This window comes from Pseudomonas sp. PvP089 (genome assembly GCF_017875165.1).
Lineage (GTDB): Bacteria > Pseudomonadota > Gammaproteobacteria > Pseudomonadales > Pseudomonadaceae > Aquipseudomonas > Aquipseudomonas fortuita.
Genome location: NZ_JAGGME010000001.1, coordinates 4,383,010 through 4,497,208 on the forward strand (window position 1 = coordinate 4,383,010; position 114,199 = coordinate 4,497,208).

100 protein-coding genes, 2 tRNA genes, 3 rRNA genes and 1 pseudogene (2 of these 106 running past the window's edge) are annotated in these 114,199 nt (G+C 62.9%); 37 read left to right on the top strand and 69 right to left on the bottom strand.

Translation table 11 applies throughout. The features are described from left to right. The 5 genes from J3A71_RS20020 to J3A71_RS20040 form a co-directional block, all read right to left on the bottom strand. Positions 1-65, bottom strand: partial view of an MMPL family transporter gene (locus tag J3A71_RS20020; protein WP_060519000.1) — the 5' end (the start) only. 2,461 nt of this gene lie to the left of the window's left edge; the window shows 65 of its 2,526 coding nt (coding positions 1-65); it begins with the start codon at positions 63-65; its stop codon lies beyond the left edge, outside the window. Between the two features lie 30 nt (positions 66-95). Continuing rightward, positions 96-1,172: a YCF48-related protein gene (locus J3A71_RS20025; protein ID WP_016485861.1), complete on the bottom strand. Its 1,077-nt coding sequence runs from the start codon at positions 1,170-1,172 to the stop codon at positions 96-98. A 64-nt stretch (positions 1,173-1,236) separates the two neighbouring features. Continuing rightward, the gene (locus J3A71_RS20030; protein ID WP_070086481.1) at positions 1,237-2,595 is read right to left on the bottom strand and encodes a DUF1329 domain-containing protein; all 1,359 of its coding nucleotides are present in this window, start codon (positions 2,593-2,595) and stop codon (positions 1,237-1,239) included. A 33-nt stretch (positions 2,596-2,628) separates the two neighbouring features. After that, on the bottom strand, positions 2,629-4,494 hold the full coding sequence (locus tag J3A71_RS20035; RefSeq protein WP_060519006.1) for a DUF1302 domain-containing protein: 1,866 nt from the start codon (positions 4,492-4,494) through the stop codon (positions 2,629-2,631). A gap of 82 nt (positions 4,495-4,576) precedes the next feature. Next, the gene (locus tag J3A71_RS20040; RefSeq protein WP_016485858.1) at positions 4,577-5,143 is read right to left on the bottom strand and encodes an alpha/beta hydrolase; all 567 of its coding nucleotides are present in this window, start codon (positions 5,141-5,143) and stop codon (positions 4,577-4,579) included. Between the two features lie 244 nt (positions 5,144-5,387). On the opposite strand from J3A71_RS20040, the gene J3A71_RS20045 reads away from it, so the two are divergent. Continuing rightward, positions 5,388-6,443: an AraC family transcriptional regulator gene (locus J3A71_RS20045; RefSeq protein ID WP_016485857.1), complete on the top strand. Its 1,056-nt coding sequence runs from the start codon at positions 5,388-5,390 to the stop codon at positions 6,441-6,443. Between the two features lie 18 nt (positions 6,444-6,461). Here J3A71_RS20045 and J3A71_RS20050 read toward each other — a convergent pair whose 3' ends face one another. From J3A71_RS20050 to J3A71_RS20095, 10 genes are all read right to left on the bottom strand, one after another. Continuing rightward, on the bottom strand, positions 6,462-7,472 hold the full coding sequence (locus J3A71_RS20050) for a putative sulfate exporter family transporter (protein WP_016485856.1): 1,011 nt from the start codon (positions 7,470-7,472) through the stop codon (positions 6,462-6,464). After that, on the bottom strand, positions 7,469-8,131 hold the full coding sequence (locus J3A71_RS20055) for a DsbA family oxidoreductase (protein ID WP_016485855.1): 663 nt from the start codon (positions 8,129-8,131) through the stop codon (positions 7,469-7,471). The genes J3A71_RS20050 and J3A71_RS20055 overlap by 4 nt, the downstream gene beginning before the upstream one ends. After that, on the bottom strand, positions 8,128-9,462 hold the full coding sequence (locus tag J3A71_RS20060; RefSeq protein ID WP_016485854.1) for an MFS transporter: 1,335 nt from the start codon (positions 9,460-9,462) through the stop codon (positions 8,128-8,130). The genes J3A71_RS20055 and J3A71_RS20060 overlap by 4 nt, the downstream gene beginning before the upstream one ends. Before the next feature lie 97 nt (positions 9,463-9,559). Further along, the gene (locus J3A71_RS20065; RefSeq protein ID WP_023049159.1) at positions 9,560-10,408 is read right to left on the bottom strand and encodes a TauD/TfdA family dioxygenase; all 849 of its coding nucleotides are present in this window, start codon (positions 10,406-10,408) and stop codon (positions 9,560-9,562) included. A gap of 13 nt (positions 10,409-10,421) precedes the next feature. Further along, positions 10,422-11,402: a quinone oxidoreductase gene (locus tag J3A71_RS20070; protein ID WP_016485852.1), complete on the bottom strand. Its 981-nt coding sequence runs from the start codon at positions 11,400-11,402 to the stop codon at positions 10,422-10,424. Positions 11,403-11,559: 157 nt separating this feature from the next. Beyond that, positions 11,560-12,318 (bottom strand): glucose 1-dehydrogenase, encoded by a 759-nt coding sequence (locus tag J3A71_RS20075; RefSeq protein ID WP_197889128.1) that lies wholly within the window; start codon positions 12,316-12,318, stop codon positions 11,560-11,562. Further along, positions 12,315-13,493 (bottom strand): acyl-CoA dehydrogenase family protein, encoded by a 1,179-nt coding sequence (locus J3A71_RS20080; protein WP_060519012.1) that lies wholly within the window; start codon positions 13,491-13,493, stop codon positions 12,315-12,317. Before J3A71_RS20080 ends, J3A71_RS20075 begins: the two co-directional genes overlap by 4 nt. Positions 13,494-13,522: 29 nt before the next feature. Next, the gene (locus J3A71_RS20085) at positions 13,523-14,242 is read right to left on the bottom strand and encodes a histidine phosphatase family protein (protein ID WP_016485849.1); all 720 of its coding nucleotides are present in this window, start codon (positions 14,240-14,242) and stop codon (positions 13,523-13,525) included. Beyond that, positions 14,235-14,597, bottom strand: coding sequence for a DUF6285 domain-containing protein (locus tag J3A71_RS20090; RefSeq protein WP_016485848.1), 363 nt, complete (start codon positions 14,595-14,597; stop codon positions 14,235-14,237). Before J3A71_RS20090 ends, J3A71_RS20085 begins: the two co-directional genes overlap by 8 nt. After that, a complete protein-coding gene (locus J3A71_RS20095) occupies positions 14,594-15,643 on the bottom strand; it encodes a phosphotransferase family protein (protein ID WP_096425857.1) in 1,050 nt (349 codons plus the stop codon). Before J3A71_RS20095 ends, J3A71_RS20090 begins: the two co-directional genes overlap by 4 nt. A 275-nt stretch (positions 15,644-15,918) precedes the next feature. Between J3A71_RS20095 and J3A71_RS31710 the strand changes: the two genes are divergently transcribed. The 7 genes from J3A71_RS31710 to J3A71_RS20130 all read left to right on the top strand — a co-directional run bounded on the left by J3A71_RS31710 (position 15,919) and on the right by J3A71_RS20130 (position 27,707). Further along, positions 15,919-18,576 (top strand): LuxR C-terminal-related transcriptional regulator, encoded by a 2,658-nt coding sequence (locus J3A71_RS31710; RefSeq protein WP_016485846.1) that lies wholly within the window; start codon positions 15,919-15,921, stop codon positions 18,574-18,576. 111 nt (positions 18,577-18,687) lie between these two features. Beyond that, on the top strand, positions 18,688-20,475 hold the full coding sequence (locus J3A71_RS20105; protein ID WP_070086484.1) for an acyl-CoA dehydrogenase C-terminal domain-containing protein: 1,788 nt from the start codon (positions 18,688-18,690) through the stop codon (positions 20,473-20,475). Positions 20,476-20,647: 172 nt separating this feature from the next. Beyond that, positions 20,648-22,750 (top strand): 3-hydroxyacyl-CoA dehydrogenase NAD-binding domain-containing protein, encoded by a 2,103-nt coding sequence (locus J3A71_RS20110; protein WP_096425856.1) that lies wholly within the window; start codon positions 20,648-20,650, stop codon positions 22,748-22,750. Between the two features lie 34 nt (positions 22,751-22,784). Beyond that, positions 22,785-23,969 (top strand): acetyl-CoA C-acyltransferase, encoded by a 1,185-nt coding sequence (locus tag J3A71_RS20115; protein ID WP_096425855.1) that lies wholly within the window; start codon positions 22,785-22,787, stop codon positions 23,967-23,969. Positions 23,970-23,984: 15 nt separating this feature from the next. Continuing rightward, entirely contained in the window at positions 23,985-24,758 is a 774-nt protein-coding gene (locus J3A71_RS20120) for an SDR family NAD(P)-dependent oxidoreductase (protein WP_016485843.1), read from the top strand. Between the two features lie 30 nt (positions 24,759-24,788). Then, the gene (prpR, locus tag J3A71_RS20125; RefSeq protein ID WP_096425854.1) at positions 24,789-26,429 is read left to right on the top strand and encodes a propionate catabolism operon regulatory protein PrpR; all 1,641 of its coding nucleotides are present in this window, start codon (positions 24,789-24,791) and stop codon (positions 26,427-26,429) included. 75 nt (positions 26,430-26,504) lie between these two features. After that, complete coding sequence (locus tag J3A71_RS20130; protein ID WP_016485841.1) at positions 26,505-27,707, top strand: MFS transporter; 1,203 nt, start codon at positions 26,505-26,507, stop codon at positions 27,705-27,707. A gap of 10 nt (positions 27,708-27,717) precedes the next feature. Here the strand turns inward: J3A71_RS20130 and J3A71_RS20135 are convergent, their stop codons facing one another. The 6 genes from J3A71_RS20135 to J3A71_RS20160 all read right to left on the bottom strand — a co-directional run bounded on the left by J3A71_RS20135 (position 27,718) and on the right by J3A71_RS20160 (position 35,103). Beyond that, complete coding sequence (locus J3A71_RS20135) at positions 27,718-29,526, bottom strand: ABC transporter ATP-binding protein/permease (protein ID WP_016485840.1); 1,809 nt, start codon at positions 29,524-29,526, stop codon at positions 27,718-27,720. 326 nt (positions 29,527-29,852) lie between these two features. Further along, positions 29,853-29,968, bottom strand: a 5S ribosomal RNA gene (rrf, locus tag J3A71_RS20140). Positions 29,969-30,102: 134 nt separating this feature from the next. Beyond that, positions 30,103-32,995: ribosomal RNA gene (locus tag J3A71_RS20145) — 23S ribosomal RNA — on the bottom strand. A gap of 235 nt (positions 32,996-33,230) precedes the next feature. After that, a tRNA-Ala gene (locus J3A71_RS20150) sits at positions 33,231-33,306 on the bottom strand. A 96-nt stretch (positions 33,307-33,402) separates the two neighbouring features. After that, positions 33,403-33,479, bottom strand: a tRNA-Ile gene (locus J3A71_RS20155). Positions 33,480-33,566: 87 nt separating this feature from the next. Then, positions 33,567-35,103 (bottom strand): 16S ribosomal RNA (locus tag J3A71_RS20160). The 16S, 23S and 5S rRNA genes sit together here with 2 tRNA genes alongside, the layout of an rRNA operon. A gap of 474 nt (positions 35,104-35,577) precedes the next feature. Here J3A71_RS20160 and rhtA point away from each other — a divergent pair. Further along, a complete protein-coding gene (rhtA, locus tag J3A71_RS20165) occupies positions 35,578-36,465 on the top strand; it encodes a threonine/homoserine exporter RhtA (protein WP_096425852.1) in 888 nt (295 codons plus the stop codon). 191 nt (positions 36,466-36,656) lie between these two features. After that, positions 36,657-36,938 carry a hypothetical protein gene (locus tag J3A71_RS20170; protein WP_016485838.1) on the top strand — a complete coding sequence of 94 codons (282 nt, stop codon included), beginning with the start codon at positions 36,657-36,659 and terminating at the stop codon, positions 36,936-36,938. Between the two features lie 40 nt (positions 36,939-36,978). Here the strand turns inward: J3A71_RS20170 and J3A71_RS20175 are convergent, their stop codons facing one another. After that, positions 36,979-38,787 carry an aminopeptidase P family protein gene (locus tag J3A71_RS20175; RefSeq protein WP_016485837.1) on the bottom strand — a complete coding sequence of 603 codons (1,809 nt, stop codon included), beginning with the start codon at positions 38,785-38,787 and terminating at the stop codon, positions 36,979-36,981. A gap of 218 nt (positions 38,788-39,005) precedes the next feature. On the opposite strand from J3A71_RS20175, the gene J3A71_RS20180 reads away from it, so the two are divergent. Next, positions 39,006-40,124 carry a DUF3182 family protein gene (locus tag J3A71_RS20180; RefSeq protein WP_096425851.1) on the top strand — a complete coding sequence of 373 codons (1,119 nt, stop codon included), beginning with the start codon at positions 39,006-39,008 and terminating at the stop codon, positions 40,122-40,124. After that, positions 40,108-40,878, top strand: coding sequence for an alpha/beta hydrolase (locus J3A71_RS20185; protein ID WP_016485835.1), 771 nt, complete (start codon positions 40,108-40,110; stop codon positions 40,876-40,878). The genes J3A71_RS20180 and J3A71_RS20185 overlap by 17 nt, the downstream gene beginning before the upstream one ends. Here J3A71_RS20185 and J3A71_RS20190 read toward each other — a convergent pair. Both J3A71_RS20190 and J3A71_RS20195 read right to left on the bottom strand, forming a co-directional pair. Continuing rightward, positions 40,857-41,238 (bottom strand): annotated as a pseudogene (locus J3A71_RS20190) (antibiotic biosynthesis monooxygenase). The gene J3A71_RS20185 and the pseudogene J3A71_RS20190 overlap by 22 nt on opposite strands. A 70-nt stretch (positions 41,239-41,308) precedes the next feature. Then, positions 41,309-42,313: a helix-turn-helix domain-containing protein gene (locus tag J3A71_RS20195; protein ID WP_095117311.1), complete on the bottom strand. Its 1,005-nt coding sequence runs from the start codon at positions 42,311-42,313 to the stop codon at positions 41,309-41,311. Between the two features lie 82 nt (positions 42,314-42,395). Here J3A71_RS20195 and J3A71_RS20200 point away from each other — a divergent pair, with 82 nt between their 5' ends. Then, positions 42,396-42,944, top strand: a complete 549-nt coding sequence (locus tag J3A71_RS20200; protein ID WP_096425850.1) for a cysteine hydrolase family protein — start codon at positions 42,396-42,398, stop codon at positions 42,942-42,944. Positions 42,945-43,031: 87 nt separating this feature from the next. Here J3A71_RS20200 and J3A71_RS20205 read toward each other — a convergent pair whose 3' ends face one another. After that, positions 43,032-43,595 (bottom strand): XRE family transcriptional regulator, encoded by a 564-nt coding sequence (locus J3A71_RS20205; RefSeq protein WP_016485832.1) that lies wholly within the window; start codon positions 43,593-43,595, stop codon positions 43,032-43,034. Positions 43,596-43,678: 83 nt separating this feature from the next. Here J3A71_RS20205 and J3A71_RS20210 point away from each other — a divergent pair, with 83 nt between their 5' ends. The 7 genes from J3A71_RS20210 (at position 43,679) to J3A71_RS20240 (ending at position 50,836) form a co-directional block, all read left to right on the top strand. Next, positions 43,679-44,629, top strand: coding sequence for a DMT family transporter (locus J3A71_RS20210; RefSeq protein ID WP_016500625.1), 951 nt, complete (start codon positions 43,679-43,681; stop codon positions 44,627-44,629). Positions 44,630-44,778: 149 nt separating this feature from the next. Then, on the top strand, positions 44,779-47,694 hold the full coding sequence (locus tag J3A71_RS20215) for a monovalent cation/H+ antiporter subunit A (RefSeq protein ID WP_016485830.1): 2,916 nt from the start codon (positions 44,779-44,781) through the stop codon (positions 47,692-47,694). Next, complete coding sequence (locus J3A71_RS20220; RefSeq protein ID WP_012315281.1) at positions 47,694-48,038, top strand: Na+/H+ antiporter subunit C; 345 nt, start codon at positions 47,694-47,696, stop codon at positions 48,036-48,038. Before J3A71_RS20215 ends, J3A71_RS20220 begins: the two co-directional genes overlap by 1 nt. Then, complete coding sequence (locus tag J3A71_RS20225) at positions 48,035-49,714, top strand: monovalent cation/H+ antiporter subunit D (RefSeq protein ID WP_096425849.1); 1,680 nt, start codon at positions 48,035-48,037, stop codon at positions 49,712-49,714. The genes J3A71_RS20220 and J3A71_RS20225 overlap by 4 nt, the downstream gene beginning before the upstream one ends. After that, positions 49,711-50,199, top strand: coding sequence for a Na+/H+ antiporter subunit E (locus J3A71_RS20230; protein WP_016485828.1), 489 nt, complete (start codon positions 49,711-49,713; stop codon positions 50,197-50,199). Before J3A71_RS20225 ends, J3A71_RS20230 begins: the two co-directional genes overlap by 4 nt. Continuing rightward, complete coding sequence (locus tag J3A71_RS20235; RefSeq protein ID WP_016485827.1) at positions 50,196-50,474, top strand: K+/H+ antiporter subunit F; 279 nt, start codon at positions 50,196-50,198, stop codon at positions 50,472-50,474. Before J3A71_RS20230 ends, J3A71_RS20235 begins: the two co-directional genes overlap by 4 nt. Continuing rightward, on the top strand, positions 50,471-50,836 hold the full coding sequence (locus tag J3A71_RS20240) for a Na+/H+ antiporter subunit G (RefSeq protein ID WP_016485826.1): 366 nt from the start codon (positions 50,471-50,473) through the stop codon (positions 50,834-50,836). The genes J3A71_RS20235 and J3A71_RS20240 overlap by 4 nt, the downstream gene beginning before the upstream one ends. Before the next feature lie 12 nt (positions 50,837-50,848). Here the strand turns inward: J3A71_RS20240 and J3A71_RS20245 are convergent, their stop codons facing one another. The 12 genes from J3A71_RS20245 to J3A71_RS20300 form a co-directional block, all read right to left on the bottom strand. Continuing rightward, positions 50,849-51,061, bottom strand: coding sequence for a hypothetical protein (locus tag J3A71_RS20245; protein WP_023049014.1), 213 nt, complete (start codon positions 51,059-51,061; stop codon positions 50,849-50,851). Continuing rightward, positions 51,058-51,528 (bottom strand): hypothetical protein, encoded by a 471-nt coding sequence (locus J3A71_RS20250; protein WP_033732504.1) that lies wholly within the window; start codon positions 51,526-51,528, stop codon positions 51,058-51,060. The genes J3A71_RS20245 and J3A71_RS20250 overlap by 4 nt, the downstream gene beginning before the upstream one ends. A 345-nt stretch (positions 51,529-51,873) precedes the next feature. After that, positions 51,874-52,068: a hypothetical protein gene (locus tag J3A71_RS20255; protein WP_016485823.1), complete on the bottom strand. Its 195-nt coding sequence runs from the start codon at positions 52,066-52,068 to the stop codon at positions 51,874-51,876. A gap of 178 nt (positions 52,069-52,246) precedes the next feature. Further along, complete coding sequence (locus J3A71_RS20260) at positions 52,247-52,651, bottom strand: TraR/DksA C4-type zinc finger protein (RefSeq protein WP_016485822.1); 405 nt, start codon at positions 52,649-52,651, stop codon at positions 52,247-52,249. 835 nt (positions 52,652-53,486) lie between these two features. Next, positions 53,487-54,260 carry an enoyl-CoA hydratase gene (locus J3A71_RS20265; RefSeq protein ID WP_003250095.1) on the bottom strand — a complete coding sequence of 258 codons (774 nt, stop codon included), beginning with the start codon at positions 54,258-54,260 and terminating at the stop codon, positions 53,487-53,489. Positions 54,261-54,273: 13 nt separating this feature from the next. Next, positions 54,274-55,401, bottom strand: coding sequence for an acyl-CoA dehydrogenase (locus tag J3A71_RS20270; RefSeq protein ID WP_096425848.1), 1,128 nt, complete (start codon positions 55,399-55,401; stop codon positions 54,274-54,276). An 8-nt stretch (positions 55,402-55,409) separates the two neighbouring features. Then, on the bottom strand, positions 55,410-56,603 hold the full coding sequence (locus J3A71_RS20275; RefSeq protein ID WP_016485820.1) for an acetyl-CoA C-acyltransferase: 1,194 nt from the start codon (positions 56,601-56,603) through the stop codon (positions 55,410-55,412). A gap of 11 nt (positions 56,604-56,614) precedes the next feature. Beyond that, entirely contained in the window at positions 56,615-57,382 is a 768-nt protein-coding gene (locus tag J3A71_RS20280) for an SDR family NAD(P)-dependent oxidoreductase (protein ID WP_096425847.1), read from the bottom strand. Positions 57,383-57,395: 13 nt separating this feature from the next. Then, positions 57,396-59,042 (bottom strand): acyl-CoA synthetase, encoded by a 1,647-nt coding sequence (locus J3A71_RS20285; RefSeq protein ID WP_060519635.1) that lies wholly within the window; start codon positions 59,040-59,042, stop codon positions 57,396-57,398. Between the two features lie 123 nt (positions 59,043-59,165). Further along, on the bottom strand, positions 59,166-63,659 hold the full coding sequence (locus J3A71_RS20290; RefSeq protein ID WP_070086433.1) for an NEL-type E3 ubiquitin ligase domain-containing protein: 4,494 nt from the start codon (positions 63,657-63,659) through the stop codon (positions 59,166-59,168). 142 nt (positions 63,660-63,801) lie between these two features. Next, positions 63,802-64,857 (bottom strand): AraC family transcriptional regulator, encoded by a 1,056-nt coding sequence (locus J3A71_RS20295; protein ID WP_016485816.1) that lies wholly within the window; start codon positions 64,855-64,857, stop codon positions 63,802-63,804. Between the two features lie 37 nt (positions 64,858-64,894). Further along, positions 64,895-65,758 carry a LysR substrate-binding domain-containing protein gene (locus J3A71_RS20300; protein WP_016485815.1) on the bottom strand — a complete coding sequence of 288 codons (864 nt, stop codon included), beginning with the start codon at positions 65,756-65,758 and terminating at the stop codon, positions 64,895-64,897. A gap of 112 nt (positions 65,759-65,870) precedes the next feature. On the opposite strand from J3A71_RS20300, the gene J3A71_RS20305 reads away from it, so the two are divergent. The 3 genes from J3A71_RS20305 (at position 65,871) to panB (ending at position 68,915) form a co-directional block, all read left to right on the top strand. Then, on the top strand, positions 65,871-66,977 hold the full coding sequence (locus J3A71_RS20305) for a 2-aminoethylphosphonate--pyruvate transaminase (protein ID WP_023048908.1): 1,107 nt from the start codon (positions 65,871-65,873) through the stop codon (positions 66,975-66,977). Positions 66,978-67,011: 34 nt separating this feature from the next. Further along, positions 67,012-67,839 carry a phosphonoacetaldehyde hydrolase gene (phnX, locus tag J3A71_RS20310; protein WP_209953168.1) on the top strand — a complete coding sequence of 276 codons (828 nt, stop codon included), beginning with the start codon at positions 67,012-67,014 and terminating at the stop codon, positions 67,837-67,839. 260 nt (positions 67,840-68,099) lie between these two features. After that, positions 68,100-68,915: a 3-methyl-2-oxobutanoate hydroxymethyltransferase gene (gene panB / locus J3A71_RS20315; RefSeq protein ID WP_070086434.1), complete on the top strand. Its 816-nt coding sequence runs from the start codon at positions 68,100-68,102 to the stop codon at positions 68,913-68,915. Here panB and J3A71_RS20320 read toward each other — a convergent pair. Further along, positions 68,903-70,297 carry a PLP-dependent aminotransferase family protein gene (locus tag J3A71_RS20320; protein ID WP_096425846.1) on the bottom strand — a complete coding sequence of 465 codons (1,395 nt, stop codon included), beginning with the start codon at positions 70,295-70,297 and terminating at the stop codon, positions 68,903-68,905. The two genes, panB and J3A71_RS20320, sit on opposite strands and share 13 nt — an antisense overlap. Before the next feature lie 65 nt (positions 70,298-70,362). After that, entirely contained in the window at positions 70,363-71,427 is a 1,065-nt protein-coding gene (locus J3A71_RS20325; protein WP_016485810.1) for an AI-2E family transporter, read from the bottom strand. A gap of 133 nt (positions 71,428-71,560) precedes the next feature. Here J3A71_RS20325 and yegQ point away from each other — a divergent pair, with 133 nt between their 5' ends. The 6 genes from yegQ to J3A71_RS20355 all read left to right on the top strand — a co-directional run bounded on the left by yegQ (position 71,561) and on the right by J3A71_RS20355 (position 77,484). Then, positions 71,561-72,895, top strand: coding sequence for a tRNA 5-hydroxyuridine modification protein YegQ (gene yegQ / locus J3A71_RS20330; RefSeq protein WP_096425845.1), 1,335 nt, complete (start codon positions 71,561-71,563; stop codon positions 72,893-72,895). A gap of 78 nt (positions 72,896-72,973) precedes the next feature. Beyond that, positions 72,974-74,674, top strand: a complete 1,701-nt coding sequence (locus J3A71_RS20335) for a copper resistance system multicopper oxidase (RefSeq protein ID WP_096425844.1) — start codon at positions 72,974-72,976, stop codon at positions 74,672-74,674. Beyond that, complete coding sequence (locus J3A71_RS20340; protein ID WP_096425843.1) at positions 74,667-75,530, top strand: copper resistance protein B; 864 nt, start codon at positions 74,667-74,669, stop codon at positions 75,528-75,530. Before J3A71_RS20335 ends, J3A71_RS20340 begins: the two co-directional genes overlap by 8 nt. Before the next feature lie 14 nt (positions 75,531-75,544). Then, a complete protein-coding gene (locus J3A71_RS20345) occupies positions 75,545-75,973 on the top strand; it encodes a DUF411 domain-containing protein (protein ID WP_023047133.1) in 429 nt (142 codons plus the stop codon). After that, positions 75,973-76,410: a YqaA family protein gene (locus tag J3A71_RS20350; protein ID WP_016485805.1), complete on the top strand. Its 438-nt coding sequence runs from the start codon at positions 75,973-75,975 to the stop codon at positions 76,408-76,410. Before J3A71_RS20345 ends, J3A71_RS20350 begins: the two co-directional genes overlap by 1 nt. A gap of 75 nt (positions 76,411-76,485) precedes the next feature. Next, entirely contained in the window at positions 76,486-77,484 is a 999-nt protein-coding gene (locus J3A71_RS20355; protein ID WP_096425842.1) for an alpha/beta hydrolase, read from the top strand. A 134-nt stretch (positions 77,485-77,618) separates the two neighbouring features. On the opposite strand, the gene zapE is transcribed toward J3A71_RS20355, so the two are convergent. From zapE to J3A71_RS20380, 5 genes are all read right to left on the bottom strand, one after another. Continuing rightward, the gene (gene zapE, locus J3A71_RS20360) at positions 77,619-78,725 is read right to left on the bottom strand and encodes a cell division protein ZapE (RefSeq protein WP_209953171.1); all 1,107 of its coding nucleotides are present in this window, start codon (positions 78,723-78,725) and stop codon (positions 77,619-77,621) included. Between the two features lie 146 nt (positions 78,726-78,871). Beyond that, positions 78,872-80,017, bottom strand: a complete 1,146-nt coding sequence (locus J3A71_RS20365; protein WP_016485802.1) for a PQQ-dependent sugar dehydrogenase — start codon at positions 80,015-80,017, stop codon at positions 78,872-78,874. Between the two features lie 22 nt (positions 80,018-80,039). Beyond that, positions 80,040-80,357, bottom strand: a complete 318-nt coding sequence (locus J3A71_RS20370) for a hypothetical protein (protein ID WP_023047136.1) — start codon at positions 80,355-80,357, stop codon at positions 80,040-80,042. Between the two features lie 233 nt (positions 80,358-80,590). Further along, the gene (speB, locus tag J3A71_RS20375; RefSeq protein ID WP_016485800.1) at positions 80,591-81,556 is read right to left on the bottom strand and encodes an agmatinase; all 966 of its coding nucleotides are present in this window, start codon (positions 81,554-81,556) and stop codon (positions 80,591-80,593) included. Between the two features lie 25 nt (positions 81,557-81,581). Continuing rightward, on the bottom strand, positions 81,582-82,661 hold the full coding sequence (locus J3A71_RS20380) for a polyamine ABC transporter substrate-binding protein (protein WP_060518328.1): 1,080 nt from the start codon (positions 82,659-82,661) through the stop codon (positions 81,582-81,584). Between the two features lie 102 nt (positions 82,662-82,763). On the opposite strand from J3A71_RS20380, the gene J3A71_RS20385 reads away from it, so the two are divergent. Continuing rightward, entirely contained in the window at positions 82,764-83,654 is an 891-nt protein-coding gene (locus J3A71_RS20385) for a LysR family transcriptional regulator (RefSeq protein ID WP_060518330.1), read from the top strand. Between the two features lie 163 nt (positions 83,655-83,817). On the opposite strand, the gene J3A71_RS20390 is transcribed toward J3A71_RS20385, so the two are convergent. Together J3A71_RS20390 and J3A71_RS20395 are read right to left on the bottom strand one after the other, a co-directional pair. Next, positions 83,818-86,244, bottom strand: coding sequence for a TonB-dependent receptor (locus J3A71_RS20390; protein ID WP_209953493.1), 2,427 nt, complete (start codon positions 86,242-86,244; stop codon positions 83,818-83,820). A gap of 147 nt (positions 86,245-86,391) precedes the next feature. Then, on the bottom strand, positions 86,392-87,516 hold the full coding sequence (locus J3A71_RS20395) for a sigma-70 family RNA polymerase sigma factor (protein ID WP_096425839.1): 1,125 nt from the start codon (positions 87,514-87,516) through the stop codon (positions 86,392-86,394). Between the two features lie 135 nt (positions 87,517-87,651). Here J3A71_RS20395 and J3A71_RS20400 point away from each other — a divergent pair, with 135 nt between their 5' ends. Next, positions 87,652-88,134, top strand: coding sequence for an LEA type 2 family protein (locus J3A71_RS20400; protein WP_016485795.1), 483 nt, complete (start codon positions 87,652-87,654; stop codon positions 88,132-88,134). Between the two features lie 18 nt (positions 88,135-88,152). Here J3A71_RS20400 and J3A71_RS20405 read toward each other — a convergent pair whose 3' ends face one another. Beyond that, a complete protein-coding gene (locus J3A71_RS20405) occupies positions 88,153-88,416 on the bottom strand; it encodes a hypothetical protein (RefSeq protein ID WP_023047141.1) in 264 nt (87 codons plus the stop codon). A 128-nt stretch (positions 88,417-88,544) separates the two neighbouring features. Here J3A71_RS20405 and J3A71_RS20410 point away from each other — a divergent pair, with 128 nt between their 5' ends. Continuing rightward, the gene (locus J3A71_RS20410; RefSeq protein WP_016485793.1) at positions 88,545-88,865 is read left to right on the top strand and encodes a DUF883 family protein; all 321 of its coding nucleotides are present in this window, start codon (positions 88,545-88,547) and stop codon (positions 88,863-88,865) included. Positions 88,866-88,887: 22 nt separating this feature from the next. Here J3A71_RS20410 and J3A71_RS20415 read toward each other — a convergent pair whose 3' ends face one another. Next, complete coding sequence (locus tag J3A71_RS20415) at positions 88,888-89,505, bottom strand: tRNA-(ms[2]io[6]A)-hydroxylase (RefSeq protein ID WP_096425838.1); 618 nt, start codon at positions 89,503-89,505, stop codon at positions 88,888-88,890. Between the two features lie 157 nt (positions 89,506-89,662). On the opposite strand from J3A71_RS20415, the gene J3A71_RS20420 reads away from it, so the two are divergent. Then, a complete protein-coding gene (locus J3A71_RS20420; RefSeq protein WP_016485791.1) occupies positions 89,663-90,526 on the top strand; it encodes a universal stress protein in 864 nt (287 codons plus the stop codon). A gap of 83 nt (positions 90,527-90,609) precedes the next feature. Here the strand turns inward: J3A71_RS20420 and J3A71_RS20425 are convergent, their stop codons facing one another. The 9 genes from J3A71_RS20425 to J3A71_RS20465 form a co-directional block, all read right to left on the bottom strand. After that, positions 90,610-90,813 (bottom strand): formate dehydrogenase subunit delta, encoded by a 204-nt coding sequence (locus tag J3A71_RS20425; protein ID WP_096425837.1) that lies wholly within the window; start codon positions 90,811-90,813, stop codon positions 90,610-90,612. Then, the gene (gene fdhF / locus J3A71_RS20430) at positions 90,810-93,692 is read right to left on the bottom strand and encodes a formate dehydrogenase subunit alpha (protein ID WP_096425836.1); all 2,883 of its coding nucleotides are present in this window, start codon (positions 93,690-93,692) and stop codon (positions 90,810-90,812) included. The genes J3A71_RS20425 and fdhF overlap by 4 nt, the downstream gene beginning before the upstream one ends. Continuing rightward, positions 93,689-95,248, bottom strand: coding sequence for a formate dehydrogenase beta subunit (locus J3A71_RS20435; protein WP_096425835.1), 1,560 nt, complete (start codon positions 95,246-95,248; stop codon positions 93,689-93,691). Before J3A71_RS20435 ends, fdhF begins: the two co-directional genes overlap by 4 nt. Beyond that, entirely contained in the window at positions 95,242-95,724 is a 483-nt protein-coding gene (locus J3A71_RS20440) for a formate dehydrogenase subunit gamma (protein WP_016485787.1), read from the bottom strand. Before J3A71_RS20440 ends, J3A71_RS20435 begins: the two co-directional genes overlap by 7 nt. A 378-nt stretch (positions 95,725-96,102) precedes the next feature. After that, on the bottom strand, positions 96,103-97,197 hold the full coding sequence (gene sfnG, locus J3A71_RS20445; RefSeq protein WP_016485786.1) for a dimethylsulfone monooxygenase SfnG: 1,095 nt from the start codon (positions 97,195-97,197) through the stop codon (positions 96,103-96,105). A 176-nt stretch (positions 97,198-97,373) separates the two neighbouring features. After that, positions 97,374-97,661, bottom strand: coding sequence for a DUF3077 domain-containing protein (locus tag J3A71_RS20450; protein WP_024717324.1), 288 nt, complete (start codon positions 97,659-97,661; stop codon positions 97,374-97,376). A gap of 125 nt (positions 97,662-97,786) precedes the next feature. After that, positions 97,787-98,044 carry a hypothetical protein gene (locus J3A71_RS20455; protein ID WP_016485784.1) on the bottom strand — a complete coding sequence of 86 codons (258 nt, stop codon included), beginning with the start codon at positions 98,042-98,044 and terminating at the stop codon, positions 97,787-97,789. A 424-nt stretch (positions 98,045-98,468) separates the two neighbouring features. Continuing rightward, positions 98,469-99,101: a hypothetical protein gene (locus tag J3A71_RS20460; RefSeq protein WP_024717325.1), complete on the bottom strand. Its 633-nt coding sequence runs from the start codon at positions 99,099-99,101 to the stop codon at positions 98,469-98,471. A gap of 11 nt (positions 99,102-99,112) precedes the next feature. Then, a complete protein-coding gene (locus J3A71_RS20465; protein ID WP_016485782.1) occupies positions 99,113-99,403 on the bottom strand; it encodes a hypothetical protein in 291 nt (96 codons plus the stop codon). A 414-nt stretch (positions 99,404-99,817) separates the two neighbouring features. On the opposite strand from J3A71_RS20465, the gene J3A71_RS20470 reads away from it, so the two are divergent. After that, positions 99,818-101,878, top strand: a complete 2,061-nt coding sequence (locus tag J3A71_RS20470) for a TonB-dependent siderophore receptor (protein ID WP_245353497.1) — start codon at positions 99,818-99,820, stop codon at positions 101,876-101,878. A 105-nt stretch (positions 101,879-101,983) separates the two neighbouring features. After that, the gene (locus J3A71_RS20475) at positions 101,984-102,544 is read left to right on the top strand and encodes a nucleotidyltransferase family protein (protein WP_016485779.1); all 561 of its coding nucleotides are present in this window, start codon (positions 101,984-101,986) and stop codon (positions 102,542-102,544) included. A 14-nt stretch (positions 102,545-102,558) separates the two neighbouring features. On the opposite strand, the gene J3A71_RS20480 is transcribed toward J3A71_RS20475, so the two are convergent. The 6 genes from J3A71_RS20480 to J3A71_RS20505 all read right to left on the bottom strand — a co-directional run bounded on the left by J3A71_RS20480 (position 102,559) and on the right by J3A71_RS20505 (position 108,163). Continuing rightward, the gene (locus J3A71_RS20480; RefSeq protein ID WP_023047143.1) at positions 102,559-103,116 is read right to left on the bottom strand and encodes a GNAT family N-acetyltransferase; all 558 of its coding nucleotides are present in this window, start codon (positions 103,114-103,116) and stop codon (positions 102,559-102,561) included. A gap of 108 nt (positions 103,117-103,224) precedes the next feature. After that, positions 103,225-103,779, bottom strand: coding sequence for an XRE family transcriptional regulator (locus J3A71_RS20485; protein WP_016485777.1), 555 nt, complete (start codon positions 103,777-103,779; stop codon positions 103,225-103,227). 178 nt (positions 103,780-103,957) lie between these two features. Then, complete coding sequence (locus tag J3A71_RS20490; protein ID WP_096425833.1) at positions 103,958-105,316, bottom strand: aspartate aminotransferase family protein; 1,359 nt, start codon at positions 105,314-105,316, stop codon at positions 103,958-103,960. 69 nt (positions 105,317-105,385) lie between these two features. Beyond that, positions 105,386-106,159 carry a gamma-glutamyl-gamma-aminobutyrate hydrolase family protein gene (locus tag J3A71_RS20495; protein WP_016485775.1) on the bottom strand — a complete coding sequence of 258 codons (774 nt, stop codon included), beginning with the start codon at positions 106,157-106,159 and terminating at the stop codon, positions 105,386-105,388. A gap of 75 nt (positions 106,160-106,234) precedes the next feature. Beyond that, positions 106,235-107,581 (bottom strand): glutamine synthetase family protein, encoded by a 1,347-nt coding sequence (locus J3A71_RS20500; RefSeq protein ID WP_016485774.1) that lies wholly within the window; start codon positions 107,579-107,581, stop codon positions 106,235-106,237. Positions 107,582-107,608: 27 nt separating this feature from the next. Further along, positions 107,609-108,163 (bottom strand): XRE family transcriptional regulator, encoded by a 555-nt coding sequence (locus J3A71_RS20505; protein ID WP_016485773.1) that lies wholly within the window; start codon positions 108,161-108,163, stop codon positions 107,609-107,611. A gap of 213 nt (positions 108,164-108,376) precedes the next feature. Between J3A71_RS20505 and gcvA the strand changes: the two genes are divergently transcribed. Together gcvA and J3A71_RS20515 are read left to right on the top strand one after the other, a co-directional pair. After that, the gene (gcvA, locus tag J3A71_RS20510) at positions 108,377-109,270 is read left to right on the top strand and encodes a transcriptional regulator GcvA (RefSeq protein ID WP_031311687.1); all 894 of its coding nucleotides are present in this window, start codon (positions 108,377-108,379) and stop codon (positions 109,268-109,270) included. A 97-nt stretch (positions 109,271-109,367) separates the two neighbouring features. Beyond that, positions 109,368-110,072, top strand: coding sequence for an SDR family oxidoreductase (locus tag J3A71_RS20515; RefSeq protein WP_209953173.1), 705 nt, complete (start codon positions 109,368-109,370; stop codon positions 110,070-110,072). 115 nt (positions 110,073-110,187) lie between these two features. Here the strand turns inward: J3A71_RS20515 and J3A71_RS20520 are convergent, their stop codons facing one another. From J3A71_RS20520 to J3A71_RS20550, 6 genes are all read right to left on the bottom strand, one after another. Beyond that, a complete protein-coding gene (locus tag J3A71_RS20520) occupies positions 110,188-110,496 on the bottom strand; it encodes a DUF2388 domain-containing protein (RefSeq protein ID WP_016485770.1) in 309 nt (102 codons plus the stop codon). An 89-nt stretch (positions 110,497-110,585) separates the two neighbouring features. Further along, positions 110,586-110,780: a hypothetical protein gene (locus J3A71_RS20525; protein ID WP_033731210.1), complete on the bottom strand. Its 195-nt coding sequence runs from the start codon at positions 110,778-110,780 to the stop codon at positions 110,586-110,588. A gap of 721 nt (positions 110,781-111,501) precedes the next feature. Further along, positions 111,502-111,993 (bottom strand): hypothetical protein, encoded by a 492-nt coding sequence (locus J3A71_RS20535; RefSeq protein WP_024717329.1) that lies wholly within the window; start codon positions 111,991-111,993, stop codon positions 111,502-111,504. Further along, positions 111,960-112,790 carry a DNA-binding protein gene (locus J3A71_RS20540; RefSeq protein WP_209953175.1) on the bottom strand — a complete coding sequence of 277 codons (831 nt, stop codon included), beginning with the start codon at positions 112,788-112,790 and terminating at the stop codon, positions 111,960-111,962. The genes J3A71_RS20535 and J3A71_RS20540 overlap by 34 nt, the downstream gene beginning before the upstream one ends. Before the next feature lie 138 nt (positions 112,791-112,928). Next, complete coding sequence (locus J3A71_RS20545; RefSeq protein WP_096425829.1) at positions 112,929-113,645, bottom strand: murein L,D-transpeptidase catalytic domain family protein; 717 nt, start codon at positions 113,643-113,645, stop codon at positions 112,929-112,931. A gap of 84 nt (positions 113,646-113,729) precedes the next feature. Continuing rightward, a protein-coding gene (locus tag J3A71_RS20550; protein ID WP_096425828.1) for a L,D-transpeptidase crosses the window boundary here: on the bottom strand, positions 113,730-114,199 show its 3' end. 565 nt of this gene lie beyond the right edge of the window; only the last 470 of its 1,035 coding nucleotides appear in the window; its start codon lies beyond the right edge, outside the window — the gene reads right to left on this strand; it ends in the stop codon at positions 113,730-113,732.

Genomic DNA, 114,199 nt, shown 5'->3' on the forward strand with positions numbered 1-114,199 from the left:
GAACGTGGATCGAAATCCCGCAGGTCGCGGATCACCGGCATGGTGTCTTGCTTGATGTTGGCCATCACGAGGCTCTCTTGGAATACTTGTGGGTCTTAGCGGGCTGGCAGCACGCGCACGCCGCGCTCACCTACCAGCACGGTGCCGTTGCCGCGGGTCTGCAGGGCAGCCGCCACAGGTGCCAGCGGCACCTGCGGTTGCAGGGCGAAGCTCTGACCGCCGTCGTGGCTGCGCAGCACATGCCCGGCCTGGCTGAACAGCCAGTAGTCACCCTGGCTGTCGAGGCTGGCGGCGGTGATGCTCTGGCCCAGCCCGGTGTCCACCTTGGTCCAGCTCTGGCCGCCGTCGAGGCTGCGCGCCACGTGGCCACGCAGGCCGTAGGCAAGCACTTCGCCGGGCTTGCCGAGAATGCCGAACCAGGTGCCCTGGTAAGGGCCAGGCAGGGCGACGAAGCGCTGCTGCCGGGCATTCCACTTAAGCAGCAGGCCCTGTTCGCCGGCCACGTAAAGGTCATCGCCGACCGCCCGGATGGCATTGAGGTGCAGGCCTTGCGGGTTGTCGGTGCGGTCCTGCATCGGCACCCAGCTTTCGCCACCGTCGTCGGTGCGCAGGATCAGGTTGAACACGCCCACCACATAGCCGTGCCGGGTGTCGGTGAACCACACACCCAGAAACGGCTTGTCGGCACCCTCCTGCTCCAGGCGCTGGCCTTCGGCGGCGAACTGCGGCCATTGCGCATCGTCGGGGTGGGCCTGTGCCAAGGCCTGGTAATGGGCCGTGACCAGTGCACCGATCTTCCGGCCATCGAGCTGCACGGCCCAGTTCACACCGCCATCACGACTGTGCAGCACCACGCCATCGTTGCCTGCCGCCCACCCTTCCTGGGGGGTTGGGAACGCCAGGGCATTGAGGTCGGCGCTGACTGGCACGCTGGCCTGGCGCCAGTCCTGGCCCTGATTGTCGGAATACACGATGTGCCCACGGGGCCCCACCGCGACCAGCCGCTCGCCGGCCCGCACCACATCGCGCAGGGCGCTGTGCACCGCTAGCGCGCTAGGCTCGGCCGGCAGGTCCAGCACATCGACATAGGCCGCCTGGGCCACACCGCAGCTGCCGCCCAGGGCGAGCGTGATTGCCAACGCCCACGGCGCATACTTGTTCAAAGAAGCCATGCCACATCCTCTGCAAAACCTGACGGCGGCCACTTGCGGGCCGCCGCCAGACGGGTCATCGGGGTCAGCGAATGCCGGCGCCGGCCAGGGCTTCCGGTGACCACTGCGCCTTGGACAGAGGGGCGATGTACTCGATACCGCCGTGCGGGCCGATCAGGCCGTTGACGTTGTAGGTGCCACCGACCAGGTCGTAGACCACGTGCGGGTTGTTGTTGGGAATCTGCACGTCGTAGCTCTGGGTGAAGAAGCTGAACGAGCCGCGATACAGCTGGCCACGGGCGTCGTACTGGTCAGAAGCCAGTGCAAACCAGCTGTCCTCGTCAAGGTAGAAGCGGCGCTTGGCATAGATGTGGCGGGCATTGCCCTTGAGGGTGCCTTCCACTACCCAGACACGGTGCTTTTCCCAGCGCACCTGGTCGGGCGAGAGGTGGTTCGGCGTGGTCAGGGCCTTCGGGTCGTGGATGTAGGTGAGCTTGTAGGTGTTGTACGGCACGTACATTTCTTTCTTGCCGAGCAGTTGCCAGTCGTATCGGTCCAGCGCACCGTTGAACACGTACACGTCGTCGAAGGTACCGGAGCCTGCGGTGCCTGGGTTGGGTGTGTCGTAGGCCAGGTTCGGCGCCAGCTTCACCCGGCGCTGCCCTGGCAGGTACTGCCAGGCGCGGCGCTCTTGTACCAGCGGGTTGGCGGCGTCCTTGAGCATCATCGACTCACCGGCGCGGCGCGCCGGGCCTTCGAAGTACAGCTTGGTCTGGAAGTAGATGTCCTTGGGTTCGATGACTTTGTTCATGTCTTCGTAGATCGGGTAGGCGTTGTACGCCAGGCCCGTGGTGGCCAGGGCCGCGACACCGGCGGAGTCGACGTTCCAGGAGTCATACTTGGCCTTCTGGGCCACACCCTGGTAGCGCAGCAGGTGGTTCCACATGGCCTCGGCGCCCGACTGCGGGATCGGGAACGGCACGCCGGGCAGCACATTTTCGATGGCCATGCCGTCCTGCAGGGACTTGGCATTGGCGGCATTTTTCAGGGTGTTGTCGAGCAGCACCTTGGGCAACGCCGCGGTGCGGTGGCTCGGGTACACATCGATGTGGAAGCTCGGGAAGCGCTTGGCCAGCTCCACGGTGGTAGCGGTCAGCGAATCCTTGTACTGGTCGACGTTCTTGCCGTCGATCACCAGCAGCGGTTTCTCCGAGGCGAAGGGGTCCGGGCGCAGGGTATCGCCCTGCTTGAAGCTGGCAGGCGGGGTGTTCAGGCCACCCTGGTAGGCCGGGATCGCGCCGTCGGCACTGGCGGCCTTGTCGGCGCCGACCATGGTCAGGTCCTTGCCCAGCCGGGCGACGTCCTGGGCCGGGGCGGCCGCATGGGCACTACCGGCAATAACGACCGCAAGCGAGGCCGACAGCAGGCTATTGAGATACTTCATCGCGTTTCTCCGCTTGTTGTTGTACTAGGAGCTTCAGAAGGTGGTCTTGAACGAGGCCGTGACCATGCCGCGATCTTTCAGCAGCGGTGCAAGCCCAGCCTGCGAAGTGATCTGACCGGGGATGCACTGGTAGCGCCCGTTGGTGCCCGGGGTGTTGTTGTCGGTGCCGGTTTCGCAGGTATCGAACTTGCCGAAGGAGTCGACGTACTTCAGGTCGAACTTGTACTTCTGGTAGACGTCGGCGGCGATCCCGATCGAGTAGCTGCCGGCGTCTTCGTTACCGCCCAGCTGCACGGCCGAGTTGCCCTTGAGGCCAACGTTGTAGGACAGCGGCAGTGTGATATCGACCCCTGGCAGCGCCTGGAACCAGGTCGGGGTGAAGTTGACTGCCAGGGTGTAGGCGTTGGTGGTGACCTTGTCGACGCCTTCGTAGCTGGCGTCGCCCTTGAAGGTTTGCTCGCCCTTGTCGACGCTGACCAGATGGGTCATGGCGCCTTCCACGGCCAGCGACGAAGCGTTCCACAACGGCGTGGCGCCGAACGACACCAAGCCGTTGAGTACCACATGCAAGGTCTTGCCGCGGGCCAGCCCGGTTTCACCGTGGCCTGGCACTTCGCCGATCAGGTTGGTGCCGCCGGCGGTGCCGGCCAGGGCACCGTACAGCGGCCCGTTGATCGTGGTGAAGTTGCTGATCAGCGGCATGTTTTCGCGGTAGTTGACGTCCAGCCCCACGCTCACCGGACCGACGCTCTTGGCCAGGCTGATGCCGTAGATATCGATATCGTCGGCATAGGCCGTCATGTAGCTAGTGCCTTCCAGGCTGCCCGTGTGCAGGTTGGGGGCATTGATCAGCACCGCGGGGGTCGGGTCGGAGGTATTGCGGTAGTAGAAGCCCAGGGTGCCGTCGAGCCATTCCGGGCTCCACTTGGCCATTACACCGAAGTCGCCGCTGTTGTGCGGGCGGATGTCATGCCCGCGGGGTGCGCCATAGAAGGCACCGGCACCGCCGACCGCGTTGGGCACCGGCAGCCAGAAAATGTCGGCACCGTCGCCAAGCATGTCGTAGGCGCCCATGTAGGTGCCCCCTTCAGGCAGGCGCGAGTTTTCGAATTCAAGAAAGTACTGGGCCGCCAGGGTCAGTTCCGGGTTGATCGTGTAGCTCAGCGACAGCTGCTTGCGCGGCAGGAACAGTTCCTTGGTTTCGGTGCCGGGCACGTTGTACAGCTTGGCCAGGTCCAGTGCCGACTGGCCATAGTTGATGCCGTTGGCGGCGTTGAACAAGGTCTCGCCCCAGTACAGCGAGTGCCAGCCGAGCTTGCCGCTCACCATTGACTCGTCACCGATTTCGGTGCTGTAGAACACAAAGGCATCGAGGAATTCGCCAGACGGGCCGTTGTAGTACCGGTCGCTGTAATTGCTCAGGCCATGGCGCCTGGACGGGCCGCCCTGCAGCACAGCGCCAGCCGGCAGGCCACCGGCCGGGCGCGCCAGCACCAGGTTGCCGGCATTGCCCGCCTGGCCGGGAAACGGGTTGGAATTGGAGCCCACGTCGTCATAAGCGTGGTCGTACCAGCTCGCAGCACTAACACGCATGCCCATGTTGCCCTGGTACACCACGTCCAGTTCGGTCAGCAGGTCGACCCGCTGGGTCACCGCGCTGCCGACGCTGAAGTTCTTGTCACCGTCGTTGAGGTTGGCGGTGCGGGCGACCTTGGCGTTCTGGCCCTCAACGCGCTGGCCGTAGCTGAGCTTGGCGGTGTTGTCGAAGCGCACGTTCCAGTCAGGGTCGGCGAGGTCAAGCTGAAATGCCTGGGCAGCCGGCGCGCCGGCGACCAGCACCAGCGTGGCCAACAGATTGCGGCGGTGAAGGCAGAAGAGAACGTTCTTATTGTTGTTCATGCGGTATCTCTGCTTGGGATGTGCAAGGTGCCAGCAACGATCGGGCGCCGGCCTGACCCTGAGTGCGCGTGCCCCGGGCGGTTTAGCGATCGAGTTGCTGGATCAAGGCCTCGGCGTGTGGCCATGGGCCGAAGCCCGAGGCTGGGTTGAGGTGGCCAACGGCGCCGAGATCGACCAGCTCGCTGCCCCACTCGTCGGCCATGCGGGCGACGGCTTCGAAGCTCGCCAGGTGGTCGTTGCTGCTGGCCGCGACCAGGCTGGGGAATGGCAGCCGGCCGCTTGGCAGGGGTGCCCAGCCGTTGGCGCGCAGGCTGTCGGGGGTGGGATAATTGGCCGGCCAATCGGTATCCAGGTCCGGTGGGGCGGCCAGCAAGGCGCCCTTGATCGGGCGTTGGTAGCGGGCGGCCCAGTGCGCCACCATCAGCACACCGGCGCTGTGCGCGACCAGGATCACCGGGCCGTCAATGCTGGCCAGTTCGCGCTCGATCGCTTCGACGCGGGCGCTGCAACTGAGCTTGTCGGTTTCCAGCGGTGGTACCGAGCGCACCTTGCCCAGGCGCGCTTGCAGCAGGGTTTGCCAATGTTCGGGTACATGGTCGCGCAAGCCAGGCACGATCAGCACGGTTGCGGCGGTTTGCAGTTTTTCCACGTCAGGGCCCTTGCTCTGGTCAACTCGGTCGATTGCCGACTGCTTGAAGCCAGAGTAAAGAGTCGCCCTGCCAGCCGCTTTACATTGCGCGTCACGAACTTTTCAGTTGATGACACGGCTGCCGTGCCGCCCGGCCCCGGGCTCCGCTGCTCGGAAATGGCTTTGCATCTGACGACACAACCGCTATAAAAGACCACCCGCCAGCGCAGCGGAAGCTCATCAAGATCACGTGGAAAACAATAAAATGACCGTGCTCGCCCGTGCTGCAACCCTCACCAATTACCTGGAAGTTTCACGCCATCTGGGCCTCAACGGCCATGGCCTGCTGGCTCAGGCCGGCCTCAGTGCATCGCTGCTGGAAACCCCCGATCAACGCATCCCGGTGGCCGCTGCCATCAACGTGCTGGAGGAGTCGGCGCGGCTGAGCGGCTGCGAAGCCTTCGGCCTGCGCATGGCCGAACTCCGCCAGTTGTCGGACTTTGGCCAAGTCAGCCTGCTGATCAGCCATCAGCACTCGCTGCGCGACGCCCTGCAGGTGATCGTGCAGTACCGCCACCTGCTCAACAACGCACTGGCCATCCACATCGAGGAAATCGGCAAGACGGTGATCATCCGCCAGGAGGTCATCACTGACCAGCCGATGCACAGCCGCCAGGCTATCGAGCTGGCCATCGGCGTGATGCACCGCTTCTGCTCGGCGCTACTGGGCTCGCACTGGCACCCGATCAGCGCCAACTTCACCCACGCCGCCCCCGCTGACCTGGCCATCCACCGGCGCATCTTCGGCTGCAAACTGGAGTTCAACACCGACTTCAATGGCATCGTCTGCTCGGCATCCGACCTGGACACCGCCAACCCCCAGGCCAACGAAGGCATGGCGCGGCTGGCGCAACGTTATGTGGGGTTGCTGCAGGACGAAAACCTGCCATCACTGACGCTGGAAGTGCGCAAGGCGATCTTCCTGCTGATGCCCATGGGCCGCGCCACCATCGAGCACATCGCCCAGACCCAGGGCATGAACGTGCGCACCTTGCAGCGGCGCCTGGAAGAAGAAGGCGCGACCTTCAGCGAGCTGGTCAACGGCGTACGCCGCGACCTGGTGGTGCGCTACCTGGAAAGCCCTGGCTATTCGCTGGGGCGCATCGCCGACATGCTCGGTTATTCCATGCACAGCTCGTTCACCCGCTGGTTCATCAACCAGTTCGGCCAGCCGCCAGCCACCTGGCGTGCGCAGCATGAGCCGCACACACAAACCAGACGCAACCGCAGCGCCGCCCAGGCGACCACCAGCGCACGCTGACGGCCCTGGGCCTCTGGGCTACAGGCCGACGTGCATCAGGCCCAGCACCAGCAGCACCAGGAACACCGTCTCGCCCACCATCAGCAAAATCGGCTTGATGCCTACGGCGGCCAGCTCCTTGAGCTGGGTTTTCATGCCCAGGGCTGCGATCGATACCACCAGGCACCCACGCGACAGTTCGTTGATACTGCCCTGCACCGCCAGCGGCACCCAGCCGGTGCTGTTGACGCAGGCAAGGATCATGAAGCCGACCGCGAACCATGGCAGCAACGGCGGGCGCTTGCCGGTACTGTCGATACCCTGGCGACGCGCGATCATGGCCGCGACGACGATCACCGGCACCAGCATGGCCACGCGCATCAGCTTGACCACCGTGGCGGTATCACCGGTTTCGGTGGACATGCTGTAGCCGGCCCCCACCACCTGCGCCACATCATGGATGGTGGCGCCGAGGAACACGCCGGCGGCTTGCGGCGACAGGCCCAGGGCATTGGCGATCATCGGGTAGAGGATCATCGCCAGGGTCGACAGCGCCGACACGCCGATCACCGTGAACAGCGTCGCCCGTTCCTTCTGCGGGTGGCTGGGCAGCGCAGCAGCCAGCGCCAGCGCCGCCGAAGCACCGCAGATCGCCGTGGCGCCGCCTGTCAGCATGCCGAACAGGCGCTGGAAGCCCATGGCCTTGGCCGCCACCATCGACACGCCGATGGTCACCACCACCAGGATCACCACCAGCGCCACCGCCTTCCAGCCAAGGCCAGCCATCTGCTCCAGGGTGATGCGCATCCCCAGCAGCGCGACGCCCAGGCGCAGCACGCTGCGCGCGGTAAACTCGATGCCGGCCTTGCACTTGCCGTCCGCGCTCAGAAAGTTCAGCGCCAGCCCCAGCAACAGGGCGAACAGCATCACCGGCGCGCCGTAGTGTTCGGCCAGGAAACTCGCCGCACCCGCGGCGATCAGGCTGACGATCAGGCCCGGGGCCAGGTCGCGCACCCGGTTGTTGACCCAGGCAAACGCCAGCGTGCTCATGCCTCCCTCTCCGCCAGGCCCGACACCGCCAGATGCATGGCCTCCAGCAAGGCCTCGGCCGGCTGCGCACCAACCACTTGCAGCCGGTCATCGAAAACGAAGCACGGCACGCCACGGCCGGCGATGTCGGCGCCGGCACTGACGAACGGCAGGCCATCGCCACGCACGCTGCCGGCCAGGGCCTCGGGGGCAAAGCCGCACTGCTCGGCGATGCACAACAGCGTAGCGCGGTCGCCCAGGTCTTCACCCTGCTTGAAATACGCAGCCAGTAACCGCTCCAGCAGTGCCTCTACCTGTGCTTCATTGCCCAGCTCACTGGCGTGAAGCAACAAGCGATGGGCGTCGGCGGTATTGGGCATGCGCTCGATGCGGCTGAATTCGATCTGCTCGCCGACGGCGCTGGCCGCTTCGCGCACCTGGGCCTGACGTTGCCGCACGGCCTGATCGCTGCCCAGGCGTCGCCGGTAAAACTCGGCGAACGGCTGGCCGTCAAATGGCAGCTCAGGCAACAGTTGCACGCCCTGCCAGGCCAGGTTGACCTCGACCTCTGGCTGCGCTGCCTTGAACTGCACCAGGGCGGCTTGCAATTGCCGGCGGCCTATCAAGCACCACGGGCAGATAAAATCGAAGTACACATCAATCGACAACAAACGCTTCACGAACGGGCCTCCAGTTCTGGCTGGACAGGTGCCTGGGCGGTTTCACCGAGCTGCAGGCGCGCCATGTCCAGGTGATAGTGACGCTTGGCATAAATGAACACCGCTGCTGCGCCGATGCTGATCAACGGCACCAGCTGGAATGCCGACTGCAAGCCGATCAGGTCAGACACCTTGCCGGTGATCAGCGGGCCGGTGGCCAACCCGAGCAGGTTGTTGCACAAGGTCAGCGTGGCAAACGCGGTGCCATGCACCGTGTAGTGGGTGAGGTTGGCGACCATGGCGCTGGACGGGCCATTGGTGCCGGCGGCGATCATCATGCCCAGGCAAATCAGCACCAGTTGCGGCATGCCCGGCGGCAAGGCAAAGGCCACTGACAGCAGCACACAACTGCCCAGGCAGTAGGCGATGGCCAGGCTGATTTTGTGGTCCGGGCGCTTGCGCCCCATGCGGTCGCAAAGCATGCCGCACAGCACGATGCCCACCCCGCTGCACAGCACGATAATCGCAGCCACGGCGCCGGCGCGGTCAGTGCTCATGGCGTAGTAGCGGTTCAGGTAGCTGGGGAACCACACGATCACCGTGCCACCGACGAACAACTGCAAACCGCTGCCGACATAGGCGCTGATGACCGAGCGGCTTGAATACAGGGTACGCAGTGGCCGCATTGCCTTGAGCGCAGCCTTGTCGGGCGTTGCCGCCAGGCCTTTGGGGGCAATGCGCGCCTCGCGCACGATGAGCGGATACAGCAGCGCCAGCGCCAAACCAAAGAAGGCCATGCCGGCGAATGCCCAGCGCCACCCCAGGTGCTGGGCCATCACACCGCCCAGGCCCATGCCCAGTACCGAACCGAACATGCCACCGGCCATGAACGAGCCGGCCAGGGTGGCGCGCATCTCACGCGGGAACACCGCCACCACCACGGCAATACCGACGCTGCCGTAGGCCGCCTCGCCGACACCAACCAGAAAGCGTGCGATGAACATCTGCTGGTAGTTTTCCGCCAGGGCGCAACCCAAGGTCGCCAGGCTCCACATCACGGCCATGAACGTCAGGCTCTTGATCCGGCCAATGCGGTCGGCCAGCAACGACAGGGGGAAGGTCAGCAAACCGACCATCAGCGCGACGATGCCGCTGAGCAGCCCCAGCTGGCTGTCGCTGAGCTGCCATTCCTGCTTGAGCAGCGGGAATACGGCGTTGAGCACTTGCCGCGACATGTAGTCGGAAATCAGCAGGCCGAAGGTCAGGGCGAAAACGATCCAGGCGTAGCGCCGTGGAATGCCGAGCGAAGTATCAGTGCCTGGTTCTGCCGCACTGGCGTGATAGGTGGCCATGCTGCCTCCTCGGATATCTGAGTTTTATTGTTGTTATTGCTTACAGGCTATCGCGTAGCGATTGGGGCCGCATTGCGGCCCCAACGTGTCTGGCGGGTCAGAAAGTCGCATCCCCCATGATCCCGGCGCGCTCCATCTTGCGGTGGCAGGCGGGGTAATCCATGACGGCGTAATGCTGGGTACTGCGGTTGTCCCAGATGGCAATGCTGTTGGGCTTCCAGCGCCAGCGCACCTGGTACTCGGGGATGTAGGCCTGGCTGATCAGGTAGCGCAGCAATTCGCCCGCGCCGGGGTTGGCGTCCTGGCCGAAACGCACGCGCTCGGGGGTGTGGTAGTTGCTGAAATGGGTGGCGAAGGCGTTGACGAACAGCACCTTCTCGCCGGTTTCCGGGTGGGTACGCACCACCGGATGCTCGGCATCGGGAAAGAGGGCCTTGAGGGCAAGGCGCTTTTCGATCGGCATGGCGGCGCCGAAGCTGGCCTCGATGCTGTGCCGGGCACGCAGGCCCTCGATGCGCGACTTGATCTCGGTAGGCAGGTTGTCGTAGGCCAGCACCATGTTGGTCCACAGGGTGTCGCCGCCCACCGCAGGGCTTTCCACGCAGCGCAGCACGCACCCCATCGGCGGTGCTTCACGCCAGGTGGCATCGGTGTGCCAGGCATTTTCATAGCGGTCTACCGGCGTTTCCGGCGATTTGTAGATCCGCACCAGGCCGGGGTGGTCCGGGTCGCTGCCGACCACGGGGTGGTCCTCCAGCTCGCCAAAGCGGCGGGCGAACGCCACGTGGTCGGCGCGGCTGATGTCCTGGTCGCGCAGGAACAGCACCCGGTGCTTGAGCAACTGGGCACGGACCTCTGCAAACAGGCCGTCATCATGAATCGCATCGGCCAGCCTGACGCCAAGCAGTTCAGCACCGATGGCGCAGGTCAATTGTTCGACTTGCATGGCAGTGCCCTCCTCAGATGACGAAGATCGACGAACCGGTGGTCTTGCGCGACTCCAGATCACGGTGCGCCTGAACTGCGTCCTGCAAGGCGTAGTGCTGGTTGATCTCGATCTTGATGCGGCCACTGGCCACATGGCCGAACAGCTCGCCTGCCAGGGCGGCTTTCTCAGCCGGGTCGGCGATATAGTCGGCCAGTGCCGGGCGGGTCAGGAACAACGAGCCCTTCATCGCCAGGATCTGCGGGTCGAACGGTTCGATGGTGCCAGAAGCGGTGCCCACGCAGACCATCAGGCCACGGCGCTTGAGCGAGTCCAGCGAGCCCATGAAGGTAGTGCGCCCGACGCTGTCGAACACCACGTTGACGCCAACCCCATCGGTCAGCTCGCGCACGCGCTTGGCCACGTCTTCGTGGCTGTAGTTGATGGTGTGGTCGCAACCATGGGCACGCGCCAATTCGGCCTTGGCGTCGGTGGACACGGTACCGATCACGGTCAGCCCCAGCAGCTTGGCCCACTGCGAGACGATCAACCCGACACCACCCGCAGCGGCGTGCAGCAGGATGCTGTCACCCGGTTTGAAGTCGTACAGGCGACGCATCAGGTACGAGGCCGTGAGGCCGCGCATGGTCATGGCCGCGGCCGTTTCGAACGCGATGGTTTCCGGCAGCTTGATCAGCGGCGCGGCAGGGATCAGGCGCTCGGTGCTGTAGGCGCCGAGGGTATTCATGAAGCCGGTGTAGGTCACCCGGTCGCCGACCGCTACGTCGCTGACACCCTCGCCCACCGCCTGGACCACGCCGGACGCTTCCACGCCCATGCCGTTGGCCAGCGGGATCGGGTAGGTGCCGTTGCGGAAATAGGTGTCGGCGTAGTTCAAGCCGACCGCCACGTGCCGCAGGCGCACCTGCCCAGGGCCCGGTTCGCCGACTTCGACGTCTTCGTAGCGCAGGACCTCAGGCCCTCCGGTTTCGTAGAAACGTACCGCTTTGGCCATGCCAATCTCCCTTCTTGTAGTTTTTGTTGAACAGCAACATGCGTCTTGAAGGGCAATTTAGGCCGTTGCGCAATACGCCGCTTATCATCGGACGACAACGGTTTTTCAGTTCATGACAGCGCCCCCGGTTTCAGTGCCGGGGCGCGGCTGGCATGGCTCAGAACGCCGAAATACCGCCATCCACGGCGATCGCCTGGCCGGTCATGTAGCTGTTTTCACGGGCGCACAGCATCAGCATGGCCGCCACGATTTCGTCGGGGGTACCCAGGCGCTTCATCGGCGAGCCCTGGGCGAGAAACGCCTGTTCCTCGCCCACATCGCTCCCGGTAACCATGGGCGTGGCGCTGTAGAACGGGCACAGCGCATTGACGCGGATGCCTCGGCGGGCGTACTCGACCGCTGCGGTTCGGGTCAGCCCGACCACCGCATGCTTGGCCGCCGCATAGGCGGCCAGCTTGGGCGCACCGCCGAGCCCGGCCATGGAGGCGATGTTGAGGATCACCCCGCCGCCTTGCGGCAACATCTGGCGCAGCTGTTGTTGCATGCAGAAGAAGACGCCCTTGGTGTTGACCGCGTGGCTGCGGTCCAGCTCTTCTTCGGTGGTGTCGACGAAGCGCTTCATCGGCGTAAGTATCCCGGCGTTGTTCACCCCCACATCGAGGCGGCCGAAGGTGGCCATGGCCGCGTCCACCAGCGCCTTGACCTGCACCTCACGGGTCACGTCGCACGGCACCGCCAGCACTGTGGCGCCGGCCTCGCGCACGGTGCCGGCCACCCGCTCCAGGCCCGTCACGTTGCGGTCGCCGAGCACCAGGTGGGCGCCCAACCCGGCCAGGCGCTCGGCCAACAATGCGCCAAAACCGCTGGCGGCGCCGGTGATCATCACCACCTGGTTGCGATAGCTGTCCAGGTTCATCCGGCCACCCCCGGCGCGGTACGGGCGAGGATCTTCTTCGCCAGGCTCATGCGGTGCACTTCGTTGGGGCCGTCATAGATGCGGAAACTGCGCGCATCGCGGAAAATCCGCTCGACGATCGACTCGCCGGTAACGCCCTGCCCGCCGAGCACCTGCACACAACGGTCGATCACCCGCCAGATGGCCTCGGAGCTGAGCACCTTGGCCATGCTCGACTCGAAGTTGCCGCGCTCGCCCTGGTCCAGTACCCAGGCGCAGTGCCAGATCGACAGGCGCGTGGTGTGCAGGTCCATATCGTTGTCGGCGAGCATGAAGCCTACGCCCTGATGCTCGCCCAGCGGCTTGCCGAACGATACCCGGTGGTTGGCGTAGCGGCAGGCTTCGTCATGGGCACGACGGGCCTGGCCGAGCCAGCGCATGCAATGAGTCAGGCGCGCCGGGGCCAGGCGCACCTGGGCGTAACGGAAACCTTTGCCCACTTCGCCCAGCACATCGCTGGCGGGAATGCGCAGGTTGTCGAAGCGCAGCACCGCGTGGCCGCCGGCGAAACAGCTGTCGAGCGAGTCCATCATGCGCTCGAGGATGAAACCGGGGCGGTCGGTGTCGGTGAGGAACATGGTCGCGCTGCCGTCTTCCATGCGCGCCATGATGATTGCCACTTGCGCGCCTTCGGCACCGGTGATGAACCACTTCTGGCCGTTGATGATGTAGTCGTCGCCGTCGCGTACGGCCCGGGTGGTGAGCATCGAAGGATCGGAGCCGGCGCCCGGGCTTGGCTCGGTCATGGCGAAGCAGGAGCGGATCCGGCCCTGCACCAGCGGCTTGAGCCAGCGGTCTTTTTGCGCAGGCGTTGCCACTTGTTCCATCAGGTGTATGTTGCCTTCGTCGGGGGCATGGATGTTCAGGGCTACCGGCCCAAGCGGCGAATAGCCGGCCTCTTCAAAGATGATCGCCTTCTCGATGTGGCTCAGTCCCAGCCCGCCCATCTCACGCGAGGCATGCGGAGTCAGCAGGCCGTGTTCACGGGCGCGCTCGATCAGCACCTGGCGCAGCTCGGGCGACGGACCGTGGGGGGTCTGGCGCCGGTCGCGCTCCAGGGGGATGACGACGTCAGCGACGAACTGCCGTACTTTGGCTTGCAGGGCAGTCAACTCGGCAGACAGGGCGAAATGCATGGCGGTATTCCTTAGCAGGGTCATCAGGGTCAGGCGAGCAGGCGACGTGGGTCGATGGAGGCGTGCACATGCTCCATGACGGTCTGGTCGATCGTTGCCTTGGCAGGGTCGTAGGCTGAGTAGTTGAGGGTGCGGATGTAGGCACGCAGCGCCTGCGGGCCCGCCATGTCGATGTCGACGATGTTCAGGCAGGCCGGGTCTTGCTCGAAGGCAGCCAAGGCACCAAGGCCGGCGCCGCAGGCCCAGGCCAGAAGAATGCGGTTGACCGCATCGTGGCTGACCAGCAGCAGCGCGTTCCAGTCAGGTGCTTCCAGCAACTGCTGGAAGCTGCCCAGCACGCGTTGCTGGAACGCGGCCCAAGGCTCACCGCGCAAGAAGGCTGCGTCGGGGTGATCGGCGAGCTGGTAGGCCTGGGCCACTTCACGGTGCAGGTATTCACGGGGGATTTCCCGCAAGCGGCCGGCACGGATCTCACGAAACCCGGCGTGCTCTTCCACAGGCTGGACGCGGCCGCCCAGGAGCTGGTCGAGGGTTTGCCGGGTGCGCGGGTAGTCTGAGCACACGGCGCGGTCGAATGGCGTGTGCGCCAGCACCTGCCCCAGCGCCTGGGCCTGGGCTACGCCGTTGGCCGACAACGCCACGCTGCGCGGGTCGAGGGGACGGCCGCTGGTGTCGAAGTAGTCGACATGGCCATGGCGGACCAGGTAGCAGCGGCGGCGGCGCACCGGCTGGGCAGGCTGTTCAGTCATGGGCCAATACCTTGGGGTTGGTGATGCTCAGTTGTGCACGGTTGATGGTGCGCAGTGCCGCCAGCAGGTGGGCGCGGGGCTCGCCGGCCTGGTCGAAGGCACCCAAGCGAATACGCTGGGCGAGTTCGCTGCGGGCTTGCTCGAGCGACGCCTGGCCTTGCACCAACCCGGCCATGGCCTGGCGTTCGATGTCGGCACAGGCTGCACCCTGGGCAGCCTCGCGGCTGGCGATCAGCAAGGCGCTGGCCACCATCCGCGCCTCGTAGTGCAAGTGTGCCGGCAATGCGGGCAACAACTGTCTGAGCAGGGCGTCACGCGCCGTCAGCAGCAAGTCCTGGGCATCGGGCGGGTTCATGCGCGGCCTCCTTGGGTGAGCAACAGCAGTTCCTGTTCGAGCTCGCTGACCATGCGCCCGGTCAGCGCCAATTCCAGCGAGCGTTGCTGGCCTGAGGCATGGCGTTCGGCCTGCTGCAGGGCGATCACCGCCCAGCGCAGGTGGGCCATGACCTGCCAGAAACGCAGCGTTTCGCTGTCCAGGTCGAGTGGCGAGACGCTGCGGTAGCCGGCGAGCAGGTCGTCCAGGCGGCCGATGCCGCCCGCCGCCAGGTCCGGCCGGGCAAACCGCCAGCAGCGTGCGGTGAACCAGCCCAGGTCTTCGCGGGGGTCGCCCCAACCGGCAAATTCCCAGTCCAGCACGCCGCAGAGCTCACCTTCCTCGACCATGTAGTTGCCTGTGCGGTAGTCGCGGTGGATCAGGCAAGTGGCAAGGGGGGCAGGCTTGTTCAGCTCGCACCAGCGCAGGCCCCATTCGATGATCGGGTGGCTACCCGGCAAGGCATCGAGGAACAGGCGGTACTGGTCGACGCTGGCCTGCACGGCATCGGCCACCGGTGCAGGCAGGAACGCCAGCGCCGCTTGCGGCGGGCGCAGCTGGTGCAAGCGTGCGAGGTTGGCCCCAAGCGCCCGGCACAGCCCCGGGTCGCCCTTGGGGGCGCCTTGGCTACTGGTCAAGTGGTGGCCGCCAGCGTGGCCGGCCAGGGCCTGCATGATGAAGAAATCGCGCCCGATCACTTGTGGCATCTGGCACAGCCACAGTGGCTCGGGCACCTTCACACCCACTTGGTGAGCGGCGCTGAGCACGGCGAACTCCTGCGCGCGGCTCATGCTGGCGGCCACGGCGGAAGCCGCATCGGTACGCAGTACCCAACGTTGCGGCACACCGGCAACCTCGGCCTTGATCAACCAGTTCTCCTGGATGGCGCCACCCGACAATCGCTCGCTATGGGTAATGCGCACCGGCTGGCCGTGAAGGCGCTCCTGTAAATAGGCAGACAGCACCTCATGGGCGTCTGCGACGTCGATGCGAGCACTGGATTGCTGCGCTAAATGACTGCTTGGCATGGTCGGTCCAACTCACTGTTCACGAGTGCCGTGGCTCTAAGCAAGATGGTTGCCAGCTTCCTATGAATTAAATATTCGCTTAAAAATCAATAAGTTGTATCTAATTTTTCAGCGCACTCAACGCCATTCAAATCAGACTTGAACAGCGCCATTGCACAGCTGAAACCGCCGTTCAATTCTGCACAGCAAGCCACTGCCCTCCCCCAGCAGAATTTCCCCGCGCCGGGCGTGCGCTCGGCTAGGATGTCTGGCCAAACCGATGGAACCTGCTAGCCATGCATCTTCCCGCGCTCAAACCGAACCAGCTTCGCCCGCCCGCCGAGCCGACCAGGGGGGTGGTGCGAGCGCGGCTGCTCGACCAGTTGGCCAACGCCCTGGACGAAGGCAGCGTCGTGCTCCTGCAAGCACCGCTGGGCTATGGCAAGAGCACACTGCTTGGCCAGTTCACCCGCAGCCTGGCCGGGCCTTGGGCATGGCTGCGCCTGACCCGCGCCGAGAACCAGCCACTGGCCCTGCTGCTGCACCTGCACGCTGCGCTGCAACTGCCTGCGCAACAACGCGATACACCGCAGGCCGAGCACCTGTGGAGCCTGATTCTGGCCGACCTGGAGGCCCGCCAGGCGCCGCTGACGCTGCTGCTCGACGACCTGCACCTGCTCAACGCCGCGCCCGCCTGGCAGTACCTGGACACGCTGCTGCATGACCCGCCGCCTGCGCTGCGCCTGGTCGCCGCCAGCGAAGGACCGCCCCCGCTGCCGCTGGCCCACTTGCGCCGCGAGGGTCGGTTGATTGTGCTGGGCGCCCGTGACCTGGCCCTGGACAGCGAAGAGACGCGCCAGTTGGCACAGGCCCGGGACGTCAACCTGGGCAGCGATGCGCTGTACCAGCTGCGCGCCGGCAGCGAAGGCTGGCTTAGCGGTGTGCTGTTCTGGTTCGAGGCCTACCGCGAGGCGCTGCACAGCACCGGCCAGGCCCCCGCTGACCTGCGCCCGATCACCCGCCAGGCCTATGCCCATGCCCGGCAGTTTCTTGAGGAAGAACGGCTGCAGCGCTTGCCCGTGCCGTTGCGGATATTTCTGGAACACACCGCCGTGGCCCAGGTGTTTGATGCAGGCCTTGCCAGCGAACTGGCCGCCGATGCCGACGTGCCCGCCGCGCTGCGCCAGCTGCAGCGCCTGGACCTGATCATCGAAGTCCCCCAGGGCAGCCACGCCGAGTACCGCTACCACCCTGCCCTGCGCAACAGCCTCTACCAACGCCTGGAACAACGCGACCCCCAACGCCTGCGCCAGCTGCACCGCCAGGCTGCCAGCTGGCTGCTAGCCCAGCGCCGCTACACCGAGGCGATCTACCAGTTCGGCCGGGCACGCGACCTGGATGCCGTGCTCAACATCGTCGACCGGCACGGTTTCGAGCTGCTGCGCGAGGGCAAGGTCAACACCCTGGTCGATGTGCTCGACGAGGTCGCTGGCCACGCTGGCAACGACAGCTTCACCTTGGCGGTGACCGAGGCCTCCACGGTGATGGTCACCAACGATATCGCCCAGGCCTGCCAGTGCCTGCACCAGCTACACGCCTTGCAGCGCCGCCAGGCAGTGCCGCGCCACCCCGAGCGGGTGCAGCAGACGGTAATGTTCTTGCGCAGCCGCCTGGCCTACCTGGGCGGCAACCTGGGGCACGCCCTGGCCCTCGCGGCGCGGGCACTGCAGCGGTTTCCCCAGCACAACGCAGCGCGCTCGGTGCTGTATTTCGACCGCGCCAACTGCCTGGCGGCGCTCGGCCAACTGGAGCAGGCCCACACCGAAGGCAGCCGCGCCCTACGCGAGCTGCAGGGCTTTGGCCTGAGCGGCTATACCAACCTGCTGCAACTGTTGCTGGCGCAGATCGAACTGGCCCAGGGTGCCAACGATGCTGCCTGGGCGCGCCTGCAAGGCATGGCCGAGCTGCCTGCCGCCGGCAGTTCGGGGCGCTTCTATGAACTGTTCCGCCACCTGGGCAAAGGCCTGGCACTGCTGCAAGCCAACCGCCTGGCCCAGGCACGCCAAGCCCTGGCCCAGGCCGAGGTGCTGGCACTGGGCTTCCCCCACAGCGCTGCGCTGCCCTGGGTGTTTCACCACCAGGCATGCCTGCACTGGGCGCTGGGCGAGACCGGCCAGGCCAGGGCACGCTGGGCAGAGGTACGCCGGCTGGCCCGCCAAAACCGTTTGCTTACCCTCTACCGCCAGGCCGGCGCCTGGCTCGCGCGCCTGGCCTTGCGCGACAATGACCAGGACTACCTGCCCGACTGGCTCGACCAATGGCACTGGTGCCGGCGCCAATATGGCGAGCAACTCTTACCGGAAGAGTGGCTTGCCTATGCCTGGGTGCAACGCCACCTCGGCCAGCGCGACAAGGCCTGGCAGATCCAGCAGAGCTTGCAGGCTCAAGCGCAGGCCCAAGGCAACCGCCGCCTGCTGGTCGACGCACTGCTGCTCCACGCTGCCCTGCTACAGGACCGTGGTGCCCGCGACGACGCCCTGCTCAGCCTCGAACAGGCGCTGCAACTGGCCTGCACCTACGGCTTCGGCCAACTGCTGCAGTATGAAGGTGACGTCTGCCTGGAGGCCCTGCGCCAACTGCTGCTGCCCCAGGTGCGCCAACGCCTGGGCCTGCAGGCCCCAGCGCCCTTGCGCGAGCACCTGAATGCCCTGTTCCGGCCATTGCTGGCAAACAAGGAAAACGTGGAAAGCGCCCTGATCGTGCCGCTCTCGCGCCGTGAGCTGGAAGTGTTGCAGCGCATGGCCCGCGGGCAGAGCAACGGGCAGATCGCCGAGGCGATGTTCATCAGCCTTAGCACGGTCAAGACCCACATCAACAACCTGTTCCGCAAGCTCGACGTGGCCGACCGCGACAGCGCCCTGTGTTCGGCGCGCGAACTGCAACTGCTGGGCTGACCTCCACCTGGCCCTCGCCGCGATTCCACCCGCCATTCCACCCGGGGGGTGGACGCGGTGTCCGGGCCTGCCTGTTACAACATGCCGAGTCCACCCAGCCAGGAGTTCGGCATGCCCAGCTACACCGCCCCATTGCGCGATATCACCTTTGTTGCCCAGGAGCTGCTCGGCCTGAGCCGCCACTACCAACAACTGACTGGCTGTGAAGCCCCGGACGCGGCTACCTTCGCCGCCATCGTCGAAGAAGGTGCCAAATTCGCCGAACAGCAGCTGGCCCCGCTCAACGCCGTGGGCGACCAGCACGGCTGCCAGTGGCAGGACGGCAAGGTCACCACCCCGCCCGGCTTTGCCGATGCCTACAAACGCTTCGCCGACAACGGCTGGCTGGGCCTGGACAAGAACCCGGCCTTCGGTGGCCAGGGCCTGCCGCCGTCGCTGGGGTTCGTCAACTACGAGATGGTGTGCAGCGTCAACCACGCCTGGGGCATGTACGGCAACCTCGCCGGAGGCGCCATCAGCACCCTCAGCGAGCACGCTGACGAAGCCCTGCAGCAGCGCTTGCTGCCACCGATGATCGCCGGCCGCTGGGGCGGCACCATGTGCCTGACCGAAGCCCACTGTGGTTCGGACCTCGGCCTGCTGCGTACCAGCGCCAAGCCTCAAGCCGACGGCACCTACCAGGTCAGCGGCAGCAAGATGTTCATCTCCGCCGGTGAGCACGACATGACCGAAAATATTATCCACCTGGTGCTGGCGCGCATCGAAGGCGCGCCGGCGGGGGTCAAAGGCATTTCGCTGTTCGCCGTGCCGAAGATCCAGGTCGATGCCCAAGGCCAGCTTGGCGCGCCCAACGGTGTGAGCTGCGGCTCCATCGAACACAAGATGGGCATCCACGGCAACGCTACCTGCGTGCTCAACTTCGACAGCGCCACAGGCTACCTGCTGGGCGAGGCCAACCGTGGCCTGAACGCCATGTTCACCTACATCAACGAGTCGCGCCTGGCGGTGTCCCAGCAGGCCCAGGCCCACGCCGAAGCGTCGTTCCAGGGTGCCTTGGCCTATGCCCGGGACCGCGTGCAGATGCGCGCCACACCCCGCCTGCGCAGTGACCAGCCAGCCGACCCGATCATCGGCCATGCCGATGTACGGCGCATGCTGCTGACCCAAAAAGCCTATGCCGAAGGTGGCCGCATGCTTGCCTACACCTGCGCCAAGGGCGTCGACCAGTTGCACCACGGCGCCAGCGCCGGCGTGCGCGAGGCGGCGGCACGCCGCCTCGCGCTGCTCACGCCGATTGCCAAAGGCTTCCTCACCGAAACCGGCAACGAGGCCGCGCAACTGGGTATTCAGGTATTCGGTGGCCACGGCTACATCCGCGAGTGGGGCATGGAGCAGATTGCACGCGACGTGCGCATCACCGCGATCTACGAAGGCACCAACACCATCCAGGGCCTCGACCTGCTGACCCGCAAGGTGCTCGCCGATGGTGGCGAAGCCCTGGGCGAACTGCTCGGTGAAATCGAAGACTTCACCCAGAGCACAAGTGCCCCGACCCACCTGGCCCAGGCCCTGCTCAAGCAAGTGATTGCCTGGCGCGAAGTCAGTGCCTGGCTGAGTGACGCCAGCGCAGGCGATGCCAACCTGATCGGCGCCAGCGCCTACGACTACCTGATGCTCAGCGGTTACACCCTGCTCGGCTACCTCTGGCTGCGCGCTGCGTGCGTGGCCGAACGGGCACTGGCTGCCGGCAGCGACGAGGCGGCCTTCTACCAAGGCAAGCGCGAGACCGCACGCTTCTACCTGCAACGCCTGCTGCCACGCGCCAACCTGCACGAAACGCTGATTCGCACCGGTAGCAACAACCTGATGGACATCAGCGAGGCCGCATTCGCCCGCTGATACCAGCGCGCCGGTCAAAACCCCGGCAAGCGGCGCTTTACCCTGTGGGAGCGGGCTTGCCCGCGAAGAAAACACCGCGGTGCATGGCACCGGCTTCGCCGGTGTTCGCGGGCGAGCCCGCTCCCACCGGGTCGGGCGTGCGCCCACGGCCCACTAACAGGAAGGTTACCCCATGCAACTCATCGACTATCGCCGCGAAAACCAACTGGCCCTGATCGGCCTGCGCCACGCGCCGGTCAACGCCCTTGGCCATGACTTGCGCCAGGCACTGATGCAGGCCTGCAGCCGGGCCGCTGCTGACCCCGAAGTGCAGGCCATTATCCTGCACGGTGAGCAACTGCCGTTCAGTGCCGGTGCCGACATCAGCGAGTTCGGCAGCCCACGCACCTGGGAGGCGCCGGCACTGCCCGAACTCCTCGATGCCCTGACCCGCATCGAAAAACCCCTGATTGCCGCCATCGACGGGGTGGCCCTGGGCGGCGGCCTGGAACTGGCCCTGGCTTGCAGCCATCGTCTGGCTACCGCCACCGCACGCCTGGGGCTTCCCGAAGTCCGCCTGGGCCTGCTGCCCGGTGCTGGCGGCACCCAGCGCCTGCCGCGCCTTATCGGCGTGGCCCCGGCGTTGGAGATGATGCTCAGCGGCGACCCGATCGATGCCCGCCAGGGCCTTGCCCTGGGTCTGATCGATCGCCTGGTCGAAAGCCGGCAGGACTTACTCGAAGCAGCCTGCACTTTGGCTCGCGAGCAACTGGCCCAACCGGCCCTGCCAAGCGCCCCTGCAACACCTTTGGCCGACGGCCTGGAAAGCGACTTCTTCGCCAGCCGCGAGGCACAGCTGATCGCCCGCAAGCCCGGCCAGACTGCGCCCCTGCGCGTGCTCGCCGCGGTCCGCGCCGCCTGCGAGATGCCCCTGGCCGAGGGCCTGGCCCGCGAGCAGGTACTGTTCCGCGAAGCCCTGCAAGACCCACAGGCCACCGCCCTGCGCCACCAGTTCTTCGCCGAGCGCGAGGCGCTGCGCGTACCCGGCATCGACGCCAGCACGGCGCTGCGCGGCATTGACCGGGTAGCGGTGATCGGCGCCGGCACCATGGGCGCCGGCATCGCCATGAACTTTATCAACGCCGGTATCCCGGTACGCCTGCTGGAGCTCAAGCCCGAAGCGCTGGACCGGGGCCTGGCGCAGATCCGCAAGACCTACGAAGGCAGCATCAAGCGCGGCAAGCTTGGCGCCGAGCAGCTCGATCAACGTATGAACCTGCTGCAAGGCACCCTCGACTACGCCGACCTGGCCGACGCCGACCTGGTGATCGAGGCGGTGTTCGAGGACCTGTCGATCAAGCAGCAGGTGTTCCGCACCCTGGACCGGGTGTGCAAGGCGGGCGCGATTCTCGCCAGCAACACCTCGACCCTTGACGTCGACCGCATCGCCGCCTGTACCCGCCGACCGCAGGACGTGGTCGGCCTGCATTTCTTCAGCCCGGCGAACGTCATGCGCCTGCTCGAAGTGGTGCGCGGCCGGCTGACGGCGCCCGACGTGCTGGCCACCACGTTGCAGGTCGCCAAGCGCATCGGCAAATTGCCGGTGGTGTCGGGCGTGTGCTTTGGCTTCATCGGCAACCGCATGCTCGAACCCTATGCCCGCGAAGCCCACCGCCTGGTGCTTGAAGGCGCCTCGCCAGCCCAGGTGGACAAGGTCCTCACCGGCCTGGGCCTGGCCATGGGCGTGTTCGCCATGTACGACCTGGCCGGCATTGATGTCGGCTACCTGGTGCGCCAGGCACGGCGCAGTGAAATCGCCCACGACCCGAGCTACTTCCGCCTGGCCGACGAACTCTACAGCCTGGGCCGCTACGGCCAGAAGAGCGGGCGCGGGTTCTACCGCTACGAAGGCCGCGAACGCATCGAAGACCCGGAAGTGGAGCAGATTGCGGCGCAACTGGCGGCCAGGCTGGGCATCACCCGGCGCACCATCAGCGACGCCGAAATCCACGACCGCTGCCTGTTCATGCTGATCAACGAGGGCCTGCAGGTGCTTGATGAAGGCATTGCCCTGCGCAGTGGCGACATCGACCTGGTGTGGACCAACGGCTACGGCTTCCCGGCCTGGCGTGGGGGCCCACTGCACTATGCCCGCGAGCTGGGCCTGGACAACGTGCTGGCGGGCATCGAGCAACAGCGCGAAGCGCTCGGCGCCTATGGCCACATGTGGCTACAGCCAGCCCCGTTGCTGCGGCGCCTGGCTTCCAGTGCGAAGTTGCGCACGGCCAGCCTATGAGCCGTTCTCCCCTGTTCATCAAGGAACCCCGGACATGAAAGAAGCCGTCATTCTCTCCACCGCCCGTACCCCGATCGGCAAGGCCTTTCGCGGCGCGCTGAACAACACCCGCTCGCCGAGCCTGGCCGCGCAGGCCATCCAGGCGGCGGTGGTCCGCGCCAGCATCGCCGGTGATGAAATCGAAGACCTGGTAATGGGTACCGCGATGCCCTCCGGCACCGCTGGCTGGAACCTGGGCCGCATGAGCGCGCTGGCTGCCGGCCTGCCGGTGTCGGTCAGCGGCCAGACCCTGGACCGCCAGTGCGCCTCCGGGCTGATGGCAATCGCCACCGCCGCCAAACAGATCATGGTCGATGGCATGCAGGTGACCGTCGGCGCCGGCCAGGAAAACATCAGCGCGGTACAGGCGCGTAACCTGGAATGGGCATTGGCCGAGCAGGACAGCCGCGTGATTCAACGTGTCCCACATGCCTACATGCCGATGCTGCAGACTGCCGAGCACGTGGCCAAGCGCTATGGCATCAGCCGCGACGCCCAGGACGCCTACGCCCTACAGTCACAGCTGCGCACCGCCGCCGCCCAGCGCAACGGGTTGTTCGAGACCGAAATCGTGCCCGTGACAGCGCAGCAGTTGATCAAAGACAAGCAGACCGGCGAGGTCAGTTACCGCGAGGTGACCCTGACGCAGGACGAAGGCAACCGCCCGCAGACACGCCTGGAGGACCTGACCGGCTTGAAACCCGTGCTCGAAGGCGGCTGCATCACCGCCGGCAATGCCAGCCAGCTGTCCGACGGTGCCAGCGCCTGCGTACTGATGAACGCGCGCCTGGCCGAGCAGCGCAACCTTGAGCCGCTGGGCCTTTACCGGGGCATCGCGGTGGCCGGCCTGGCCCCGGAAGAGATGGGCATTGGCCCGGTATACGCCGTGCCGCGCCTGCTCAAGCAGCATGGGCTGAAGGTGGGCGACATCGGCCTGTGGGAACTCAACGAAGCGTTCGCCTGCCAGGTGCTGTATTGCCGCGACAAGCTGGGTATCGACCCCGCGCGGCTGAACGTCAACGGCGGCGCCATCGCCATCGGCCATCCCTATGGCATGAGCGGTGCGCGGATGGTCGGGCATGCCTTGCTCGAAGGCAAACGGCGCGGGGAGCGGTTCGTGGTTGTGACCATGTGCGTGGGCGGTGGCATGGGTGCCGCCGGCCTGTTCGAAGTACTTTGACCAAGGGCCGACAGCATGCTTGCAAACACATTTTCCTTGACTGGCAAGACCGTGCTGGTCACCGGGGCCTCCAGCGGCCTGGGCGCGCATTTCGCACGCCTGGCCCAGGCTGCTGGCGCCCGGGTGGTGCTGGCAGCGCGCAGGGTCGAGCGCCTGCAGGCGCTGGCCGACGCACTGCAGGCCAACGGCGGTGAAGCACTTGCCGTGGCACTGGACGTGACCCGCCGCGACAGCGTCGAGCAGGCCTTCGACCAAGCCGAGGCACGCTTTGGCGTGGTCGACGTGATCATCAACAATGCCGGTATCGGCGACCCCGGGCGCTTTCTCGATATGAGGGAGCAGGACTGGCAACGCATGCTCTCGACCAACCTCGACGGTGTGTTTCATGTTGCCCAGTGCGCAGCCCAGCGCCTGGTCAAGGCCGGGCAGCCAGGCAGCATCGTCAACATCGCCTCGATCCTCGGCCTGCGGGTCGGCAGCGGCCTGAGCCACTACTGCACGGCCAAGGCCGCCGTGGTGCAACTGACCAAGGCCATGGCACTGGAGCTGGCCCGCTACCGGATCCGCGTCAATGCCATTGCCCCAGGCTACTTCAGGACCGAGATGAACGAAGACTACTTCGACAGCGAGGACGGTCAGGGTTACATCAAAAACCACGTGCCGATGCGCCGCCTGGGGCAACTGCACGAACTGGACGGCCCTTTGCTGTTGCTGGCCAGTGATGCCGGCGCATTCATGACCGGCAGCATCGTGGCCGTGGATGGCGGGCACCTGGTAAACCCTCTGTAATGCCCCAATTGCTGTAGACAAGGAGCCTGTATGCCCGTCACCGCTTACCTGCCCCGCGTGGTTGCGCTGGTTACCCACCTGCATCGCCCCGCCGCTCCCAGCCGCATGGCGCAACTGATCGAGCAAGTAAGCGCCGACTACCGGCAACAAGCCCGTATAGAGGTCATCGAAACCAGCCTGGCCGACCTGCTGCCACTGGCGCGCAAGCTGGAAAGCCACCAGCAGGCAGACGTCATTCTGTGTTCCGGGGCTGCCGCCGATTACTTGCGACATCACCTGATTACCTCGGTGCGAACCCTGCACCTGGGCGAGTTCGACCTGATCCGTGCCCTGGTGCAGGCCCGCGACCGGGCCAGCCGGGTGGGTATCCTCAGTTTCGCCCAGCCGTACCCGGAACTGGCGGCGATGCAGGCGCTGTTCACCCTGCAGATTCGCGAGCACACCTACACCAGCCTGGAGCAGGCCCGGGATCAGGTCGAACGCTTGGTCGCGGATGGCTTCGAGGTGATCATCGGCTCGCCAACGGTATGCCAGTTGGCCGACGCCGCGGGTGCCCAAGGCGTGCTGGCGCTGGATGCCGAAAGCCTGCGCCATACATTCGACAGCCTGGTGACCCTGAGTGCCAAGGCTGGTGAGCCCCCCACACACCGCCTGCCACGGCGCGGCCGTGAACAGCCCGATGCGCGCCCGTTCAAGGCGCGCCATCGCTTCGAGCAACTGCTCGGTGACGCGCCGGCATTTCGCGCCATCCTGAGCCTGGCTCAGCGCTACGCACAGGCCGACGCCACGGTGCTGATCACCGGCGAGAGTGGTACCGGCAAGGAGTTGCTGGCGCAAAGCATGCACCACGCCAGCCCGCGCCAACAGGGGCCGTTCGTGGCGATCAACTGTGCGGCGCTGCCCGAGTCGCTGCTTGAAAGTGAACTGTTCGGCTACGAGGACGGTGCCTTCACCGGTTCGCGCAAAGGCGGCAAGCCCGGCCTGATCGAGCTGGCGCACACCGGCACCTTGTTCCTCGACGAAATAGGTGACATGCCGGTGGCCCTGCAAACCCGCCTGCTGCGGGTGCTGCAGGAGCGCGAGGTGCTGCGTTTGGGCGCCTGCCAGCCGAAGGCAGTGGATATCCGGGTGATTGCCGCCACCCATTGCGACCTGCCCGCGCGCATCGCCGACCAGCGCTTTCGCCAGGACCTGTATTACCGCCTGAATATCCTGCGCCTGGCCGTACCGCCGCTACGCGAGCGGATCGCAGACATCGTGCCGGTGTTCAATGCCCTGCTTGCGCGCCACTGCCGAGCCAGGGGCTTGCCGCCTTCAAGTGACGAGCACGTGCAGCACATTCTGCCATTGATGCTGCGCCACCCTTGGCCGGGCAACATGCGTGAGCTGGAGAACATCGCCGAGCGCGCGGCCTTGTGCCTGAGTCCGCAGGGCCACGATGACAAGGTCGACTTGGCCACGTTGTTCCCGGAGTTCTTCGAGGCCGGCGCGGCTGCAGCGGCGAAGCGGCCCCATGCCGCCACCGACAACCTGCGTAGCCTGGGCAAAGCAGCCGAAACGGCCCATGCGCGTCAGGTGCTGGCTTGCTGCGACGGCGACATGGACGAGGCCGCGCGGCGCCTGGGGGTCAGCCGCAGCACCGTCTGGCGGCGGGTGCGCAGCTTGGCCTGACCGGTCGTGGTTCCGGTTTGCATCCTGCGCGTGGGCTCCTACAGTTTGAACGTAGCAACGCTGACGAGACCCCAGATGCGCAGCAATGAAGAAAGCGGCGCCGTTAATGCCAGCCGAACCTTGCCAAAGATCCCGCGCAGTGTCTGGGCGCTGGGCTTCGTGTCGATGTTCATGGACATTTCCTCGGAGATGATCCACGCCCTGCTGCCACTGTACATGGTCACCGTGCTCGGCACTTCGGTGGTTGCTGTGGGCGTTATCGAAGGTATCGCCGAGGCAACCGCCTCGATCACCAAAGTGTTTTCCGGCGCGCTCAGCGACCGGCTGGGCAAGCGCAAGCTGCTGACCGTGCTCGGCTACGGCTTGGGCGCGCTGACCAAGCCAGTATTCCCCATGGCCTCCGGGCTGGAGTGGCTGATCGCAGCACGTTTCGTCGACCGGGTCGGCAAAGGCATACGTGGGGCGCCGCGTGATGCGTTGGTGGCTGATGTCACGCCCCCCGAGTTGCGTGGTGCCGCCTTTGGCCTGCGTCAGGCGCTGGATACGGTTGGCGCTTTCCTCGGGCCATTGCTGGCGATCGTGCTGATGTGGCTGACCGCGAGCCACTTCCAGAGGGTGTTCTGGGTGTCGGTGATCCCGGCGTTGGTGGCGGTGTACATCCTCATCGCCTTCGTGCACGAACCTGAAACGCCTGCCACGACACCGCCCGTGCGCGCACCGCTGGCGGTGCACGAACGGGTACGCCTGGGCCCGGCCTACTGGCGGCTGATCGGCCTGGCCACCTTGTTCACCCTTGCCCGCTTCAGCGAGGCCTTCCTGCTACTGCGCGCCCAGGACATGGGCCTGGCGCCAATGTGGGCGCCTGCGGTGCTGGTGCTGATGGCGCTGGCCTACTCGGTGTCGGCCTACCCTGCCGGGGTAATGTCGGACCGTCTGGGGCGCCGCGGCGTGCTGATGACGGGGCTGGGGCTGCTGATCGCCGCCGACCTGTTGCTGGCCCTGCTGTCTGGCTGGGCGGGGCTGGCCTTGGGGGTTGCCGCCTGGGGCCTGCACCTGGGCTTCACCCAAGGCATCTTCGCGGCCATGATTGCCGACAGCGCACCGGCCAACCTGCGCGGGACCGCCTTCGGCCTGTTCAACCTGCTGACCGGGGTGGCACTGCTGACGGCCAGCGTGGTGGCAGGGTTGTTGTGGGATGGTGCGGGGTTCCAGGCAACCTTCCTGGTCGGCGCAGGGCTTGCCAGCACCACCCTGGTGGGGGTGATGCTGTTACGTTGAGCATACCGGACTAGGCCAACGCCGGCTCCTGCTTGAGCAACGACCAGCCCCCGTGCCCATCCACCTCCAGCCGGTGAGTATGGAACCCCGCCAGTGTGCTGCGATGGCCAACACTGACCAGCAGCGCACCCGGCATTTCCGTGCGCAGCAGCGAATACAGGGCGTGCTCGAGCCCTTCGTCCATCGCCGAAGTGGACTCATCGAGGAACACTACCTGAGGCCGGTTGAACAGCACCCGTGCGAACGCCAGGCGCTGCTGCTCGCCCACCGAGAGAATATGCGACCAGTCGCAACTGACCTCCAGCCGCTCCGCCAGATGAGCCAGGTTGACCTGGCGCAAGGCCTGTTGCATACGTCCTTCGTCCTCGGGCTTGCTGGCTGCCGGGTAGGCGATGACCGCCCGCAAGTCGCCCAGCGGCAGGTAGGGGCGCTGCGACAGGAACAACGCCTGATGGCCTGGCGGGCGCCTGACCTTACCTTCAGCGTAAGGCCAAAGGCCCGCCAGGGCTCGCAGCAGGGTAGTTTTACCACTGCCCGACGGGCCCTTGATCAACAATGCCTGACCGGCGTGCAGGCTCAGGCCAAGGTCAGCGACAAGGGCATGCCCGTCTGGCCGCAGCACCTGCAGATCAATGATTTCCAGCCCATGCTGCTGAGCCTCGAGGGTGACACGCGGCAAGGCGCTCGCCTGCTGGTTGGCATCAAGAAAACCGGTCAGACGGTCGAGGGTGGCCCGGTATTGAGCGAACGCATCGTAAGATTCGCGGAAGAACGACAATGAATCCTGCACCTGGCCAAAGGCCTGGGCGGTCTGCATCACGTCACCCAACTTGATCGCACCGCTGAAGAAGCGTGGCGCCTGGAGTATAAACGGGAACACCACGGCAACCTGGCTAACACCCAGGTTGAAACCACTGAATTTCAGGTTCCGGAACACCAGCGCCCAGGCATTGACGATCAAGGCGCCAAAGCGGCCCAGTAACGTGCCACGCTCCACCGAGGCGCCTTGGTAGAAGGCAATGTTCTCGGCATTCTCGCGCAGGCGCATCAGCGCATAGCGAAAATTGGCGGTGAGTTTTTCATTGAGGAAGTTCAGACGGATCAACGGGCGCCCCAGGCGGAAGGCAATCCAGGTGGCAACGATGACATACAGGTACACGGCAAACACCATCGCCCGGGGGACTTCCACACCAGCAACCGCCAGCGGTGCCGACAGCGACCAGAGGATCCCGGTGAAGGCCACCAGCGACACCAGTGCACTGACAGCACCCAAGGCCAGGGTGACCGAGTTGGTGACAAATGCATTGGCATCCAGTTCGATACGCTGGTCAGGGTTGTCCACCGGCTCGGCCAGAAACTGACCACGGTAGTAGGCATCGCCATGCATCCAGTCGTGGGTCAGACGCTCGGTGAGCCAGACCCGCCAACGAATGCTGAATGCCTGGGTTACATAGAAGGTGAACAGCGAACGCAGTACATGGATGGTGGCCAGTACGGCAAAGACGCCGAGCATGTACCAGAAAGCGGATTGATCCAGGCCTTGCAAGGCACTGTAGAAGCCGTTGTACCAGAACGAGAACAGTACGTTGAGGCGCACCGAGAACAGCGTCAACACCAGCAACAGCGCAAACACCAGCAGTGGTCGCCAACTGCGCCTGAAACTGAAGTAGGGCCCGGCAAGCTGCCAGAACTGGCTGCCCCAGCGCGTGCAACGTACAGCCAGTGTCGCGGCAGCGGTAAAGCAGACAAGGGTGATGAACGAAGCGATTGCCAGCCATCGCAGGCTCTCTTGCAGGGCCTGGTGCCAGTTCATGTCCATGGTGGGTATCCGTGCTGAGTATTTCCGCGAGCGTAGCATTGCCCTACGTTTCATCAGGCATAGATGACGTACATTTCATGATCCTGACCTGTTGCCACAGACCCTGCAGGAGCGGCCTTGTGTCGCGATCGGCGACTTACCACAGACCCCTGTAGGAGCAGCCTTGTGCTGCAAAGAGGCCATTGCAGCCGAAGATAATCTTTAGCCTTACCGGCCTCTTCGCAGCACAAGGCTGCTCCTACAGGGGTTCGGGCAGGGCTGAGTTTTTTTGCCCACAAAGACAAAACCCCTACCTGCATGCGCAGATAGGGGTTTTGCGAAATGAATCTTGACGATGACCTACTCTCACATGGGGAAACCCCACACTACCATCGGCGATGCATCGTTTCACTGCTGAGTTCGGGATGGGATCAGGTGGTTCCAATGCTCTATGGTCGTCAAGAAATTCTGTAGCCAGAATGTCCAGATGGACAGCCCAGCGAATTCGGATATGTGATGTTTGTGGTTCGTTGCGAACTTTCGGTTCGTATCATCTTCACCACCGCAATCTGCGTCAGCAAATTGCTTGGGTGTTATATGGTCAAGCCTCACGGGCAATTAGTATTGGTTAGCTCAACGCCTCACAGCGCTTACACACCCAACCTATCAACGTCGTAGTCTTCGACGGCCCTTTAGGGGATTCAAGATCCCAGTGAGATCTCATCTTGAGGCAAGTTTCCCGCTTAGATGCTTTCAGCGGTTATCTCTTCCGAACATAGCTACCCGGCAATGCCACTGGCGTGACAACCGGAACACCAGAGGTTCGTCCACTCCGGTCCTCTCGTACTAGGAGCAGCCCCTCTCAAATCTCAAACGTCCACGGCAGATAGGGACCGAACTGTCTCACGACGTTCTAAACCCAGCTCGCGTACCACTTTAAATGGCGAACAGCCATACCCTTGGGACCGGCTTCAGCCCCAGGATGTGATGAGCCGACATCGAGGTGCCAAACACCGCCGTCGATATGAACTCTTGGGCGGTATCAGCCTGTTATCCCCGGAGTACCTTTTATCCGTTGAGCGATGGCCCTTCCATACAGAACCACCGGATCACTAAGACCTACTTTCGTACCTGCTCGACGTGTGTGTCTCGCAGTCAAGCGCGCTTTTGCCTTTATACTCTACGACCGATTTCCGACCGGTCTGAGCGCACCTTCGTACTCCTCCGTTACTCTTTGGGAGGAGACCGCCCCAGTCAAACTACCCACCATACACTGTCCTCGATCCGGATAACGGACCTGAGTTAGAACCTCAAAGTTGCCAGGGTGGTATTTCAAGGATGGCTCCATGAGAACTGGCGTCCCCACTTCAAAGCCTCCCACCTATCCTACACAAGCAAATTCAAAGTCCAGTGCAAAGCTATAGTAAAGGTTCACGGGGTCTTTCCGTCTAGCCGCGGATACACTGCATCTTCACAGCGATTTCAATTTCACTGAGTCTCGGGTGGAGACAGCGCCGCCATCGTTACGCCATTCGTGCAGGTCGGAACTTACCCGACAAGGAATTTCGCTACCTTAGGACCGTTATAGTTACGGCCGCCGTTTACCGGGGCTTCGATCAAGAGCTTCGCTTGCGCTAACCCCATCAATTAACCTTCCGGCACCGGGCAGGCGTCACACCCTATACGTCCACTTTCGTGTTTGCAGAGTGCTGTGTTTTTAATAAACAGTCGCAGCGGCCTGGTATCTTCGACCGGCATGGGCTTACGGAGCAAGTCCTTAACCCTCGCCGGCGCACCTTCTCCCGAAGTTACGGTGCCATTTTGCCTAGTTCCTTCACCCGAGTTCTCTCAAGCGCCTTGGTATTCTCTACCTAACCACCTGTGTCGGTTTGGGGTACGGTTCCCAGTTATCTGAAGCTTAGGAGCTTTTCTTGGAAGCATGGTATCAACCACTTCGTCGCCTAAAGGCAACTCGTCATCAGCTCTCGGCCTTGAAATCCCGGATTTGCCTAAGATTTCAGCCTACCACCTTAAACCTGGACAACCAACGCCAGGCTGGCCTAACCTTCTCCGTCCCTCCATCGCAATAACTGGAAGTACAGGAATATTAACCTGTTTTCCATCGACTACGCTTTTCAGCCTCGCCTTAGGGACCGACTAACCCTGCGTCGATTAACGTTGCGCAGGAAACCTTGGTCTTTCGGCGTGCGAGTTTTTCACTCGCATTGTCGTTACTCATGTCAGCATTCGCACTTCTGATACCTCCAGCAAGCTTCTCAACTCACCTTCACAGGCTTACAGAACGCTCCTCTACCGCATCACCAAAAGGTGATACCCGTAGCTTCGGTGCATGGTTTGAGCCCCGTTACATCTTCCGCGCAGGCCGACTCGACTAGTGAGCTATTACGCTTTCTTTAAAGGGTGGCTGCTTCTAAGCCAACCTCCTAGCTGTCTAAGCCTTCCCACATCGTTTCCCACTTAACCATGACTTTGGGACCTTAGCTGACGGTCTGGGTTGTTTCCCTTTTCACGACGGACGTTAGCACCCGCCGTGTGTCTCCCATGCTCGGCACTTGTAGGTATTCGGAGTTTGCATCGGTTTGGTAAGTCGGGATGACCCCCTAGCCGAAACAGTGCTCTACCCCCTACAGTGATACATGAGGCGCTACCTAAATAGCTTTCGAGGAGAACCAGCTATCTCCGAGCTTGATTAGCCTTTCACTCCGATCCACAGGTCATCCGCTAACTTTTCAACGGTAGTCGGTTCGGTCCTCCAGTCAGTGTTACCTAACCTTCAACCTGCCCATGGATAGATCGCCCGGTTTCGGGTCTATACCCAGCGACTAAACGCCCTATTAAGACTCGCTTTCGCTACGCCTCCCCTATTCGGTTAAGCTCGCCACTGAATATAAGTCGCTGACCCATTATACAAAAGGTACGCAGTCACCTAACAAAGTAGGCTCCCACTGCTTGTACGCATACGGTTTCAGGATCTATTTCACTCCCCTCTCCGGGGTTCTTTTCGCCTTTCCCTCACGGTACTAGTTCACTATCGGTCAGTCAGTAGTATTTAGCCTTGGAGGATGGTCCCCCCATATTCAGACAAAGTTTCTCGTGCTCCGTCCTACTCGATTTCATTGATAAGAGATTTTCGTGTACGGGGCTATCACCCACTATGGCCGCACTTTCCAGAGCGTTCCACTAATCTCAAACCAACTTAAGGGCTGGTCCCCGTTCGCTCGCCACTACTAAGGGAATCTCGGTTGATTTCTTTTCCTCAGGGTACTTAGATGTTTCAGTTCCCCTGGTTCGCCTCTTGCACCTATGTATTCAGTACAAGATAACCAGCTTGTGCTGGCTGGGTTCCCCCATTCAGAGATCTCTGGATCACAGTCTGTTTGCCGACTCCCCAAAGCTTTTCGCAGGCTACCACGTCTTTCATCGCCTCTGACTGCCAAGGCATCCACCGTATGCGCTTCTTCACTTGACCATATAACCCCAAGCAATCTGGTTATACTGTGAAGACGACATTCGCCGAAAATTCGCACGTCGCTCTTTCGAGCAGAACTCACAAATTTTACCTTAGCCTGATCCACCAGCAGTGAAACTGGTGTTCAGTCTATTTCTATCACATATCCGAATTTTTAAAGAACGATCTGACAAAAGTCAGAAATCAACATTCATCTACGAATGTTCATTTCTAAGTTCTGATCAAGTAAAGCGAGTGGTGGAGCCAAGCGGGATCGAACCGCTGACCTCCTGCGTGCAAGGCAGGCGCTCTCCCAGCTGAGCTATGGCCCCGCATATTGGTAGGTCTGGGCAGATTTGAACTGCAGAAGAGCCGTCCTCACCACTCTTTATTAAGAGGCGTGGGGTGCTCATCATTCCAACCAAAATTGGTAGGTCTGGGCAGATTTGAACTGCCGACCTCACCCTTATCAGGGGTGCGCTCTAACCAACTGAGCTACAGACCTAAGGGTATAACTTTGGGTCTTGATCGTCTTTATACAATGAATCAAGCAATTCGTGTGGGAGCTCATCAGCAGGCTGATGTCGTCGATTAAGGAGGTGATCCAGCCGCAGGTTCCCCTACGGCTACCTTGTTACGACTTCACCCCAGTCATGAATCACACCGTGGTAACCGTCCTCCCGAAGGTTAGACTAGCTACTTCTGGTGCAACCCACTCCCATGGTGTGACGGGCGGTGTGTACAAGGCCCGGGAACGTATTCACCGCGACATTCTGATTCGCGATTACTAGCGATTCCGACTTCACGCAGTCGAGTTGCAGACTGCGATCCGGACTACGATCGGTTTTGTGAGATTAGCTCCACCTCGCGGCTTGGCAACTCTCTGTACCGACCATTGTAGCACGTGTGTAGCCCAGGCCGTAAGGGCCATGATGACTTGACGTCATCCCCACCTTCCTCCGGTTTGTCACCGGCAGTCTCCTTAGAGTGCCCACCATAACGTGCTGGTAACTAAGGACAAGGGTTGCGCTCGTTACGGGACTTAACCCAACATCTCACGACACGAGCTGACGACAGCCATGCAGCACCTGTGTCAGAGTTCCCGAAGGCACCAATCCATCTCTGGAAAGTTCTCTGCATGTCAAGGCCTGGTAAGGTTCTTCGCGTTGCTTCGAATTAAACCACATGCTCCACCGCTTGTGCGGGCCCCCGTCAATTCATTTGAGTTTTAACCTTGCGGCCGTACTCCCCAGGCGGTCAACTTAATGCGTTAGCTGCGCCACTAAAATCTCAAGGATTCCAACGGCTAGTTGACATCGTTTACGGCGTGGACTACCAGGGTATCTAATCCTGTTTGCTCCCCACGCTTTCGCACCTCAGTGTCAGTATCAGTCCAGGTGGTCGCCTTCGCCACTGGTGTTCCTTCCTATATCTACGCATTTCACCGCTACACAGGAAATTCCACCACCCTCTACCGTACTCTAGCTTGCCAGTTTTGGATGCAGTTCCCAGGTTGAGCCCGGGGCTTTCACATCCAACTTAACAAACCACCTACGCGCGCTTTACGCCCAGTAATTCCGATTAACGCTTGCACCCTCTGTATTACCGCGGCTGCTGGCACAGAGTTAGCCGGTGCTTATTCTGTCGGTAACGTCAAAACACTAACGTATTAGGTTAATGCCCTTCCTCCCAACTTAAAGTGCTTTACAATCCGAAGACCTTCTTCACACACGCGGCATGGCTGGATCAGGCTTTCGCCCATTGTCCAATATTCCCCACTGCTGCCTCCCGTAGGAGTCTGGACCGTGTCTCAGTTCCAGTGTGACTGATCATCCTCTCAGACCAGTTACGGATCGTCGCCTTGGTGAGCCATTACCTCACCAACTAGCTAATCCGACCTAGGCTCATCTGATAGCGCAAGGCCCGAAGGTCCCCTGCTTTCTCCCGTAGGACGTATGCGGTATTAGCGTTCCTTTCGAAACGTTGCCCCCCACTACCAGGCAGATTCCTAGGCATTACTCACCCGTCCGCCGCTGAATTGAAGAGCAAGCTCTTCTCATCCGCTCGACTTGCATGTGTTAGGCCTGCCGCCAGCGTTCAATCTGAGCCATGATCAAACTCTTCAGTTCAATACTGCTTGGGTTTTTAAGAAACCCTAAACTTGGCTCAGCAATCTCAAATGACTATGTGATTTCTCGCATGGTCACTTGTGATGCTGATAATCTTTTTGACTATCAGTCCATACTCACAAGCACCCACACGAATTGCTTGATTCGATTTGTTAAAGAGCGTTTGGTTAAGAGCTTTTCGTCTCAACCGAGGCGCGCATTCTACGCTTTCCTCAGAGTCTGTCAAGCGTTTATTTTGAAGTTCTTTGCGAGAAACGCGTTTAGCTTCAAACACTTAACTCAACTGGGTGGCTAGTTCTACTTCGCTGCCCCGTTGGAATGGTGCGCATTATAGGGCAGTCCTGCAGAAGGTCAACCTTTAATTTCAATGATTTGAAAAATGACTGGCGGAGTCACTTAAGGGCTATCACGCGCCCCACCAATTGCGCACTATATTGCTCACTCCACACACCGCCCAAGGATCGCCGCACCTAAATGAACACCCAACCCCGCGGCCTGGCCGCCACCCTCTTCCCGATCGGCCTGCTGCTTATTGCCATGGCATCGATCCAGTCCGGTGCCTCCCTGGCCAAAAGCATGTTCCCCATCATCGGCGCACAAGGCACCACTGCACTGCGCCTGATTTTCGCCAGCATCATCATGCTGCTGCTATTGCGCCCGTGGCGGGTACGCATGACCGCCACCACCCTACGCAACGTGGTCATCTATGGCATGGCGCTGGGTGGCATGAACTTCCTCTTCTATATGGCACTGCAAACCGTTCCGATCGGCATCGCCGTGGCCTTGGAGTTTACCGGCCCTTTGGCGGTGGCAATCTTCTCCTCGCGCCGACCGATCGACTTCCTGTGGATCGCCTTGGCGATAGCCGGACTGCTGCTGTTGATGCCGGCTGGCCACAGCGGCCAGGCACTCGACCCGGTGGGGGCTGCTTATGCTTTGGGTGCTGGCGTATGTTGGGCCCTCTATATCCTGTTCGGGCAGCGTGCCGGCGCCGAGCATGGTATGCAGAGTGCGGCCCTGGGGGTGGTGGTAGCCGCCCTGTTCGTAGCGCCGATAGGTATCGCACACGCCGGCAGCGCACTGCTCACACCTGCGTTGATCCCCGTGGCCCTGGCCGTTGCGGTGCTGTCCACCGCCCTGCCCTACAGCCTGGAAATGGTTGCACTCACACGCATCCCGGCGCGCACGTTCGGCACCCTGATGAGCATTGAACCTGCATTCGGCGCACTGTCCGGCCTGCTGTTCCTCGGCGAGGTGCTGACGCTCACCCAATGGCTGGCGATTGGAGCAATCATCGCCGCTTCGGTTGGCACTACCCTGTCCATGCGCAAGGAGCCCGCCGCGGTTGTTGCGGCAGATTGATATGAGAAATATTTTCATTTGAGACAGGATTAGTGATTGTAGCCACCCGCCTCGCTGATTAAGCTGTCATAAAATCATCATCTTTACGCTATCTACTGGACCAAACACGGACGCTGGGGATATTTTCAGGAAGAAGCGAAGCGATAACGACAGGGCCAGACAACTGATCCGCCCTGCATTTAAGGACAGGAATGAAACGTATTTTTCTTATCCTGGCCATCTTGGCTATTGCTGGATGTGCCGCTACAGCCAAGACTGAGGTCAAAAGGGGCAAGAAGGGCCTGCATATCAATTGCTCAGGTCTTTCCTCTTCATGGGACAACTGCTACAGCAAGGCCGCGACCTCGTGCAGCACACGCGGCTACCGGGTCGTTGCACGCTCGGGCGATAGCGATGAAGAGGCCGGTGACTACTTGTTCGGCATCAACCCGGCGGGGTACACCAGCCGCAGCATGATCGTCATCTGCAAGTAGAAGAAAGGGCAGCTCACAGGCTGCCCTTTTTCATTTGCCCTTACAGGGGCTCGGTACGCACCTGCAGCCAGGCCAGCGCATCACCCTTGAGCAGCGGTGCCAGGCGTTCACGCACGTTCGCGTGGTAGCCGTTCAGCCACTCCACCTCTTCCTTGGCCAGCAGCTCGGGCAACAGGCAGCGGGTATCGATCGGGCACAGCGTCAAGGTCTCGAAGCACAGGAAGTCACCAAAGGCACTCTTGCCTGCTTCGCGGTTGACCACCAGGTTCTCGATACGCACGCCCCACTGCCCCGGGCGATACGTACCCGGCTCGATGGAGCTGATCATGCCCAACTGCATCGCCGTCTGCGGTGTGGGTGCCGCCTGGTAGGCAATCACTTGAGGCCCTTCGTGCACGTTCATGAAGTAGCCAACACCATGCCCGGTACCGTGGCCATAATCCACCTGGTCAGCCCAGATTGGCGCCCGGGCAATGGCGTCGAGCAACGGCGACAGTATTCCTCGCGGGAAGGTGGCACGCGACAGGGCGATCATGCCCTTGAGTACCCGGGTGCAGTCCTGCTTCTGTGCGTGGCTGGGGTTACCGACTGGCACCATACGGGTGATGTCGGTGGTGCCACCCAGGTATTGCCCGCCAGAGTCGATCAGCAGCAAGCCATCCCCCTCAATGACCGCATGCGACTGCTCGGTGGCACGGTAGTGTGGCATGGCGCCATTGCCATTGAAGGCGGCAATGGTTGAAAAACTCAGCGACACGAAGTTCGGACGCCGGGCACGTGCGGCACTCAATTGCTCGTCGACTGTCAGCTCGGTAATGACCTCCTGGCGAAGGTTGGCCTCGAACCAGGCGAAAAACTCGCACAAGGCCGCACCGTCCTGCTCCATGACATGGCGGATATGCACCAGGTCATCGTCACCTTTGCAGGATTTGCTCAGGCTGGTGGGGTTGAGCCCCTCGACCAGCACCACCTCTGCCGCCAGGTTGCCCAGCAGGCCGCAGGTGACACGGGCAGGGTCCACCAACAACCGCGCCCCCACCGGAACAGCGGCCAAGGCGTTGCCTGCCTCGCTATAGTCGCGCACCTCGATGCCGTCCACCGCCAGCACCTGACGCAAATGCGCGTCCACCTTGTCCTGGCCCACGAACAGAATGGCCTGCTGCTGACTGATCAAGGCAAAGGCCAGGAAAACCGGGTTGTACGAAACATCACTGCCACGCAGGTTGAACAGCCAGGCGATGTCATCCAGGGTTGCAATAAAGTGCCAGTCGGCCCCTTTGGCCTGGAGGCCCTGGCGCAATTGCGCGAGCTTTTCCGCCCGGCTTACCGTGGCGTGCGGCGGCAAGTGCTGGTACACCGGGTTGGCGGGCAGCGCTGGGCGCCCTTCCCAGACCTGGGCTAGCAGGTCCTGGTCGGTCACCAGCCTTGCCCCACGGGCCTTGAGCCGCTCACCCAGCTGGCGCGCCGACGCCAGCGCCATGACGGCCCCATCCACCGCGACGTTGCCATCGGGCTCGACATTATCGCCCAGCCACTCCAGCGCCCCAGGCTTGCCGGGCAGCAGCTTCATCAGTTCGATACCGCTACCAGCCAGCTCGTGATCCGCTTGCTCCCAGTACCGGCTATCGACCCACAACCCTGCAAAGGCGGGCGTGACTACCAGCGTGCCGACCGAGCCGTGAAAACCCGAAAGCCACTGGCGCCCCTGCCAGTAACCGGGCAGGTATTCGGAAAGGTGGGGGTCGGCCGAGGGTACCAGCAAGGCATCGATGCCCCCTGCGGCCATGGCCTGGCGCACGTGCGCCAGTCGCTCTGGCACGCTTTGCTCAAGGGTGGTCTGAACGTTCATGCGCTCTCCTGCGGCTACATCACGGTTAATCCAGTACCCGATAATGGAACAGCCGCCAGAGCGCTGCAATCGCGGCGACCAAGACACGGCATGCATTGCCCGCCACGCCCTGTGCCAACAGGACGCTTCCTACAAACGGACAGGACCACCGATCAAGTCCCGCTGAACTTCCCCAAAACACCGGCTTCAGACACAGTACATTCATTGCACACAGGCAAATGACCATGCCCAGTGCCTGCGACCGGAAAACCGGCGTGGTGTTGCTCGACACCCGCGAACATACGCCAGAACATGAGCATGCCGTGCACCTCAAGCTCGCCGATGGCCTGGCAGGCCTGCTCGGCTGCCCGCACATACAAACACCCCATTCAACAACCGCCGCTGACAGCTATTATTACTTGCCTACCGAAACCCTGATCGAGCCAAAACGCCATGCCGCCATGGGCATCCGCAGCGAGCAGGACCTTTTCGGCGGCCTGGTCGCCCACCCTTACATGGCGACCAAGGCAATCTCCCACCCGTTACCGGCCGGAGCCAGCTTTCCGCCAGGCTGGACCGATGACTTCGCCCGACAGGCAAGCGACGCTTTGCTGCGCGGCTATACCGTGTTCAGCAAAGCCGATGCGCGCACCGCCGCTCAGTTGTTATTGCTCGACGGCCCCCTGAGGGTCAAGCCCGTGCTGGCCTGCGCAGGCCGAGGGCAGCAGGTCATCTCAACGGCGAGCGCGCTAGAGCCACTGCTGGCCGCCATGGATGACCAGGACCTGGCACTGTGGGGGCTGGTACTCGAAGAAGATCTGAGCGACGTGCAAACCTTCAGCGTTGGCCAGGTGCGTGTCGCCGGCCTGACCTGCAGCTATCACGGCACCCAGCAACTGACCCACGATCATCAGGGCACCGAGGTGTATGGCGGTTCTGACCTGGTAGTAGTACGTGGTGACTATCAGGCGCTGCTGCAACTGCCGCTGGAAGACCACCTGCGCCTTGCCATCAACCAGGCCATGGCCTACGAACAGGCTGCCGAGCAGCACTTCCCTGGCTTCATCGCCTCGCGGCGCAACTACGACATCGCTCGCGGCCTGAACCCTCAGGGCCACCTGCGTAGCGGCGTGCTCGAACAATCCTGGCGCCTGGGCGGTGCGAGCAGTGCCGAGCTGCTGGCCCTGCAGGCTTTTGCCGATGATCCGGCATTGCAGCGGGTGCGAGCCTCCACGCACGAAGTATTTGGTACGCCCGACCTGCCCGCTGACGCCACCCTCTTCTACCAAGGAAACGACAGTGAACTCGGACAACTCAGCAAATTTGCACGGATTCGCGAACATGGCCGTTCAGAGTGAAACCGTTGAACTGCAAGTCGACAACGACAGCATTGTCGGCACGCTGGTCAGCCCTGGCAGCAAGATGCCAGGCATCCTCTTCGTGCACGGTTGGGGCGGCAGCCAGCAGCGTGACCTGGCCCGTGCCCGACACATCACCGGGCTGGGCTGCGTGTGCATGACCTTCGACCTGCGCGGCCATGAAAAGACCGAAAGCCAACGCCTGACGGTCACCCGTGAACAGAACCTGCAGGACCTACTGGTGGCCTACGACCGGCTGGTCAGCCATCCAGCCGTAGACAGCAGTGCCATCGCCATCATCGGCAGCAGCTATGGTGGCTACCTGGCAACCTTGCTGACCCGCGAGCGGCCAGTCAGATGGCTGGCCCTGCGCGTACCCGCCATGTATTGGGACGACGAATGGAACACCCCCAAGCAAACCCTCGACCGCCAACGCCTGAATGCCTACCGCCAGCGATCGCTGGGCCCGGCAGACAATCGCGCACTGGCGGCGTGCGCCGAATTCGGCGGGGATGTGTTGCTGGTGGAGTCCGAGCAGGACGACTATGTGCCGCATAGCACATTGATGAGCTACCGTTCGGCATTCGTCGGCGCCCACTCGCTCACCCATCGCATCGTCGACGGTGCCGACCACGCGCTGTCCAGCGAAGCGAGCCAGAAGGCCTACAGCTCGATCCTGGCAGCGTGGATCAGCGAAATGGTGATCGGTGCCCGCCTGGACCGCTACCCGCACTATGCCCCCTGGTATGCCTGAGGCTCACCCCACCTCGCACTGCAGACCACCATCGGCGCCGCGCACCAGGCTGCGTAAGGCCTGGTAGGCGGCAAAGTTTACGCCACGCGCCTGATGCTGACCCAGCAGTTCAAGGAAGGGTTCCTCGACGAAGTACTCGGCTGCCGCTACCCAGGCTTGGCGTGACTGCCACTGCAGGTACTGGAGCACCCGGCTGCCATCGTCACTGGCCTGGATGCTGACACCCTGCAGCCCTTCACAGCGCGTGGCCAGCGCTTCGCTGCGCGCCACCAACGCCAGGGCCAGCGCTTGCTGGCACATACTGGGCACTTCATATTCGATCATTTGGGTGAACCACAGGGCATGAGGGCTTGCCGACATCGACGTTCTCCTGGTTACGGACGCATGCTTCGCGATGCCGAGCAGGGTAAAACCTCAAGTTAAGTCAAGGTCAAGTGGTTTCTGCCTGCCCCTGGCCTGATACCGCAAAACGCCGCCGATAGTCACTCGGGGTCAGGCCAGTGATGCGCTGGAACACCTTGCGAAACGCGCCCGGGTCCTGGTAACCGACACCCCAGGCGATCTGTTCGACGTTGCGCCGGGTGAATTCCAGCAAACGGCACGCCCGCCCCACCCTCACCTGCTGACAATACTCGGTCGGTCGCAACCCGGTAGCGGCACGAAAGCGCCGCAGAAAGGTGCGGGCTTCCAGCCCTGCACACGCAGCCATGGCGGCGAGGTCGGCTTCCTGCCCGCCACTGCCCTGCAACCAGTGCTGCACTTTCAGCACCGCCTCGTCACCGTGGTCCAGACGCGGATTGAACACAGCCCCAGGCAGCGGTGCCGCGACCGGGTCGACGGCGAGATAGCGGGCAGTCTCCCGTGCCACCGTAGGCCCCAAAAAACGCTCCAGCAAGCGCAAGCCCAGGTCAGTCCAGGCCATAAGCCCGGCCGAGGTCACGATATCACCGTCATCCAGCAATGGCTGCTGAGACTCTACTCGCACCTTGGGGAAGCGCTGGGCTAGCGCCTGCACGTAGTTCCAGTGCGTGCAGGCCGGGCGACCGTCGAGCAGGCCGCTGGCGGCAATGAAGAACACACCGATACACACCGACGCCAGTACCGTACCGTGCCCGTGCAGCTGGCACAGCGACGCACGGTGACGTTCGAGCAGCTCGGCTTGTGGAGCCGACTCCAGGCTCGGCGGAATGACCAGTACACGCAGGCCCGGCGCGGCGACCGCCGGGCTATCCGGGGCAGGCAGCAACTGCCCCGCCTCATCTGCCTGCCAGAAGCTGACACGAATGTGCGGCAGTTCGACGGCCCCCAGCTCCGCCACAACCCGGTTGGCCACCAGGAACAGGTCAGCCAGGCCATGCACAGCGGCGCGCTGCACGCCGGGGTACAGCAGCAGGCCGATGTCCAGGCTGGCGAGGGTGTCAGTTTTTGCCTGCATAGTGTCGTTCGCGCCAATCCTCAGGTCAGTGCACACAGCCTATAACTAACGTCTCCCGACGACTACTGCCACAGGAGGCAGCATGAGCAAGCAGGCGCTGATCATCATCGACATCCAGAACGACTACTTCCCGGGCGGCAAGTGGCCCCTCGTGGGCGCCGACCAGGCGGCCGACAACGCCGCCCGGCTGCTGGCGGCGGCGCGCCAGCGCGGCGAGCTGGTGGTACATGTGCGGCATGAATTCGACAGCGTCGATGCACCATTCTTCGCGCCCGGCTCGCTGGGTGCGGCCATTCACAGCAAGGTCGAGCCGGTAACAGGTGAACCGGTGGTGCTCAAACACAAGGTCAACGCCTTCCTCGGTACCGACCTTGAGCTCACGCTGGACCGGCATGGCGTCGAAGCCCTGACCATCGTTGGCAGCATGAGCCACATGTGCATTGACGCCGCTACCCGCGCTGCAGCTGACCTGGGCTACACGGTGACCGTGGCGCATGATGCTTGCGCTACCCTGCCACTGGAGTTCAATGGCAAGCCGGTGCCGGCTGCGCAGGTGCATGATTCGGCTATGGCGGCCTTGGCGTTTGCCTATGCCTCGGTGGTGAAGACGGATGAGCTACTGAAAAACTGATCGGGTTAACGCTCTTCAGGGAGCGGGCTGGGCAATCGGCTACAGGTATCGCTGCAGGCATCAGGCTTGCCCGATGCCTGCAGCGACTCAAATCACCACATTGCGCACAAATCTCACCGCAACCCCAGCATCATTACGGTAGGCGTACCGGCAATTGCTGGGAAACACATGAAACTGCCCCACCTGCAGGCAATGCTCGATCCCTTCGATAATCAGCGTCAGTTGCCCTTCAGCCACATAGATCTGCTCGCTCCAGCCTTCGGCATCAGCCTCGCTGGAATAGCACTCGCCCGGTGCAAGGGTCCACTCCCAAAGCTCCACCTCACGCCGTGCCGCACTGCTACCCAGCAGCACTGCCCGGCTCTGCGGGTATACCCCGGCCCAGGCCAATTCCTCGATGCGGCCGGGGTCGCGCTGGTCAGGCGCCTGAATCAGGGTGCTGAACGCCACCCCCAAGGCTTCGGCGATCAGGTCGAGGGTAGTCAGGCTGACGTTCTTCTCGCCTGCCTCGATCGCCACCAGCATGCGCCGGCTGACGCCTGAGCGCTCGGCCAACGCCGTCTGGCTCAACCCGCCAGCGTTGCGCAGGCTGCGTACGTTGAGGCTCACATGCTGCAGCACCGATGCCCGATGCGAAGTATCTTTGTGCACTATATTGCTCACTGGTCAAGATTGCGCAGTATACTGCCCACTTTGCGGCGATTGTGCGCCGCCCCCTCCGAGTGCGCAAGACCATGAGCCAGGCCCGCAACACACCCACCCCCGCCGTTACCTTCCGCCTGAGCAAGGCAGAACTGGTGCTGGTGTTCATCACCATGTTGTGGGGCGGCACCTTCCTGCTGGTGCATAACGTAATGACCGTCAGCGGCCCGATGTTCTTCGTCGGCCTGCGCTTCGCTGCGGCAGCGCTGTTCGTGGGCGTGGTTTCGGCGCGGGCGTTGCCCGGGCTGACCTTCACCGAGCTCAAGGCCGGCATGCTGATAGGCGTGTCGATCATGCTCGGCTACGGCCTGCAAACCATGGGTCTGCAGACCATCAGCAGCAGCCAGTCGGCGTTCATCACTGCGTTGTACGTGCCGTTCGTGCCGCTGTTGCAGTGGCTGGTGCTGGGCCGCCGGCCTGGCCTGATGCCCAGCATCGGCATTTGCCTGGCGTTCATCGGCCTGATGCTGCTGGCCGGCCCGGAAGGCGGCAGCCTGCACTTCAGCGAGGGCGAGGTGGTTACCCTGGTCAGCGCCGTCGCCATCGCTGCCGAAATCATCCTGATCAGCCGTTACGCCGGCCAGGTCGATGTGCGCCGGGTCACCGTCGTGCAACTGGCGACCGCTTCGCTGCTGGCGTTCCTGATGATCGTACCGACCCAGGAACGCATCCCCGACTTCTCCTGGCTGCTGCTGGCCAGCGCAATAGGCCTGGGTGCCATGAGCGCGGTGATCCAGGTGGCCATGAACTGGGCGCAGAAGTCGGTCTCGCCCACCCGCGCCACCCTCATTTATGCCGGTGAACCGGTGTGGGCCGGGATCGTCGGGCGCATCGCCGGCGAACGCCTGCCGGGCGTGGCGCTGCTCGGTGGCCTGCTGATCGTGATCGCGGTGGTGGTCAGCGAACTCAAGGTACGCCGCCCCCGCGAAACCGTCGAAGCACACGACGTCCAGAGTGAAGGCGAGCGCCAGACCGGCCTGTAAAGATGACAACAGCGACTATGCTTTGTAAAAAACTGTTATAAAAAAACAGCTTGTCACAGCCTGTTTGTAGGATTCTGCGACAGCTTGCGTGTTGGTGATCACTTCCCCGGCACGTATGATCTTTGCAAACTTCTCCAGAATAGGCCCCTATGTCATTGATAGTGCTATTGCTTCTGCCGTTCGTGGGCAGTTGCCTGGCAGCCGTGCTGCCGCACAACGCACGTAACGCCGAGTCCATTCTCGCCGGGCTCGTGGCCTTGGTCGGCACCGTCCAGGTAGCACTGCTGTACCCTCAAATTGCCCACGGGGGCGTGATTCGCGAAGAATTCCTCTGGCTGCCCAGCCTGGGGTTGAACCTGGTACTGCGCATGGACGGCTTTGCCTGGCTGTTCTCGCTGCTGGTGCTGGGCATCGGCACACTGGTGTCGCTGTATGCGCGCTACTACATGTCGCCACAGGACCCGGTGCCGCGTTTCTTCGCCTTCTTCCTGGCCTTCATGGGCGCCATGCTCGGCCTGGTAATCTCCGGTAACCTGATTCAGCTGGTGTTCTTCTGGGAACTGACCAGCCTGTTCTCATTTCTTCTTATCGGTTACTGGCACCACCGCGCTGACGCCCGCCGCGGCGCCTACATGGCGCTCATGGTGACCGGCGCGGGTGGCTTGTGCCTGCTGGTGGGTGCCCTGCTGCTCGGCCATGTGGTCGGCAGCTATGACCTGGACAAGGTCCTGGCTGCCGGCGACACCATCCGCCAGCATGCGCTTTATCCGGTGCTGCTGCCCCTGATCCTCATTGGCGCGCTGAGCAAAAGCGCACAGTTCCCCTTCCATTTCTGGCTGCCCCATGCCATGGCAGCGCCCACTCCGGTATCGGCCTATTTGCACTCTGCCACCATGGTCAAGGCCGGGGTATTCCTGCTAGCGCGGTTCTGGCCGGTGCTGTCAGGCAGCGAAGAGTGGTTCTGGATCGTCGGCGGTGCCGGCGCCCTCACCCTGCTGCTCGGCGCTTTCGCCGCCATGTTCCAGAACGACCTCAAGGGGCTGCTGGCCTATTCGACCATCAGCCACCTGGGGCTGATTACCCTCCTGCTGGGCCTGAACAGCCCGCTGGCCGCGGTCGCCGCCGTGTTCCACATTCTCAACCACGCCACCTTCAAGGCCTCGTTGTTCATGGCCGCCGGCATCATCGACCACGAAAGTGGAACCCGCGACATCCGCCGCCTCAGCGGCCTGATCCGCCTGGTGCCATACACTGCCACCCTGGCCATGGTGGCCAGCGCCTCGATGGCCGGCGTGCCGCTGATGAACGGCTTCCTGTCCAAGGAAATGTTCTTCGCCGAAACGGTGTTTATCAGTTCCACTGCCTGGGTCGAAGCAACGTTGCCGGTGATCGCCACCCTGGCCGGTACCTTCAGCGTGGCCTACGCCCTGCGCTTTACCGTGGATGTGTTCTTCGGTCCCACCGCCCAGGACCTGCCCCACACCCCGCACGAGCCGCCACGCTGGATGCGTGCTCCGGTCGAGCTGCTGGTACTCACCTGCCTGGTGGTGGGCATCTTCCCCGCCCAGTCGGTCGGTCCGCTGCTGGCCGCCGCAGCCCTCCCGGTAGTAGGCGGTACTTTGCCGGAGTACAGCCTGGCGATCTGGCATGGCTGGAATGCGCCACTGATCATGAGCCTGGTGGCCATGAGCGGCGGCATCGTGCTGTACCTGCTGCTGCGCAAGCAACTGCGCCTGGGCCGCTTCCCCTACCCACCGTTGATCGAACGTTTCAATGGCAAGCGCCTGTTCGAGCACGGGCAGGTTCACCTGATGCTGCTGGCGCGGCGCATCGAACGCCTGTTCACCACCCGCCGCCTTCAGTCGCAGCTGTTCATGCTGGTGCTCGCGGCCTTCCTCGCCGGCCTCACGCCCATGCTCTACAGCGGGCTCAGCTGGGGCGACCGGCCTAAGATCCCGGGTTCCGGCGTGTTCGTCGCGCTGTGGCTGATCGCCATCGCCTGTGCCATCGGCGCCGCGTACCAGGCCAAGTACCACCGCCTGGCAGCACTGATCATGGTCAGTGTCTGCGGCCTGATGACCTGCATCACCTTTGTCTGGTTCTCCGCACCCGACCTGGCCCTGACCCAGCTGGTGGTCGAAGTGGTCACCACCGTGCTGATCCTGCTTGGCCTGCGTTGGTTGCCACGGCGTATCGAAGGGGTATCGCCACTACCGGGCAGCCTGGAGCGTGCGCGCATGCGCCGCCTGCGCGACCTGCTGCTGGCGGTGCTGGTGGGTGGCGGGATGGCCTTGCTGTCCTACGCCATGCTGACCCGGCCGACCCCCAACGACATTTCCTCGTTCTACCTGAGCCGTGCACTGCCCCAAGGCGGCGGCACCAATGTGGTCAATGTCATGCTGGTCGACTTCCGCGGCTTCGATACCCTCGGTGAAATCACTGTGCTGGTGGCCGTGGCGCTGACCGTGTTCGCCCTGCTGCGGCGCTTCCGCCCGCCCAAAGAGAGCATGCAGTTGCCTGCGCAACAACGCCAGCTGGCGCGTGACGTGGTCACCGACCTGATCAACCCGCGGCATGCCACCGACACCGCCCTGGGCTTCATGATGGTGCCTGCGGTGCTGGTGCGCCTGCTGTTGCCAATCGCCCTGCTGGTGTCCATGTACCTGTTCATGCGCGGCCACAATCAGCCAGGCGGCGGCTTCGTCGCCGGCCTGGTGATGTCGGTGGCGTTCATCCTGCAATACATGGTGGCGGGCACCCAGTGGGTGGAGGCGCAGATGAGCCTGCGCCCACTGCGCTGGATGGGCACCGGGTTGCTGTGCGCCACCCTGACCGGAATCGGCGCCATGCTGCTGGGCTACCCGTTCCTGACCACCCATACCGCCCACCTGCACCTGCCTTTGCTCGGTGATGTGCACGTGGCCAGCGCGCTGTTCTTCGATGTTGGCGTGTACACCGTGGTGGTCGGCTCGACCCTGCTGATCCTCACTGCCCTGGCGCACCAGTCGGTGCGCGCCTACCGCCCGGGCAATTCATCGAAAACCAGCCAAGCAGGAGCCGCCTGATGGAAGAAGTCATTGCAGTCGCCATCGGCGTGCTGGCCGCCTCGGGGGTGTGGCTGATTCTGCGCCCGCGGACCTACCAGGTAATCATGGGCCTGTGCCTGCTGTCGTACGGCGTAAACCTGTTCATCTTCAGCATGGGCAGCCTGTTCATCGGCAAGGAGCCCATCATCAAGGAGGGCGTCACCCAAGACCTGCTGCACTACACCGACCCGTTGCCTCAGGCCCTCGTGCTTACGGCCATCGTCATCAGCTTCGCCATGACGGCGCTGTTTCTGGTGGTGTTGCTGGCCTCGCGCGGCCTGACCGGTACCGACCACGTGGATGGCCGGGAGCGTGACGAATGAATGGCATGAGCCAACTGATCGTCGCGCCCATTCTCCTGCCACTGGTGACGGCAGCGGTGATGTTGCTGCTGGGCGAGAAACATCGGCGTATCAAGGCCCGGCTCAACCTGCTGTCGACCTTCGCCGGCCTGGCCATCGCCGTCAGCCTGCTGCTGTGGGTGCGCACCCAGGGCCAGGCGGAATCGATCGGCGTCTACCTGCCGGGCAACTGGCCAGCACCGTTCGGTATCGTCCTGGTGGTGGACCACCTTTCGGCATTGTTATTGACCCTCACCGGTGTCATCGGCTTCAGCGCCCTGCTGTTTGCCCGCGCCCGCTGGGACGGTGCCGGGGCCAGTTTCCATGCGTTGTTTCAGATTCAGCTGATGGGGCTTTACGGCGCCTTTCTCACCGCCGACCTGTTCAACCTGTTCGTGTTCTTCGAGGTGCTGCTGGCAGCCTCCTATGGCTTGCTGCTACATGGCTCGGGGCGTGCGCGGGTACGAGCCGGCCTGCACTACATTGCCATCAACCTGTTCGCTTCGTCGCTGTTCCTGATCGGCGCAGCGATGCTGTATGGGGTAACCGGCACCCTGAACATGGCCGACCTGGCGCTGAAGATTCCACTGGTACCGGAGGCGGACCGCGGCCTGCTGCATGCCGGCGCGGCGATCCTGGCCATGGCCTTCCTGGTCAAGGCCGGCATCTGGCCGCTGAACTTCTGGCTGGTGCCGGCCTACGCCTCAGCCAGCGCGCCGGTAGCCGCGTTGTTCGCCATCATGACCAAGGTCGGCCTTTACGCCCTCCTGCGCCTGTGGACGTTGCTGTTCTCCGGGCAGGCCGGCGCATCGGCGCATTTCGGTGGCGAGTGGCTGGTGTACGGTGGCCTGGTCACCCTGGCGGTGGCTGCAGTGTCGATCCTGGCCGCACAGCGCCTGGAGCGCATGGCAGCGCTCAGCATCCTGGTTTCGGCCGGCACCCTGCTCGGCGCCGTCGGTTTTGCCCAGTCGGCGCTGACTGGTGCGGCGCTGTTCTACCTGGTCAACTCGACCCTGGCGCTGTGCGCGCTATTCCTGCTTGCCGAACTGGTCGAACGCTCGCGCTCGGCCAACGAAGTGCCGCTGGACGAAGAAGAAGACGCCATGCCGCCACCGCTGGAGTCGTTACACCCGCCCAAAGGTATCAACCTCGACGACGAGCAGAAGGTGGTGATTGGCCAGATCATCCCCTGGACCATGGCGTTCCTCGGCCTCAGCTTCATCGCCTGCGCCTTGCTGATCATAGGTATGCCGCCGTTGTCAGGCTTCGTCGGCAAGCTCAACCTGATCAGCGCACTGTTCAACCCGCAAGGCCTGGGCGTGCCGGCCGAGCAGCCGCTGAGTGCGGCGGGCTGGGGCCTGGTGGCGCTGCTGATCCTGTCCGGCATGGCCTCGCTCATCGCCTTCGGCAGGGTCGGTATCCAGCGCTTCTGGAAACCCGAAGAGCGCCCGTCGCCAGTGCTACGCCGCTATGAGTGCCTGCCCATCGTCATCCTGCTAGGCCTGTGCATCATCCTCAGCCTCAAGGCCGAGCCGTTGCTGCGCTACACCCAGGACACCGCTGCCAGCCTGCAGGCCCCCGATGCCTATATCGAAGCCGTGATGGCCGCACGGCCGATTTCTGGGCCCACCTCGCTCGACGTACAGGTGCAGCCATGAACCGACTGTTCCCCGCTCCGCTGCTCTCGGTTTCGCTATTCGGCCTGTGGCTGCTGCTGAATCTATCGGTCAGCCCTGGCAACCTGCTGCTAGGTGCCGCACTTGGCGTGCTGGCGCCACTGCTGATGGCGCCGCTGCGCCCACAGCATGCCCACGTGCGTCGGCCAATCGTCATCGCCCGGCTGATTGGCCGGGTAGGCATGGATGTGATCATGTCCAATTTGCTGGTGGCCCGTGGCGTCCTGCGTGCCGGCAAGCAACCACCACGCTCGGCGTTCGTGCATATTCCGCTGGCCCTGCACGACGCACATGGGCTCGCGGCACTGTCGATGATCACCACTGTAGTGCCCGGCACGGTCTGGTCCGAGCTGGCGCTGGACCGCAGCGTATTGCTGCTGCACGTGTTCGACCTGGAGGATGAGGCTGCCTTTATCCAGCACTTCAAGGACACCTACGAACGCCCGCTGATGGAGATATTCCAATGACAGGCCTGCTCGCCAACGCTGTCCTCGCCAGCCTGTTCATCTTCACCTTGGCCATGGGCCTGGCGCTGGTCCGGCTGTTCCGTGGCCCGTCCGCCCAGGACCGGGTGCTGGCGCTGGACTACCTTTACATCCTGGCCATGCTGACCATGCTGGTGCTGGGAATCCGTTATGCCAGTGACACCTACTTCGAAGGTGCCCTGCTGATTGCGCTGTTCGGCTTCGTCGGTTCGTTTGCCCTGGCGAAGTTTCTGCTGCGCGGTGAGGTAATCGAATGACCGAAACCCTGGTACTGCCCTTCTGGCTGGAAGTGGTCACCGCCGCGCTGCTGCTGGCCGGCAGCCTGTTCGCGCTGGTCGGAGCAATAGGCCTGGTGCGCCTGAAGGATTACTTCCAGCGCATGCACCCACCGGCGCTGGCTTCGACCATTGGCGCCTGGTGTGTAGCGCTGGCTTCGATCATCTACTTCTCGTGGCTCAAGGAAGCCCCGGTCCTGCACGCCTGGCTAATTCCCATTCTGCTGTCGATCACCGTGCCGGTCACCACGCTGCTGCTGGCCCGGGCGGCGTTGTTTCGCAAGCGCATGTCTAAAGAGCCAGTGCCTGAAGAAGTCAGCAGCGGCCGCGACCGGGGCAACTGAAGGGCTGCCGTCTCAGCCTTGGCTGAGGCGCTGCAGCTCCCGCCGCACCATGGCGACATAAGGGGGCGGGCCGAGTTGGTACAGCTCACCCGCGACCCAGTTCAACCATGCGCCTTGCAGCTCCCCACGCCTGCCCAGCAAACGTTCGGCCTCAGCCACAGCATCCGCCTGGTGCAGCCGATGAAATTCGGCACGCGAGGCAGGTGCACTATCGCTGTCGGTCATTCACTGGCCTTGAAGGTGGTCAGCTCGCCTTTGCGCCATTTGGCAACCTTGCCGGTCACCGCCTTGAGCAATTTGCCCAGGCCTTCCTGCACCTGCTGTTGCGCGGCGAAAACCAGCATTACGCCGTGCCCCTCGCGCAACACGATGCCCTCGCCTTGAGGTACCGAGACGAAGGCATAATCGCCCACGCCATACACATTCAGTTTGATATCGCGAAAGCGCATTTCCAGCTTGCCACCTTCGCGGCTGGGCAACACGGCAGCGCGGAAGTGGTCGCCGACTTTCAGTTCGAGGCGCTGCTTGTCATCGACCACCAATGCGTTTTCGGTGTCGATCTCGGCCATGTAAAGGCCTTCAGGAGTTTGTTCGGTAACGTAGATAAAACGACCCTGGAACAGCTGGGCCAATTTACCGCGCAAGTCGCCCAAGGCGAACAACGCATGGGTATCAAGTGTGCTGACTGCCAATGAAGTAATCCTCAACCGGTTACAACCCGCCCTCCCCCAAGCTCGGGGAGGCACGGCCATTTCTTATCGATAGGCGAAAAGAGTAATAAAGCGATATGCGAAATGTCTGTGCCCGCTGACGATGCAGCGTGCAGGAATCTTTACTCTGGTTTGCCAGATTCGCCCTCAACCGAAGGCGTTTGGCTCATTCCCGGTTTGGGAAGCGTGATGCCTGAGACCACTCACCAGAAAACGCAACCATGGGGGTGAGCCTGCAAGAAGACAAGCCCTGGCATCCATGTGCGCATTACTGTGGGACAAATATGCCCGAAAACACCGAAACCCGTCGAGAGGCAATAAACAATTTCAGGCAGCCAGGCCTTTCTCAAGTTGCTGCTGCCAGGCAGCCTGACACTCTATTGCCTCTTCACGCGTAGCGAAAGCGGTGCCCCGGCGCTCGCCATTGACCAGCACCACCCAGCAGATGCGTTTGCCCAGCGCCTGCAAGGTGGCTGGCACACCCGAACCTATCATCACGGCTACATCGACCCGGCTATTCATCCTGCCCTCCGGCATTTAGTTAGCACCCTAACGATAAAGCCATGATACGCCTGCCCGCCTGGAGAAAACAGCGCTTCGCGGTACAGCAGTGTTACGCGCTGGGCAACAAAACCGGTACCTGCAAGAAACGCGAAAAGCCCCAGGGATCGCTCCGTGGGGCCTGGCACCGCGCGCGGGGTTATACCTGGCGCTGGTGACGGTCGAGCTGCTCGTGGCGCTCCTGGGCTTCGATGCAGTACTTGGTGGTCGGGCTGATCAGCAGGCGCTTCAGGCCAATGGGCTCACCGCTGTCATCGCACCAGCCGAAGCTCTCGTCGGAGATACGATCCAGGGCCATTTCCAGCTGGGGCAACAAGCGCTGGTCGCGGTCGATGGCATTGACCAGCCAGCTACGCTCTTCTTCGACCGAAGCCACATCGGCGGGGTCCGAAGGAGTGTCCAGGCCTTCGATGGTGGCACGGCTGAGCTCGATGCGTTCATGGGTTTCGACTTTCATCGACTGCAGCAGGCCAGTGAAGAAAGCCAGCTGGTCAGCGTTCATGTAGTCATCGGCCGACATGGCCAGCAACTGTTCCTTGGTCATCGATTTCTCTATGAAAAAATGTGCATTGGGGCGATTCGGGTGCCGCCGACGCCTTGGCATCGGCAGCGGAAATTTTCAAGCGCCAACCGGCACTCTTTTACAGGGGGCGGCAGTCTAAGGCGCCACGTCGCGTGGAGCAACTGCAATCGGGTGCAAATTTGCTTCCAGTGCTTACAATCCGCCGGTCGGCACCCCAGGTCTGCTGCATAGCCAGTAGTAAACAGTATTTCTGGCTGCGGCCGTGTCGCCGGCTTTCGATCTTGCTCTTGATCTTGCTCTTCGCGACTTCAGGAGGCCGGAGTGAGGGAACCCCGGAGCGCAGCGCAGGGGCCGGATGATGGGAGCGCAGCGTTTTTTTACTTTTTGTCGCGTCTGACAAAAAGTGACTCGCCGTAAGGGCGAAAAGGTGAGTCAGCGTCACCTTCGCAAACGGACTGTTCGCTGCACCAAAACAGCCATATCCGCTTTTTAGCTTCTTGCGATGTGGGCCTTAACACAGTGTAGACATTCGTTCGCGCAGGTGGCGCTGAGTCACCTTTCCGCCCTTCCGGCGGGTTACTTTGGTCTTGGCCAAAGTAACCAAAGCCGTCCGCTCCCATCATCCGGCCCCTGCGCTTCGCTCCGGGGTCCCCTCGCTCCGGGCTTGCTCCCGGGAGGACCGCGCTGCAGGCCCCATCCTGGGGCCCAGCGCTTGACGGGCATCCATGCCCGTCACCTCCCTACGCAAGCCCTGCGCTCGGCCTCCTGAAGTCGCAATCTGCGTCGCCTGAACTACCGCGCGCTTAGAAGCAAAAACAACGGCAACGGCAACGGCAACGGCACGAACCGAGTCTAATCAACGATCCTTGAACTGCGCCTCGCGCTTGGCGATGAATGCGGCCATGCCTTCTTTCTGGTCTTCGGTAGAGAAGGCCGCATGGAACACCCGACGCTCAAAGCGCACACCCTCGCTGAGGGTAACTTCGAACGCGCGATTGACGCTCTCCTTGACCATCATGCTCACCGGAATCGACTTGCTGGCAATGGTCGCCGCCACTTTCAGCGCCTCTTCGACCAACTCCGCCTGCGGCACAATGCGCGCCACCAGGCCAGCACGCTCGGCCTCCTCAGCCCCCATCAGGCGCCCGGTCAGGCACAGTTCCATGGCCTTGGCCTTGCCCACCGCACGGGTGAGCCGCTGGGTGCCGCCCATGCCGGGCAGCACCCCTAGGTTGATTTCCGGTTGACCAAATTTGGCGTTGTCCGCCGCGAGGATAAAGTCACACATCATGGCCAACTCGCAGCCGCCGCCCAGAGCAAAGCCGGACACTGCTGCAATGATCGGCTTGCGTCGGTTGGCAATGCGGTCGGCATCGCTGAACAGGTCATCGACGTAGATCTGCGGGTATTGCAGTTCAGCCATTTCCTTGATGTCGGCGCCAGCGGCAAAGGCCTTGGCCGAGCCTGTCAGCACCACGCAACCGATGTTCGGGTCACGCTCAAGCTGGTCCAGAGCCTGGTTGATCTCGCCAACAATCTGCGCGTTCAGCGCATTCAGCGCCTGCGGGCGGTTGAGGGTAATCAGGCCGACCTTGCCGTGAATGTCCAACAGGATGGTTTCGAATGCCATGCAGTCTGCTCCTTCAAAGATTGCGCGCAATGACCATGCGCTGAATGTCGCTGGTGCCTTCGTAGATCTGGCAAACCCGAACGTCGCGGTAGATCCGCTCCAGCGGGAAGTCACTCAGATAGCCATAACCGCCCAGGGTCTGCAAGGCATCCGAACAGACCTTTTCGGCCATTTCCGAGGCAAACAGCTTGGCCATCGACGCTTCCACCAGCGCCGGGCGCCCGGCGTCACGCAGGGCGGCGGCGTGCAGCACCATCTGCCGGGCCACGGCAATTTTCGTCGCCATGTCGGCCAGGCGGAAGGCCACGGCCTGGTGCTCGATCAGCGCCTTGCCAAAGCTTTGCCGCTCCTTGGCGTAGTCACGCGCCACTTCGAACGCGGCACGGGCCATGCCCACGGCCTGCGAGGCAATACCGATGCGCCCGCCTTCAAGGTTGGCCAGGGCAATCTTGTAGCCCTCGCCTTCTGCGCCCAGGCGGTTGGCCACCGGCACCTGCACGTTGTCGAAGACAATCTGGCAGGTGTCGGACGCGTGCTGGCCGAGCTTGTCCTCGACCCGTGCTACCTGGTAGCCCGGTGAATCGGTGGGCACGAGGAATGCGCTGATCCCACGCTTGCCAGCCTCCGGATCCGTCACGGCAAACACGATCACAACCCCGGCGTTCTGCCCGGAGGTGATGAACTGCTTGCTGCCATTGAGCACATAGTGGTCACCGTCCAGACGCGCACGGGCCTTCAGGCTGCTGGCATCGGAGCCAGCCTGCGGTTCGGTGAGGGCAAAGGCACCCAGCATCGCGCCAGTTGCCAGGGGCGTGAGGAACTGCGCCTTCTGCTGCTCGCTGCCAAACCGCAGGATGGGTACACAGCCCACCGAATTGTGCACGCTCATGATGGTCGAGCAGGCACCATCGCCAGCGGCGATTTCTTCCAGGGCCATGGCGTAGGCCACGTAACCGGTGTCACTGCCGCCCCACTGCTCCGGGACCAGCATGCCGAAAAGGCCCAGCTCCGCCATCTCTTCGATGGCCTCCTTGGGGAAGCGGTGTTCCTTGTCCCACTGCTCGGCAAAAGGTTTCAGCCGTTCCTGGGCAAAGGCGCGTACCGCGTCGGCGATCTGTTGTTGCTCGTCAGTTACCAGCATGGTTCACCTCAGTACAGGCATTCGACAGCCATGGCCGTGGCCTCGCCGCCGCCAATGCAGATGGCCGCCACGCCGCGGCGCAGGTTGTTCTGGCGAAGGGCCGACAGCAAGGTCACCAGGATGCGTGCGCCGGAGGCGCCGATGGGGTGGCCAAGGGCGCAGGCGCCGCCATGGATGTTGACCTTGTCATGGGGCAGGTCAAGGTGTTTCATGGCCGCCAAGGTGACCACGGCGAAGGCCTCGTTAATCTCGAACAGGTCGACGTCGGCCAGGTTCCAGCCGGTGCGTTTCATCAGTTTGTCGATAGCCCCTATCGGCGCGGTCGGGAACAGCGCCGGGGTGTCGGCGAAGGCCGCGTGGCCATGGATCACTGCCAATGGCTTGAGGCCGCGCTTGTCAGCTTCGGAGCGCCGCATCAGCACCAGCGCCGCGGCACCGTCGGAAATCGAACTGGCGTTGGCTGCGGTCACCGTACCCCCTTCACGGAAGGCAGGCTTGAGCTGCGGGATCTTGTCCAGGCGCGCCTTGGGCGGCTGCTCGTCGTCCTTGATGACGCGCTTTTCCTTGCCCTCGGTGACTTCCACCGGCACGATTTCGGCGGCAAAGCGGCCACTGCTGATCGCGTCCTGGGCACGGGTAAGCGAGGCGATGGCGAACTGGTCCTGGGCTTCGCGGCTGAAGCCGTTGGCCTGGGCGCAGTCTTCGGCGAAGGTGCCCATCAGGCGGCCTTTGTCATAAGCGTCTTCCAGGCCGTCCATGAACATGTGGTCGATGACCCTGCCATGGCCCATGCGGTAGCCGCCACGGGCTTTGTCCAGCAGGTACGGGGCGTTGGTCATGCTTTCCATGCCACCCGCCACCACCACGTCTGCGGTGCCGGCCAGCAGCAGGTCATGGGCCATGATCGCGGCCTGCATGCCCGAACCGCACATCTTGTTCAGGGTGGTACAGGTGGTGTGCTTGTCCAGCCCGGCACCCAGTGCAGCCTGGCGTGCCGGCGCCTGGCCAAGGCCAGCCGGCAGCACGCAGCCGAACAGCACTTGCTCGACACTGGCAGCATCGATGCCGGCACGTTCCACGGCACCACGAATGGCCGCACTGCCCAGTTGCGGCGCAGTCAGGCTTTTCAGGTCGCCCTGCAGGCCGCCCATGGGCGTGCGCACGGCGCTGACGATAACAATCGGATCATTGGCGAGGGTCATGTTCGCTCTCCTTACTTGGCAGCCATGCGCAGTGCACCGTCGAGGCGGATCACCTCGCCGTTGAGCATGCTGTTCTCGATGATGTGACGGGCCAGCGCAGCGTATTCCTGAGGGCGCCCCAAGCGTGGCGGGAACGGCACGCCGGCAGCCAGCGAAGCCCGCACTTCCTCGGTCATGCCAGCCATCATCGGCGTTTCGAAGATGCCCGGAGCGATGGTCATCACGCGGATGCCGAAACGTGCCAGTTCGCGCGCGGCCGGCAAGGTAAGGCTGGCAATGGCACCCTTGGAGGCAGCGTAGGCCGCCTGACCGATCTGGCCGTCATAGGCAGCGATGGAGGCGGTATTGATGATCACGCCACGCTCGCCGGCCTCATCGGCAGCCCCTTCAGCCATGGCTGCAGCAGCCAGGCGCAGCAAATTGAAGCTGCCGATCAGGTTGACGTTGATGACCTTGGCGAAGCTGGCCAGGCCATGTGGCCCCTGTTTGCCCAGCACCTTCTCGGCACCGACGATGCCGGCACAATTGACAAGGCCATGCAAGCTGCCGAAGGCACTGACGGCTGCGTCGACGGCCGCCTGCGCCGCCTGCTCGTCGCTGATGTCGGCCACGGCGAAGCGGGCGTTGTCACCCAGCTCACGGGCCTTGGCCTCGACGGCCTGGGCATTGAGGTCGACCAGCATGACCTTGGCGCCGGCCTCGACCAGCATCTGCGCAGTGGCAGCACCCAACCCGGAGGCGCCGCCGCTGACAATGAAGTGTTTATTGGCTATCTGCATGATCGGTTTCCTTTCAGGCGCTGGCAGGGGTGGCCTGTTGCGCTTGTTGTTTGGCGACTTCCTGGTTGCGCAGGATGAAGCGTTGCAGCTTGCCGCTCGGGGTCTTGGGCAGCTCGCTGACGAATTCGATTTCGCGGGGGTAAGCATGGGCATACAGGCGCTGGCGTACATGCTGACGCAGCGCTTCTTCCAGCTCGGCACAACCGCCGACGCCTTCAGTCAGCACCACGAAAGCCTTGATCAGCTCGGTACGTTCCGGGTCCGGCTTGCCGATGACGGCGGCCTCCACCACCGCGGGGTGCTCGATCAACGCGCTTTCGACGTCGAACGGCCCGACGCGGTAACCGGAAGTGGTAATCACATCATCGCTGCGGCCAACGAAACTGATGCTGCCATCCGCGTTGAGCTCTACAGTGTCGCCACTGAGGTAGTACTTGCCGATGAACGCCTTGGTCGGCAAACCGTGGTAGCCACCGAACCAGCAAAGTGGCGATTGCTCGCGGTCGACGGCAAGGATGCCCGGTTGACCGGCCGGCAGTTCGTTAGCTTGCTCGTCCAGCACCACAATGCGATGGCCGGGGATAGCGAAGCCTGCAGACCCCAGGTGCACAGGGTGTGACAGACCGTGATGGTTGCACAGCACCATACCCAGTTCGGTCTGGCCATAATGGTCGTGGATGGTCACGCCCAGCTCATTGGCGAACCAGCGGATCACCTCTGGATTGAGCGGCTCACCTGCACTGCTGACCACGCGCAGGCGGCCCTTGACCGGCGCCGAGAAAGCACTGCCGGCTGCAATCAACATGCGGTAGGCGGTGGGCGAGCCTGCCAGGTTGGTGATACCCAGCTTGTCGATGACCCGCGCGCAGCTTTCGACGCTGAACGGGCCATCGTAGAACGTGGTTGCATGGCCCAGCGACAATGGGCCGGTGACCGCGTAATAAAGGCCGTAGGCCCAGCCCGGGTCTGCCAGGTTCCAGAAGTTGTCTTCGCTGCGCAGGCCGATGGCGTCGCGCATGTAACCCTTAAACGCTACGATGGCCCGCAGCGGCACCTCCAACGGTTTCGCCGGGCCGGTGGTGCCTGACGTGAACATCAGCAAGAACGGGTCGCTACCCGCGCGCATTACCGGATCACAGTCGTTCGCGGCACGCTCCAGACACTGCTGGAAGTCCAGCTCGCCGACGCGGGCATTGACTGTGATGATGGTCGGGCAGGCATGCACATCGTCCAGCTTGCTACGGTTGAGGCTGTCGGTAACGACTACGCGGGCATGCGACTGCTCAAGGCGGTGCTCGATAGCCTTGGGGCCGAAGGCAGTGAACAAAGGCTGGTACACCGCGCCCAGGCGCCAGGTGGCGAGGATGGTGACAAGAAGCTCGGGAGTGCGCGGCATCAAACCAGCCACCCGGTCACCTGGACCCACACCTTGGGTTTTGAGCACATTGGCAAAACGGGCAGACTGCGCCTTGAGCTGGTCGAAACTGTACCGTGCTGTGTTGCCATTGCGGTCTTCGTAGATTAGCGCCAGCTTGCCGTCACCGGCATGGCGATCACAGCATTCAACACAGGCATTGAGGGCTTCGAGGTCGCCATGCAGCGCCGCACTGGCAGCCTGAGCGTGGTCGAACGCACGAGCAGCCTCGGTGTAATCGCGCATCGTCGGACTCCTGGTTTCTTGTTTTTGGTGTTAACCATCGGTCCGACGATGTTCGCGCCGCTCAAGCCCCGCGGCAATGGCCAAAGCTGTCAATCTGGATGACTGGTTTGGCCGCCTTGCAGGTCAGCTGGCACCCCGGCCCAGGCTGTGCAGGTAAGACTCGGTCAGCCCTGTCAGCAATCGCTGTGTATCGCGTAGTTCCTGCTCATCCAGATCAGCAAGCTGAGAACGCAGTTGTTCGGCCGCAATGGGTGGCTGCACAATGCGCAAGTCCGCCCTGCGCTGCAGATAGTCGGCTCTGAGTGCCTCGAACAGCGCCCGGTGCTGCTCACGAAGGCAGGTTTGCCAGAACAGGCGACTCGCCAGGCTTTGAGTCAGCGCCTCGAAGTCTTCACTGGCGAGGACAGCTGCGGCAACACTGTTGACGTGCTGGTCGCTCAACCCGGCAGAGTCCGGGTAGCGCATCGCCCGCGGCTGACCGGGCAAACCCAGACGTTCGCGCAGGCGTACACGGTATGCCAGTGACAAGGCCGAGCGCCCCACCTGTTCACCCGCGCCGCCCTGGCGCAATATCGCTCGGCTGGCCTCCTGCCAAACCTGATCAAGCCGAAACAGCTGCCGGCCGAATGCCATCAACTGTCCCCGTTTCGTCAGGTCTAGCGCATCGGTTTCAGCCTGGGCCAGCAAGACCCGAATATTCACGTGACTGAAACGATCGATGACCATGTCCGAGCAGGAAACAGGCTGATTGCACTCTTCAAAAACCCGTATCCGCAACCCCGGACTGCCCTCCATGGCCCGCAGCGCGGCCCATACTTCACGCGCAAGTGCTTCCCGGCCGCCTCCGGTGGCTGCCGGGTCATAATCAGCCGTATGCTCCAGCCACGCTAAAATACGGAAAAAGCCTACGCTGTCCGGGTCGGCCAACAGGCCGTCCCACAGCGCTGCGCACGCCATTCGGTCGTTATCGGCGACATGCTGCAGCCACAAGGCGCGTGCATGAAGCAAGTCGACACGGGCCATCGACTCTGGCAAATGTCCGTGTTCCTCGATGGGATCCAGCGCGAACAACCGTTGCAACTGGACCCCTGTCAGGGGGTTACGGTCGACGACAAGCGCCCGGCGCCAGGCATGAGGCATGGCCAACACCGCCTCCGGTAGTTCCCGTAGCTGATTGTCGCTCAGGTCACAGCGCACCAAAAGGCCGCACAGCTCGATGTGGTCGGGCCAGGTCGCCAGCCGGCAGTGCCGCAGGTTCAAGTGAGTCATTGCCGAAAAATGGTTGAGGTTCAGGTAGAGGTGTTCCAGCCGGTTGTAGCTCAAGTCAAGATGGGACAAGCCAGGCAGTGCCTGCAAGACCTCGACCGCCTGCGCGTCGAGACGGATCTGGTTATGCGCCAGGCGCAAGCGCTGGAGTTGCGGCAGGTGAGCGATCCCGAGCGGAATGTTGCGCAGCCGGTTGAAACTCATGTCCAGCTCGCTCAGCGTGGTAAACGGGCGCAAGAAGTTCACTGGCACCACATCGACCGCCGACTCGTACAACCGCAGGCTGGTTACACGGTGGAAGTCAATGACAGGCGGCAGCTCCGGCAAACTGCTGAGCTGCAGGCCACTCAGCGACAGGCGCTGACCTGTCGGTGTGCCCGCATCGTTGTATATCCAGTGTCCCTGCAAGCGCCAAGCCCGCAGAATGGCGCCGACGACCTGCCGGCGAAGTATCTGGCGCCCCTCGTTCAGTTCTGCGCTGCACCAGCGGTTGAGGTGGCGAATCAACTGGTCATGGTCATCTTCCAGCTCTACGAGGCGCTCATAGACCGGCCGCGGCCCATTGGCAAGAAGCGCCTGCTCCTGGTCCAGCTGCACCTCATCCAACCCTGGATAAAGCTGGCGCAAACGCTCCCGAACCCGCGCAGCAAATGAACGGCTGTCGGCCCCGGTGCGGCCATTGAGCAGATAGCCAACCCGGCCATCTGGCAAGCGTCGTCCAGGGTTCAACCATTGCACCTGTGTCGGCCATTGCAAGAGTTCGGCAACCCCCTGGTGCGTAGCAGGAAGCCGGGCAAGCAGACGCTGGCGTAGCTGTGACCCAACATCGCCGTGAGCCATGCCAAGCGCCGCGCAATGCTCAGGCGCCAACACCGCTGCAAGCGTTTCGTAAAGGCTTGCCGGGTCACCTGCGCCGAACGGCAGCCCACGCCCCAGGCCATCATAAAGATGGAAGCATCCGTCTTTATGCACCACTATCCTGCGCACAAGGGGGTCGACAGCGGTGCCTATGGCCTTTAGCAAACGCCCGTCCGGTGCACTGTCGCGCAGCTCCAGGCTGAGCGTTTCGGGAGGCACACCTGCGCGGCTTGCCAGCTCGCCCTGAAGCAGGGCGAAAGCCAGTTGACCGGTTTCGTTGCAGTAGCTGCCGGGCAGGTAAAGCCCCTCCAGCGTACGGTTCAGTCTGGCCAGGCGAAGCAGGGAGCGGGCCTTTTCCGCGAGGCCCAGCGTCACACGCCCGCTTGACGTCGTCAGCAACCGGTCGCCTTCACTGGCCTGCGCGACCAGCGCCTGTGCGTAGGCTTCCGGCAAACCGGCGAAATCACGTTTTACCAAGGTCAGCAGCCTGTCGTCGGCAGCGGGTGGCGTGCTCAGGTGCTCCAGAAGAGGCCCCTGCAGGGCAGCTCGCTGACGCAGCAGGGTATCGCTGTCGGTACTGGCAGACTGGGCCTGACACCACTCCAGCAACGCACTGTCCTGTGTGGCCAGCGAGTAGCTGGCCAGACGAGTAAAGAACGACTCGATACGCGCATGGGCTTCGAAGCGCCGCAAAGTCTCACGCAGGTTTACTGGCGCCGGCCGGTTCTCTACCAGCACGCCCCGCAACTCCTCGGTATCCACACCGGCAACCCGCAGCACTTGCGCCGCCTGCTGTGCATCAATGGCGGGATGCTGCGGCCACAGGCTATCGAGCATGCTGCGCACGTCGTTCCAGCGTTGCGGTTGATCGCGCAGCAGGCGCCAGCCGCGTTCGCCGTTGTGCAAAACCAGCGGCCCGTAACCGTTGCTTGCACCAGGGTGACGCAGGCGGTACGGGGCTTCAGGCTCACTGCGCTGAACTTCATAATAACGCTGCCCCCGGCGCATCCAGCGCCTGCTCTCGTCACCATAAAGCCCATCATCACGCAGGGCGATGGTGCCTGGGTTGGACTCATAGGCTGTGATGTCATCGGAGCACAGCAGGCCGCGCCGCCCCCCCACGTTCACAGGCTGCAAGCCATCGACAAAGGTACTTCGCAGAAAACTCACACTGGCTGCGGTCAACGCCGTCGCAGCCACCGTTTCGGCAACCCCCAGCATATGCTCGAGGGCTTCGTGCTGGTGCCCACGGGTCCAGTCCTTGACGCCCTCGAATACCTCGCCAAGTGTCTGCGCCACCAGTTGGCCAAGCAGTAGCGCGCCTACCACAGGGATGAAAAGCCCCGCCAGGTTGAGCAAATCGAGCCCTGCGCCATGCCAGGCCGCATGACGAGCGCGGGCGGCAGCCGCGTCAGCGTCCGCAGTAGGGACCAGTAACAGCCGGGCGTCGTCCTTGACCCTTTGCAACTGTTGCGCGGCCAGCGCAGCGAACAAGTCCCCAGACTCAGTCGCGCCCTCCAACGCCAGATCGGGCTGGGCATCCTCCAGGCGTGCATGCAGCCTGCCTGCGATGCTCGCGCGATGTCGCAGGCTGATCAGCTGCATGAAGTAATCCCGGTAGGCCTTCTCTTGCAATGCTGCAACCATCGCAGTGTTCATGGCCTGTGTGGAGTCGAAGCGGCGCAGCGCCTGCACGGGATCGCTGGGCAGGTAGAGGACCACACCTCGGTCCTGGCCCACACTGTCTCGCAAACGAATGAACAGCCCGTCAGCAACACGCTGCCCCAACACCTCCAGCAACCCGGGGTAGGCATGCAGGCCCGTGTCGGCATGGGCACCCCCACCCTCAACCATCTTGGTCAAGGCCTGCTGCACCTGCTCGTCGATATCGCCCTTGAGCGTCGCAACCTGCGCAGCCAGTGCCAGACCCGAACGTTTGTCCTGCGCAAGGATGCCTTCGGTGGTCGCGTTGAACGTGCGCTGCAGCTCGGCCTGGTAAAGCTGGCCCACATCCAGCGCCCGGCATGTCGCAACCAGTTGCTCGGGCGTCCCGGTCAACACGGCGTCCCGGCCAGGGGACACCAGCCCGGTGCCCTGGTAAAACGATTCGTCAGGGCCGAAGTTGCCCATCAGCCTCAGCAAGCCATCCTGGCGGGTCGCCGAGTAGTGGTAAGTCTGCTGAAGAGTGCCGGGCATCGTGCCGAAACGCGGTGATACCTGCAGCCATTCCAGTGCTGCGAGGGTCATGCCTGTGGGCAGTGGCTTGACCAGCACGCCCAGCAGGTGCTTTTCAGCGAACACCTGCAGAGGCTCAAGGGTCAGCGTAAGCCCGCGCAGACGGGCCTGGCTGGCGTGATGGGCGTTGAGGCTGGCGCGCAGGGCGCCGATCTGAGCCTGGCTGGCCCGCTTTAGCCAGTCGGGAAGCCTGGCTGCGATGAAATCATCAGTTGCTTGTTCATGGCTGATGATGGCGTTCGAAGTGCTGGAAGTCATGGATGTGCCGGGAGCGAAGGGTTGGGGCTGGCATGCTCGCCAACTCGCACTGCCCAAGGCACGAGGAAATACGACCGTGCCCACGACCCGCCACCGCTTGCATCATCGATGCCCTTGATGGGCAACGATCGACTCCCTGCCTTCACCCATCGCCAGTGGCAGCGGGAGCCTCAATACAGCCTGCCGCTCCCCGGGCCTGGATCAGCGCACGGTAATGCCCAGGGTTGCAGCCGAACCACTTGCGAAATGCCTTGTAGAACGAACTGCTGTCGGCAAACCCCAGACGCTCGACAATCTCACCCATGGCCACCTCTTCCCGGCTCAACCAGGCAATGGCAAGTTCGCGCCGGACACTGTCCTTGAGTACCTGGTAGCTCTGCCCTTCCTCCGCCAACCGACGACGCAAGGTTGACGGAGACAGGCACAAATGTCGTGCCAGGGCGTCGGCATCCGGCCAACGGGACGGGTCCAGTTGCAGCAAGTCGGCGCGGATACGCCGCGCGAGGCTGGCCGGATCACGGTACTTGACCAGGATGTTGCCGGGCGCCTCGGCCAGAAAACGCTGCAGGTCCTCGGGGCTACGACGCAGTGGCACGTCAAGGCAATCGGCACTGATGATCATGCGGGTGCGCGGCCGCTCGAACTGCAGGTTCTGCGAAAACATCACCCGGTAATCGTCACAGTACGGCGGCTCGGCACAGCGCAGCTCAATGGCCAGGATGGCGATGCGTCGCCCGGCCAGCCAGCAGGCCACGCCATGCACGATCATCCAGAAGGTGAAGTAGGTGAACGGGCGCCGTGGCAGGTCACGCGGCTCATTGATGACAATCTCGGCCAGGCCCTGCTGACGCACCAGGCTCGGCTGCAGGTCCTCGAGCATCAGCGAAAGAAACGCCAGCGCGGTTTCCAGGCCCTCGCCCAAGGTTGGCTGGGCCATGCTCGCCCGGCACAGAAACGCCAGGCTGCCGCTGCGCAGGCCACGCGGGTCCATGGCAAAGAACTCGTCGTTGCAACGCCGTGCCAGCAACCGCCAGAGCCGGGCATAGGCCTCGGCGCTGACCCGTGCATCCGGGGCCTGCAACTGCCCGGCGTCGATACCGGCACGGGCCAGCAACGCGGCATCCGGCTCACCCGCCGGGCAGGTCTGCAACAAGGCCTCACGCACCAGTTGCATGGAAATGGTGTCTTTCTCGCTCATCTGCAGTCCATCAGTCATACCGCCATCTCGGCCCGGCTCAAAGGCTGGCCGCCAGGCCCAGGAATGCCTGGATCAAGCGTAACTCACGGCGCCGCTCCAGGCAGCCAACCATGTGCTGGTTGACCAGACCCTGCCCGCCTAGCGGTCGCGCCACCACCCGGGGGTCGTTCGCCACTTCCGTAGACGACACCACCCCGATGCCCAGCTGCGATGCCACTGCCTCGGTGACCGCCTCACGGCTGTCCAGCTCCAGCTGCACCCTCGGCTGCACGCCGGCTGTAGCGCAGGCCTTGTCGAAGGTGCGCCGGGTAGTGGAGCTGGGTTCGCGCAGCACCATGATTTGCTGGTGCAGCCCGGTCAGGGCCAGGTCACCTTCGCCGCCCGCCCAGGCGTGCCCTGCCGGCAACAGCGCGCACAAACGGGATTCGCACAGGTTCTGAAGATACAGGCCCTTGCGTGGCTCGATCTCAGTCAGTACCGCCACGTCGGCATGCTCGGACAACAGGGCCGCCAGCGTCTCTTGAGCGTTACCCAGCCGCAAATTGACCGTGATACCGGGGTAGCGCTGACGTAACTGCGCCAGCATGGGCATGACCCGGTGCGGGCCATCGGCGGCCACCTCCAGGCGCCCGGTCAGCAACTGCCGGTTGGCTTCCAGCATGGCCTGCGCCTCTTCAGCCAAGCCGAACATGGCCCGGGTGATGGCCGCCAGCCGCGTGCCCTCTTCGGTCAACTCAACGCGCCGCGCGGTGCGCCTCAACAAGGTGATCTGGTAGTGCTCCTCCAGCGCCTTGACGTGCCCGGTCACTGCCGGCTGGCTGATGAACAGGCGCTCGGCGGCTCGCGTAAAGCTGCCCTCACGGGCCACTGCATCGAACGCACGTAGCTGAAACAGGTTCATATTTATCGGCCTGACTTATAGCTGGGATAACAACAAACAATTTGATTGATGACAGCGCGAATTGCAACCTAGGCCTCGTAGTTTCAGCCCACCGCTTGCGAGGAATAACGGAATGAGCAACGCCCCGATTCTGCTGACCCCAGGTCCCTTGACCACATCAATCCGCACCCGCCAAGCCATGCTGGTGGACTGGGGCTCCTGGGACCGCGACTTCAACCAGCTGACTGCCAGCGTCTGCGAGCAACTGCTGGCGATCATCGACGGCAGCGCCAGCCACCACTGCGTGCCCCTGCAAGGCAGCGGCACCTTCGCCGTGGAAGCGGCCATCGGCACCCTGGTGCCACGCGATGGCAAGGTCCTGGTGCTGATCAATGGCGCTTATGGCCAGCGCCTGGCGAAGATCTGCAAAGTGCTGGGCCGCAGCTACAGCACCTTCGAAACCGCCGAAGACCAGCCGACCACGGCTGCCGATGTCGACCGCCTGCTGGCTGCCGACCCCGCCGTCACCCACGTGGCATTGATCCACTGCGAAACCAGTACCGGTATCCTCAACCCGCTGCCCGAGATCGCCCAGGTGATCAAACGCCACGGCAAGCGCCTGATCATCGATGCCATGAGTTCATTCGGCGCGCTGCCGATCGATGCCCGCGAAATCCCCTTCGAAGCGCTGATCGCCGCCTCCGGCAAGTGCCTGGAAGGCGTACCTGGCATGGGCTTCGTCTTCGCCGAAAAAGCCGCCCTGGCCGCCGCCGAAGGCAATGCCCACTCGCTGGCCATGGACCTTTACGACCAGCACGCCTACATGGCCAAGACCGGCCAGTGGCGCTTCACCCCGCCCACGCACGTGGTCGCGGCCCTGCACGAGGCGCTGCAGCAATACAACGAAGAAGGCGGCCTGCCTGCGCGCCACCAACGCTATGCCGACAACTGCAAGACCCTGCTCGACGGCATGGCCGCCATTGGCCTGCGCAGCTTCCTGCCGGCCGATATCCAGGCGCCGATCATCGTCACTTTCCACGCACCGAACGACGCCCGCTACCAGTTCAAGGACTTTTACGAACGGGTCAAGGCCAAGGGCTTCATTCTCTACCCGGGCAAGCTGACCCAGGTCGAAACCTTCCGCGTCGGCTGCATCGGCGTGGTCGGTGCCGATGGCATGCAGGCCGCCGTAAATGCCGTGGCCGAAGTGCTGCGGGAAATGGAAGTACTGGACATCTGACCCTTTGCCCACCTGAATTCAGGAATTTGCGCACATGAACTACAGCAACCCTACACAACTGCAAGCTGCCATCCTCGACTGGGCTGGCACCGTGGTCGATTTCGGCTCGTTCGCCCCTACCCAGATTTTTGTCGAGGCCTTTGCCGAATTCGACGTGCAGGTGTCCATCGAAGAGGTCCGAGGGCCGATGGGCATGGGCAAGTGGGACCACATCCGCACCCTGTGCGACGTGCCGGAAATTGCCGAGCGCTACCGCAAGGTGTTCGGCCGCACGCCGACCGACGATGACGTGACCGCCATCTACAACCGCTTCATGCCGCTGCAGATCGAGAAGATCGCCGTGCACTCGGCGCTAATCCCCGGTGCGCTGGACACCCTCACCGGGCTGCGCCAGGACGGCCTGAAGATCGGCTCGTGCTCGGGCTATCCGAAGGTAGTGATGGACAAGGTGGTGGAACTAGCGGCGCAGAACGGCTACGTGGCCGACCACGTGGTGGCCACCGACGAGACGCCTAACGGCCGACCTTGGCCGGCCCAGGCCCTGGCCAACGTGATTGCACTGGGCATCGACGATGTGGCGGCCTGCGTGAAAGTCGACGATACCGTGCCAGGCATTCTCGAAGGCCGCCGTGCCGGCATGTGGACCGTGGCACTGGTGTGCTCGGGCAACGCGCTGGGGCTGACCTGGGAAGGCTTCCAGGCACTGAGTGCCGAGCAGCTGGAAAGCGAGCGCCAGCGTATCCATGCGCTGTTTGCCGGCTCGCGCCCGCACTACCTCATCGACACCATCAACGACCTGCCCGAAGTGATCGCCGACATCAACCGGCGCCTGGCCAAAGGCGAGATGCCACAGGCCTTCTGAGGCCGTGCGAAAGGCCTGCAGGAGCGGCCTTGTGTCGCGATCGGGCTGCGCAGCAGCCCCAGCAATCCAGGCCTTTTTGCTGAATCCGAGGGGCCGCGCTGCGGCCCGATCGCGACACAGTGCCGCTCCCACAAAATACTGCAAAGCCGGCCGAATCAAGCAGGTAATCTGGGTCGCCTTTCAGCCTGGATCTGTACATTGAGTTGCCGCTGCAAGCTCCCGACAATGGGCCATCCCTGTCCTGAGATGCCCAGCCCCCAATGAGCACACACACCCGCACCAGCCGCCTTACCGTCCCGCAACTGGTCGCCATGAAAGGCCGGCAGAAGATCGTTTCGCTCACCGCCTACTCAAGCGCCATCGCCCAGGTGATCGACCCGCTGGTCGACTTCATACTGGTCGGCGATTCCACGGCCATGGTCGGCTACGGCCGCCCGTCCACCCTGGGCATGCGCCTGGACGAAACCATCGCCCATACTCGCGCCGTGGTCGACAGCACCCGCCTGGCCTGCGTAATCGCCGACATGCCGTTTGGCAGCTATCAGGAATCCCACGAGCAAGCTTTTCGCAACTGCGCCCAGGTATTGGCCAGCACTGGCTGCGACGCGCTCAAGCTGGAGGCCAACCAGGCGTTGGCGAGCACCGTCGAATTCCTGGTCGCCCGGGGTATCCCGATCATGGCGCACATCGGCCTGATGCCGCAGTTCGTCAATGCCATGGGCGGCTACAAGGCCCAAGGGCTTAGCCCTGACAGCGCTGCAGCGCTGCGGGCCGATGCGCAGGCCAACCTGCACGCCGGTGCTTTCAGCCTGCTGCTCGAAGGCGTGGCCGAGCCCGTGGCGCGCGCCATCACCCAGGCCAGCCACAAACCGACCATTGGCATTGGCGCCTCACCCGCCTGCGATGGGCAGGTGCTGGTCACCGAGGACCTGCTGGGGCTAGGGGGTGACCACGTGCCACGCTTCGTCAAGCAGTATGCCGACGTCGGCCAGGTGATCCGCGAGGCCTGCGCACGCTATGCAGACGAAGTGCGCGATGGGGCGTTCCCGGCCTTGCACCACTGCTACGGGGCTTGAGCTTCGTCCTGAATAGCCCTGACCAGGCATTGCAGTGCCAGGGCAATGTCCTTGCTCCAGTCCACTGTGCAGCACAACCGCAGGTGGCTGCGCCATAGGCCGCACTGGCTGAAGAGCTCCCCGGGGGCGATGACGATGCGTTGTGCCAGCAGCCGCTCGAAGACCCGGCGCATATCCACCGGCCGGGCCGCCTGAAACCACAGGCAGGCCCCGCCTTGAGGCTCGGTGATGCGCAGGCAGCCCTGGCCGTACACGTCCAGCAGCGCCTTCATCTGCTGCAGGCGTTCACGCAGCAAGGGCCGCAAGCGCTGTACGTGCCGCTCGACCCGGCGCGAGACGAACAGCCTGGCGATGGCCTTTTGGCGAATCGGCGACAAACGAAAGGCGCGTTCAAGGCACAACTGCTGCAAACGCTCATTATGCTGCCGGCAAAGCAGGTAGCCAAAGGGCGCCTCCGCGCCGATCAGCTTGTCGAAGGTCGAAAACACCAGCACCCGGTCAGGGTCGGCGAAGTCCCGGTAGCGCGGCGCTGAAGCGTCGAAACACAAATCGCCGTAGCCATCGTTTTCGAACAACCACACAGCGTGCTCAGCCAGCCAGCGGCAAATCTGCTGCTTGTCCGACGCGGGCATCACGCCACCTTGCGGCACATTGGCCGCTGACGACAGCACTGCCAGGCGCACCGGCTGATCGCATAGCAGCCGGTGCAACTGCTGTAAATTGAAACGCCCATCCTCACCCAATGGCACTTCGATGATGGTCATGCGCGCAGCCTGCAACTGCCTCAGCACCGCCCAGTTGCAGGGTGACTCCACCAGCGCCACCTGGCCTTCCAGGTCGAGGGCGCGTAACGCCAACTCGAGAATGCTGCGCAGGTCCGCGCCAATGAACACCTGATCGGCGCTCCAGTAATGCTGCGCCGAGCGGGTGTAGCGGTCGGCCAGCACTCTGCGCAACTCGGGCTCACCGAACGGCTGGAACAGCGGTACCAACGCGTGCGGGTATTGGCGCGCCAGTTCGCGCTCAATCATCAGTAGCGGCTGCTGCAGCGACAGCAACATGGCCGGCGCATCGCTGCCCAGGGCCAGCATGCCCGGCTGACGGGCGCTGGCGAACACCGTGTCGAGCAGGCTCGGTGAATGCTGCCCGCGCATGGCGGGGGCGCGGGGCCGGCTGAAGTAGCCCAGCTTGGGGCGCGCATACACCCGCCCTTCGTCCTCCAGCAGTGCATAGGCGTACTTGGTACTGGATACCGAAACGCCCAAGCGCTGGGCCAGCTCGCGCAGTGACGGCAAGCGCTGCTCCACATCGCAGGGCGCTGCTTCGATCCTGTCGAGCAAGTAGCGGTAGACTGCCTGGTAGGTGTAGCTGGGCTTGTCGATCTGGCTGTTTCCATCGCGGCGGGTGTGACGGCATTGAACCCAACCTTGGGTGCTGCGGTAAACCCCTACTGTGGCAATTGCACCTGCGGCTTGGTTGCGGCAAAAATCGCCCAGCTGGACACGAACAGCGCCGCGATCAAGGGCCCGATCACGAAGCCGTTGAGCCCGAAGACTGCCAGCCCACCCAGCGTCGATACCAGAATCAGGTAGTCCGGCATGCGCGTGTCCTTGCCCACCAGGATCGGCCGCAGCACGTTATCCACCAGGCCAATCACCAGCACTCCGAACGCGGTCAGGATAATTCCCGGCAGTATCGCTCCGGTCAGCAGGAAATACGCGGCCACCGGTGCCCAGACGATGCCCGCACCCACCGCCGGCAGCAGCGACAGAAACGCCATCAGCACCGCCCACACCAGTGCACTGGGGATATCCAGCACCCAGAAAATGAACCCGCCCAGCGCCCCTTGGGTAATGGCCACCAATACGTTGCCTTTCACCGTCGCCCGCACCACACGGTTGAACTTCAGTTGCAAACGACGCTTCTGGTGCTCGGGCAGAGGCACGGCCAGCCGCACCCGGCGAGCCACATCTGCGCCTTCGCGCAGGAAAAAGAACAGCAGGTACAGCATGATGCCGAAGCTGACCACGAACTCGAACGTGCCCTGACCAAAGCTGAACGCCTGAGTGGCCAGCACCTGGCTGCCTTGGGTGGCCCACTTGGTGATCTTGTCACGCAGCGCGTCGAGGTTGCCCATGCCCACGCTGTCCAGGCCATGCTGGGCCCAGGCCGGCAGCATGTTCTTGCCATGCTCGACAAAGCCGGCAATATCCAGTTGCCCGCTCTCTATGCGCTGGTACAGCGACGCCCCCTCCTGCACCAGCAGCGCGCTGGTGATGATCACTGGCAGAACAGCCACCAGCAGGCACACCAGCAAGGTCGTGGCGGCCGCCAGGTTGCGTCGGCGCCCGAAGCGGATCAGCAGGTGGCGCTGCAAAGGGGCGAACAGGATGCCGAGGATCACCGCCCAGAAGATTGCGCCGTAGTACGGCAGCAGGATCCAGAAGAAGGCAATGGTCACCAACGCCAGGAGTACTGCCAGGGCTTTGTTCTGTAGCGCGGTTTCGTTCATTGCAGTTCCTCTCATGGCTTGTGAGTGATTAGTGCACGGCACCCAGGCAAAAGTGCCGCGCTCACTTGACGCAAATCAATACGCACCGTGTTCATCGCTCCTAGCATCCCGGCCTTTTTACCCCGGTGCGCACATGAACCCTACCGCCAAGCCCGAACTGCTGGCCCCTGCCGGCACCCTCAAGACCATGCGCTATGCCTTTGCCTACGGCGCCGACGCGGTCTACGCCGGCCAGCCGCGCTACAGCTTGCGGGTGCGCAACAACGAATTCGACCACGCCAACCTGGCGCTGGGCATCCAGGAGGCGCATGCCTTGGGCAAGCGCTTCTACGTGGTGGTCAACATCGCCCCGCACAACGCCAAGCTCAAGACCTTCCTCAAGGACCTGGCACCGGTCATCGACATGGCGCCGGATGCACTGATCATGTCTGACCCAGGCCTGATCATGCTGGTGCGCCAGCACTTCCCGCAGATGCCGGTGCATTTGTCGGTGCAGGCCAACACCGTCAACTGGGCCAGCGTGCAGTTCTGGCAGCAGCTGGGCCTGAGCCGGGTGATCCTGTCGCGCGAGCTGTCCCTGGAAGAGATCGAGGAAATTCGTCAGCGGGTGCCGGGCATGGAGCTGGAGGTGTTCGTCCACGGCGCGCTGTGCATGGCCTATTCCGGCCGTTGCCTGCTCTCGGGCTACCTCAACAAGCGTGACGCCAATCAGGGCACCTGCACCAACGCCTGCCGCTGGAAGTACGACGCCACCCCGGCCACCGAGAATGCCACCGGCGATATCGTGCGCGAAGTGCAGCCTACCCTCGGCCTGGGCGCCCCTACCGAACAGGTTTTCCTGCTGCAGGAAAGCAACCGCCCCGGCACCGAAATGCCGGCCTTCGAAGATGAGCACGGTACCTACATCATGAATGCCAAGGACCTGCGCGCCATCCAGCACGTCGAGCGCCTGGCCGCCATGGGCGTGCATTCGCTGAAGATTGAAGGCCGCACCAAGTCGCACTTCTACTGTGCCCGTGCAGTACAGTCGTACCGCCAGGCGATCGACGACGCCGTGGCCGGGCGGCCATTCGACCGTGCCTTGATGGGCAACCTCGAATCCCTCGCGCAACGCGGCTACACCGAAGGCTTTCTGCGCCGCCACGTGCACGACGAATACCAGAACTACCAGCGCGGCAACTCGGTCTCGGAGCGCCAGCAGTTCGTCGGCGAACTGACCGGCGTACGTGTCGATGGCTTGGCCGAGGTCAAGGTGAAGAACCGCTTTGCCGTGGGTGACCATTTGGAACTGATGACGCCGCGTGGCAACTATCACTTCGACCTGCACCGCCTGCGCAACCGCCAGCAGCAGGCCATCGACGTCGCGCCAGGCGACGGCCATGTGGTGTACTTGCCCATCCCGGAGCAGGTCGCCCTTGACTACGGCCTGCTGATGCGCGACCTGCGCGCTGACGAGGCGGCAAGCTGACAACGCTGTAATGTGCGCCTCAGCTACCTGACAGGCGCCTGCAGCGAACATCGTGGCTCCCCCGCATGAGGCCACGCCATGTTGCGCCCCCCCACCCGCCGTACCTTCGTCAAAGGCCTGGGCGCCGCCACCACGCTGGCGGGCCTGGGGCTTTGGCGACCGTTGGCTCAGGCGGCCGAAGGCCAAGACCTGGCCGGCCAGCACTTCGAGCTGTTCATCGGCCAGACCCCGGTCAATATCACCGGCCGCCCGCGCACTGCGCTCACCCTCAACAACAGCCTGCCCGGCCCGTTACTGCGCTGGCGCGAAGGCGACACCGTGACCCTGCGCGTGCGCAACCGCCTGGCGCAGGACACCTCGATCCACTGGCACGGCATCATCCTGCCCGCCAACATGGACGGCGTACCAGGCCTGAGCTTCGCCGGCATCGAACCCGGCGGCGACTACTTGTACCAGTTCACCCTGCGCCAGAGCGGTACCTACTGGTACCACAGCCACTCCGGACTGCAGGAACAGGCCGGGGTGTACGGGGCCATCGTGATCGAGCCACGCGAACCCGAACCGCACCGCTACCAGCGCGACCATGTGCTGCTGTTCAGCGACTGGTCGGACCAGGCGCCGGAACAGCTGATGGCCACCCTGAAGAAACAGTCCGACGCGTACAATTATCACAAGCGCACGGTCGGCGATTTCATCGATGACGTCGCCGACAACGGCTGGGGCCCAACCGTTGCCGAGCGCACGGCCTGGGCGCGCATGCGCATGAGCCCTACCGACCTCGCCGATATCAGCGCCGCCACCTACACCTACCTGCTCAACGGCCAGCCGCCGGAGGGTAACTTCACCTGCCTGTTCCAGCCGGGCGACACCGTGCGCCTGCGGCTGATCAACGCCTCGGCCATGACCTATTTCGACTTCCGCATCCCCGGGCTTGCGCTGACGGTGATCGCCGCCGACGGCTTGCCGGTAACGCCAGTGAGCGTGGATGAACTGCGCATTGCCGTGGCAGAGACCTACGACGTACTGGTGACCGTGGGCGACCAACCTGCCTACACCCTGTTCGCCCAGAGCATGGACCGTACCGGCTTCGCCCGCGGCACCCTGGCCCGCGCCGCCGGGCTGCAGGCACCGGTGCCTGCACCCGATCCGCGCCCGGTGCTGAGCATGGACGACATGGGCCACGGCGGTATGGCCGACATGGCGGGCATGGACCACAGCAACCTGCCTGGTATGGACCACGCTGCCATGTCGGCGATGCAGCAACACTCGGCCAGCGAAACCGGTAACCCGTTGGTGGACATGCAAACCATGGCACCGCGCGCCAACCTGGCAGACCCCGGCATAGGCTTGCGCAACAACGGCCGGCGCGTGCTGACCTACGCCGACCTGCGCAGCCCCTACCCCGACCCGGACGGCCGCGCGCCATCGCGCGACATCGAGCTGCACCTGACCGGCCACATGGAGCGTTTCGCCTGGTCGTTCGACGGCGTCAAGTTCAGCGATGCCGAGCCGTTGCGCCTGACCTACGGCGAGCGGGTGCGCATCACCCTGGTCAACGACACCATGATGACCCACCCCATCCACCTGCATGGCATGTGGAGCGACCTGGAAGACGAGCACGGCCAGTTTCTGGTGCGCAAGCACACCGTCGACATCCCGCCCGGCAGCCGACGCTCCTACCGGGTGACTGCCGACGCCCTTGGCCGCTGGGCCTACCACTGCCACCTGCTCTATCACATGGAGACCGGCATGTTCCGCGAGGTACGCGTCGATGAATGACACCCGCAACCGCAGCATTGTGGCCGGCGTGACCCTGCTGACCCTGCTCGCCAGTGAACGCGCGCTGGCCGCCGGCATGGAGCACATGAACCATGGCCAAATGAACCATGCAAGCATGGGCCATGGCCCGGCTACGCCCAGCCCGCCGCGCACGCCCTTGGCTGCAATCACCGACGCCGACCGCCGGGCTGCCTTCCCGCCACTGCCCGGGCACCAAGTGCACGACCGGGCGCTGAACTGGGCCGTGATCGTCGACAAGCTCGAATATCAGAACTTCGAGAGCAGCAACGCCCTGAACTGGAACGCTACGGCCTGGGTCGGCGGCGATATCGACCGGCTGTGGCTTCGCACGGAAGGCGAGCGCGAGCAGGGCAAGACGCACAAGGCCGAACTGCAAGCGCTGTGGGGCCATGCCGTGAGCCCGTGGTGGGAGCTGGTGGCTGGCGTACGCCAGGACTTCAAGCCCGCCAGCGGCCAGGCCTGGGCCGCTTTCGGCATCCAGGGCACGCCGTTGTATGGCCTGGAGCTGCAAGCCACCGCCTACGCCGGCGAGCGGCAACAGACGGCGCTGCGCCTGGAGGCCGCTTACGCTATGCTGCTGACCAACCTCTGGATACTGGAACCGACCCTGGAAGCCAACCTCTACGGCCGCGACGATGCCGGGCGCGAGCAAGGCGCAGGGTTGGCCGACAGCGAGGTCGGCCTACGCCTGCACTACGAGATCACCCGTGGCTTCGCCCCCTATGTCGGGGTCAGTTTCAATCGCCTGCACGGCACGCGTGCCGACCAGGCCCGCGAAGACGGCGAAGACCTAGGCCAGACCCGCCTGGTTGCCGGTATCCGCCTGCGTTTTTAAAGGAGTGCTTCACCATGCTGCGCAAACACTTGCTGACCCTGGGCCTGCTGGCCATCACCGGCCTGGCCCAGGCCGCCGAGACCATCGACGTCTACCGCGACCCCAACTGCGGCTGCTGCAAGGCCTGGATCAGCCACCTGCGTGACAACGGTTTCAGCGTCAACGACCATGTCGAGCCCAACATGAGCGCGGTCAAGCAGCGCCTGGGCGTGGCGCCGCGCCTGGCCTCATGCCACACCGGGGTGATCGACGGCAAGTTCGTCGAAGGCCATGTGCCGGCCGAACAGGTGCGCCTGCTGGCCAAGCGCAGCGACCTCAAGGGCCTGGCCGTGCCGGGCATGCCCATGGGCTCGCCCGGTATGGAAATGGGTGACCACAAGGATGCCTACCAGGTCATCGGGGTCACCCAGGATGGCCAGGACACCGTCGTCGCCAGTTACTGATGCTCAGCCTGTGGGCGCTGTTCCTCAGCGCCTTCGGCGCCGCCACCCTGCTGCCGTTGCAATCGGAGGCCGTGCTGGTCGGCCTGTTGTTGCGCCAGCCCGAGGCTTGGGCAATCCTGCTGCTGGTGGCCACCCTGGGCAATGTGCTGGGTTCGGTCGTGAACTGGCTACTGGGCCGCGCCGTCGAGCACCTGCGCGACAAGCGCTGGTTCCCCTTCAACGCTGCCCAACTGGCGCGCGCGCAGCAGCGGTACCAGCGCTGGGGGCAATGGTCGTTGCTGCTCAGCTGGATGCCGGTGATCGGTGACCCGCTGACATTGATCGCCGGCATCATGCGAGAGCCGTTCTGGCGCTTCCTGCTGCTGGTGACCCTGGCCAAGGCTGGCCGCTATGCGGTGCTGACGATGATTACCCTGGGCTGGTTTCACGCCTGGTAACACCTTTCACGTTCCCGTCGCACGCCTGGCTGCTAAAGTCGCCTATTCCTACATGGCCCTACACGGAGTGCCCCCATGCTGCGCGCAACCGCCCTGGCCCTGGCCTGCCTTGTCGGCAGCCCGGCCATCGCCGCCGAGCCGCCTACCTATGGCGCCCAGCTCGAAGGTTTCAGCTACCCGCACCCACTCAAGCATTTTGACTTCAAATCCCAGGGCCAGCCCCTGCAGATGGGCTACATGGACGTCCCCGCACAAGGCCAGGCCAACGGCCACAGCGTGGTGCTGATGCACGGCAAGAACTTCTGCGCCGCCACCTGGGAAACCACCATCGACGCACTGAGCAAGGCCGGTTACCGGGTCATCGCCCCCGACCAGGTTGGCTTCTGCACGTCCAGCAAGCCAGCGCATTACCAGTACAGCTTCCAGCAGCTGGCTGAAAACACCCATGCCTTGCTCGAACAGCTGGGTATCAGGCAATCCATCGTGCTCGGTCATTCCACAGGTGGCATGCTCGCCACCCGCTATGCGCTGATGTACCCGCAGCAGGTCGAGCGCCTGGCCATGGTCAACCCGATTGGCCTGGAAGACTGGAAAGCCCTGGGCGTGCCCTATCGTACGGTGGACCAATGGTATGCCCGTGAGCTCAAGCTGAGTGCCGAAGGGGTGCGCGAGTATGAACGCAAGACCTACTACGCCGGGCGCTGGAAGCCGGAGTATGAGCGCTGGGTACAGATGCTGGTAGGCCTGAACAAGGGGCCGGGGCATGAAGCGGTGGCATGGAACTCGGCGCTGATCTACGACATGATTTTCACCCAGCCGGTGTACCACGAGTTCAAGGATCTGCAGATGCCGACCTTGCTGCTGATCGGCGACAAGGACACCACAGCCATTGGCAGCGACATCGCACCGCCGGAGGTAAAGGCGAAGCTGGGCAAGTATGACGTGCTGGGGCCACAGTTGGCCAAGCTGATCCCCAAGGGTGAACTCATCACTTTTGAAGGCATGGGGCATGCGCCACAGATCGAAGAACCCGTGCGGTTCAACCGCACGCTGGTCGAGTGGCTGGCCAAGTGAAACGGGTGGCGCTTTACGCCCCTATCGCGGCACAAGGCCGCTCTCACAGGTAATTCGTAGGTTTAAGCGTCGGCGCCGTACCTGTGGGAGCGGCCTTGCGTCGCGATGGGCCGCAAAGCGGCCCCCAGCACACTTCAGCCAAACCGCTGTAGTTGCATCTCCCGCAACCGGCTCAAGGTTCGCTGGTACGGGAATGCCAGATACCCCTGCGTATACAGCTCTTCCAGCGGCACCTCGGCCTCGAGGTACAGTGCCACACGGCGGTCGTAGCACTCATCGACCAGGGCGATGAAACGGCGTACCGCATCGTCCTTGGGCGACAGCGCCGGCAGTTCGCGGTCGCCTGCCACCACCCGCGCCGCGCCGTCTTCAGTGCCACGGGCAATGCGACCAGCCTGCTGTTTACCGCCCAGCGCCGGAATACCCGACACCAGGATGGCCGGAAAACGGTCGCAAAGCGCCATGAATTCCATGGCCGCCAGCGGTTGCTCGCACAGGTCGGTGAAGCGGCACCAGATAGCCTGCTCGCTGCGCCGCACAACCTGCACCTGCCTGGAGCCGATAACCAAGGGTTGATCAGTACCCGTGTGATCCGGGCTGAGCTGGCAGAACACCTCGCCCAGCGGGCTGGCCTGCCCTGTCGCTGCCACCCAGTAGCGCTGCCGCTCTGCACCGGGGTGCAGGCGGTGGTCCTGCTCGCCGGCCACTGGCAGTACCTGCATGTGCCGCTGGATCGCGGCGATGGCCGGCACGAACCGCTCGCGGTTGAAGCCGTCGCGGTAGAGCTGCTCGGCTGGCTGATTGGACGTGGCGACAATCACCACGCCTTGGTCGAACAGCACCTGGAAAAGACGCCCCAGGATAATCGCGTCACCAATGTCGTTGACGAACAGTTCGTCAAAACACAGTACACGGATCTGCCCGGCCAGTTCCCGGGCCAACGCCAGCAATGGGTCGGCGGTTCCATTGAGCTGAAACAGGCGCTGGTGGACCCAGGCCATGAAGTGATGGAAGTGCTGGCGCCGGCTGGGTACCCGCAGGCAGCGGTGAAACTGGTCCATCAGCCATGTCTTGCCCCGCCCGACCGGGCCCCAGAGGTAGATGCCCTGGGTGGGGCGGCCCTGCTCGACAGCCAGGAAACAGGCCTGCAAGGCATCGACGGCGCGGGCCTGGGCAGGGTCGTCAGCGTAGCCCTGAGTGCTCAGGGCTTGCTGGTAAAGGGATTGGGGAGTGATGGCCATGGCCGCATTCTACACAGGTCCCTGTAGAAGCGGCCTTGCGCCGCGATGGGCCGCGCAGCGGCCCCTGGACTTCAGCATTGCAGCATAGATTGTTGGGGCCGCTCTGCGGCCAATCGCGGCGCAAGGCCGCTCCTACAGGGACCGCGTCAGTCGGCCAGGCCCACCTTGAGTAGTGCGCCGTCCTTGTCATCGGTCAGCACATAAATATAGCCATCCGGCCCCAGCCGCACATCGCGGATACGCGCCTTCAAGTCACCGAGCAAACGTTCCTCATGCACGACCTTGTCCCCCTTCAGCTGCAAGCGGATCAGCTCCTGTGTCGCCAGCGCACCAATGAACAAGTTATGGTCCCAGGCCTTGAATGTCGGGCTGTCGTAGAACGCCATGCCGCTGATACCTGGCGACTTCTCCCACACATGGTGTGGGTCGACCATGCCTTGCACATGCTTGCCCTTGGCCTCGGGGATCGGCAGCAGCGAATAGTTGATGCCATGGGTCGCAATCGGCCAGCCGTAGTTCTTGCCGGGTTCGGGGATGTTGATTTCGTCGCCACCGCGCGGGCCGTGCTCGTGGGTCCACAGCTTGCCGGTCCAGGGGTTCAGCGCGGCGCCCTGCTGGTTGCGGTGGCCGAACGACCAGATCTCCGGCCGCACGTTGTCCTTGCCAACGAAGGGGTTGTCCTTGGGCACTTCGCCATCCGGCAAAATGCGCACGATCTTGCCTTGCAGCTTGTCCAGGTCCTGGGCAGTGGCGCGCTGGTTGTTCTCACCCAGGGCGATGAACAGATAGCCGTCACGGTCGAAGACCAGGCGCGAGCCGAAGTGGTTGCCCACCGACAGCTTGGGCTGCTGGCGGAAGATCACGCTAAAGTTCTCCAGCCGGGCGCGGTCTTCGGACAGCTGGCCACGGCCGACGGCGGTGCCGGCCTTGCCGTCACTGCCCTCTTCGGCGTAAGACAGGTACACGGTACGGTCCTTGTCGAACGCCGGCGACAGCACGACATCCAGCAGGCCGCCCTGGCCCTCGGCCCAGACCTTGGGCACACCGCTGATCGGCGGGCCGACCTTGCCTTCAGTGTTGACCACCCGCAGGTTGCCGGCGCGTTCGGTGACCAGCATGTCCTTGCCGCCTGGCAGAAACGCCAGAGCCCAGGGGTTGCGCAGGCCGTCGGCCAGGGTGCTGACGGTCAACGTGCCTTCTTCGCTGTGAAACTGTTGCTCTGCGGCCGCCTGAGCCAACAACGGCATGAGTGCAGCAGCAGTCAAGGTGACTAGCCAGGTTGCTTTAGTCATGCAGGATTCCTTTCATATGGGCTCACGGCGCACGGGTGTTGTCGCGGGGTGGCCGGGTCGGTTCCAGGTTCGGGGTTTGTTGCTGACGACGCAGGTTGTCGCCGTTGCCGATGCCGCGGTTGTCGAGGCTGGGCGTGCGCTGGTACGGGTCGGTGGACGGGCCGCGCACAGGAGGCATGGCCGGCATGCTGCCCTGGCGGCTGTTGGGATTGGCACGCTGAATCGGGCTGTTGTAGGGGTTATTGTTGCCAGCGGCAAGCTGCAAAGGCTGTTGCGGGGCAGCGTGCGCAGGCAGGCACAAGGCCAGGCTGAGGGCCAGGATGGGCAGTGTCGGGTTCATGCTTCACCTCCTGTACGAAAATGCCGCGCCTGGTGGGTTTGATAGCCTAAGGCGCGAGGGGTTCGAGACAAAAGTGTGAATTGGGGCGGAGATGATTCCTGATGTTTCAGTATGCGCCCTTTCGAGCATTGATCATTGTGGGAGCGGGCTTGTCCCGCGAAGGCAGCCACGCGGTGCATGGCACCGGCCTTGCCGGTGTTCGCGGGCCAAGCCCGCTCCCACAGCGCCCCTGCTTACTGGCTTTTGTCTACCTTGTGCCGCGCCGCATACAGGCACAGCATCTCCATCGCCAGGGTCGCCCCCGCCAGCGCCGTGATATCGGCATGGTCATAAGCCGGTGCCACCTCCACCAGGTCCATGCCCACAAGGTTGATACCGCGCAGCCCACCCAGAATCTCCAGCGCCTGCACCGTGGTCAACCCACCACACACCGGTGTACCTGTGCCCGGCGCATAGGCCGGGTCGAGGCAGTCGATATCGAAGGTCAGGTACACCGGCCGCTCACCCACGCGCTGGCGAATCGCCGCAATCACCGCCTCGGTGCCCTGCCGGTGCACCTGACGGGCATCGAGGACGGCAAAGCCCTGGCTGTCGTCGTTGGTGGTGCGCAGGCCAATCTGCACCGAGCAGGCCGGGTCTACCAGGCCCTCGCGGGCGGCATGCCAGAACATGGTGCCATGGTCGATACGCTTGCCCTCCTCGTCCGGCCAGGTGTCGCTGTGGGCATCGAAGTGGATCAGCGCCAGTGGGCCATGCCGGCGGGCGTGGGCCTTGAGCAGCGGGTAGCTGATGAAGTGGTCGCCGCCGAGGGTAAGCATGGCGCAGCCCGCGTCCAGAATATGGGCGGCGTGGGCCTCGATGCTATCCGGCACCGACTGCGGCGTGCCACTGTCGAACGCGCAGTCGCCATAGTCGATCACGGCCAGGTGGTCGAACGGGTCGAACGCCCACGGCCAGTGCCGTGCCCACGCCTGCTGCACCGACGCGGCGCGAATCGCCCGTGGGCCGAAACGCGCCCCTGGGCGGTTGCTGGTGGCGGTATCGAACGGCACTCCGCTGACCACCACATCCACACCGCGCAAGTCGCGGCTGTAGCGGCGGCGGGAGAAACTGGTAATGCCGGCATAGGTACTTTCTGCGGCAGTGCCGTACAGGCTGTCGCGGGTCATCGCCTGGTCGTTGCTTGCGGCTTGCTCCACGGTCGGGCTCCTTGGTTGTTATCAGTTACTGGCGGCTGCGAAAGGCCGTCCACAGGCGGTTACGCTGGCGCAGGTCGGCCAGGGCCATGCTGCGGTCGGCAAACAGCCGCTGGCGCACCTCGGCAGGCGGGTAGATGTCCGGATCGTTGCGCACCGCTTCGTCCACCAACGGCGTGGCTGCCTGGTTGGCGTTGGCGAAGAACAGCGTGTTGGTCAGCGCAGCCACCGACTCGGGCTTGAGCATGAAGGCGATGAACGCCCGCGCGGCTTCGGGGTGCGGGGCGTCCTTGGGGATAACCAGGTTGTCCTGCCACACCAGCGTGCCTTCGCGTGGGATGCGGTAGATCAGCTCGAACGGCTTGCCGGCGCGGCGCGCCTGGTCGGCAGCCATCGCTGCATCGCCGTTATAGGTCAGCGCCAGGCACACGCTACCGTTGGCCAGGTCGCTGATCTGCCGGCCATTGGCGACGTAGCTGATCGAGGGTTGCAACTGGCTAAGCAGCTGCTGCGCGGCGGCCAGATCATCTTTGTCCTGGCTGTAAGGGTCCTTGCCCAGGTAGTTCAGGGCCACGCCGATCACCTCTTGCGGCGAGTCGGGCATGGCGATGCCACAGTCCTTCAGGCGGCTGGCGTATTCGGGTTTGAACAGCAGGTCGAGGCTGTCCAGCGGCACATCGCCCAAGCGCTGTCGCACGGCCTCTACGTTCACCCCAAGGCCCAGCGTGCCCCAGGTGTACGGCACGGCATGGCGGTTGCCGGGGTCGGCCTCGGCGAGCTTGGCCAGCAAGTCCTTGTCGAGGTTGCTGTAGCCGGGCATGCCCTGGGGGTCGAGCGGTTGCAGGGCATTGGCCTTGAGCGCCCGGGCCAGTACGGTCGACGATGGCACCACCACGTCGTAACCACTGCCACCGGTGAGCAGCTTGGTCTCCAGCACCTCGGTGGTGTCGAAGGTGTCGTAGCGCACTTTGTAGCCGGTTTCCTGCTCGAAGCGCTGAAGGGTTTGCGGGGCGACGTAGTCGGCCCAGCTGTAGAGGTTGACGACCTTTTCTTCGGCCTGCAGCGGCAAGGCCAGGACCAGGGACAACAGGCACAACGATCGACGCATGACGGACACCTCGGCAAATGGGTGGATGCCGCAAGCATGCCAGCCGGGTTACATTGCAGGAATGACAAGTTTGCAAAGCTGACATTCATCAGGAGCAATGTAATGCTCGGACAAGTACACGACCCCGACCTGCACCTGCTGCGGCTGTTCGTCACTGTAGTCGAGGCCGGGGGTTTCAGCGCCGCGCAAGGCGTGCTGGGCTTGAGCCAGCCCACCATCAGCCAGCGCATGGCGCAGCTGGAAACGCGCCTTGGCTACCGCCTGTGCAGCCGAGGCAAGGGTGGTTTCCACCTGACGGAGAAAGGCACATTGCTATTGGATGCAGCACGTGGGCTGCTGCTGAACATCGAGCAGTTTCGCCAGCAGGCCAACGGCGTGGGCGAGCGGTTGCTCGGGACGGTGCGCATCGGCATGGCAGAAAACCAGGACAAGGCAGTGAGCCTGAAGCTGGCGGCGGCCATTGCGGCGTTCCGCACACGAAAGGAATCGGTGCAGCTGGAGCTGATCAGTGCACCGCCGGCGGAACTGGAGCGGTTGTTGCTGGAGCAGCGGCTGGATTACGCCATCAGCTACTTCTCTGGCATCCAGGCGGCCTTTGATTACCAACCCTTGTTCCAGGAGCGGCAACGCCTGTATTGCGGCAAGGGGCATGAACTGTTCGGCGAGCCGAGTGTTGGGCTTGAGCGGTTGCTGGAGATGGACCAGGTACGCCATCCCTACCGGTTTCTCAAAGGCGGTGAGCCGTTCCAGAGCCGGCACAGCATGGCTGTGGCGGAGCAGATCGAGAGCGTGCTGACGTTCATGCTGTCAGGGCGGCATATTGGCTACCTGCCCTGCCATTGCGCGCACGCCTGGGAGGCGGAGGGGTTGTTGTGGGCGCTGAACCCAGGGCTGGATTTTGTAGTGCCGTTTACCCTGGCCAGGCATCGGGCGCAAGTGACGGGTGAAGCGCAGCAGGCGTTTGCCGAGGACTTGCTCGCGGCGTTTGCCTGAACCGGCCTCTGTGGGGGGCTTGTCCCGCGAAGCAGCCTGCGCGGTGGATGGCACGGGCTTCGCCCGTGTTCGCGGGGCAAGCCCGCTCCCACAGTGATCGCGCCAGCTTTGAGGTGTCGTGCAAGACAGTTGCTCGCACAGAGGCCGGCGCAAACAACACCCATCAGTAGGCCATGCTCCAGGTCAGGGTGTAGGTCCGCCCGCGCCCCTGGTAGTCATACAGGTATGCCGGGCCGTAGGTCGGCGAATAGAACAGCGTCGCGCGTTGGCCCCAGACCGTGCTGTACTGCTTGTCCAGCAGGTTCTGGATGCCGGCGCTGAAGGTGCCTAAGCCGGTGTCCTGGCTGGCCAGCAGGTCGAAGGTGGTGTAACCGTCGATCTCGTGGTCGGCATCATCCTTCAGGCTGAAGGCATGGTTAGCCTGCAGCCGCGCACTGCGGCCATCGTCTTTCCACCCGACAAATGCAGTGGCCTTGGACAAGGATGCATAACGGGCATCACGCTTGATCCACCCGCCGTCAGCGGCCTCTTCCTCGGAACGGGTCAGGTGCAAGGTACCGCCCGCTTCCCAACCCGTCTGGAAGTGGCGGGTCAGCGCACCTTCGAAGCCGAAGTCGCGGCTCTTCTGCTCTTGCACGTTGATCGTCAGCGTTTGCGAATCAACGTTGATGATCTTGTCCGACCAGATGTAGTACAGCGCTGCCTGGGCATCCCAGTCCAGGTCGGCATAGCGCCAACCCAGTTCCACCTGGCGGCTCTTGATGCCGGCCAGCGGGTTGTCGGCCACGCTCAGGCCCGGCTTGCCGTAGTACTTGGCAGGGTCGGGCAGGTCGAAACCTTCGCCATAGTTGGTCCATACCTGGTGGCCGTTCTTGAAGTCGTAGATGGCACCCAGGTTGAACAGGTTGACCTGGTAATCGTTGCTGCCGCCCGGCACGCCCTTGAAGTCGCTGACGTCCACGTCCATCTGCTGGCGACGGGCACCGCCGGAGAACGTCAGGTTGTCAGTGGCATGCCAGTCCAGCTGGGCATACACCGAAACACCATCGACCCGGTAGCTGGGATAGCGCGCCGCCTTGCTGTCCTTTTCCATCTCAAGGCCGCCCGATTCGGACGATGTCAGGGCATTGAAGGTGGTCTGTTCGGCATTGAAGCGCTCGCGGTCAAGGTCGACGCCGTAGGTCAGCTTCAACGTGTCCCACTGCTTGGCGAACAGGCCCTTGAGGCTGGTGACCTCGAAATTCTGCTGCGAGGCAGCAAAGTAAACCCCACGCGAACCGGTGGGCGTGGCGCGGTTGTAGTACGGGAAGGGGTAAAAGTTGTCGTCTTCCTTGCGGTACGAGGCCTGCAGGTAGAAGTCCTGGCCCAGCACGTCGCTGTGGTGGTAATTGGCGTTCAGCAACAGGCGCCGGGTACGCGGCTCCAGGTCCGACGAGTAACCGCTGCGCAGTTCGGCGTCTTCGAGGTCTGACGGCGCGTTGTAGTTGAGGTTGGGGAAGTAGATGCCCGTGCTGCCGTGGTTGCCAGAATCGTAGTACTGGGCCAACAGGTCGAGACGCTGCTGGTCATTCAACTGCAAGCCCAGAGTGCCGAGCACGTCGATGGTGCGGTTGTACTGCAGGTCGGTCTGGGTGTTGTCGATGAAAATCTGGTCGCCGGCGCCGTCGTAGAAGGCTTCGTTCTGCTCACCGGAAATCCCCAGCCGGGCATTGAAGCGTTCGTTGCCGCCACTGATCGACTGGGCAAAGCGAGTGGCCAGGTCATCGCTGTTGTTGAAACCGCTGCTGGCACCAAGCTGGGTTTCGAAGCGCGCAGGGCCGGGCTCGCCCTTCTTGGTCACGATGTTGATGATGCCGCCCGTGGCGCCGCCGCCGTAGATGGCGCTGGCGCCAGACAGCACTTCGACCCGCTCGACGTTGAACGGCGAAATGCTGTCGAACTGGCGCGACAGGCCGCGCGAGCTGTTCTGGCTGACCCCGTCGATCATCACCAGCACATTGCGCCCGCGCATGTTCTGGCCATAGTTGGTGCGCCCTTCTGGCGCCAGGTCGAGGCCGGGCACAAGCTTGCCGATGGCTTCTTTAAGGCTGACGCCGCTGTCGATCTGCTCACGCAACTGCTGCTGGTCGACCACCCAGACGGTGCCGGGGATTTCGCTGATCGAGGTGCTGGTGCGCGAGGCCACGCTGACTTCGATCGGCTTGAGGGTGACGGCCTGCGGCGCGGCCTCGGCCTTGCGCAGGGTTACGGTGCGCGCGTCGCTGAAGTGCCAGTTCATGCCGCTGCCGGCCAGCAACTGCTGCAGGGCCTGCTCGACGCTGTAGCTGCCGTGGAGGGACGGGCTGGCAACGCTTGCAACATCGCCTGTGGTGTACAGCAAGTGCAGGCCGACCTGGTCGGCGAAGGTGGTCAAGGCCTGGTCCAGCGGCTGGGCTGGCAGGTTTAGCTGAACCTGGCGAACCTGCATCCGGGGCTGTTCGGCAGCCGTCGCGGCCCAGGCATGCGGGTGTCCGACCAGCATGGCCAGTGCGCTGCAGGACATCAGGGTGTGGTGAAAAGCACTGCGACGGCGGTGCAAAGGCTTGAGCATCAGAGGCACGAATGAGCTTCCTGACAAGTCGTAAATGAGAATGGGTTGCTGATCAGTCCCACTACGACGATCTGGCTTGCAGGAACTTGCAGTGCCAAACGGAAAATATTTTTATTGCTGTGCTGCGAAGAGGCCGGTACAGGCCAGTCAGTGAACCACAGCCAACCACGGCAGATAGGTAACCTTCAGCCCATAGCGCTGCTCCAACGTGCGCAGCAGGGCTTCAGGCTCATCAAGGTCAAACACCCCGCTCACCTCCATCGCCGCCAGCTTGCTATCGGACAGCACGATGCGCCCATGCCGGTAACGCTCAAGCTCGGTCAGCACCTGCGCCAGCGGTTTGCCGTTGAAGATCAGCTTGCCGCGCTGCCAGGCCATCTGCGCACCGGCATTGGCCGTCACCGCCAGTTCAGTTTCGCCAACCTTGGCTTCACCGCGTGCCAACACCACGCGACCATCGCGACGCACGCTAAAGGTGGCGGCACCACCCTGCACCTGCTCACCTGCCGTATCGACCACAAACGGCCGCGGATCATCGGTGGTCTCGAACAGGGCCTCACCGGCATCCAGCACCACCCGGCGTTCGTGCTCACTGAACACCACACTCAACGCACTGGCGCTGTTCAAGGTTACCCGCGTGCCGTCCGCCAGGATAATGACCTGCCGCTCACCCACTGCGGTGTGGTAGTCCGCCAGCAGTATCGGCGCCTGCTGCCAACCCGCCACAGCAGCGACCAGCAATGCCACAGAGGCAGCCACACCCGCCTGCTTGAGCCAGTCGCGGCAATGGCGCAGGGCTTGGCCGATATATTTGGCCACCATGCTCTCGGAAACCCCCAGCCGCTGTGCGATCTGCGCCTGTGTCAGGCCATCGACACGGTTCAGCAACAATGCCTGGCGGGCGTTGTCGGGCAGTTTCAGCAGCGCATCGTCAAGAATTTGCAGGCGCTCCCGGGCCAGCAACAACGCCTCAGGCGCAGGCGCCGGGCAGGCCAGCTCACCGGCTCCGTCACAGTCGTCATGGCTGGCAGCGAGGCGCTGCTCGCGGCGCAAGGCATCGATTGCCAGGTTACCGGCCACGCGGAAGATGAAGCTGCGGGCGTGCAGCACCGGCACCGCTAGTTCATCGACTTTCACCAGCTTCAAATAGGTTTCCTGCGCCACGTCCGCGGCGCGCTGGCGATCGCTCATGCGCCGGGTCAGAAACAGCAACAGGTCGTCGTAGTGCTCCTGGAAAGTCGCCAGCAGGCCCGACACGGGTGACATCAGCATGGGTTTGGTAACAGCCAGCAGGAAAAGTTATCGAGCGTTAATGAGAAACAGTATCGTTCATCTTCAAGGACACTTTCAACGCCGACGCGCATTTGCCACACTGAGGGTTCGCCCACTCTGGCAAGGTCGCCCGCAATGACTCCCCGCCCGTACCGCTGTATCCGCCTGTTTCTCGTCCTGCTGATGGTTTATGGGCTGGGCGCTTGCGCTCTGTTTCAACCACGCGACCCGGTCAACATCAGCGTGATCGGTATCGAGCCGCTGGCCGGGCAGGAACTGGAACTGCGCATGGCGGTGAAAATGCGGGTGCAAAACCCCAACGAGTCGCCGATCGACTACAACGGGATCGCCCTGAACCTGGAAGTGAACGGCCAGCCGCTGGCCGCCGGGGTCAGCGACCAGCAAGGGCACATTGGCCGCTACGACGAGGCGGTGATCGTGGTACCGGTGAGCATCACGGCGTTTTCCTTCCTGCGCCAGGCCTATGGGCTGGGCACGGTGGATTCGCTGAAGGGTTTGCCCTACAAGCTGCGCGGCAAGCTGGCGGGCGGGTTGCTGGGGACCGTGCGCTTTACCGACGAGGGCAAGCTGGACCTGCCCAAAGGCGCCTACTGGTAAGCGCCCGTCGACGGGTGTTCAGCGGTTGGCGCTGGCGGCGGCCATCAACTTGTTGACTTCGCTGCGCACCATGCTGGCGTATTCGGGCGGCGACATGCCCTCCAGTTCGGCGCGTACCCACTCGGCCCATTTACCTTTGCGCCGCGGTTTCTCGGCGATCAGCCGGGCTGCATCACCCTTGGCCTTGCCCAGGTTGCTCTGCCACAGCTCGAACAGCCGCGCCTTCTCTGCCTCGATCTGCGCCCGTTCCTCGAAGCTCATGTTGGCCAGATTGAAACTCATGAAGGTACCTGCAGGTTTGAAAATGGCCGCTATCTTACACCCAGGCAACGCAACATCGGAAAGCCACCGCAACTTTCCCGACGCAGCGGCATCCATTGTTCACACTACCCATCAACGAGGACGAGTTCATGGCCCGTAAAAACGCCACGCTGCCCGACAGCGATCAGATCAAGGACCAGGTATTCAGCGAACTGCAGTCGCTGATCGAGGAATCGGAAAAACTGCTGAACGACAGTGCCGCCCTGGTGGGCGAAGAAGCAGAAACCCTGCGAGCGCAGGTCAGCCTCAAACTGAAACAGGCGCGCCAGGCCGCTGGCAACATACGGGACAAGGCGCAGCCGGTGGTGGACGCCACCCAGGACTATATCGGCGGCCATCCCTGGCAGACCGTAGCCATTTCCGCCGGCCTGGGGGTGGTGGTGGGCCTGCTGCTGGGGCGGCGCAACTGACGCCTGGGCCGCCTGGTGCGAATCAGGCGGCCAGCGCTTGCGGGATACCGCTGTGGAAGCGCAGTTCCACATCTGGGGACTGGATCAGCTCCATTTCTGCAGCGCGCACCAGTTCAACCCGGCGGGCGATGTCTGCCTCATCGCCATAGTTGTGCGCCAGTTTCAGGTAACCCTGGTAGTGGCGCGCTTCGCTTTTCAGCAGGCCGTGGTAGAAGCGGCCCAGCTCTTCGTCCAGGTGCGGCACCAGCGCGGCAAAACGCTCGCAACTGCGCGCCTCGATGAACGCCCCCACCACCAGCGTGTCCACCAGCTTGACCGGCTCGTGAGCGCGCACCAGGCGGCGCAGCCCTGAGGCATAGCGCCCCGCCGACACCGGTCGTAGTGCCACGCCACGGCGCTTCATCAAGCGCAGTACTTGTTCGTGATGCACCAGTTCCTCACGTGCCAGGCGCGACATCATGTTGATCAGGTCGAGGTGAGTGTTGTACTTGGCCATCAGGCTCAAGGCCGTGCTCGCGGCCTTGAATTCGCAGTTCTTGTGGTCGATCAGCAGGGTTTCCTGGTCGGCGAGCGCCGCTTCGATCCAGGCGTCTGGCGTCGGGCAGCCAAGAAAGGCATCGATTTCGGGGATCAGGGACATAAGCGTGCAACCACACAGAACAGGCAGGGCCGGCGATTATACCGGCGGCGGCGGGCGGCGCCAGTGACTAAGCTTGTTGATGTACATCAAACGCCAGCAGGGGGCGCGCCGTCTATAGTCAGGCATTGGTCGCCACCTTTGAAGGGAGCTTACGCCCATGCAAGCCGTCCGCAGCATCCTCGTCGTCCTCGACCCCGAGCACGCCCACAGCCGGGCGCTGACCCGGGCCAAGCTGATCGCCGGCGTCACCGGCGCTCGGCTGCACCTGCTGATGTGCGACAAACGGCATGATCACAGTGCGCTACTGAGCCTGCTCAGCAGCCAGTTGCATGATGACGGCTACGACAACATCACCCATGAGGAGGCTTGGCGCGACAACCTGCACGACACCATCATCTATGTCCAGCAGGCCGAAGGTTGCGACCTGGTGATCAAGGACCACCGCCCGGACAGTTCGCTGAGAAAGGCCCTGCTCACCCCCAGCGACTGGAAACTGCTGCGCCAATGCCCATGTGCCGTGCTGATGGTCAAGAGTGAACGGCCGTGGACCGGGGGCAAGATTCTGGCGGCGGTCGACGTGGGCAACCAGGACGAAGACCATCGCCGCCTGCATGCCAGCATCATCGACCATGGCTTCGAGATTGCCAAACTGGCCAAGGGCGAACTGCATGTCATCAGTGCCCATCCGTCGCCGATGCTGTCGGCCTCTGACCCGACCTACCAGCTGAGCGAGACCATCGAGCAGCGCTACCGCGATGCGTGCAAGGCGTTCCAGGCTGAGTACGGCATCAGCGAGGAATGCCTGCATGTAGCTGAAGGGCCGGCAGATGTGTTGATTCCGCACACCGAGAAACTGCTGAACGCGGTGGTGACGGTGATTGGCACGGTGTGCCGCACGGGGATTTCCGGGGCGTTGATTGGTAATACTTCGGAGGTGGTACTGGATGCGCTCGAGGGGGATGTGCTGGTGCTCAAGAGCGAGGAAGCCATCGCTCACCTGGCCGAATTAGCCCGCGGCTGATGCAATTGGCACGATGGGTGCGCCCCTTGTAGGAGCGGCCTTGCGTCGCGAAAGGCCGCACCTACAGGGACCGCGAAGGCCCGCTACGGCATCGCCTCCAGCACCTTCGGGTCCAGCCCTTCCCCTGCATTGGCCTCGATCCATTGCGCCAGCTGTCGGCGCATGGCCGGCGTCCAGAAGCTTTGCATATGCTGGCGCACCCCCTGTACCGCCAGCGCCTGGTCTGGTTCGCTGTCGAAGTAATGGGCAATCTGGTTGGCCATCTTGACCAGGTTGTCGCTGCTCATCGGCGCACCTCGGCTTGCTCCGCTGTGCGGCGCTCTTGCAGCAGGCGCCGCTGTTCGTCACTGAAGTCCTGATAGCGCTTTTGCCACTGCGATGGCTGGAACACCTTCACCACTTCCACTGCCGTTACCTTGTACTCGGGACAGTTGGTGGCCCAGTCGGAGTTGTCGGTGGTAATCACGTTGGCCCCCGACTCGGGGAAGTGGAACGTGGTGTACACCACCCCCGGCGCTACCCGCGCACTGACCTTGGCGCGCAGCACAGTCTGCCCCGCGCGGCTGCCAATGCCGACCCAGTCACCGTCCTGGATACCGCGGCTTTCTGCATCGGTGGGGTGAATCTCCAGGCGGTCGGCATCATGCCAGGCGACGTTGGCAGTACGCCGGGTCTGCGCGCCGACGTTGTACTGGCTGAGGATGCGCCCGGTAGTCAGCAACAACGGGTAGCGGTTGTTGACCTTTTCGTCGGTAGGCACATAACCGGTGAGCATGAAGCGGCCCTTGCCACGCACGAACTGGTCGATGTGCATGGTTGGCGTGCCGTCTGGCGCGATGTCGTTGCATGGCCACTGCAGGCTGCCATGGCGGTCGATGTCGGCATAGCTGACACGGCGGAAGGTCGGCGTCAGGCGGGCGATCTCGTCCATGATCTCGGACGGGTGACGGTAGTTCATCGGGTAGCCCAGAGCGTTGGCCAAGGCGATGGTCGCTTCCCAGTCGGCCTTGCCGGCCAGCGGCTCCATGACCTTGCGCACCCGCGAAATGCGCCGCTCGGCATTGGTGAAGGTGCCATCCTTTTCCAGGAACGAGCTGCCCGGCAGGAACACATGGGCGAACTTGGCGGTTTCGTTGAGGAAGATGTCCTGCACCACCACGCACTCCATGGCGAGCAAGGCCGCGGTGACATGCTGGGTGTTAGGGTCGCTCTGGGCGATGTCCTCGCCCTGGCAGTACAAAGCCTTGAAGCTGCCGTCCAGCGCTGCCTCGAACATGTTGGGGATGCGCAGGCCCGGGTCGGGCTGCAGGGTCACACCCCAGGCGCGTTCGAACTCGGCGCGCACGCCCTCGTTGGAAATATGCCGATAGCCGGGCAGCTCGTGGGGGAACGAGCCCATGTCGCACGAACCCTGCACGTTGTTCTGCCCACGCAGCGGGTTCACCCCTACCCCTTCACGGCCGATATTGCCGGTGGCCATGGCCAGGTTGGCGATGCCCATAACCGCAGTGCTGCCCTGGCTGTGCTCGGTCACGCCCAGGCCGTAGTAGATGGCCGCGTTGCCACCGGTGGCATACAGCCGCGCAGCCGCGCGGATCTGCTCGGCCGGCACGCCACAGACCGGGCCGAGTACTTCAGGGGCGTTTTCTGCCAGGCTGACGAAGTCGCGCCAGCGGGCAAAGTCTTCGGTTTCGCAGCGGGCATCGATAAAGCGCTGGGCCAGCAGGCCCTCGGTGACGATCACGTGGGCCAGGGCGTTGAGCATGGCCACGTTGGTGCCCGGGCGCAGTTGCAGGTGCAACTCGGCGCGGGCGTGCGGCGAGTCGACCAGGTCGATGCGCCGTGGGTCGATCACGATCAGCCGCGCGCCCTGGCGCAGGCGGCGCTTGAGCTGCGAGCCGAACACCGGGTGGGCGTCGGTGGGGTTGGCGCCGATCACCAGCACCACGTCAGCCTGCATCACCGAATCAAAGCTTTGCGTGCCGGCCGACTCACCCAGGGTCTGCTTGAGCCCATAGCCGGTGGGCGAGTGGCACACCCGCGCGCAGGTATCGACGTTGTTGTTGCCAAACGCCGTGCGCACCAGTTTTTGCACCAGATAGGCTTCTTCGTTGGTGCAGCGGCTGGAGGTAATGCCACCGATGGAATCGCGCCCGTACTTGAGCTGGATGCGGCGGAACTCGCTGGCAGCGTAGGTCACCGCCTCGTCCCAGCTCACTTCCTGCCACGGGTCTTCCAGGCGCTTGCGGATCATCGGTTTGGTTATGCGGTCCGGGTGGGTGGCGTAGCCCCAGGCGAAGCGCCCCTTCACGCAGGCGTGGCCGTGGTTGGCCCCGCCGTTCTTGTCCGGGACCATGCGCACCAGCTGATCGCCTTTCATTTCGGCGCGGAACGAGCACCCGACGCCGCAATAGGCGCAGGTGGTGATCACCGAACGTTCGGGCTGGCCAAGCTGCACCAGGCTCTTTTCTGTCAGCGTCGCGGTCGGGCAGGCCTGTACGCAGGCGCCGCACGACACGCACTCGGAGGCAAGGAAGTTGTCGCCGCCTGCCGCCGCGACCCGCGACTCGAAACCGCGGCCGGTGATGGTCAGGGCGAATGTGCCCTGGATGTCTTCGCAGGCGCGCACGCAGCGGCTGCAAACGATGCACTTGCTGGGCTCGTAGTCAAAATACGGGTTGGAAACGTCCTTCTTTTCGGCCAAATGGTTGGCGCCGTCGTAACCGTAGCGCACCTCGCGCAGGCCCACCTGGCCGGCCACGGTCTGTAGCTCGCAGTTGCCGTTGGCCGAGCAGGTCAGGCAGTCCAGTGGGTGGTCGGAAATGTACAACTCCATCACGTTGCGGCGCAGGCCGGCCAGGCGTGGCGTTTCGGTACGCACCACCATGCCTTCGCTGACCGGCGTGGTACAGGACGCCGGGTAGCCGCGCATGCCTTCGATTTCCACCATGCACATGCGGCATGAGCCGAAGGCTTCGAGGCTGTCGGTGGCACACAGTTTGGGGATGCTGGTGCCCAGCATGGCCGCGGCGCGCATCACCGAGGTGCCGGCGGGCACGCTGACAGCACGCCCGTCGATGCTCAGGCTGATCTGCACGTCGCTGTCACGGGCCGGGGTGCCGAGGTCGCTGCTTTTATCAGACGCGGGGTCGAAGACATTGATCATTGCGCGGCCTCCGTGGTGGTCAGCCCAAAATCAGCGGGGAAGTACTTGAGGGCACTGGCCACCGGGTAGGCAGTCATGCCGCCCATGGCGCATAGCGAGCCGTACTGCATGGTGTCGCAGAGATCGCGCAGCAACAGGGCCTGGTCGTGGCGTTCGGTGAAATCAGTCGATGCGATCAACCGGTCGACCACTTCCATGCCCCGGGTGGAGCCGATGCGGCACGGGGTGCATTTGCCGCAGGATTCTTCGGCGCAGAACTGCAGGGCGAAGCGCGCCATGCTGGCCATGTTCAGGGTGTCGTCGGCCACCACCACACCGCCGTGGCCGAGCATTGCGCCCATGGCGGCGAAGGCTTCATAGTCCAGCGGGGTGTCGAAGTGGCTGGGGGGTACCCAGGCGCCAAGCGGGCCGCCCACCTGCGCAGCCTTCAGCGGCCGGCCACTGGCCGTACCGCCGCCGTAACCCTCCAACAGCTCGCGCAGGGTCAGGCCGAACGCACGCTCCACCAGGCCGCCCTGGCGGATATTGCCGGCCAGCTGGAACGGCATGGTTCCCAGCGAGCGGCCCATACCGAAATCGCGATAGAACGCTGCCCCCTTGGCGAGAATGATGGGCACTGAAGCCAGGGTGAGCACGTTGTGCACCAGCGTGGGCAGGCCGAACAGGCCTTGCAGCGCAGGCAGTGGTGGCTTGGCACGGACGATGCCGCGCTTGCCTTCGATGGACTCGAGCAGCGCGGTTTCTTCGCCGCAGATATAGGCGCCGGCCCCCACCCGCACTTCCAGGTCGAAAGCCTGGCCGCTGCCGGCAACGTCAGTGCCGAGGTAGCCGGCTTCACGCGCGATGGCAAAGGCCTGGTTCAGCACGCGAATGGCATCCGGGTATTCCGAGCGCACATAGATGTAGCCCTTGTCGGCCCCCACGGCCAGGCCGGCAATGATCATGCCCTCGATCAGGAGGAAAGGGTCGCCTTCCATCAGCATACGGTCGGCGAAGGTGCCAGAGTCGCCCTCGTCGGCGTTGCATACCACGTACTTCTGCCCAGCCCCGGCGTCGCGCACGGTGCGCCACTTGATGCCGGCAGGAAACGCCGCACCGCCACGGCCACGCAAGCCGGAGTCAAGCACGGCGGCGACCACCTCGGCAGCGTTCAGGGCCACGGCCGCTTCAAGGCCGGCGAAACCGCCATGGGCGCGATAGTCATCCAGCGACAATGGGCGGGTGATGCCGGCGCGGGCGAACAGCAGGCGTTGCTGGGTCTTCAGGTAAGGCATTTGTTCGACCAGCCCCAACGCCAGCGAGTGGCCACCGGGCTCACCGGCCAGGGCATCGAGCAACGCCGGCACGTCTTGTGGGGTCACCGGGCCGAAGCCCTGGCGCCCTTGCCCGCTGTCGCATTCGATCAGCGGCTCCAGCCAGTACAGCCCGCGTGAGCTGGTGCGCTGGATGTCCAGCGGCAGCTGGCGGCGCTCGGCCTCGCGCTGCAAGGCATCGGCAACCTGGTCGGCCCCCACGGCACGGGCCACCGAGTCGCAGGGAATGTAGAGCTTCAGCATGCTGCGTCCTCCCGGCAAGCGTTTACCAATGCACGCAGGCGCTCAGGGGTAAGCCGCGCATGCACCTGGCCGTCCAGCTCCAGCGCCGGCGAGCAGGCGCAGGCACCCAGGCAGTACACCGGGCGCAGGCTGATGGTACCGTCGGCGCTGGTGCCATGGTCATCCAGTGCCAGCTGATCACGCAGTTGCGCGGCCAGGGCCTCGGCGCCACGGCTTTGGCACGATTCGGCGCGGCACAGGCGCAGGGTGTGGCGCGCCGGCGGCGCAGTACGGAAGTCGTGGTAAAAGCTGATCACTCCACGCACCTCGGCCAGGCTGAGGTTCAGGGCATGGGCAATTTCAGGGACAGCGGCATCGGGGATGAAACCGATGTCGTGCTGGATGGCATGCAGGATCGGCAACAGGGCACCGGGGGTTGCCTTGTCACGGGCCAGAATACGGTGGATCACGGGCAGGTGGAGCAGTTCATCAGGCATACAGCGGACCTCGGCATCACGGACCCCGCCTGAATTATTGTGAGGGCAGGTATCCAGCGTGTTCTGCTGCGGCGCGTCGGCCGCGTCACGGTTGCGCGGCGCCGACGGCCTCCTTGCCCACGGCCGCGCATCTGCGCACGCTGGTCCGAAGGCATCCTGCAAGCATGGCACTTGTGGCGCCAGGGGGTTGCGTGCGAACGACCAGGCGCATCCTGAAACCGACGCCAAGCGTTACGGCCCCTGCACGGTATGCGGGGTTTCACAGCAGTACAGGTGCGTCGATGACTACCCCAGGCTAATGCCCGGCGCGAGCAGCCTTGCCTTGGCGCCCCCGGCCGCAAAGGCGCGCAAAGCGCCCCCGGCAATTCGGCACAGGCCTCAGGCCACTGCCTTGTCTACGCTGCGACCGGCTTCCAGCTCACGCACCAGCGGCAACACGTGCTCACCAAAGTACGCCACTTCCTCCTGAAAATGCAGAAAGCCGGACAGGATCAAATCCACCCCCACTGCCTTCAGCGCAACGATGCGCTCGGCAATTTGCTGCGGCGTGCCGATCAGGTTGGTCTTGAAGCCATCGTTGTACTGCACCAGGTCCTCGAAGCTGGACTTGGCCCAGTTGCCCTCGCCTTCCGGGCTGGCTGCCCCGGCGTGCTTCACCTCGTTGCCGAACGCCCGCACCGCCTCGGGGTTGGCCTTGTCGATGATCTCCTGCAACACCGCACGCGCCTGTTCCTCGGTGTCGCGGGCAATGATGAAGGCATTCACCCCAACCTTGACCGAGTGGCCGTTGGCTGCGGCCTTGGCGCGGATATCATCGACCTGGGCCTTGATCCCTTCCACGCTGTTGCCGTTGGTGAAGTACCAGTCCGACACCCGCGCGGCCATATCCCGCGCCGCACGCGAACTGCCGCCCTGGAAGATCTCGGGGTGCGGTTGCTGCAGTGGCTTGGGTTTGAGGTTGTAGTCACGGAAGCGATAGAAGTCGCCGTTGAAGGTGAAGTTGTCCTGCGTCCAGATGCCCTTGAGCGCGCGGATGAACTCCTCGGAACGGCGATAGCGCTCGTCGTGGTCCAGCCACGGCTCACCGATGGCGTGGAACTCGCCCTTGAACCAGCCCGACACCACGTTGATGGCGATGCGGCCATGGGTGAACTGGTCGATACTGGCCAACTGCTTGGCCGCCAGCGCCGGGTTCCACGGCCCTGGCAGGATGGCGGCGATGACCTTGAGCTTTTCCGTGGCCGCCAGCAGCGCATGGCTGATGGTGACCGACTCATGCTGGTTGTCGGCGCCGTAGCCGGCGGTGAAGCGGATTTGCGACAGGGCGTAGTCGAAGCCCGCTTTTTCAGCGATTTGCGCAAGCTTGCGGTTGTAGTCGATGTCCCAGCTGGTGCGCTGCTCGATGGTGCTGACCACCAGGCCACCGCTGACGTTGGGGACCCAGTAGGCGAACTTGAGTGGGGCGTGGCTCATGGGGAAGCTCCTTGAGAATCTTTGGGGTTCAAGGAGGCAGGAGCAGCAAGCGTGCCAACGGCTGGATTCCTTTACTTTCAACGGGTTAATGGAACTAGTCGGCGATGTTGACTGCATGTGGTCAAACACGCTGTCGGATCACTGTTGCCTGCGCAACATCGCCGCTTGCTGCTGGCTCACCGGTTCTTGCGCATGCCCATGTGAGCGTCATCCATCAAGGCTTTGGCCATGTCGCACAGAAAGTGCGAGGCCCAGACCAGCACCGGCTCGTTGTCCATTACCCCGATAAACGATGCCCGCCGAGAGCAGTCCATCAACACAGAGGCCTGCTCGACAGCATGGTCACAGCAGTTGCCGGGCTCGACACGGAACAGCTTCTTGCCGTCGATGATACCGTCCAGGCAAGTGGCCGAGCCTACGGTCAGCCCCAGGGTGCCGGTGTCGTCATCCAATTCTTTATCCATCTTGAACCTCTTCTGAATCTGCCAGCCAGTGGTACTGCCCTCCACTCTCCTGTGGGAGCGGGTTCACCCGCGAACACGGGCGCAGCCGGTGCCATCCACCGCTGGCAAAACTTGATTTCAGCCCATCAATGCAAGGTATGCATTTGCGGCTTGCCTTTGAACTGCACCTGCGCAATCGCCGACTCCAGTAACGAGCGCACGGCCTCCACTTCATGCATCACCGCCAAGGTCATGACGGTGGCGGGAGACTTGGGCAGCGTGGAGAGGGCGTGATGGCCTACGGACAAGGCGCAGAGGACGTATTCGGTGGCCTGGATCAGGGTGTCTTCCAGGTGGTGCGAAGGGTCAGCGGAGAAAGGTGGATCGGGAACAATTTTGAGCATGGCGAATCTCTCTAGTTGCACTACCAAGATCGCCACCTGCTCACTTGCAGATGATTGGGTGGCGGCTACGTAAGGGCCTGCAAGACCGAGGCAACTAGAAAGCCCGGTTGGTCCGAAGACCACCCGTACGCAGCCACCATAAAACGCAGCTGAGCGCAAAGCGCCGTTAGCTGATGGTGAGCTCTTCTAGTTGACTCGCAGGCTTGCAGACCCGGTCGTTGAATTTGCAACGACAGGTCGAGACTAGGGAGATCAGGTTTCCATCGCAATGGTGAAACGGCTTGAAAAAGGATGATTCAGAAACGGACTACATGGAAGGGGAAAAATCTGGCTCTATCGTGTAGGAACGACAAAGAATGTGGCGGGCCAACGAAGAGCCCTGTGCGTGGTTGCCCCACGCACAAGCGACAATGTTCAGTGCTGACTATACCGCCAACCGCGCCAGCCGCTGCAGCGCCACAATCACTTCCTCGTCCCGCTCTTCGAGCACATCCGCCTGGATCAGGGCGATCACGGCCTTCAGCAACTCGGTCTGGTTCATCTCGGTTTGTTGTTGCAGCGCAAGCAGGTCCTCTGCCATGTGCGGATTAACCTTCATCGACAACCGCCGGGTAGCGTTGGACCTTGCAAGCCCGCGCTGCTCCCGCTGTGCATCCAGCGCCTGGATGAACGCCAGATGCGCAGCCTGCAATCGCCCCCCCTGCTGAACCTGCGCCAACCGCTGAACATAGTGGGCCAGAAACAACTTGCGTAAATGGGCCCCGGCGTCGCTGCTGACTGCATGCATGGCCGCATCCAGCACGTCCACGTACACGGCCGGCAAGCGCGCCTCGATCGACTTGAGCTGCTGCTTGCGCGCCTCGTGAATGGCTGGTGTGGATTGCGGTGGAAGTGCGACCACGCCATCGCAACGGGTACACACGCCCACCAATATGTCCCTGGCCACACCCTTGCCATCGCTGAACGGTACATCCCGGCGGGCATAACGAGTGGGCACCACTGCCTGGCAGTGCTCGCACAGTGCTTTTCCGCTATCCCCTTCAAACAGAATCTTCATGATCTGGGTACTCACTGGTGAACGCTTATGAACCAGGTATCCGGTTCGATAAAAAAGAACTTGATGTACCAGCCATCCCGTTTGAGTACATGCACCTCTACGGCAGCGACAGCGTGGTGAGGGCTGCTTGCGTGGTGAATGCCCCGGCAGGAGCGCACGACTTCGACAACCTCTCGGGCTGACACCTCCCCTGTAGCCAACAGGTTCTTTATATCGATATCCCCGCGCGAAACGTGTTGGTACTCCCCTGATTCAAGCGCCGCTATCACTGCGCGCTGGGCCTCCCTGAAACCGGTTTTCATAGCTCATCCCTGCCATTACGAAAATCATCGTACAAAATCCGGATCAAATCTAGCGCTTGCGAAGCCAAAGCGACCAGCGGTTCCCCCCCGATTCGAGCGATGACCCGGAACACGCATGAACTATGGCCCTGCCAGCCGCAAGACGGCGCAGGGCAATGTAACCAACGCTTTCAAGGCTGCTCGCGGCAGCCGCTTGAAACCTCCGTGAGCACCGGCTAGCTGCTGCCATCCACCTAGGCCGTGTTTCGCGAGAGGTGAAGAAGCATGAAACATTATTTATCAATATATCTTCTCATTTGACGTAGATTCTCATTCGCACGAAATCTGTAACCCTTTTACCAGCCCCCGCCTCAGGAATTCCCCGTGAAACGTCATCTCCCTGCCCGCCTCTTGCTGGTCGGCGCATGCAGCGCCATGCCTGTCGTTCATGCCGCCGACAACCTCACCCTGCCCGCGACCCAGATCGACAGCACGAGCGAAGTGATGGATGCCGTGAGCCAGGGCTACGAAGGCAGGGCCTCATCCAGCACCACCAAACTGGGCCTGACCGACAAGCAGACCCCGCAGGGCGTGACAACCATCACCCGCCAGGCGCTGGACGATTTCAAGATCACCGGTATCAAGGACGCACTGCGCGCAGCACCGTCGGTAACCGTCGAGCAAACCGAAACCGACCGTACCGAATTCACTTCGCGCGGTTTCGACATCGACACCTTCGAGTACGACGGCATGGGCATGCCCTTCGTAAGCAGCACGCTGGTAGGGGACCAGGACCTGGCCGAGTACGAGCAGATCGACGTGTTGCACGGCGCCAATGGCTTGATGAGTGGTGCCGGCAACCCGTCGGCCACGGTCAACTTCGTGCGTAAACGCCCGACAGATACCTTCCAGGCGCAGGTCGACACCAGCGTCGGCTCGTGGGACAGCCGCCGTATCGACGTCGATGTTGCCGGCCCGCTGACCGACAGCGGCAATGTGCGCGGGCGTTTCATCTACTCCCACGACAAGGGCAACTCATGGATGGACCGCTACAGCCACGAGCGCAACGTTGCTGCCGGCCTGCTGGCGTTCGATGTGTCCGACGCCGACACCGTGACCGTGGGCTTCTCCCAGCACAACAGTGACTCCAACGGCAGCACCTGGGGCAACCTGCCACTGGTGGACAATGACGGCAATGCCATCCACTACAGCGGGCGCAGCAACAGCATCGGCCAGCCGTGGACCTACTGGAACCTGCACACCCAGCGGGCCTTCGTCGAGCTGAAGCATGATTTCGGCAATGACTGGAACGCCACGCTCACGGCCACCGGGCAGCAGGAAAAGCAGAACACCAACATGCTTTATGTAGGTGGCGTCTCTGGTGATGTAGCCGACGCGTATGCCAACCACACCCGCAGCGAGGCTCACCAGCTGCTGGGCGAGGCCAAGGTGCAAGGCCCGTTCAGCCTGTTCGGTCGCGAGCACCAGTTGACCTTCGGGGCCGCGTACGGGCGCACGCACCAAAAAGGCCAGGAGTACGATGAAGACCTGGAGCATGGCAGTTTCTTCAACACTTCGTTCTCGGGCATCCTCGCGGGCAATACGCCTATGCCCTCGTTTGGCGTCACCAGTGACGACCTGGCGCAGAACTTCCAGGACACGCAAAAAAGCGTATTCGCCGGTGCGCACTTCAGCCTGGCCGATAACCTGCACTGGATAGCCGGTGCACGCATGCTCAGCGCCGACGGCAAGGGTGAGAGCTACGGTTCAGAACACTCCACGCGCGCCCATGGCAAGGTCACGCCCTACACCGGCCTGGTCTACGACCTGAACGAGGCATGGAGCATTTACGGCAGCTGGACCAAAATCTACAACCCGCAGTACAACGTGGTCGGTACCGACGGCAAGCTGCTCGACCCACTGGAAGGCAAGAGCATGGAAGTGGGGGTAAAAGGCAGGGTGATGGACGAGCGCCTGCACCTGACCGCTGCGCTGTTCAAGACCGAGCAGCGCAACGTGGCCGTGGATGCCGGGTTCGACGGGGTTCAAGAGGTTTACACACCGGGCGACTTCAAGAGCCACGGCGTAGAGTTGCAGGCATCCGGCGAAGTGGCGCCAGGCCTCGACCTGCTCGCCGGCTACACCTATGTACGTATTGACGATGACAACGGCGAGCGTGCGCGCAAAAATGTGCCGGCCCACAGCTTGCGCGGCATGGTCACTTACCGCTTGCCGACCCTGCCACAGATGAAGGTTGGCGCCCGTGTTAGCTGGCAGACCGGCGTCGAGAACGACACCAACAGCGCCATCCACCAGAACGCCTACGGCCTGGTTGACCTGATGACCAGCTACGACATTGACAGCAACTGGAGCACGTCGCTGAACCTGAACAATGTCACCGACCGCAAATACCTGCTGTCGCTGTACAACAACGCGACAACCGCCAGCTACGGTGCACCGCGCAACCTGACGGCTTCGGTGACCTGGAAGTACTGACCCCGCCCGTCCTGTGTAGCGGCGCACTGAACGGCATCCAGTGATGGCTTTGGCGCCATTCAGGTAAGCTCAGCCCTTGCAATGCGACTATCAAGGACGGTATCCGTGCATTCACTGACTGACGAGCAGTTACTGGCGATCATCCGCGAGAACCCGGTAAACCGGGCACTCCTGGCGGTGCTGGCAACGCTGGATATCCCCCACTGCATGCTGGTGGCAGGCGCCCTGTTCCAGACCTTCTGGAACCACCGCGCAGGGCTGCCTGCCGGCTGGGGCATCAAGGACTATGACATCGCCTACTTTGACGCCGATGTGTCCTGGGAGGCAGAGGACCGGGTAATCACCAGGGTGCAGCAGGCCTGCGCGCACTTGGGCGTCAACGTGGAAGTGCGCAACCAGGCCCGCGTCCACCTGTGGTACCAGGGGAAATTCGGCGGTGCTTATTCGCCATTGCTCAAGGTCACGGATGGCATCGACCGCTACCTGATCCGCTCGACCTGCCTTGGGGTTGATGTGTGCACGGGCACGTTGTACAGCACCCATGGCCTGGATGACCTGCAGCACGATCTGCTGAACATGAACGAGCTGAACCCACGGCCAGGCTTGTTCAGGGAAAAAGCCGCCAGCTACCGGGAGCGTTGGCCATGGCTTGTCTTGGTCGAGTGATCAGAATGCTCAAGCTAGTGTCCGGTTTTCGACGCGCTGAACCAGTCACTGCGTGTCAGCTCCCATACCTCGACCTGCATTGGCCCAGAAACAAAATATCCATCGCGGGTACTCACCCTGCGCATTCCCTCATGCTCTGAAACCTTGCGCGAGGCATGGTTGGCAACGGCTTTGGGAACCTGCATGAGCGGGCGTGACAACGCCTCGAACCAATAGGCGTTGATGACCCTGCAGGCTTCGCGCATGTAGCCCATGCCCCACCACTGCGGCGCAAGCCAGAAGCCTCTGTTGTTTCCAGGCTGCTCATACAAACTGATGCTGCCAATGGTGCAGTCAGCCTCGTTGCGCAGGCGGATCATCCAGTGCCATTCACGGCCCGCAGCCATGGCAGGCAGGGCGATATCCCGTACATAGACCAGCGCACCGTCTTCCGGATATGGCCATGGGACGCGACGATCGAGGTAGCGGACAACTTCCCATTGCGGGAACAGTTTCTGGATTGCAGGTGCATCCTCCAGTCGCAGGGGCGTAAGTACAAGGCGATCGGTATGCAGCGTCGGCAGGCAATCCATGGCATTCGTTCCTGGGCATCCTTATGGAAGCTTCAGATGGTCTGCGATGGGTTGTTTCTTGTCGAGCGGGACTACAGCTTACCTATGTGACCTGCATCCAAACGCCTCTCAGCTGAACACCCAGAGCACGCGGGTGGGCTTGTCGGTGAGGTTGGCATAGCGAAAACTGGCGTGGGGTTGCAGCTGAAAACTGTCACTGGCCCGCAGCGTGACCGGCTCGCCACCACCCAGCCACACCGTCAGCTCGCCTTCGAGCACGAAGCAGCCCTGCTCCGAGCTGTCGTCCAGGTATTCCTCGCCACTGCTGGCGCCCGGTTCCAGGTGGCTATCGAGCATGGAGAAGGCACCGGTTATCGTGGGGGATGCCAGCACATCGGTGATGCCACCGGCCAGGTGCAGCGTGCGCCGCTCGTGAGGGCGGGTGACCCAGTCGAGCTCGCGGGGCTTGTCCAGCTTGTAAAAGTAGGCGGTCGAGACGCCGAGCTCTTCACTGATGGCTGTGAGGTCGGCCACGGTCGGGCGCGACACGCCCCGTTCGACCTGGGACAGAAAGCCCACCGAACGGCCTATACGCTGAGCCAGCTCGCCCAGCGTCAGGCCTTTGAACTTGCGCAGGTCGCGAATCAGTACTGCCAGGCCTTCGATTTCTTCGTGCACTTTCATAGTTGAATCGCGACTTTCAGACGGGAAAATAATGCCTTGAAAAGTACAGGATTCATCTCACAAAGCAAATTGCTTTGGGGGCCTGACGTGGGTTTTGCGGTTGGGGCGTAGATCGAGCGCCGCGTGGGCGGCGCTCGATATCACAGGCGCTGAAAATCTACAGGCAAAACCTCTGCCCTTACCGCACAGCCTCATAGGTCAGGTCCAGGCACTTGCGGGCTTTTTCCACCAGCTCGTCGATCTCTTCGATGCTGATCACCAGCGGCGGCGCGATGATCATGGTGTCGCCCACGGCGCGCATGATCAGGCCGTTGTCGAAACAGTGCTGGCGGCAGATCATGCCGACACCTTTGCCTTCGTAACGGGCGCGGGTGGCCTTGTCTTTCACCAGCTCGATTGCGCCGAGCATGCCCAGGCCGCGCACTTCGCCCACCAACGGGTGGTCGGCCAGTTCGCGCAGGCGTTGTTGCAGGTACGGCGCGGTTTTATCGTGCACCTGCTGGATGATCTGCTCGTCACGCAGGATGCGCAGGTTCTCCAGGCCTACCGCAGCTGCCACCGGGTGGCCGGAATAGGTAAAGCCATGGTTGAAGTCACCGCCTTCGCTGATGACCTTGGCCACTTCGTCACGCACGATTACCCCGCCCATGGGGATGTAACCAGAGGTCAGTCCCTTGGCAATGGTCATCAGGTCGGGCTTGAGGTCGTAGTAGTCGGTACCGAACCATTCACCGGTGCGGCCGAAGCCGCAAATCACTTCATCGGCAACGAACAGGATGTCGTACCTGGCGAGAATTTCCTTCACCTTCGGCCAGTAGGTTTGCGGCGGAATAATCACGCCACCGGCGCCCTGGATCGGTTCGGCGATGAAGGCGGCAACGTTGTCTACGCCAACTTCAAGAATCTTCTTTTCCAACTGCTCGGCCGCCCACACGCCGAAGTCGGCCTCGGTCATGTCGCCGCCTTCGCCGAACCAGTACGGCTGCGGGATGTGCACGATATCCGGGATCACCCCGCCCTGCTGGTGCATGCCGCTCATGCCACCCAAGGCTGCGCCCGCCACGGTAGAACCGTGGTAGCCGTTGATGCGGCCAATGATGACCTGCTTGCTCTTCTTGCCCTTCAGCGCCCAGTAATGGCGCACCATGCGCAGCACGGTGTCGTTGCCTTCAGAGCCGGAGCCGGTGAAGAACACATGGTTCATGCCTTTCGGCGCCACATCGGCGATTGCCTTGGCCAGCTCCAGCGCAGGGGGGTGCGCGGTCTGGAAGAACAGGTTGTAGTAAGGCAGCTGCTTCATCTGCTGGCTGGCAACTTCGGCCAGCTCATCGCGACCGTAGCCGACCGCCACGCACCACAGGCCGGCCATGCCATCGAGAATCTTGTTGCCCTCGCTGTCCCAAAGGTACACGCCCTTGGCCGAGGTGATGATGCGCGGGCCTTTCTCAGCCAGTTGTTTGACATCGCTGAACGGGGCCAGGTGATGGTCGCGGCTCATCGATTGCCAGGCAAGGGTCTGCGAATTCTTTTCACTCATTGACTTCTACTCCATCAAGTTGCGCGGCCAGGCTGCGCGGGTACTTTTATAGTTGGGAACGGTCGGTGTTCAGGCCGACAGCAACAGCCTTTGGCGCAGTACCGAGCGCTGTCGGCAGGCCTTGCCAAAGGCCTGGAAGATGGTCAGGTAATGCGGGTTGTCCATGACCTGGAACTCGGGGTGCCATTGCACGGCCAGGGCAAAACCCTTGCCGTTCTCGACCGAAATCGCTTCCACCAGGCCATCGGGTGCCAGCGCTTCCACCCGTAGCCCCGGGGCCAGTACATCGATGCCCTGGCCATGGATGGAATTGACGTCGAAGATCGCCGGCAAGCCCATGCGATCGAGCATGCCGCCGGGCTTTACATGCAGGGTGTGGCGCGGCCCATATTGCTTGTCCAGGGGCTCGTCCTTGCCTTCGCGGTGGTCCATGAACACGCCGGTCTCGTGGACTTTCTGGTGCAGCGTGCCGCCCAGTGCCACGTTCATTTCCTGGAAGCCCCGGCAAATGCCGAGCACCGGCACGCCGGCGGCGATGGCCGCACGCATCAGCGGCAACGTGGTGGCATCACGCAGCGGGTCGTGCAGCGTGCCCTCTGCACTGGCCGCGCCGTTGTAGTGGAACGGCTCGATGTTGGACGGTGAACCGGTGAAAATCAGCCCGTCCACCACGTCGAGAATATCGGCGCTGTCCATCAGCTCACCTAGGCTGGGAATCACGATGGGCAACCCACACGCTGCCTTGGCCGCCGCACGCGCGTATTTCTCGCTGATGGTCTGGGTTGCATGTAGCTCGATCATGCTGGTGCATGCGGTAATGCCGATAACGGGCACACGGGGCATATCTTCCTCCGGCAAATCCATATTGCGCGTTGTAGTGAAAGGGAGGGTGCAGCGTCGCTGTCTGGACTTCGCCACCTACAGGAACCAGCGGTATTCGCGGGCATCGATGTGGCGCATGAAGTCCAGTTGTTCCTGGTATTTGTTCTCGCAGTACACCATCACGAACTCACTGCCCAAGCCTTCGTTGACCACCGGGTGGTGACGCATGGCGGCCAGGGCACCGAGGGCATCTTTGGGGAAGTCGATACCGCTCTGACGGTTTTCGTTCAGCGGGGCGATGGGCTCGACGCCACGGTCCAGGCCATGCTCCATGCCGGTCAGAATGGCCGCCAACACCAGGTACGGGTTGGCATCGGCACCGGCGATGCGGTGTTCGATGCGCAGGTTGCGCGGGTCGGACTCGGGGATGCGAATGCACGCATCACGGTCTTCGAAGCCCCAGCTGGCCTTGCTCGCCGCGTTCACCATGGCGCCGTAACGGCGGTAAGCATTGTGGTTGGGGGCGAAGATCGGCATGCAGTGCGGCAGCAGCTCCAGGCACCCCGCCACCGCATGGCGCAGCTTGCGCTGCTGCGCGCCGGCCAGGATGTTGTTGCCGGCAGCGTCATACAGGCTGACGTGTACATGCATGCCGCTGCCCGGCGCGTCCAGGTATGGCTTGCTCATGAAGCTGGCACGGTAGCCGTGCTTCATGGCGATACCGCGGGTACTGCGGCAGAACAGCGCCGACCAGTCCGCCGCGCTCAGCGCATCGTCGCTGTGGGAAAAATTGATCTCGAACTGGCCAGGGCCCAGCTCTGCGGTGATGACGTTCGCCGGCACACCCTGCTCGTTGGCGCCATCGACCATCTCGTGCAGCACCGACGAGAAGCGTGAAAGCCGCTCGATGTGCATGTTCGGCTGGTCGTCCTCGTCCCCGGTCGCGGTGTCCCGTGGGTACTGTGGCAGGCCGTTGTCGAGCTTGCGGTCGAACAGGTAGAACTCCAGCTCGAAAGCCACCACCGGGCGGATGCCGCGTTTGGCCAGGCGCTGAATCACGCGGGCCAGCACTTCACGGGGCTCGAACTCGATAGGCTTGTCGGTGCCGTCGGAGGTGATGAGCATCTGGGCAATCACTTCTTTTTCCCAGCGCACTGGCTTCAGGGTACCCGGCACCAGGCGCCGGGCAGCATCCGGGTCGCCGTCGGCAAAGCAGTAATCGCCAATCGGGTAAAGGCCACCCTGGGTACCCAACAACACGCAGTTCTGCGGCAGCTTCAGAGGTGCACCGGCTGCGACCTTTTCCAGCATGTCCATGGGGTAGCGCTTGCCGTAGAAGTGCCCGGGGATATCCAGCGCAATCAGGTCGACATAACGAATTTCTGGGTGCTCCGCTCGGAACGAGCGCACTTCAGCCAGCAGATCCGGAAAGATGACACTCATCTTCTTATCCTTGTGAGGTGAACGAATTCAATTGAAGACCCAGAGCACGCGGGTGGGTTTTGCCGTGAGGTTGGCGTAGCGGAACTGCGCGTGGGGTTGCACCTGGAAGCAGTCGTTGGCCTGCAGGGTCACGGGCTCGCCGTGGTCCAGCCATACCGTGAGTTCGCCTTCCAGTACGAAACAGCCCTGCTCGGAACGGTCACTCAGGTACGCCTCGCCACTGGTGGCGCCTGGTTCGAGGTGGCTGTCGAGCATGGCGAAGGCACCGGCGATGGTGGGCGAAGCCAGCACATCGGTAATGCCCGACTCCAGGTACAGCGTGCGCCGCTCGTGGGGGCGCGTGACCCAACCAATGCTGCGGGGCTTGCTGAGGTTGTAGAAGTACGCGGTCGACACGCCGAGCGCTTCGCTGATGGCGGTGAGGTCCGCCACGGTAGGGCGCGAAACACCGCGTTCGACCTGAGAGAGGAAGCCGACCGAGCGGTTGATGCGCTCGGCCAGCTCGCCCAGGGTCAGGTTCTTGAATTTGCGCAGGTCGTGAATAAGGATCGCGAGGGCTTCAACCTCTTCGTGCATCTTCATCGATTGGGCTGCCGTGAAATTTTTAGAGTTATTTTTCATGAAAAAATACAGTAAATTTTTCACGAGTCAAGCAGGACGATGGAAATGCGCAGCAGCGAACCGATGCCCTGCGGCCCAGGGATCTGGGTTGATAAAGGTGGGCCGGGTTTCTTTAACGGTGCTCAGGGAGTAGCCTGCGCGGTGAATCTTCCCAGCCCGGCCATTGCCATCGTCATGCCAAACGGTTTCCCTGAACTGCCCCCGCTTAACGCGCTACGCGTGTTTGAAGTGGTTGCCCGCCACCTGAACTTCCGCCTGGCTGCCGAGGAACTGGGTGTGACCCAGGCGGCAGTTGCTCAACAGATACGTGGGCTGGAAGCGCACCTGAAGCTTCGTTTGTTCGAGCGCCTCCCGCGGGGCCTGGCGCTGACCGATGCGGGCCTGGGCTACAGCGCCAGCATCCGCAGCGCCTTGGCAATGATTGATGAAGCAACCCGGCTGCTCCGGCCACAGGCGGCTCACTTGACCGTCAGCGTTACCCCGACGTTTGCCTCAAAGTGGCTTATCCCCAGGCTGGGCAACTTTGCGCAAAAACACCCGGATATCGATCTGCGTGTGCTGGCCACGGACCGGCTGTCGCACTTCAGCACCGATGGCGTGGATATCGCAGTGCGCTACGGCAAGCCTGAAATCGGCGCGGGCTTGAACAGCGAACTGCTGATGGATCAGCGCATTGTCGCCGTGGCCAGCCCAACGCTTTTTGAGGGCACCCGTGTGCCCGCCAGCTTTGCGCAGCTTCAAGATTTCATCATGCTTCACGATGCCCATGATTTCTGGCCTCAATACCTGGCCGCAGTGTTCCCGCAACACGCGCAACCGACGGCCAAGAACCTGCGGTTCAATCAGACCTCGTTGGCTATTGATGCGGCCGTCAGTGGTCAGGGCATTGCGTTGGCCAGCCTGGCGTTCGTCAGCGATGAAATCGTTGCGGGCAGGCTGGTCCAGGTCTTCGCTCAGCAGCTAGGGCTCGACAAGTCGTTCTATCTGGTGTGGCCACGCAAGCTGCAGCAGCCTGAATCGCTAGGCGTTGTGCGGCGCTGGCTCAAGCAACAGGCTGACAATAGTTAATCTACTGCCACGGTAAAGTTTGGCTGCCTCCCTCCCCGCTGGGGCTACTGCTAAGGTGATTGCACCTAAGCAATCAGCCGTTCACGTTGGAGGCAGCATGTCAGTAGAAAAAGTTGCGATTATCACAGCCGGTGGCAGCGGCATGGGCGCGGCAGCAGCACGACGCCTGGCCGCTGACGGCTTCAAGGTGGGCATCCTTTCCTCTTCGGGCAAGGGCGAAGCACTGGCTGCCGGCCTTGGCGGCATTGGCGTAACCGGCAGCAACCAGTCGGTTGAAGACCTGAAACGCCTGGTAGATGCCGTGGTAGAAAAGTGGGGCCGCATCGACGTGCTGGTCAATAGCGCTGGCCATGGCCCGCGCGCGCCGATCCTGGAGATCAGCGACGAGGACTGGCACAAGGGCATGGACACCTACCTGCTCAATGTCATCCGCCCTACGCGCCTGGTAACGCCTTACATGCAACGCCAGAAAGGGGGGGTGATCATCAACATTTCCACGGCGTGGGCGTTCGAGCCGAGTGAGTTGTTCCCGACCTCTGCTGTTTTCCGCTCGGGCCTGGCCGCCTTCACCAAGATCTTCGCCGACAATTTTGCCGGGGATAACGTGCGCATCAACAACGTTCTCCCCGGCTGGATCGACAGCCTGCCGGCCACCGAACAACGCCGCGACAGCGTGCCGCTCAAACGCTATGGCACCCGCGAGGAAATCGCAGCCACCATCGCGTTTCTCGCCAGCGAAGGCGCTGCCTACATCACCGGGCAAAACATCAAGGTTGACGGCGGCCTGACCCGCAGCGTGTGATTGGGTATGGCCGCAGTCTGCGCTGCTGCGGCCTTCGGTTTCTGCAACAGGGGGGCTCGCGTGCTCGACGCGCTCCCCCGCAAGCCAGCCAGTCGTGGCCGTTTGACCTTCAAGGTTAATAGTTCTCGTAAGCCAATATGAATTGAGCCAAGGCCATGTCACTGATAGCTATGTCTGGATGGGAGTGCCGAAATTTATCCATCGCAGCTTCAAGGTAGACCCCCTTGATGTTGCCATCGCTCGCAACATAGCTGCTGGCATCATCTCGCGTTGCGGCTATCAGCTTTTTATCCCGCGAGGTCAAGTAGGTGGTTGCAGTGCTCGTGCTGGAGATGAGGGTTTCGGCCCAGAAATCATTCATCGCCATCGCAGGGCTGGAAAAAACCAAAAAACAATAAGTGGACAAGGAAAATATAAAGCGCATTAATAAACCTGAATAAAGAACACCCGAAGCAGCGTTAAAGCCGTTATACCATCACTTCAGCAGACCCGTCAGCGAGCCCTTTACTGGCATCACTCAACAAAATGGCTCCGCTTCATCCGCATCGCCGCCTTATTCGCGCGCTTCAAGCGCGCAGTGCGCTGGGCTTTATTATAATCGTCACGCCCCTGCATGACACCGCCCGCCACTTCAACCCAATCACTCGCGGTACAACCGGAAACCAGAAAGGAAAATAAAAGCGGACACATACACATCAATGACTTCATTAAACGCCCCGTTGACCACCGATCAATATAACAATGTAACTACCTTTCTTCCCCTGAAACCCTGCGCAGCCGCTCCTGCGCTTGCTCCAGTTTCCCCTTGTATCTTTCAACCATTCTGGAAGACCCGGACGCTATCGCAGCTTCCAGCTGGTCCTCCCTCCGGTGAACGTCTTTCAGTGCGCGAGACACTTGTTCGCCTGGTTCGCTCGGTTCATCATCACGGCAATACCGCTGAACCCGAGACAACGCCGCTTCCAATCCTCTCTGCTGGTATATATTCCCATACCGTATTGCCTGATCCCTTTCGTGAGCAATCTCGTCTCTGCGCTGTTCACAGCGCTTAACATCTCCTGCCAAAGACAGGTCACACACTGCAAACACAGCGAATACAACCAGTAAAAAAGGCGCTGCCCCCACGCTACGAATACCGAGCGCGTGCTTCCTGTACGGATACCCTGCTAACTGCTTACCCACAACACGTCGACCCTGCATACCTGAAAGCCTTGTAAAACCATCGAGCACCATGCTCAACCTGGGCAGCACAGTACCTCGCGATGACGCGACCGGCTTTACGTCGACCTTACTTGGCCTTACTTAACCACCTCAACAGGCGCCTGACCCTTACTTTTTCTTACCAAACGCCTGTACACCGCCTACCCTGCCCTGATAACCGCATCCCCCGGGCAGCGGACGAGCGCCTACTCAAACAGCGCAATATTCACTAACGCGGCACGTGGCACACCCCTACCACCAGGTTATTCACATTGAAATAGTACTCAAAATCCGAGAAAGCATTGAAGGTCATGATGCCGCCCTGAAAACCACGGGCCATGAATGGAATATGACTTCCCGCCGTATCGCCATCGAATGTTGAAATAGAACGTGTCTTGAAGAGATATCGCGAGGTGTCCAGGTGCGTCAGCGACAACTCGAAGCGTCTGTCATACACATATTTTACACCGCGCGGGCTTATCACATGATAATAGGCATAGATCGCACCCTCATTGGGGTCGATCGTCATATCTCCGACGCCGCGCCAAAGCCCCTCTCCCTCCTCCACATGAACAAAGTCAATGGAGGCGCTGCACGGAGCCCGAGGACTATCTCGGTAGACCGATATCAGGTAATTGCTTATCAAACCCGCAAAAATAAAAACCGAGAGAAGTGACGTAAACCCAATCACTTTTTTCCAACGCGAAGATAATTTACGCACAATGCCTCCCCGTGGCTTTCTGGCTTTACACAACTTACCAGCAACTGACTGAGAGGCTTGCGCACATAATAGTTGCTGTCTTTCAAGACCAACGCCGGCTCGAACCCGGCCATCGCCGCCAATACATCATCCTTAGACATATTTTCACTCTGTTCGGCGTACAGCGTTGCCCCATCACTCTCCCAGACACGTTTCCACGCTTCCAGGTCCGGCGGCTTGTGAAACATCAGGTAGGCATAAATAACGGGGAGCGAGGCGCCTAGAAAAGCGAGAGCCGGTAAAAACAAGTGGCTATTTCTTCTTATCCATCCGTCACGCAATGGAAGGGGGGCCATGACAGCGTTTTGCCTTTCTTCAGCGAGTTCCGCCTTGCCAGCTACAGTCTCACTCGAGCCGCTCTGTTTGCTGTCATTTCCGACGGGTTGCTCATTGGCGCCCGATGATGCCCGAGGCCTGTCTTGCTCGAGGTGCAATGGCATGTCACGTTCAACTGCAACGTCCGCGGAAACCATGGTGATTTCACACAGCAGTATCAAACCTCGCTTAGGCAATGTTTTCAAACTGTCTCGAGGCACACCAACATCAACCAGCTTCGAACGAAGCGCATGCACTGTTTTATAATAACTACTGTCAGAGACAACCAAGCCCCGAGCACCCCATACTTGAGAGATTATCGCCTCTTTATCAGTAATGCCTGCTATCAGGGCAAGCAACAGATCGCTTTCGTTACTGCCTAACGTTGTCGATAAGTTAGCACGACTCAGTGTCATCCGTTCAGCGTCGTAACAAACCTCCATCAATCCCCTCCACTGCCAATGACTTGCGCCAGCAGGATGACAACCTTCCGGCTAGCCAACTGCTGCTTCAGCACAGTGCCGCTGCGTCACGCATACTATCATTTTGCGGGGCCTGACCTGCCCCAAGGGAGCGAAGGCTTACTTGCTGGCGACCGATTGATTGGGCAGCGCACAGCTCTGGGCGTTAAGAAAGCGCGATTTTTTCAGCCAGTCTTGCTGAGGATAATAGGCAAATACGTAACTGCCGCGTTGCAGCGTCTCGATCAGCTTGCCGGCAATTGCTGGACGAACGGCCGGGCAGCCCTGGCTGCGCCCCAGGCGCCCGAGACCCGGTACTACCTTGGGGTCGGCATACGCAGCAGCATGCATAACGATCGCCCGCGACATGCTGTTGTCGTTGAACCCCGGTTCCAGCCCCTGCAGGCGCAGCGAGCGGCCGTGCTTGCCACTGTAGGTCTGCCCGGTCTCATACAGGCCGATGGAGGACTGGAAGCTGTTAGGCGCATTGGAGAACGTGGTCGGCACATCCGCGCCGCTGTTCTTGCCATGGGCCACCCACTCCTCAAACAATAGTTTCCTGGCGCGCAGGTCGAACACCCACAGGCGTTTGTCACGCGAGGCTTTAGAATAATCGATCACCGTCAGCAGCTTGTCCGCGTTGCTATGACTCGCGCAGGTATAGGCGCTAAGTGCCAGTGCCAAGGTCGAGAGACTGGCGTTTGGCGCCAACTGCTGCAGCTCGCCCGCACTCGGCAGGGGTTGCGCATCGGCGGCATGCCCGGTGCTGAGAAAACACAGGCCAATACCGGCCACCGAAAGCCGTAAGGCTCCCCGCAATAATTGGAAAATCGACATGGAATACCCTGTGAAAAACTGGCTTTTCTTGCCTTGATTGCAGCCAAAACCGGCTACTGTGCTTGATTATCTCAGCAATGCCGATCACTTCTTGACCAATGGTTTGGATGCTTCACTGCCTTCGGTGCTGATCACCGTGAATTTGCCGTCGCTGCGGGTATCCCGGGTCGATGCCCAGTCCGTAATCACCAGCATCGTGCCAACGTCCATCGCCGCACGTAAATGGCGGCGGAACGCCGGGTTGATGTTCAATTGCCCCAGTTGTTCATAGGGCGTATTCCCGTACTCCGGGTTGCTCAGGCCCACCACTGACCAACGCAGGGGCAGCCCGTCATCGAGGGCAAGGGTGGATGGCTTTTGCAGCAGGGAATACACCGCCATGCCGCTACGATGCTGACGGCTTTCAAGCGAAAGTGCAGGTGCCGAACCGATCAGTTGCCCACCGCGATACACGTAGGCGCGCATATCGGCGCGGCTGATCAGGATCGACAGTGGCCCTGCCGTCGGGTCTGGGTCGTCCCAGAATTGCTGGTTGCTCAGCACCAGCGGGCCCT

Bases quoted from the DNA above. Each gene is read 5' to 3' on its own strand.
- J3A71_RS20300 (WP_016485815.1), bottom strand. From the start codon at position 65,758: ATGAACCTGTTTCAGCTACGTGCGTTCGATGCAGTGGCCCGTGAGGGC.
- J3A71_RS20175 (WP_016485837.1), bottom strand. From the start codon at position 38,787: ATGAACGTTCAGACCACCCTTGAGCAAAGCGTGCCAGAGCGACTGGCG.
- J3A71_RS20370 (WP_023047136.1), bottom strand. From the start codon at position 80,357: ATGAACCCGACACTGCCCATCCTGGCCCTCAGCCTGGCCTTGTGCCTG.
- J3A71_RS20035 (WP_060519006.1), bottom strand. From the start codon at position 4,494: ATGAACAACAATAAGAACGTTCTCTTCTGCCTTCACCGCCGCAATCTG.
- J3A71_RS20465 (WP_016485782.1), bottom strand. From the start codon at position 99,403: ATGAAAACCGGTTTCAGGGAGGCCCAGCGCGCAGTGATAGCGGCGCTT.
- J3A71_RS20485 (WP_016485777.1), bottom strand. From the start codon at position 103,779: ATGAAAGTGCACGAAGAAATCGAAGGCCTGGCAGTACTGATTCGCGAC.
- J3A71_RS20420 (WP_016485791.1), top strand. From the start codon at position 89,663: ATGCAAGCCGTCCGCAGCATCCTCGTCGTCCTCGACCCCGAGCACGCC.
- J3A71_RS20025 (WP_016485861.1), bottom strand. From the start codon at position 1,172: ATGGCTTCTTTGAACAAGTATGCGCCGTGGGCGTTGGCAATCACGCTC.
- J3A71_RS20185 (WP_016485835.1), top strand. From the start codon at position 40,108: ATGGCCGTTCAGAGTGAAACCGTTGAACTGCAAGTCGACAACGACAGC.
- J3A71_RS20425 (WP_096425837.1), bottom strand. From the start codon at position 90,813: ATGAGCAGCGACAACCTGGTCAAGATGGCCAACCAGATTGCCCATTAC.
- J3A71_RS20200 (WP_096425850.1), top strand. From the start codon at position 42,396: ATGAGCAAGCAGGCGCTGATCATCATCGACATCCAGAACGACTACTTC.
- J3A71_RS20470 (WP_245353497.1), top strand. From the start codon at position 99,818: ATGCCTGTCGTTCATGCCGCCGACAACCTCACCCTGCCCGCGACCCAG.
- J3A71_RS20260 (WP_016485822.1), bottom strand. From the start codon at position 52,651: ATGACCAAGGAACAGTTGCTGGCCATGTCGGCCGATGACTACATGAAC.
- J3A71_RS20400 (WP_016485795.1), top strand. From the start codon at position 87,652: ATGACTCCCCGCCCGTACCGCTGTATCCGCCTGTTTCTCGTCCTGCTG.
- J3A71_RS20065 (WP_023049159.1), bottom strand. From the start codon at position 10,408: ATGCAAGTCGAACAATTGACCTGCGCCATCGGTGCTGAACTGCTTGGC.
- sfnG (WP_016485786.1), bottom strand. From the start codon at position 97,197: ATGAGCCACGCCCCACTCAAGTTCGCCTACTGGGTCCCCAACGTCAGC.
- J3A71_RS20265 (WP_003250095.1), bottom strand. From the start codon at position 54,260: ATGGCATTCGAAACCATCCTGTTGGACATTCACGGCAAGGTCGGCCTG.
- J3A71_RS20210 (WP_016500625.1), top strand. From the start codon at position 43,679: ATGAGCCAGGCCCGCAACACACCCACCCCCGCCGTTACCTTCCGCCTG.
- J3A71_RS20235 (WP_016485827.1), top strand. From the start codon at position 50,196: ATGACAGGCCTGCTCGCCAACGCTGTCCTCGCCAGCCTGTTCATCTTC.
- J3A71_RS31710 (WP_016485846.1), top strand. From the start codon at position 15,919: ATGCATCTTCCCGCGCTCAAACCGAACCAGCTTCGCCCGCCCGCCGAG.
- J3A71_RS20195 (WP_095117311.1), bottom strand. From the start codon at position 42,313: ATGCAGGCAAAAACTGACACCCTCGCCAGCCTGGACATCGGCCTGCTG.
- J3A71_RS20130 (WP_016485841.1), top strand. From the start codon at position 26,505: ATGCGCAGCAATGAAGAAAGCGGCGCCGTTAATGCCAGCCGAACCTTG.
- J3A71_RS20270 (WP_096425848.1), bottom strand. From the start codon at position 55,401: ATGCTGGTAACTGACGAGCAACAACAGATCGCCGACGCGGTACGCGCC.
- J3A71_RS20135 (WP_016485840.1), bottom strand. From the start codon at position 29,526: ATGGACATGAACTGGCACCAGGCCCTGCAAGAGAGCCTGCGATGGCTG.
- J3A71_RS20115 (WP_096425855.1), top strand. From the start codon at position 22,785: ATGAAAGAAGCCGTCATTCTCTCCACCGCCCGTACCCCGATCGGCAAG.
- J3A71_RS20345 (WP_023047133.1), top strand. From the start codon at position 75,545: ATGCTGCGCAAACACTTGCTGACCCTGGGCCTGCTGGCCATCACCGGC.
- J3A71_RS20275 (WP_016485820.1), bottom strand. From the start codon at position 56,603: ATGACCCTCGCCAATGATCCGATTGTTATCGTCAGCGCCGTGCGCACG.
- J3A71_RS20335 (WP_096425844.1), top strand. From the start codon at position 72,974: ATGTTGCGCCCCCCCACCCGCCGTACCTTCGTCAAAGGCCTGGGCGCC.
- J3A71_RS20240 (WP_016485826.1), top strand. From the start codon at position 50,471: ATGACCGAAACCCTGGTACTGCCCTTCTGGCTGGAAGTGGTCACCGCC.
- J3A71_RS20525 (WP_033731210.1), bottom strand. From the start codon at position 110,780: ATGAAGTCATTGATGTGTATGTGTCCGCTTTTATTTTCCTTTCTGGTT.
- J3A71_RS20220 (WP_012315281.1), top strand. From the start codon at position 47,694: ATGGAAGAAGTCATTGCAGTCGCCATCGGCGTGCTGGCCGCCTCGGGG.
- zapE (WP_209953171.1), bottom strand. From the start codon at position 78,725: ATGGCCATCACTCCCCAATCCCTTTACCAGCAAGCCCTGAGCACTCAG.
- J3A71_RS20365 (WP_016485802.1), bottom strand. From the start codon at position 80,017: ATGACTAAAGCAACCTGGCTAGTCACCTTGACTGCTGCTGCACTCATG.
- J3A71_RS20085 (WP_016485849.1), bottom strand. From the start codon at position 14,242: ATGACTGAACAGCCTGCCCAGCCGGTGCGCCGCCGCCGCTGCTACCTG.
- J3A71_RS20090 (WP_016485848.1), bottom strand. From the start codon at position 14,597: ATGAACCCGCCCGATGCCCAGGACTTGCTGCTGACGGCGCGTGACGCC.
- J3A71_RS20460 (WP_024717325.1), bottom strand. From the start codon at position 99,101: ATGAAGATTCTGTTTGAAGGGGATAGCGGAAAAGCACTGTGCGAGCAC.
- J3A71_RS20305 (WP_023048908.1), top strand. From the start codon at position 65,871: ATGAGCAACGCCCCGATTCTGCTGACCCCAGGTCCCTTGACCACATCA.
- J3A71_RS20495 (WP_016485775.1), bottom strand. From the start codon at position 106,159: ATGCCCCGTGTGCCCGTTATCGGCATTACCGCATGCACCAGCATGATC.
- J3A71_RS20450 (WP_024717324.1), bottom strand. From the start codon at position 97,661: ATGGATAAAGAATTGGATGACGACACCGGCACCCTGGGGCTGACCGTA.
- J3A71_RS20380 (WP_060518328.1), bottom strand. From the start codon at position 82,661: ATGCGTCGATCGTTGTGCCTGTTGTCCCTGGTCCTGGCCTTGCCGCTG.
- J3A71_RS20280 (WP_096425847.1), bottom strand. From the start codon at position 57,382: ATGCAGATAGCCAATAAACACTTCATTGTCAGCGGCGGCGCCTCCGGG.
- J3A71_RS20455 (WP_016485784.1), bottom strand. From the start codon at position 98,044: ATGCTCAAAATTGTTCCCGATCCACCTTTCTCCGCTGACCCTTCGCAC.
- rhtA (WP_096425852.1), top strand. From the start codon at position 35,578: ATGAACACCCAACCCCGCGGCCTGGCCGCCACCCTCTTCCCGATCGGC.
- J3A71_RS20395 (WP_096425839.1), bottom strand. From the start codon at position 87,516: ATGCTGATGTCACCCGTGTCGGGCCTGCTGGCGACTTTCCAGGAGCAC.
- J3A71_RS20170 (WP_016485838.1), top strand. From the start codon at position 36,657: ATGAAACGTATTTTTCTTATCCTGGCCATCTTGGCTATTGCTGGATGT.
- J3A71_RS20050 (WP_016485856.1), bottom strand. From the start codon at position 7,472: ATGAGCACGCTGGCGTTTGCCTGGGTCAACAACCGGGTGCGCGACCTG.
- J3A71_RS20290 (WP_070086433.1), bottom strand. From the start codon at position 63,659: ATGACTTCCAGCACTTCGAACGCCATCATCAGCCATGAACAAGCAACT.
- J3A71_RS20070 (WP_016485852.1), bottom strand. From the start codon at position 11,402: ATGGCCAAAGCGGTACGTTTCTACGAAACCGGAGGGCCTGAGGTCCTG.
- J3A71_RS20325 (WP_016485810.1), bottom strand. From the start codon at position 71,427: ATGAACGAAACCGCGCTACAGAACAAAGCCCTGGCAGTACTCCTGGCG.
- J3A71_RS20540 (WP_209953175.1), bottom strand. From the start codon at position 112,790: ATGGAGGTTTGTTACGACGCTGAACGGATGACACTGAGTCGTGCTAAC.
- J3A71_RS20545 (WP_096425829.1), bottom strand. From the start codon at position 113,645: ATGTCGATTTTCCAATTATTGCGGGGAGCCTTACGGCTTTCGGTGGCC.
- J3A71_RS20355 (WP_096425842.1), top strand. From the start codon at position 76,486: ATGCTGCGCGCAACCGCCCTGGCCCTGGCCTGCCTTGTCGGCAGCCCG.
- J3A71_RS20405 (WP_023047141.1), bottom strand. From the start codon at position 88,416: ATGAGTTTCAATCTGGCCAACATGAGCTTCGAGGAACGGGCGCAGATC.
- gcvA (WP_031311687.1), top strand. From the start codon at position 108,377: ATGCCAAACGGTTTCCCTGAACTGCCCCCGCTTAACGCGCTACGCGTG.
- J3A71_RS20440 (WP_016485787.1), bottom strand. From the start codon at position 95,724: ATGCCTGATGAACTGCTCCACCTGCCCGTGATCCACCGTATTCTGGCC.
- yegQ (WP_096425845.1), top strand. From the start codon at position 71,561: ATGAACCCTACCGCCAAGCCCGAACTGCTGGCCCCTGCCGGCACCCTC.
- J3A71_RS20045 (WP_016485857.1), top strand. From the start codon at position 5,388: ATGACCGTGCTCGCCCGTGCTGCAACCCTCACCAATTACCTGGAAGTT.
- J3A71_RS20390 (WP_209953493.1), bottom strand. From the start codon at position 86,244: ATGCTCAAGCCTTTGCACCGCCGTCGCAGTGCTTTTCACCACACCCTG.
- J3A71_RS20215 (WP_016485830.1), top strand. From the start codon at position 44,779: ATGTCATTGATAGTGCTATTGCTTCTGCCGTTCGTGGGCAGTTGCCTG.
- J3A71_RS20515 (WP_209953173.1), top strand. From the start codon at position 109,368: ATGTCAGTAGAAAAAGTTGCGATTATCACAGCCGGTGGCAGCGGCATG.
- J3A71_RS20120 (WP_016485843.1), top strand. From the start codon at position 23,985: ATGCTTGCAAACACATTTTCCTTGACTGGCAAGACCGTGCTGGTCACC.
- J3A71_RS20080 (WP_060519012.1), bottom strand. From the start codon at position 13,493: ATGCATTTCGCCCTGTCTGCCGAGTTGACTGCCCTGCAAGCCAAAGTA.
- J3A71_RS20285 (WP_060519635.1), bottom strand. From the start codon at position 59,042: ATGCGCGATTACACCGAGGCTGCTCGTGCGTTCGACCACGCTCAGGCT.
- J3A71_RS20435 (WP_096425835.1), bottom strand. From the start codon at position 95,248: ATGCTGAAGCTCTACATTCCCTGCGACTCGGTGGCCCGTGCCGTGGGG.
- J3A71_RS20180 (WP_096425851.1), top strand. From the start codon at position 39,006: ATGACCATGCCCAGTGCCTGCGACCGGAAAACCGGCGTGGTGTTGCTC.
- J3A71_RS20415 (WP_096425838.1), bottom strand. From the start codon at position 89,505: ATGTCCCTGATCCCCGAAATCGATGCCTTTCTTGGCTGCCCGACGCCA.
- J3A71_RS20410 (WP_016485793.1), top strand. From the start codon at position 88,545: ATGGCCCGTAAAAACGCCACGCTGCCCGACAGCGATCAGATCAAGGAC.
- J3A71_RS20245 (WP_023049014.1), bottom strand. From the start codon at position 51,061: ATGACCGACAGCGATAGTGCACCTGCCTCGCGTGCCGAATTTCATCGG.
- fdhF (WP_096425836.1), bottom strand. From the start codon at position 93,692: ATGATCAATGTCTTCGACCCCGCGTCTGATAAAAGCAGCGACCTCGGC.
- J3A71_RS20075 (WP_197889128.1), bottom strand. From the start codon at position 12,318: ATGAACCTGGACAGCTATCGCAACCAGGTGGTGATGATCACCGGCGCC.
- J3A71_RS20520 (WP_016485770.1), bottom strand. From the start codon at position 110,496: ATGCGCTTTATATTTTCCTTGTCCACTTATTGTTTTTTGGTTTTTTCC.
- J3A71_RS20060 (WP_016485854.1), bottom strand. From the start codon at position 9,462: ATGGCCACCTATCACGCCAGTGCGGCAGAACCAGGCACTGATACTTCG.
- J3A71_RS20225 (WP_096425849.1), top strand. From the start codon at position 48,035: ATGAATGGCATGAGCCAACTGATCGTCGCGCCCATTCTCCTGCCACTG.
- J3A71_RS20230 (WP_016485828.1), top strand. From the start codon at position 49,711: ATGAACCGACTGTTCCCCGCTCCGCTGCTCTCGGTTTCGCTATTCGGC.
- J3A71_RS20500 (WP_016485774.1), bottom strand. From the start codon at position 107,581: ATGAGTGTCATCTTTCCGGATCTGCTGGCTGAAGTGCGCTCGTTCCGA.
- J3A71_RS20295 (WP_016485816.1), bottom strand. From the start codon at position 64,857: ATGAGCGAGAAAGACACCATTTCCATGCAACTGGTGCGTGAGGCCTTG.
- J3A71_RS20340 (WP_096425843.1), top strand. From the start codon at position 74,667: ATGAATGACACCCGCAACCGCAGCATTGTGGCCGGCGTGACCCTGCTG.
- panB (WP_070086434.1), top strand. From the start codon at position 68,100: ATGAGCACACACACCCGCACCAGCCGCCTTACCGTCCCGCAACTGGTC.
- J3A71_RS20385 (WP_060518330.1), top strand. From the start codon at position 82,764: ATGCTCGGACAAGTACACGACCCCGACCTGCACCTGCTGCGGCTGTTC.
- J3A71_RS20490 (WP_096425833.1), bottom strand. From the start codon at position 105,316: ATGAGTGAAAAGAATTCGCAGACCCTTGCCTGGCAATCGATGAGCCGC.
- prpR (WP_096425854.1), top strand. From the start codon at position 24,789: ATGCCCGTCACCGCTTACCTGCCCCGCGTGGTTGCGCTGGTTACCCAC.
- J3A71_RS20255 (WP_016485823.1), bottom strand. From the start codon at position 52,068: ATGAATAGCCGGGTCGATGTAGCCGTGATGATAGGTTCGGGTGTGCCA.
- J3A71_RS20095 (WP_096425857.1), bottom strand. From the start codon at position 15,643: ATGCCAAGCAGTCATTTAGCGCAGCAATCCAGTGCTCGCATCGACGTC.
- J3A71_RS20350 (WP_016485805.1), top strand. From the start codon at position 75,973: ATGCTCAGCCTGTGGGCGCTGTTCCTCAGCGCCTTCGGCGCCGCCACC.
- J3A71_RS20110 (WP_096425856.1), top strand. From the start codon at position 20,648: ATGCAACTCATCGACTATCGCCGCGAAAACCAACTGGCCCTGATCGGC.
- J3A71_RS20105 (WP_070086484.1), top strand. From the start codon at position 18,688: ATGCCCAGCTACACCGCCCCATTGCGCGATATCACCTTTGTTGCCCAG.
- J3A71_RS20480 (WP_023047143.1), bottom strand. From the start codon at position 103,116: ATGGATTGCCTGCCGACGCTGCATACCGATCGCCTTGTACTTACGCCC.
- J3A71_RS20505 (WP_016485773.1), bottom strand. From the start codon at position 108,163: ATGAAGATGCACGAAGAGGTTGAAGCCCTCGCGATCCTTATTCACGAC.
- J3A71_RS20030 (WP_070086481.1), bottom strand. From the start codon at position 2,595: ATGAAGTATCTCAATAGCCTGCTGTCGGCCTCGCTTGCGGTCGTTATT.
- phnX (WP_209953168.1), top strand. From the start codon at position 67,012: ATGAACTACAGCAACCCTACACAACTGCAAGCTGCCATCCTCGACTGG.